The 81,711-nt window shown below is 45.4% G+C and carries 55 protein-coding genes; 24 read left to right on the top strand and 31 right to left on the bottom strand.

Annotation, left to right across the window (positions count from 1 at the left end):
* The 3 genes from J7623_RS20440 to J7623_RS20430 all read left to right on the top strand — a co-directional run.
* The coding region (locus J7623_RS20440; protein WP_291923857.1) for a gliding motility-associated C-terminal domain-containing protein at positions 1-5,889 on the top strand (5,889 nt) is incomplete at its 5' end.
* A gap of 133 nt (positions 5,890-6,022) precedes the next feature.
* Positions 6,023-6,316, top strand: coding sequence for a phosphoribosylpyrophosphate synthetase (locus J7623_RS20435; RefSeq protein WP_291923855.1), 294 nt, complete (start codon positions 6,023-6,025; stop codon positions 6,314-6,316).
* Between the two features lie 139 nt (positions 6,317-6,455).
* Positions 6,456-8,702 (top strand): family 20 glycosylhydrolase, encoded by a 2,247-nt coding sequence (locus J7623_RS20430; protein ID WP_291923853.1) that lies wholly within the window; start codon positions 6,456-6,458, stop codon positions 8,700-8,702.
* A gap of 50 nt (positions 8,703-8,752) precedes the next feature.
* Here J7623_RS20430 and J7623_RS20425 read toward each other — a convergent pair whose 3' ends face one another.
* The 3 genes from J7623_RS20425 to serA form a co-directional block, all read right to left on the bottom strand.
* On the bottom strand, positions 8,753-10,324 hold the full coding sequence (locus tag J7623_RS20425; protein WP_291923850.1) for a S41 family peptidase: 1,572 nt from the start codon (positions 10,322-10,324) through the stop codon (positions 8,753-8,755).
* A gap of 33 nt (positions 10,325-10,357) precedes the next feature.
* Complete coding sequence (locus J7623_RS20420; protein ID WP_291923848.1) at positions 10,358-11,116, bottom strand: hypothetical protein; 759 nt, start codon at positions 11,114-11,116, stop codon at positions 10,358-10,360.
* Positions 11,117-11,300: 184 nt separating this feature from the next.
* Entirely contained in the window at positions 11,301-12,536 is a 1,236-nt protein-coding gene (gene serA, locus J7623_RS20415) for a phosphoglycerate dehydrogenase (RefSeq protein ID WP_291923846.1), read from the bottom strand.
* A gap of 313 nt (positions 12,537-12,849) precedes the next feature.
* On the opposite strand from serA, the gene J7623_RS20410 reads away from it, so the two are divergent.
* The 3 genes from J7623_RS20410 to J7623_RS20400 all read left to right on the top strand — a co-directional run bounded on the left by J7623_RS20410 (position 12,850) and on the right by J7623_RS20400 (position 15,474).
* Positions 12,850-14,061, top strand: coding sequence for a serine hydrolase domain-containing protein (locus tag J7623_RS20410; protein WP_291923845.1), 1,212 nt, complete (start codon positions 12,850-12,852; stop codon positions 14,059-14,061).
* A gap of 289 nt (positions 14,062-14,350) precedes the next feature.
* A complete protein-coding gene (locus tag J7623_RS20405) occupies positions 14,351-14,929 on the top strand; it encodes an HDIG domain-containing metalloprotein (protein ID WP_291923843.1) in 579 nt (192 codons plus the stop codon).
* Positions 14,930-14,955: 26 nt separating this feature from the next.
* Entirely contained in the window at positions 14,956-15,474 is a 519-nt protein-coding gene (locus J7623_RS20400) for a hypothetical protein (RefSeq protein ID WP_291923841.1), read from the top strand.
* A gap of 135 nt (positions 15,475-15,609) precedes the next feature.
* Here the strand turns inward: J7623_RS20400 and infC are convergent, their stop codons facing one another.
* Both infC and thrS read right to left on the bottom strand, forming a co-directional pair.
* The gene (infC, locus tag J7623_RS20395; RefSeq protein WP_291923839.1) at positions 15,610-16,299 is read right to left on the bottom strand and encodes a translation initiation factor IF-3; all 690 of its coding nucleotides are present in this window, start codon (positions 16,297-16,299) and stop codon (positions 15,610-15,612) included.
* Between the two features lie 172 nt (positions 16,300-16,471).
* Positions 16,472-18,412: a threonine--tRNA ligase gene (thrS, locus tag J7623_RS20390; RefSeq protein WP_291923836.1), complete on the bottom strand. Its 1,941-nt coding sequence runs from the start codon at positions 18,410-18,412 to the stop codon at positions 16,472-16,474.
* Positions 18,413-18,650: 238 nt separating this feature from the next.
* On the opposite strand from thrS, the gene J7623_RS20385 reads away from it, so the two are divergent.
* Positions 18,651-18,884 carry a hypothetical protein gene (locus J7623_RS20385; RefSeq protein ID WP_291923834.1) on the top strand — a complete coding sequence of 78 codons (234 nt, stop codon included), beginning with the start codon at positions 18,651-18,653 and terminating at the stop codon, positions 18,882-18,884.
* Positions 18,885-18,989: 105 nt separating this feature from the next.
* On the top strand, positions 18,990-19,373 hold the full coding sequence (locus tag J7623_RS20380) for a hypothetical protein (RefSeq protein WP_291923832.1): 384 nt from the start codon (positions 18,990-18,992) through the stop codon (positions 19,371-19,373).
* Between the two features lie 83 nt (positions 19,374-19,456).
* On the opposite strand, the gene J7623_RS20375 is transcribed toward J7623_RS20380, so the two are convergent.
* Together J7623_RS20375 and J7623_RS20370 are read right to left on the bottom strand one after the other, a co-directional pair.
* Complete coding sequence (locus tag J7623_RS20375; protein ID WP_291923831.1) at positions 19,457-21,820, bottom strand: TonB-dependent receptor; 2,364 nt, start codon at positions 21,818-21,820, stop codon at positions 19,457-19,459.
* A 67-nt stretch (positions 21,821-21,887) separates the two neighbouring features.
* On the bottom strand, positions 21,888-22,472 hold the full coding sequence (locus J7623_RS20370; RefSeq protein ID WP_291923828.1) for a DUF3347 domain-containing protein: 585 nt from the start codon (positions 22,470-22,472) through the stop codon (positions 21,888-21,890).
* Between the two features lie 115 nt (positions 22,473-22,587).
* Here J7623_RS20370 and J7623_RS20365 point away from each other — a divergent pair, with 115 nt between their 5' ends.
* The 7 genes from J7623_RS20365 (at position 22,588) to J7623_RS20335 (ending at position 33,649) form a co-directional block, all read left to right on the top strand.
* Positions 22,588-24,549: an ABC-F family ATP-binding cassette domain-containing protein gene (locus tag J7623_RS20365; protein ID WP_291923826.1), complete on the top strand. Its 1,962-nt coding sequence runs from the start codon at positions 22,588-22,590 to the stop codon at positions 24,547-24,549.
* Between the two features lie 126 nt (positions 24,550-24,675).
* The gene (locus J7623_RS20360) at positions 24,676-25,362 is read left to right on the top strand and encodes a response regulator transcription factor (protein WP_291923825.1); all 687 of its coding nucleotides are present in this window, start codon (positions 24,676-24,678) and stop codon (positions 25,360-25,362) included.
* A 16-nt stretch (positions 25,363-25,378) separates the two neighbouring features.
* Entirely contained in the window at positions 25,379-26,749 is a 1,371-nt protein-coding gene (locus J7623_RS20355) for a HAMP domain-containing sensor histidine kinase (protein WP_291923823.1), read from the top strand.
* A gap of 91 nt (positions 26,750-26,840) precedes the next feature.
* Positions 26,841-28,118 carry a TolC family protein gene (locus J7623_RS20350; RefSeq protein ID WP_291923821.1) on the top strand — a complete coding sequence of 426 codons (1,278 nt, stop codon included), beginning with the start codon at positions 26,841-26,843 and terminating at the stop codon, positions 28,116-28,118.
* Positions 28,119-28,122: 4 nt separating this feature from the next.
* Positions 28,123-29,214 (top strand): efflux RND transporter periplasmic adaptor subunit, encoded by a 1,092-nt coding sequence (locus tag J7623_RS20345; protein ID WP_291923819.1) that lies wholly within the window; start codon positions 28,123-28,125, stop codon positions 29,212-29,214.
* A 4-nt stretch (positions 29,215-29,218) separates the two neighbouring features.
* Positions 29,219-30,535, top strand: coding sequence for a carbohydrate porin (locus tag J7623_RS20340; protein WP_291923818.1), 1,317 nt, complete (start codon positions 29,219-29,221; stop codon positions 30,533-30,535).
* Between the two features lie 12 nt (positions 30,536-30,547).
* Entirely contained in the window at positions 30,548-33,649 is a 3,102-nt protein-coding gene (locus J7623_RS20335) for a CusA/CzcA family heavy metal efflux RND transporter (protein WP_291923816.1), read from the top strand.
* 235 nt (positions 33,650-33,884) lie between these two features.
* On the opposite strand, the gene J7623_RS20330 is transcribed toward J7623_RS20335, so the two are convergent.
* Both J7623_RS20330 and J7623_RS20325 read right to left on the bottom strand, forming a co-directional pair.
* A complete protein-coding gene (locus J7623_RS20330; protein ID WP_291923814.1) occupies positions 33,885-34,904 on the bottom strand; it encodes a rhodanese-related sulfurtransferase in 1,020 nt (339 codons plus the stop codon).
* Between the two features lie 112 nt (positions 34,905-35,016).
* On the bottom strand, positions 35,017-35,223 hold the full coding sequence (locus tag J7623_RS20325) for a hypothetical protein (protein ID WP_291923812.1): 207 nt from the start codon (positions 35,221-35,223) through the stop codon (positions 35,017-35,019).
* A gap of 257 nt (positions 35,224-35,480) precedes the next feature.
* On the opposite strand from J7623_RS20325, the gene J7623_RS20320 reads away from it, so the two are divergent.
* A complete protein-coding gene (locus J7623_RS20320) occupies positions 35,481-35,606 on the top strand; it encodes a hypothetical protein (protein ID WP_291923810.1) in 126 nt (41 codons plus the stop codon).
* A 70-nt stretch (positions 35,607-35,676) separates the two neighbouring features.
* Here J7623_RS20320 and J7623_RS20315 read toward each other — a convergent pair whose 3' ends face one another.
* From J7623_RS20315 to J7623_RS20295, 5 genes are all read right to left on the bottom strand, one after another.
* Positions 35,677-38,199, bottom strand: a complete 2,523-nt coding sequence (locus J7623_RS20315; RefSeq protein WP_291923809.1) for a DUF5686 and carboxypeptidase regulatory-like domain-containing protein — start codon at positions 38,197-38,199, stop codon at positions 35,677-35,679.
* A gap of 85 nt (positions 38,200-38,284) precedes the next feature.
* Positions 38,285-38,638 carry a hypothetical protein gene (locus J7623_RS20310; RefSeq protein WP_291923807.1) on the bottom strand — a complete coding sequence of 118 codons (354 nt, stop codon included), beginning with the start codon at positions 38,636-38,638 and terminating at the stop codon, positions 38,285-38,287.
* 39 nt (positions 38,639-38,677) lie between these two features.
* The gene (locus J7623_RS20305; RefSeq protein ID WP_291923805.1) at positions 38,678-39,343 is read right to left on the bottom strand and encodes a hypothetical protein; all 666 of its coding nucleotides are present in this window, start codon (positions 39,341-39,343) and stop codon (positions 38,678-38,680) included.
* A gap of 151 nt (positions 39,344-39,494) precedes the next feature.
* A complete protein-coding gene (locus tag J7623_RS20300) occupies positions 39,495-40,682 on the bottom strand; it encodes an O-succinylhomoserine sulfhydrylase (protein WP_291923804.1) in 1,188 nt (395 codons plus the stop codon).
* Between the two features lie 21 nt (positions 40,683-40,703).
* Positions 40,704-41,123 (bottom strand): OsmC family protein, encoded by a 420-nt coding sequence (locus tag J7623_RS20295; protein WP_291923803.1) that lies wholly within the window; start codon positions 41,121-41,123, stop codon positions 40,704-40,706.
* Between the two features lie 133 nt (positions 41,124-41,256).
* Between J7623_RS20295 and metX the strand changes: the two genes are divergently transcribed.
* Together metX and J7623_RS20285 are read left to right on the top strand one after the other, a co-directional pair.
* Positions 41,257-42,297, top strand: coding sequence for a homoserine O-acetyltransferase (gene metX / locus J7623_RS20290; RefSeq protein WP_291923802.1), 1,041 nt, complete (start codon positions 41,257-41,259; stop codon positions 42,295-42,297).
* Between the two features lie 149 nt (positions 42,298-42,446).
* The gene (locus tag J7623_RS20285; protein ID WP_291923800.1) at positions 42,447-45,332 is read left to right on the top strand and encodes a TonB-dependent receptor; all 2,886 of its coding nucleotides are present in this window, start codon (positions 42,447-42,449) and stop codon (positions 45,330-45,332) included.
* Between the two features lie 200 nt (positions 45,333-45,532).
* Here J7623_RS20285 and J7623_RS20280 read toward each other — a convergent pair whose 3' ends face one another.
* From J7623_RS20280 to ychF, 4 genes are all read right to left on the bottom strand, one after another.
* On the bottom strand, positions 45,533-47,098 hold the full coding sequence (locus J7623_RS20280; protein WP_291923798.1) for a reverse transcriptase family protein: 1,566 nt from the start codon (positions 47,096-47,098) through the stop codon (positions 45,533-45,535).
* A gap of 466 nt (positions 47,099-47,564) precedes the next feature.
* On the bottom strand, positions 47,565-49,217 hold the full coding sequence (locus J7623_RS20275; protein ID WP_291923797.1) for an SWIM zinc finger family protein: 1,653 nt from the start codon (positions 49,215-49,217) through the stop codon (positions 47,565-47,567).
* Between the two features lie 15 nt (positions 49,218-49,232).
* A complete protein-coding gene (locus tag J7623_RS20270) occupies positions 49,233-52,556 on the bottom strand; it encodes a HEAT repeat domain-containing protein (RefSeq protein WP_291923795.1) in 3,324 nt (1,107 codons plus the stop codon).
* A 169-nt stretch (positions 52,557-52,725) separates the two neighbouring features.
* Positions 52,726-53,829 carry a redox-regulated ATPase YchF gene (gene ychF, locus J7623_RS20265; RefSeq protein ID WP_291923794.1) on the bottom strand — a complete coding sequence of 368 codons (1,104 nt, stop codon included), beginning with the start codon at positions 53,827-53,829 and terminating at the stop codon, positions 52,726-52,728.
* A gap of 67 nt (positions 53,830-53,896) precedes the next feature.
* On the opposite strand from ychF, the gene J7623_RS20260 reads away from it, so the two are divergent.
* Complete coding sequence (locus J7623_RS20260; RefSeq protein WP_291923793.1) at positions 53,897-55,129, top strand: nucleoside recognition domain-containing protein; 1,233 nt, start codon at positions 53,897-53,899, stop codon at positions 55,127-55,129.
* Between the two features lie 128 nt (positions 55,130-55,257).
* Here J7623_RS20260 and J7623_RS20255 read toward each other — a convergent pair whose 3' ends face one another.
* The 5 genes from J7623_RS20255 to J7623_RS20235 all read right to left on the bottom strand — a co-directional run bounded on the left by J7623_RS20255 (position 55,258) and on the right by J7623_RS20235 (position 63,415).
* Positions 55,258-56,664: a SusD/RagB family nutrient-binding outer membrane lipoprotein gene (locus J7623_RS20255; protein WP_291923791.1), complete on the bottom strand. Its 1,407-nt coding sequence runs from the start codon at positions 56,662-56,664 to the stop codon at positions 55,258-55,260.
* 11 nt (positions 56,665-56,675) lie between these two features.
* Positions 56,676-59,825, bottom strand: a complete 3,150-nt coding sequence (locus J7623_RS20250; RefSeq protein ID WP_291923789.1) for a SusC/RagA family TonB-linked outer membrane protein — start codon at positions 59,823-59,825, stop codon at positions 56,676-56,678.
* Positions 59,826-59,960: 135 nt separating this feature from the next.
* A complete protein-coding gene (locus tag J7623_RS20245; protein ID WP_291923787.1) occupies positions 59,961-60,470 on the bottom strand; it encodes a PH domain-containing protein in 510 nt (169 codons plus the stop codon).
* A gap of 488 nt (positions 60,471-60,958) precedes the next feature.
* On the bottom strand, positions 60,959-61,756 hold the full coding sequence (locus J7623_RS20240; protein WP_291923785.1) for an FkbM family methyltransferase: 798 nt from the start codon (positions 61,754-61,756) through the stop codon (positions 60,959-60,961).
* A gap of 138 nt (positions 61,757-61,894) precedes the next feature.
* Entirely contained in the window at positions 61,895-63,415 is a 1,521-nt protein-coding gene (locus J7623_RS20235; RefSeq protein WP_291923783.1) for a bifunctional GNAT family N-acetyltransferase/carbon-nitrogen hydrolase family protein, read from the bottom strand.
* 175 nt (positions 63,416-63,590) lie between these two features.
* Here J7623_RS20235 and J7623_RS20230 point away from each other — a divergent pair, with 175 nt between their 5' ends.
* The gene (locus J7623_RS20230; RefSeq protein ID WP_291923781.1) at positions 63,591-64,799 is read left to right on the top strand and encodes a glycosyltransferase; all 1,209 of its coding nucleotides are present in this window, start codon (positions 63,591-63,593) and stop codon (positions 64,797-64,799) included.
* Positions 64,796-65,410 carry an acyltransferase gene (locus J7623_RS20225; RefSeq protein WP_291923779.1) on the top strand — a complete coding sequence of 205 codons (615 nt, stop codon included), beginning with the start codon at positions 64,796-64,798 and terminating at the stop codon, positions 65,408-65,410. The genes J7623_RS20230 and J7623_RS20225 overlap by 4 nt, the downstream gene beginning before the upstream one ends.
* Here J7623_RS20225 and J7623_RS20220 read toward each other — a convergent pair.
* The gene (locus J7623_RS20220) at positions 65,407-69,747 is read right to left on the bottom strand and encodes a PKD domain-containing protein (RefSeq protein ID WP_291923777.1); all 4,341 of its coding nucleotides are present in this window, start codon (positions 69,745-69,747) and stop codon (positions 65,407-65,409) included. The genes J7623_RS20225 and J7623_RS20220 overlap by 4 nt on opposite strands.
* 473 nt (positions 69,748-70,220) lie before the next feature.
* Between J7623_RS20220 and J7623_RS20215 the strand changes: the two genes are divergently transcribed.
* Together J7623_RS20215 and J7623_RS20210 are read left to right on the top strand one after the other, a co-directional pair.
* The gene (locus tag J7623_RS20215; protein WP_291923775.1) at positions 70,221-71,561 is read left to right on the top strand and encodes an oligosaccharide flippase family protein; all 1,341 of its coding nucleotides are present in this window, start codon (positions 70,221-70,223) and stop codon (positions 71,559-71,561) included.
* Positions 71,562-71,571: 10 nt separating this feature from the next.
* The gene (locus tag J7623_RS20210; RefSeq protein ID WP_291923773.1) at positions 71,572-72,420 is read left to right on the top strand and encodes a beta-1,6-N-acetylglucosaminyltransferase; all 849 of its coding nucleotides are present in this window, start codon (positions 71,572-71,574) and stop codon (positions 72,418-72,420) included.
* A gap of 48 nt (positions 72,421-72,468) precedes the next feature.
* Here the strand turns inward: J7623_RS20210 and J7623_RS20205 are convergent, their stop codons facing one another.
* The 7 genes from J7623_RS20205 to J7623_RS20175 are packed head-to-tail and all read right to left on the bottom strand — an operon-like array spanning position 72,469 to position 79,985.
* On the bottom strand, positions 72,469-73,239 hold the full coding sequence (locus J7623_RS20205) for a methyltransferase domain-containing protein (protein ID WP_291923770.1): 771 nt from the start codon (positions 73,237-73,239) through the stop codon (positions 72,469-72,471).
* Positions 73,240-73,260: 21 nt separating this feature from the next.
* Positions 73,261-74,388, bottom strand: coding sequence for a glycosyltransferase family 4 protein (locus J7623_RS20200; protein WP_291923768.1), 1,128 nt, complete (start codon positions 74,386-74,388; stop codon positions 73,261-73,263).
* Between the two features lies 1 nt (position 74,389).
* On the bottom strand, positions 74,390-76,291 hold the full coding sequence (gene asnB, locus J7623_RS20195; RefSeq protein ID WP_291923767.1) for an asparagine synthase (glutamine-hydrolyzing): 1,902 nt from the start codon (positions 76,289-76,291) through the stop codon (positions 74,390-74,392).
* Positions 76,279-77,202, bottom strand: a complete 924-nt coding sequence (locus tag J7623_RS20190; RefSeq protein ID WP_291923765.1) for a glycosyltransferase family 2 protein — start codon at positions 77,200-77,202, stop codon at positions 76,279-76,281. Before J7623_RS20190 ends, asnB begins: the two co-directional genes overlap by 13 nt.
* Positions 77,186-78,400, bottom strand: a complete 1,215-nt coding sequence (locus J7623_RS20185) for a glycosyltransferase (protein ID WP_291923764.1) — start codon at positions 78,398-78,400, stop codon at positions 77,186-77,188. Before J7623_RS20185 ends, J7623_RS20190 begins: the two co-directional genes overlap by 17 nt.
* Complete coding sequence (locus J7623_RS20180) at positions 78,400-79,545, bottom strand: sugar transferase (protein WP_291923763.1); 1,146 nt, start codon at positions 79,543-79,545, stop codon at positions 78,400-78,402. The genes J7623_RS20185 and J7623_RS20180 overlap by 1 nt, the downstream gene beginning before the upstream one ends.
* 47 nt (positions 79,546-79,592) lie before the next feature.
* Complete coding sequence (locus tag J7623_RS20175) at positions 79,593-79,985, bottom strand: response regulator (protein WP_291923762.1); 393 nt, start codon at positions 79,983-79,985, stop codon at positions 79,593-79,595.
* Between the two features lie 418 nt (positions 79,986-80,403).
* Here J7623_RS20175 and J7623_RS20170 point away from each other — a divergent pair, with 418 nt between their 5' ends.
* On the top strand, positions 80,404-81,588 hold the full coding sequence (locus J7623_RS20170) for a glycosyltransferase family 2 protein (protein WP_291923761.1): 1,185 nt from the start codon (positions 80,404-80,406) through the stop codon (positions 81,586-81,588).
* The last annotated feature ends 123 nt before the right edge of the window (positions 81,589-81,711 follow it).

The raw sequence follows: 81,711 nt of genomic DNA, 5'->3' as shown, positions 1-81,711 counted from the left end.
GCAGATACTACTGCATACAATTCTAAAGTAACACTGCTGGCTGGTCATACTGCTACACTGGTATGGACTATCACCAACGGTACTTGTGCGGCTACTACTTCCCAGGTGAAACTCACCAACTATGAAGTGCCTTCTGCAGCAGTTGCTGGTCCTGAACAAAAACACTGTAATGATTCCATCTTCACACTGGCGGCTAACAAGCCGGCTCAGATGGGCGCTTATGGTGCATGGACCATCGTAGGTGGTAAACAGTCATGGATCACCATTGCTGATACTACTGCATACAATTCTAAAGTAACACTGCTGGCTGGCCATACTGCTACATTGGTATGGACCATCACCAACGGTACTTGTGCTGCTACTACTTCCCAGGTGAAACTCACCAACTATGAAGTTCCTTCTGCAGCAGTTGCTGGTCCTGAACAAAAACACTGTAATGACTCCATCTTCACACTGGCCGCTAACAAACCAGCTCAGATGGGTGCTTACGGTGCGTGGACCATTGTAGGTGGTAAACAGCCATGGATCACCATTGCAGATACTACTGCATACAATTCTAAAGTGACACTGCTCGCTGGTCATACCGCTACACTGGTATGGACTATCACCAACGGTAATTGTGCCGCTACTTCCAGCCAGGTGAAACTGACCAACTACGCATTACCAAATGCAGCTGTTGCAGGTCCTGATCAGAAACATTGTAACGATTCCATCTTTACCATGGCCGCCAGCCCGGTAACTCAGTATGGTGCATACGGATTCTGGACCGCGGTAGGTAAACCTTCATGGGTAACTATCACGAAAGACTCTGTAAACAACACCACTGTAAAAGTACTGGCTGGTCATACCGCCACACTGGTATGGACAACAGGTAATGGTACTTGTATCAACAATGCAGACACTGTACTGCTGACCAACTATGCTTTACCTAATGCAGCTGTCGCAGGTCCTGATCAGAAACATTGTAACGATTCCATCTTTACCATGGCCGCCAGCCCGGTAACTCAGTATGGTGCATACGGATTCTGGAAGGCAATAGGTAACCCTGCATGGGTAACCATTACGAAAGACTCCGTGAACAACACCACGGTGAAAGTACTCGCTGGCCATACTGCTACACTGGTATGGACAACCGGTAACGGTACCTGCGCTAACAATGCAGACACTGTACTGCTTACCAACTATGCACTGGCAAATAAAGCGCTGGCCGGACCTGACCAGGAACATTGTAATGATTCTATCTTTACCATGGCAGCTAACGCTCCTACTCAGTATGGAGCATACAGTTACTGGACCGTGGCAGGTAACCCTGCATGGGTAACTGTAACGAAAGATTCCATCAATAACACCACCGTGAAAGTGCTGGCTGGTCATACCGCTACACTGGTATGGACTATCACCAACGGTACTTGTGCCGCTACTTACGATACGGTATTACTCACTAACTACGCCGTAGCCGCGAAAGCAAATGCCGGTCCTGATCAGTCTATCTGTAACAAAACAGACGACTTCATTATGCAGGCAAATGCACCAGGTGTTCCAACTGCAAAAGGCATCTGGACACTCCTCAGCGGAAACGCCACTATTAAATCACCAAACAGTCCAACATCTGCGGTGACGGTGCCTGTAGGCGATACCGCTGTTCTTCAGTGGGCAATTGCAAACGGTGTATGTGACACTACTTTCAGCAGGGTTACTATCATCAACTACAAAGCAGCCATCACTGCTAACGCTGGTCCTGACCAGGAAAAATGTAACACCACTGCCGACTTCATCATGAAAGCCAGTCAACCTGGATCCGCCAGCGCAGTAGGTGTGTGGACAGACATCAGTCGTATCCCTGGTGCCGCTACTATCAAGTCACCAAATGATCCATATACCAGCGTAACAGTTCCTATAGGCGACACCGTTATCCTGAAATGGACCGTTACAAACGGTACTTGTACCAGCAGCAGCAGCACGGTAACGCTGATTAACTATAAGAAAGCTGATGATGCAGACGCCGGTAAGGATATCGAAATGTGTAATAACACAGGCGATTTCACTATGGCAGCTGCTACCCCATCCGTTCCAAGTGCAAGAGGCTTCTGGTCTATTATCAAGGGTAATGCTGTGATCAAATCCATCAATAGCCCTACTTCTGCGGTAAATGTTAACGTAGGTGACACTGTTACCTTACGCTGGACAGTCACCAACGGCGTATGTAGTGCTACATGGGATGATGTAACACTCATTAACTATCGCCTGCCGGCAGCAGCTAACGCAGGACCTGACCAGGAACACTGTGATGACGCTACCTTTAATATGAATGCCAGCGATCCTGGTGTGACAGGTGCAAAAGGTACCTGGATTGTTACCAGCAACAACGCGGCACTGATCACTATCAGTGACATTAACCAGAAAAATGCTATCGTTACGGTTCCTGCCGGAGAAACAGCACAACTGACCTGGGTAGTAAGCAACGGTGTTTGTGACGCTTCCAGCTCCAGTGTAACACTGATCAACCGCAAACCAATTCTGGGTAATACCATCGCTAATGATCAAACCGTTTGCTTAACAGAAGTTCCAATGGCTTTACGTGGTAACACATTAACCGGCGGCAATGGTAGCTATACTTACCAATGGCAACAAAGTACCACTGGCGCTACCGGACCGTTTACCAACATCAACGGCGCTACCAGCGATGCGTACCAACCAAATGTGCTTACTGTTAACACCTGGTTTAGAAGAGTGGTTGCTTCCGGTGCTTGTGTTAACAACATCAGCAATGCCGTGAAAATCACTGTAGTAACTATCAGACCGATTGTTACCTTCACTCCGCCTGCTATTACTACAGAATGTGAAAAAGGTAAAGACTACACTACCCTCTTCGGTGAGCCGGTATTTAGTCATGCACCTTATGATAACGAAGTACTCGATGTACAACACAACGATGTAACCGTAGTTACTTCACCTTGTCTCAGCACCATTACCCGTACCTGGACAGCAACTGACAGATGCGGATTATCCGTAAGCGCTTCACAGACCATCACGATAAAGGATACAAAAGCACCGGTGTTCACTACCCCTGCTCCTGCCGATATCACAGTGGATTGTGATAAAGTGCCTGCTAAGGTAGATCTGAAAGCGAACGATGACTGTGCAGGTGAAATCATTATACCTGCAGTAGAAGTTCGTCAGGATATCCCTGGCAGCTGCGCTAACAGCTACCTCCTGATCCGTACCTGGACTGCGAAAGACGAGTGCAACACCGGCGTTACCCTGAAACAGGTAATAACGGTGAAAGACATGACAGCTCCGGTATTCAATATCGCTACACCTGCCGATACTACAGTAGATTGCGATAAAGTACCAACTGGATTCAATCTCACTGCAAGCGACAACTGTACTCCTGGTGTAATCACCGTGGTTCCGAAAGATTCAGTAGTACGTAATCTGAATGATTGCAACAACAAGTACATCATCTTCAGAAAATGGACTGCCTTTGATGAATGTGGTAATGCCAGCGCAGTACAACAAATCATCCGGGTACAGGATACCACTAAACCGGTATTCAGCATGCCTGCTCCGAAAGACACTACAGTAGATTGTGATAAAGTACCAGCATGGCCGGTGATCACCGCTACCGATAACTGTACCGCGAAAGTGCAGGTATTCACCAGCACCAAAACGGTGACTCTCCCGAACAGCTGTGGTAACAACTACCAGGAAATCCGTACCTGGACCGTTACAGACGATTGCGGTAACAAACAGGTAATGCAGCAGACTATCACCGTTCAGGATACCACTAAACCGGTATTCACCGTGAAACCGCCTGCAGACACCACTGTAAGCTGTGACAATATCCCTGCTCCTTCCATGGATGTTCAGGTAACTGATAATTGCAGCAGCATCGGAAATGGCCTGACTGTAACACGTCGTGTCACTACCGAAACTACACCTGGTGATTGTGCCGGTAACTACCGCATCATCAGAACATGGATTGCGAAAGATGCCTGCGGTAATACCACTACCATAACACAGGTGGTGACAGTGAAAGATACCACCAGACCTGTTATCATGCCTGCACCGGCAGATATCGAACTCTATTGCCAGGATAAAATCCCGGCTCCAGCGGTACTTACAGCCACAGACAACTGTGACAATACCTTCCCGAAACGAGCCATCTATACAGAAGATCCATTTGTGGTAGATATCTGTAACGGCTACACGATTGTGAGAAGATGGAGTATTATGGATGCCTGCGGCAATAAAGCCAACGACGTAACACAACGGATTATCATCAAGCCATGTGCTAAGCCTCAGCTGGAAGCTACATTGCCATCCAACTGTTCCGACAACGGTAGAATTGCATTACGCAAAGTGGGCGATGTATACATGCCAACCTACACCCTGGTAGCGGTAACACCTTCCAATGTAGTAACAGGCTTGCCGCTCACACAAAACAATAATGTGTTCAACCTGAATGGCGCTACTTCTGCTTCCTTCATCATCACAGATGGCAGAACTGGTTGCTCTTCTGATACCGTTACTTATACACTCAGCTACATCCAGAAACCAATGGTGAACCTGGGCAACGACACCACTATCTGCGGTGGCAACAGCCTGGTACTGGATGCGGGTCCTGCTAACTTCGCCTACAAGATCACATGGTCTACCGGCGCAACTACGCAACGGATCAATATTAACCAGGCCGGTACTTACTGGGTAAATGTCAGCAACGGTGAATGTGCTACTACAGACACCATCCATGTGGGCCTGATCCCAACGCCACTGGTAGATATCCCTGATACTACTATCTGCCGCGGTCAAACAGTAAAACTGGATGCTTATGTAAATGGTGCACAATACCTCTGGAGCAACGGTTCTACCGCATCCTCCATACTGGTAGGTACTCAGGAACAGTTCTGGGTGAAAGTGATGAAAGCCGGATGTATCACCATCGATACCGTGAAAGTAAGTGTGAATCCTCCACCAGATATCAGCCTGAGTCGTGATACATCGATCTGCCCTGATCAGTCTATCATGCTCACCGTAAATTCAAATGGCGGCCGTATCAAATGGCAGACAGGCGAAACCGGTAATTCTATCGTGGTGAATCAACCAGGCGGTTACTGGGTGGCAGTTAGCAGAGACAACTGTGTGGTAAGAGATACAGTAAACGTACGTCTCAAACCAACACTCAACCTGGATCTGGGACCAGATAGAAATATTTGTCCTGGTGGCAGCATCACACTGAATGGTACAAATCCGGATGCGATCTCCTACCTCTGGAACGACGGCGATCCTAACCCGGTTAAACAAATCACACAAGCCGGTAAATACAAACTGGCAGTAATGGATAAATATTGCCAACGCGTATTCATGGATAGCGTGCAAGTAAATATCACCGGTTTACCTGTTATCAACCTCGGTAGAGATACCGTAATGTGCAAAGGTGAAACACTGACACTCCACGCCGAAGGCGGCGGTATCACCGGAATACGCTGGGATAACGGATCTTCCGCTCCAACTTACCAGGTGACCAACGGAGGTACTTACAGTGTAACCGTATTCAACGATTGCGGATCTGCTACAGATGATATCACGGTAGACTTTGTACAATGTGAACCAAAACCAACAGTACCAAATGCCTTCTCTCCAAATGGCGATGGACGTAATGATGTGTTCAGACCAGTAGTAAGAGGACAAATGTTCAACTACGAACTGCGGATCTTTAACCGCTGGGGTGAATTGATCTTTATGACTTCAGATGATCATAAAGGATGGGATGGTAAATACAAAGGCGTTCCGGTAGATGTAGGCACCTATGTATGGTGGCTCAGCTACAAGAAAGTTGCCGGAGGTACTTCCAATGTACTCAAAGGTGAAGTAACAGTAGTTCGCTAATCCGAAAGCATATAACATACCGCGAAACGCAAAAGGTTTTCACCTTTTGCGTTTCGCTTTTTTAAGAGAGATATCACTTTTTACTTACCTTAGTCGGTACAAGAGGTGTTCTCAACAGCAATAATTTTACTATATGAAAACGTTTGATACCGTAACGGCCGCCATGGAAGATCTCCGCAAACGCGGATACACTGCAGATTTCAATCTTCTTTTTGATGCTATACACGAAAAAGATAACAAAGTACATCCACAGGATTTTGAAATTACAGAGACGTATCGCTTCGAAGGAAACACTGATCCCGGCGATGAAGCAGTGGTATATGCCATCCAGACAAAATCTGGCACCAAAGGAATTTTAATGTATGGATATGGTGTGTATTCAGAAGATATGTCGGAAGATATGATCCGTAAATTGGCTCATAAATAATCGCCATTTTACAAAAACATAACCGGGCAAAACACAGGGAAAGATTTTCTTAGTGTTTTGCCCGGTTATATTTTACAACAACCACTTTTGCTTTTTGCCACAAATGGTTCTACTTTAGCGGGTTACCAGCAACGTGTACATGAAAAAACATATTATTTTATTACTATTGGTGGCAGGCTTGTGGATACCTGCACGTAGCCAGTCGCAGGGAAATCTTGATTTGATTCCACGCCCAACACTTCTCAAAGCGCAACCAGGCTCCTTTTCCCTTACCCCACAAACACCGGTATACACCATCCCTGCCTTTTCAGCGGTGGCTCGTCTTTATTCGGAAACAGCACATCTTCCCTATCCAAAATTAGCTTTTCCCCAAAAAGGCCCGGCAAAGGCAGTGGTATTTGCGATGGCCGATAAATCGGCGGTGCCGGATTCAGCTGGATATCAACTGAAGATATCCACCAGCCATGTAACTATCCTGGCACGTACGCAAACAGGTGCACTCGCCGGCATGCAATCACTCCTGCAACTGCAGTTACTCCAGCCCGATCAAACACTCCTCCCTTGTGCAGACATCACTGACCATCCCCGGTTTGGCTACCGCGGCGTTCACCTGGATGTATCCCGGAACTTCTTTCCGGCAGCGTACATCAAGCGCTTCATAGACTTGATGGCGTTATATAAGATGAACACCTTTCACTGGCACCTCACCGATGGCGCCGGGTGGAGACTGGAAATAAAACGTTACCCGGAATTAACGCAGGTAGCTGCATGGCGCAACTACGCCACCTGGAAAGACTGGTGGACGCATGGTCGCCGGTACTCCCGCGAAAGTGATCCCAACGCGTATGGCGGTTATTACACCCAGGCCGAAGCACGTGAAATAGTGGTCTATGCTGCACAACGTGGAATTACCATTATTCCTGAAATAGAAATGCCCGGCCACTCTGAAGAAGTACTGGCCATATATCCCCAGTTGTCCTGCTCGGGCATCCCCTACAAAAACTCCGAGCTATGCCTGGGTAACGATGCTACTTTCACTTTCCTGGAGCAGGTATTAACAGAAGTAATGGATATTTTCCCCTCTTCTTATATCCATATTGGTGGCGATGAAGCCGATAAAAAAGCCTGGCAGCACTGCCCCAAATGCCAGCAACGTATCCGCGATGAAAAGCTGAAAGATGAAAACGAATTACAGAGTTACGCCATTAAGCGAATGGAGAAATTCTTGTCGGCGCACCATCGTAAACTGTTGGGATGGGATGAAATACTGGAAGGTGGCCTTGCTCCAGCCGCTACGGTGATGTCCTGGAGGGGTGAAAGCGGCGGCATTGCTGCCGCCAAAGCCGGCCACGACGTCATTATGACACCAGGCGGCTATTGCTACTTCGATAGCTATCAGGCCGATCCGGCCACGCAACCTGAAGCCATTGGCGGCTATCTGCCACTGGACAAAGTATACAGCTATGAACCGGTACCCAAAGAACTGGATGCGCAAAACGTCAAACATGTGCTGGGGGCACAAGCCAATATCTGGACCGAATACATCCCCACCTCCTATCACCTGGAATACATGGTGTATCCGCGTTTGCTGGCATTGTCGGAAGTACTGTGGTCTGATACCACGCATAAAAATTTCGCTGATTTCCAGCAACGGATGCAATCCCAGTATCACTTACTGCAACGGCTAAACGTAAACTATTATCGACCTTCGTATGCGGTAACTATTCACCCGGAAATAGATGCAGCACATCATCGTACGGTGATCTCATTCGGCTCAGAGCAATACCAGCCAGAGATCCGTTATACACTGGACAGTACGTTGCCCAATAACCAATCCGCACGATATACCGGTCCTTTTGCCGTTACCGGCTCTGCTCCTGTCAGAGCGGCTATCTTCAAAGACAATCAGCTACAAGGGGCTCCTGCCTTTCTGCAATTGGACGATCACCTCGCGATTGGTAAAAAAGTGATTTACAATATTCCGTATAGCCAGAAATATCCGGCACAACAGGCTGCTACTTTTGTAAATGGATATCGTGGCTCGCTTACCTACGGAGATGGCCAGTGGCAAGGCTTTGAAGGTGACGTGGATATTACCGTTGATATGGATCAGGCCACTGCCCTGCATCGTTTATCCATTACGTTTATGCAATTAACAGGCCCGGGAGTATATATGCCTTCATATGTGGAACTATTAACCAGTGATGACGGGAAAAATTTCAAACCGGTAAAGCAGGTAAACAATGATATTCCTACCAGTAATGTTACGCTGACTTTTAAAGATTTCAAGTTTGATCTGAGTGGGGAAACAGCGCGATATATCAGGATCCGCGCGAAAAACGAACAACATGGATTTATGTTCGCCGATGAGGTAATTATCTACTAAAAATTATAACCGTAGCTGCCAGTTAATCACTAACAGCTACGGTTATACGATTATTTTAATTTCTGTACTTCTTTACTTAACCGGTAATCCACCATGCCATTAAAGTTACTGAGAAGTTTACTGTTCGGAATAGCAGTACGTAATCCATCCACAGTTTCTGTACTCACCTGTGCCGCCCTGGTAGCGGGGAAAGAACCAGTGTTGATGTAGGTCATAATCTTTATGAGATTATCATCCTGGTTGGTAACACCCCAGGGAACGTTTACATAATCATAAGCTGACTTATCTACATCTATACCCGTATAATAATCTCCAACGCCGTTGGCATTATGCGTCGCAAAATTAATTGCGTACAAATCTGCCAGGTATTTTTCGGTACCGCCGGGCGTATACGCAGAAATATTAAAGTCGATGAAGCCAACCGGTTTACCATAAGTCTTTGATCCTACCAACAGCACTTTCCGGTATGGTTTCAGGTTATTCAGTGTTAACTCGCTGGCAGAGGCAGTATTGTCGCTGGTAATAAAAAATACGTTATCCAGCGTAAGGCCACCTGTTCCTGCCGGGAACTTCACGGTTTCCGTGAGCCCAACACTGGATAGTTGTGCCATGAGCTTATCGTTGTACTTATAAGTATACATAATTTTACCTGCTGCAGAAGATGGCGCAATGGCACTATCCAGGTATTCTGCGGTAGTAGTGGCGCCTCCCCCGTTATACCGTAAATCTACAATCAGGTTTTTGATGCCGCTGGATGCAAATTTGGCAAACACCTGGTCCAGGGCCGTTTTGGTGAAGGTAGGCTGTCCTTTTTCGTTAAAAATGCTGGCGAACGTATACAATCCAAAGTACCCAACTTTAGTATTATTCGCTGCGGTGTATACCGTATCAAACAATACCGGGTTAAGGTTATACGGTGTGGGACTTAACGTAGTCGTGAAAGTACCTTGATTATTGGGTCGTTTAATGCCCAGCGTTACGGTAGACGTAGACGCCATGATAGCATTATACACCGCTCCCAGGGAAGCGTTGGTATTGGCAAAAGAGGTATTGCCATTTACGGAAATAATTTCGCAACCTCTGTCGATTCCCGCCTTGCCTGCCGGGCTGTTCTTATCGGCATACAACACAAACAAACGCACAGTGTTGCTGTTCTGCGACGCAAGTACAGGCGCGTATTCCAGTCCAAAGTCGCTGGTAGTAGCGGCAAACGTACCGGAAGAAACCCCGTTCATGAGTTTATTCGTCAACGTACCATTTCTGTCCAGGAAGCTATAGCGGTCGTACGGCGTATATCTTTTCATGACTGCCAGCAGCGTATCCGCATTGGGATAGCTGGTGCTGAACGGATCCAGTTTAGGTACGGACGAATACCAGAAGTAGGTAGGCAATCCGGCGTTCACATTACGTCCGCCGTCTCCGTAGGTCACCTGCATGATCTGGTACATCAGGTACTTGAGAGAGTCTTCCGCAAGAGACGCACTCAGTTGCGTGGTATCCTTGTCTGGCGATGGCGGTGTTGGTGCAGGGTTATTGTCTTTATGACAAGCCATAAAAACACTGGCACAGAAAGCTCCTGCCAGTACAGCTTTTGTTCCCGTTGTAAACAGTTTCTTATACATAAAAACGATTAAGTCAATTTCAGGGTCAGCAGTCTAATGAGTGGCCAGTGTTTGCCGGGTCCAGAAGTCTGCAGAATAATACAAGGCAAAATGATCAGCATATTCACCTGGCATGGGAGCCGGCTGGCCTTTGGCCCGCTTGGCTTCCATTTCCTTTTTATCTTCTCTCTTCATCGCGTTTACCTTAAAATGATAAGCAATGGGCTGTTCCGTCAGCGAAGTAATCCCCAGCATTTTCAGCGGGATTGCCAGTTCACAAACCAGGTTACCGGAGGCTTCGTAGGAAGCGGCTGTTTGAATACCAAACGTATTACGTACCGGAATATTGCCATTAGGGATGCTGTCGAATCCATCCACTTTTATTTCTTTCAGGTTAGCCAGGATTTGCTTTTTCAACTCTCCTGCTATCAGCGCCCGGGAAGCTTCGGGTACATCGGGTGCACCTGTACTTACGTTTTCGGTGACCGGAAAAGTAACTGCTGCTCCCCCTTTCTTTTTACCGGTTGGGTTTAATGAAATGGTAATGCCCGAACGCATAATTTTCATCTGGCTTTGCGGATCAGGCACACTTACGATTACGTATATATTTTCTTTATCGTTGGCTACGGTGTAAAATAACTTGGTAACGTTGTTGTAGAATTGCAGCGGTTTAGGCCATTCGGTTGCTTGCCCGTCCACTTTTATATTAGCCGGCGCCCACTTATTCGGTTCATCTTGTGCGGAGGCATTTACGTATAACAAAAGCCCGGCAATCAGCCCGGCCCCGGTTATCAGTATCCTGTTCATTTTCATGTGCTGTTATTTTCAGTTGCACTACAAGGTTAACAAAGAATTTTCAAAATAAGCTAAGAAAAAGCGTATAACCGCAAAAAGAATCGGTGAATGGGGAGATATAGGGGTTGAAAAAATAATGGATTTACAGGAGATGAATACCTCTGGCAGCCCTTCTCTCTGCAAATCCATTACCATTGATTGCTTAATACAGCAATCTTGTCTTAATTGTATGTTCTACTTCTTTCAACAGCGCTAATGCTTCCTGTGATAACTTCATATCCACATCCAGCACCACATAACCAATCTGGTCGTTGGTTTTCAGGTACTGACCCAGGATATTGATTTTATTGGCAGACAACGCCGTATTGATGGCTGATAACACACCAGGTACGTTCTGGTGGATATGCAAAATACGGTGCGTATTTTCAATAGGTGGTACGCTGATCGCAGGCACAGTGTGTGAACCAAAGCTGGCACCTTTCTCAAGGTAGTTCAGCATTTTGCTGCTCACGTCCAGGCCTATATTATGTTGTGCTTCTTCTGTGCTACCACCGATATGTGGCGTCAGGATTACGTTCGACAGTTGCTGAAGCGGTGTGCTGAAAGCAGCGCCATTTTTTTCTGGTTCTACCGGGAACACGTCGATAGCGGCGCCGGATAATTTTCCGCTTACCAAAGCATCTTTCAGTGCTTCCAGGTCTACCACTTCTCCACGGGCATAGTTAATGAAAATAGCGCCGGGCTTCGCGTCTGCCAGCACTTCTGCGGTGATCATATTAGCAGTTGTTTTGCTGGATGGTACGTGCAGGGAAATGATGTCTGATTTACCAAACAATTCTTTCAGCGTACGGATCTGTTCTGCGTTGCCCAAAGGTAATTTGGTTTCTGCATCGTAGTAGATCACGTTCATCCCCATCCCTTCTGCGAGTACACTCACCTGGCTACCGATATTACCATATCCTACAATACCCAGTGTTTTACCTCTGAGCTCATAGCTGCCGGTGGCTTCTTTCATCCAAATACCTTTATGTGCGGCGGCGTTTTTATCTACAATGCGGCGGATGAGAATAATCGACAATCCTATTACCAACTCAGCCACGGAACGGGTGTTGGAATAAGGGGCATTGAATACGGCTACACCATGTTCTGTGGCTGCTTTGAGATCTACCTGGTTAGTACCGATACAAAAGCATCCTACTGCCTGCAGTTTCCTTGCCGACTCCAGCACTCTACGGGTTACCTTGGTTTTAGAGCGAATGCCCAGAAGGTGTACATCTTTGATTTCATTAATGAGTTCCTCTTCTCCCAATGCGCCCGACAATTTGCGCACGTGATACCCGGCAGTCGTAAATTCTGCTACCGCAGCATCGCTGATGTTCTCTAATAATAAAATGCTGATCTTCTCTTTCGGATAACTTGTCGACTTTTGCTGGTCCATAATATTATACTAGATTATATGTGTATCTATGTGTTGCAATTGGCTTAATAATTGCTGATAGCGGGGAAACAGGGCACAAACCTACTCGATGTTGGGGAATAATCAAATAGTAGTGTAATCAAATTCGATTTTATCAAAAAAACGCAGTTCTCAGCGTCTTTTTTTAAACTTTTTTTAGCATTTCGGCTTAAAAATCAATTAAAAGGATTTGAAAACAGGGTTTTTATTTGGCAGTCTTTTACTTTGGGTATAAATTTAGCGCTTTGTATTTTTTAAGGGTCATTTTGAATTAAGCAAGTAGTATACTCCTCTAATGAAGCGATTGAAAGCAGTAAGGATCATTTTAACTATATCGGGAATTGCAATAATAACAAGTTGTCAGAGTAATGCAGCAAAACGGGCAGCCGAAAAAACTAAAGCCGCGACAGACAGTGTTCTTTACACCCTGGGATTAAGTTCCGCAGAGAAAGAGGCGATATTGAAATCGCCCCGCACCATTCAGATGCAACGCGAACTGGATGCATTTTACAACGGTAAGTTATTGCGCTCCGGGTTCAATGGCGCCATGCTGGTAGCCAGAAAAGGTGTTGTCATTTTTGAACAATATCACGGTTATGAAAACTCAAGAACTAAAACACCTGTTGTAGATAGTTCTTCATTTCAACTGGCGTCTGTTTCCAAAACCTTTACGGGTGCGGCTGTATTGTGGTTGGCACAAAAGGAAAAGCTCAGCCTCGAGGATTCATTACAAAAATTCTTTCCTCAGTTTCCGTATAAAGGCATCAATGTACGCATGCTGTTGAGCCACCGTAGTGGCCTGCCGAACTACCTTTATTTTTGTGACAGCTTATGGAAAGATGAATCCCGCTTTATTACCAACAATGAAGTGATCAAATTGATGGAAGTGCACAAGCCTCCCATGCAACACTTGCCGGGTACACATTTCCAATATTGCAACACCAACTACCTGCTGCTGGCTTCTATCATAGAAAAGGTCAGTGGTCAGAAATATGCGGAGTTCATGGAACAAACCATTTTCCGTCCGTTGGGAATGACCAGTACATTTGTATACGATCCTGCATCAGCTGCACGTGTGCATCAAACCCAGAGTCATAAGTACAACGGGCAATTTGAACCGGATACCTACTTCGACGGTGTAATGGGCGACAAAGGTATTTACAGCAGTGCCAGAGATATGCTGAAATGGGACCAGGCGCTTTATTCCGGCCAGTTATTAAATGAAGCTACGCTGAAGGCTGCCTATACACCGTACAGCCACGAAAAGCCAGGTATCCGTAATTACGGTCTGGGATGGCGGTTAATGGTATATCCCGACAGCACTAAAAACATCATCTATCACAACGGCTGGTGGCATGGCAACAACACCGTGTTTTACCGTTTTGTACAGGACTCTACTACCTTAATCATTTTAGGTAATAAATATAACCGCGGTATCTACAAGGCTGTAAAACCGATACGTGATATCCTTGGCCATGGTGATGGTGAGGAAGCGGGAGAAGAATAACGCATCAATATCCTATAAATAAAAAAGCAGCCCCGCTATTTCGGGGTTGCTTTTTTTTTACGGGAATCCGTATACGTAAAACTTATGCAAGGTCAAACACCCGTGATGTGTGGGTAGTACCCGCTACCCCACTGCGTATTCATCTCCCTAAAACTCCACGCTACTACTCTACAGGTATTAATAAAAAGATAACAATGTGCAGGCGAATATAGCACCAACAGCGATTACATTTGCGATAGTGCCATGGCATACTATGAAAAACAGTACTAACCCTTATTAATGTACGAAAATGACCGACAACGAATTACACGCGCACCAGGTTATAGAAAGAATCTTTGGACTGTATGAGCAATACGGTAACCATGAATACGGTGAAGCCGTAACGATGCTGATGCATATGATGCAGGCCGCGCTGATAGCGGAGAAAACGGGCTTTGAAGACGAGATGATCATCGCAGCTTTCCTGCACGATATCGGGCATTTCTTTGAGCAGGCCGATCAGATGGGTGAATATGGCGCCAGGGCTCACGATGACCTGGGCAGTGCTTACCTGCTGCAATGCGGCTTCCCGGAAAGACTGGCGAAACTGGTGGGAAGTCATGTGGCGGCCAAACGCTATCTCACGTGGTCCGACAGCGCCTATTACGATACGCTTTCAGATGCCAGCAAGCAAACCCTTGCCTTCCAGGGCGGTCCTATGACGGAGGAAGAAGCGCTCGCCTTCCGCAAGGATCCACTGTTTTCACAATACATACAACTCCGGATCTGGGACGATATGGGAAAAGAAACCGATCAACCGGTATATCCGGAAGATGTGGCCAGGATGAAGCAAAAAACACTTGCTTACTTGTTGCAATACGGTAATTAAGCCACATGCATTATATTGCCGGGCATATGGATCTACGTTCGGAAATATTAGCAGAACATTCCCGCGCTCAATCGCTTCGCATAGCAAAATGGATTGGCCGGGATACACGGCGCTTTCAACAACTCCTCGATCTCTTTCTTTATGATGAATACCGGGTAGTACAGCGTTCTGCCTGGGTAATGCGTTTGGTGGCGGAAAAACACCCCGCATTACTTTCCCCTCACCTGCCCGTTATTGTAGGCAGGATGGAAGAAGCCGGTGTCCCGGTAGCCGTGAAAAGAAATGTATTAGGTGTATTGCAGGAACTGCCTCTCCCGGAAAACCTGCATGGCCCGGTGATGAACAGCTGCTTTGCCTTCCTGGAAGATCCACAGGAAACGGTGGCAGTGAAGTCTTTTGCGATGACGATACTCGCCCGTCTGGCTATCCATTACCCCGACATTAAAAATGAAATCCGGCTGTTGATAGCAGATCAACTGGAAAATAATCCCACGCCTGGTATTCAGTCGAAGGCCAGGAAGGTATTGAAAGAGCTAAAAGCATAAAGCTGAAAGCAAAAAGCTATTGCAGCGAACAATTAACGCGAGTAAATAAATTATTTATCCGCTTCCATCATTCGCTGCAATAGCTTTTTGCTTTCAGCTTTATGCTTTTAGCTCGTTAAGATATATCGCCAAAAGTTACGCGTTAGCATCGTCTGCATCAGCTGCAGGTGGTGTAACAGGCGCCTTAGGTTCTCTTGGCTCCCTTGGTTCTCTTGGTTCCTTAGGTTCCTTTTCTTTCTTCTTAGCCGCTTTAGGCGCGAAGATGGCGATCATACGCTTACCTTCCATGGTAGGCATACTTTCCAAACCACCTACTTCTGCCAGTCTTTCAGCGAACTTCAGAAGAATCAACTCGCCACGCTCTTTAAACATGATCGCACGGCCTTTAAACTGTACATAGGTTTTCACCTTGTTACCGTCTTTCAGGAAGCTTTCAGCATGCTTGGCTTTAAAGTCGAAGTCATGGTCATCGGTGTTAGGCGTAAAACGAATTTCTTTCACTTCGCTTTTGTGTGCCTTCGCCTTCATTTCCTTTTCCTTCTTCTTCTTTTCGTAAAGGAATTTGTTGTAGTCGATGATCCGGCAAACGGGGGGCACGGCATTCGGAGAAATTTCAACCAGGTCTAAACCTTGTTCCTCCGCCATTCTCAACGCCTCCTCAGTTCTGTAGACACCTACCTCAATGTTTTCACCTACAAGTCTTACCTCTGGGACGCGTATCATCCTGTTGGTACGATGTTCTTGTTGTTGTTCTCTGCGGAAATTGGGGTTTCTGCCCCGGTTGTTGTTGTTACCGCCAAAACTTGGTCTGGGTCTTTGTTGCATTAAGAAAATTAAAATTAATTGATAAATTGTCCGGTTAGTCCATGGTCCACATATCGTCCATGGACCAAAAACAATATTTACAAAAATAAGAGGAAAATTCCAGCAATAAACATACCTCAATTAAGTAATGTTCATTGTTTTATATACCTTTTTTCCACATTTATTTACTTCGTTATTCTAATGGCTTCCGGTTGGCCACTTCTTCGTTGATCAAAGCTGTAAATGCTTCGAGCGACATGGTTCCGAGATCTCCTTTAGATTGACGACGAACGGCTACTACATTATCGGCTGCTTCTTTTTCACCAAGTACGAGCATGTACGGAATTTTTGCCAGCTCTGCTTCCCGGATCTTTTTACCGATTTTTTCGCTTCTGTCATCTATTTCAGCGCGAATTTCCGCTTTTTTTAGCAATTCTGCTACTTTTTCTGCATAGTCCTGGCTCTTATCGCTGATAGGCAGGATTTTCACCTGGGTAGGTGCTAACCACAGCGGGAATTTACCTGCGCAATGCTCGATCAGTACGGCAATGAATCTTTCCAGTGATCCAAATGGCGCACGGTGAATCATTACCGGACGGTGTTTCTGGTTATCCGCGCCGATGTATTCCAGGTCAAAACGCTCTGGCAGGTTGTAATCCACCTGGATGGTTCCCAGCTGCCATTTACGGCCCAGCGCATCTTTCACCATGAAGTCGAGCTTTGGACCATAGAACGCAGCTTCATCGTATTCGATCACCGTGTTCAATCCTTTCTCGGCGGCAGACTCAATAATAGCTTGTTCTGCCAGCTCCCAGTTTTCTTCAGAACCAATGTATTTGGCTCGTTCGGTCTGGTGACGCAGGGAAATCTGTGCAGTGAATTCTGTAAAGCTCAGGCTATTGAATACATACATTACCAGGTCAATTACTTTCTGGAACTCTTCCTTCACCTGGTCCGGACGACAGAATAAGTGGGCATCGTCCTGGGTAAATCCTCTTACACGGGTTAATCCATGCAGTTCACCATGTTGCTCGTAACGATACACGGTACCGAATTCCGCGAAACGCACCGGTAAGTCTTTGTACGACTTAGGCGCTACTTTATACAGTTCGCAGTGATGCGGGCAGTTCATGGGTTTCAGCATGAACTCCTCACCTTCTTCCGGTGTGGAGATTGGCTGAAAGCTATCCTTACCATACTTCTCGTAGTGACCGGAAGTGATGTAGAGATTTTTATTACCGATATGCGGTGTTACTACCGGCAGGTAGCCACTTTCAATTTGTGCTTCCTGGAGGAAACGTTGCAGCCGTTCACGCAGCATAGCTCCTTTGGGCAACCACATAGGCAGTCCCAGTCCTACCTTCTCAGAGAAGGCGAACAACTCCAGTTCTTTACCCAGCTTGCGGTGATCGCGTTTCTTCGCTTCCTCGATCAGGGTGAGGTACTCGTCCAGTTCTTTCTGGTTCGGGAAAGTGATACCATAGATGCGGGTCAGCATCTTATTTTTCTCACTACCGCGCCAATAAGCACCTGCGATGCTGAGGAGCTTGATGGATTTGATAAAGCCGGTGTTGGGGATATGCGGGCCACGACACAAATCTGTAAATCCTCCCTGCGTGTAGAAAGTGATGTTACCATCTGCCAGTTCACCGATGGTTTCCAGTTTGTACTGGTCGCCTTTCTCTGTAAAGTAAGCCAGGGCATCTGCTTTGCTGACTTCTTTACGCACATACACACTATTCTGTTTAGCTAATTCCACCATTTTGGCTTCTACCTTTTTCAGGTCTTCTTCCGAAATGGTGCGATCACCTAAATCAATATCGTAATAGAATCCATTTTCAATAGAGGGGCCATAACCCAGTTTCACACCGGGGTACAGGGCTTCCAGGGCTTCTGCCATAAGGTGCGCGGAGGAATGCCACATCGTAGCCTTACCATCTTTGTCCACCCACGTGAGCAGTTGCAGCGTGCTATCCGTCATAATCGGGCGCGTAGCGTCAACTACCTGCCCATTAACATTAGCAGCCAATACTTTGCGTGCCAATCCCTCGCTGATGGATTTGGCAATGTCCAATGCAGTTACTCCTGGTTCATACTGACGAACTGCGCCATCCGGAAAAGTGATATTTATCATACGTTTTGCTGTTAGCTCCATACTTTTTCATATGGGCTATATTTCCTTTATAAAATGTTTGCGAAGTTAAGAAATAGTTCGTTAGCTTTTTTGATAACGATGTGATTGAATTAAAGGATTTTAAAAATAAATATTTATACAGCGGTGTGAGTTCAGTTGAAAAAGGTGCTATTTTTACGTTTATAAACTAAAAGTATTATATTTTATGATCAGGAATTATTTAAAACTGTACAACACAATGACGAAGGATTTATATGTGCCGGAAGATAAGGCGAAGGAATTGTTGATGATGGTTTATGAAAATGCGGGATATCCAATTGCAGGTAATAAATTAATTACGACCGTGGAAGCTGCAAACATCAAACGTAAAGGCGAACGCCTTTTCTGGACGCAAGCCTTAAGCGTATTTATAAGTACTGCACTCATGACGCTTATTGCCATTTTATTTTTGATGTTATTAATAAAGAAATGATTCGTTAAACAAAAGAATAATATAGTTAAAAAAGATATCTGTTAATTATTGAATGTCGAAAACAGAAATAGTTTAATTTTATTTTGTAATAAAAATCAATTACACATGAACACAATTGGAAGTTTAAAGATTTATGACATTTTCCGAAAAGACATGCATATGCCGGATGAAAGGGCATTGGAAGCAGTCATTGCTTTGGATGATTTTTTTGACAAAAAAACATCTGGCAAGTTCGACTCATTTGCAACAAAAGACGAAATGTTAAACATGAAAAATGAACTTAAGCAGGAAATTCATGGGGTTTCAGTCAGACTTGATCTCATGGCAACAAAGACCGAATTAGCTGCAGTGCAATCCGGACTAAAGGATGCCATACATCAGAGTGAAAAGGCGTTGACTAAAAGTATCTTTCACGCAAGCCTTTATCAGTTTCTTATCCTCACTGGCACTATCTTCACCCTGTTAAGATTAATGGGAGTGTTTAAGTAAAACCTGTATGTCCGATCTATTTAGTATGTCCGACCCATTGTATATTCCGTCCACCTCTATTCTGCTTAAAGCTTCCATCGTATTTAAAACTTGAAATTATACGTCACAGACGGTATAACCGGAAATAAAGACACCTGTTTTGCGTCCACCTTTAATGTCCCATCCAGCGCACTTCCCGTTTGATCCAGGTAAATGAAATAAGGATTTTTTCTATTGTACACATTGTAGATAGAAAATGACCAGCTGCTTTTGATTCGCCGGTTCGGCTTCTTAGGTGTTGGCGTGTAGGTAGCCGACAAATCCAGCCGGTGATACGCTGCCATGCGATAACCGTTGATGTTGCCGTAATCCTGCACCAGCGTGGTTTCCATGAAGTAGAATTTTTCCGGCAATGTAGTGGTGTTACCTGTACCGTAAATAAATATGCCCGAAAAAGTCCAATGCTTGTTCCATTCGTAAGTGCCTACCAGCGCCAGATCATGACGGCGATCATACTTCGCCGGATAAGGTTTGCCATCATTTAAGTCCGGGAACTTGCGCCAGGTCCAGGCCAGCGTATAGCCCAGCCAGCCAGTAAACCGTCCTTTCTTTTTATTCAGGAATAATTCCATGCCATATGCCCATCCCTTGCCAAATACAAAGTCCCGCTCCGGATCATTCAGGTTGGGCGTATAACCTTCCCGGTACTCGATCTGGTGTTGCATGTCTTTATAATAGATTTCCGCAGAGGCTTCATAGGTATTGTCCTTAAAATTGCGGAAGTAGCCTGCGCTGTATTGCCACGACTGCTGCGGCTTTACCACATAGGTACTGGGCACCCACACATCCGTAGGCAACGTGGTGCCTGCATTGGATACCAGGTGAATGAACTGATAGTTGCGGGTTACCGCGGCCTTGATGGAGCTCTTGTCGTTCCAGGACCAACGCAGGATCATCCTTGGCTCCAGGCCTCCATAGCTTACTACAGACTCTCCCCTTCTGTACACAGTGCTGTCTGTTTTGTTGCCGGCCTCGTCGCGGTGATAGCGCGTATAGGGACCAATCTGCATAAAACCGCTAAAACGTACGCCTGCATTGAGTTGCAGGTGCGGCGATATTTCCCAGTCGTCCATAACATAGAGCGCTACCTCATGGGCATATTTCTTAAATGCATTCTCCGGCGAAAACTTTGTGCTGTCCTGGTTCCCCGAAATAGTAGACGGCGTAAAGGTGTGGTGAATATAGTTGCCACCGAATTTAATGTGATGGCTGATGTGAGGATAATAATCGATATCTGTTTTCACGTTGAGATCACTGATACCGGAGGATAGCCGCAGATCAAAATTATTCTGCAGGGCGCTGAATTGAAATTTGTAATCATTGTACAACAGGGAGGTGTTGGCAAAAAGCTTTTTATTGAACACGTGATTCCAGCGCAGTGTAGCCGTGGCATTACCCCAGGGGATTTTGACGTTGAACGTACGATCCTTGTTATTAAAGCTAAATACGTCTTTCCCAATATATCCGCTCAGGTATACGCGATCCTTATCAGAAAAGATGTAGTTCATTTTCAGGTTCAGGTCATAGAAGTAATAACCCGATCCCTTATACGAAGTGTTATTGATAAAGGGTTTGGTGATGAGATCTATATAGGTGCGCCTGCCGCTGACAATAAACGAGGCCTTGTCTTTTTTCAGTGGGCCCTGGAAAGAGAGCCGGGAAGAGATGAGTCCTATTCCTCCTTCTCCCTGAAAATTTTTATTATTCCCTTCTTTCATGGCTATATCCACTACAGAAGATATCCGGCCGCCGTAATTGGCGGGCATTCCGCCTTTAATGAGGGTGGTATTCCGGATGGCATCAGCATTAAATACAGAGAAGAAACCAAAGAGGTGGCCGGTATTGTATACGGGCGCCTCATCCAGCAATATGAGGTTTTGATCGGGGCCACCGCCGCGCACATAAAACCCGGCGTTCCCCTCGCCGGCGGCCTGTACGCCAGGCATCAACTGCAAGGCCTTGAGTACATCCACCTCTCCCATCAGGGCCGGCAGTTTCTTTACCTGCAAGGCGGTCAGCTCCGCCTTACCCATGTCTGTACTTTTTACGTTGGCATCTTTTCGTTTGTCGGTGATCACCACTTCTTTTGCCTGGTAGGAACGCGGGTATAACTCCAGGTGCTGGGTCATATCTTCTTTCAGCGTAAAAGCAATGGCTTTGGATTCATATCCCAGGAAAGAATACAGCAGGATATAGTTGCCGGCAGGGAGGGTAATAGAATAAAAACCGTAATTATTGGTATGTACCCCGTTGGAGGAATGCAGCACCTGTATGGTGGCGCCAGGCAGGGATTCGCCGTTGGTACTGTCTTTTATGAAGCCACTGATGGTATATTGCTGTCCCTGTACGCCATTAAAGGCACATAGGCAGTAGAGAAACAGTAAAAAGGGACCATATCGTTTGATCATACCGTTAAATCATGAACAGCAAATACCAGGGTAATTTACGATTTACTGTTCATGATTTAACGACAACTTATTTATAGATTAAAGTATCCCTTGTTTCCCCGCAGGTGAGCATTTTATGGCCGAAGTAAGGATTCTGTATAGCAGCTTTGTTACTAAGCCAGTAGGCACCTTTATCGTCAAAAGCCATGGGGCAGAACTGGTGATAAATGGTATCTCCTTTTAACCCGGTATTCTTAACAAGATCAAATAACATGTCGGATACCATCTGAAAGGAGCTCCGTTTGCCTTCCAGCCCGGTTTCTCCTTCAAACCCGGCCAGTTCTGCGCTGATACTGCCGGTAATACCGGTTATTTCGGCCAGGTGGCTGCTATCCATCTGTAATAGTGATACCGGCAAACTATCGATATGCCCTTTCACCGCTGCGGCGAGCGTATTGGCGCGGCTACTGTCGGCCTGAACCAGCGCATCTGTCAGCTCGTAATAGGCAAGCATTGTATTCGTCAGCGAATCGTAAAATACCTGGCTATAAGGTGCCTGTAAAGCTACAGAAGCGTTAACTGCTTCTTTCTCCTCCGGGGCTTGCTGGTGGCAGGCTAACAGGGAAGTCAGGAGCATTGCCAGGCCAACGGGAACGCATACTTTAAAATTCATAATTTTGTGCTTTGAAGCAAAACTAAATAAATACCGCGGATTTGCACGCAAAGGGACAAATCCGGACATTTATCCTTAACTTTGCACGTTTTTTATTCAATTTTTTTTATTTTTTATGTTGATCGCATTACAGGACATTACGTTTGAGTTTGGATCCAGGGTGATACTGGAAGATTCTTCCTGGCATATAGAACCGGGCGACCGTGTAGGTCTTATCGGGTTAAATGGTACCGGCAAATCCACCCTGTTACGCATTATCAATGGGGAATATTCAATTTCCAAAGGAAGTATTAATAAAAGTAAAAGTCTGACGATTGGCTTCTTCAACCAGGACCTGCTCAGCTTTGAAACCAATGAATCTATTCTCACGGTAGGTATGATGGCGTTTGGTAAAGCACTGGAGCTGGAGAAAGATATTGAACGCATTACCAAAGAACTGGAAGATAGCCAGACCGATGAGCTGCTGCATGAATTCAGCGATAAACTGCATGAATTTGAGGCGCTGGATGGCTATAATATGAAGCATAAAACCGCACAGGTGCTGGAAGGCTTAGGTTTTACCACGGCCGACCTGGACCGCCCCTACAGCCAGTTTTCCGGTGGATGGCGCATGCGCGTACTCCTGGCCCGCTTAATCCTTCAGCAACCGGATGTACTCATGCTCGATGAGCCCACGAACCACCTGGATCTCCCGTCTATCGAATGGCTGGAGAGATACCTGGTAGGTTACAATGGCGCGGTGATCATTGTATCGCACGACCGTTACTTCCTGGACCGTATGGTGAATAAGATTGTGGAAGTGTACCAGCAACAGTTGCACCACTATGCCGGCTCTTACGCCGACTATGAAGTGGAGAAAGAATTGCGCCGCGAAATGCAACAACGCGCCTACGAAAACCAGCAGGATTATATCCGTCAGCAGGAACGCTTCATTGAACGTTTTAAGGCCAAAGCCTCAAAAGCTGCACAGGCACAGAGTATCGCCAAAAGGCTGGATAAACTGGAGCGCGTGGAGCAAACCGACAATGGTCCATCTAAAATCAAAATTAACTTCACCGTTGATAAAACACCTGGCAAGATTTTATGTACCCTGAATAATATCAGCAAAAGCTATGGTGACATACAAATCCTGAAAAATACAAGCGCTGAAATCAACCGTGGCGATAAAATAGCCCTGATCGGGGCCAATGGTAAGGGTAAGTCTACCCTCCTCCGCATCATCTTCGGGATGGAGCCCATGGAAGGAGAAAGAATACCCGGCCATAATGTAGTCACCAGTTTCTATGCACAGCACCAGCTGGAATCGCTGGATATGAGCAGTGAAATCCTGGATGAGCTGAAAAACTTTGGCAGCGGCCGTACGGAACTGGAATTGCGCCAGTTATTAGGTTGCTTCCTCTTCACCGGCGATGACGTATTTAAAAAGATCAAGATCCTGTCCGGAGGTGAAAAAGCACGTGTAGCACTGGCCAAAACGATCATCAGCCAGGCCAACTTCCTGATGCTGGATGAGCCCACGAACCACCTGGACATGAACTCCGTGCAGATGCTGATCGACGCCCTGAACAAATACGATGGTAGCCTGGTACTCGTATCGCACGACCGTTATTTTGTGAGCCAAACTGCCAACAAAATCTGGGAAATTGTAGACGGCGAAATCAAGGAATTCAAAGGCACCTACAATGAGTATGAAGAATGGAAGAAGAGAATGGCCGCTCAACAACAGGCGCCGGCAAAAACTAACGCTAACGCCGAAACGAAAAAAGAAACCCGTCAGCAAAATAATGCCCCTGCTGTAGAAGCTGGTAAAGGCGCTATCAATAAAGAAGTACAGCGCGAATTACAAAAACAGCAGAAACAGTTTTCGCAGGTAGAAGGTCAGGTAGCCAGCTTAAAGGAACGCAAAGCCGGTCTGGAAGCCAGCTTAAGTATGCCGGATATCTACAACGACAAGGCAAAATTTGCGCAGGTAGAAAGCGAATACCAGGACGTACAGAAATACCTGGACCGCGCCAATGAACAGTATGAGCAGTTATTTGAAAAAATAATGCAGCTGGAAGCAAACCTTACGAACTAGAATTACGAATTATGAATTACGAATTACGGATCTGTTGGTAGATCTACCCGAAAATCATTAATTTTTTATATCTACTCACAAATCCGTAATTCGTAATTCATAATTCGTAATTCGTAACTCTGTATTATGCAAAAAATACTGGTAGTTGAAGACGAAGTAAAAGTGGCCAATGCCGTTAAGAAAGGGCTGGAAGAAAATGGTTTTGATGTGGATGTAGCCTATGATGGCCGCATTGGTAAAGGACTTGCCACCAGCAATAATTACGACCTGGTGATCCTGGACCTGAACCTCCCCCATCACAACGGCTACGAGCTTTGTGAAGTAATCCGCCACAAAAACAACCGCGTACCGGTTATCATGCTCACCGCACTGGGAGGCATGGAAGATAAGATGCAGGCGTTTGAAATTGGTGCTGACGACTATCTTATAAAACCATTCGACTTCCGCGAATTGCTGGCCCGTATCCGCGTATTCCTCAAAAGAGCCGGTTCTGAAGCCACTCATGGCACACAGTATAAAATCAGTATCGCAGACCTGGAAATAGACCGGGAGAAAAAAGATGTGACCCGTGGCGGTAAAAAAATTGCCCTCACCGCCAAAGAATATCAACTACTGGAATTCCTGGCCATGCACAAAGGTAAAGTGATTTCCAAGCTCACCATCGCAGAAAAGGTATGGGATATCGATTTTGATACCGGTACCAACGTCATTGAAGTATACATGAACTTCCTGCGCAAAAAAATAGACAAGGATTTTGAGCAGAAACTATTACATACCAAAACCGGTATGGGCTATTATCTTTCTGAAGAATAATCCCCGCTTAGGCTGATTGAAGATCAAATACAAAATAGCGCTCTATTATACCATATCGGCAACGCTGATGCTGATTGCATTTGCCGTGCTGGCCTACTATTTTTCTGCTAAATCCAGGAAGGCAGAATACCTGGAACGACTGGAATACAGGGCCCGGTCTATTGCCAATGTGATTATTGAAGACGGGAACGTTAAAGTAGACCTGTTGCGGAAACTGGATCGCACCACCTTCCAGGACCTCTATAAAGAAACCATCCTGGTATACAACCCGAATTATGATTTGCTGTATAGCAACCTGAAAGATACCACTGTTCGCACGCATCCTACCCTCCTGAACTATATCAAGGAAAATAAGTTGTACAGCTACGAAAAAAACGGCGGCGAAGTAGTAGGTGTGTATTATACCGAAGGAAATGTTTCCGTGATTGTGCTGGTATCTTCCTTCGATAAATATGGCTTTCAGAACCTGCAGAACCTCAGCCAGATCCTGCTGCTCGAGCTGATTACCGCCGTAATCATCCTTGTTGGTGTAGGTTATTTCTTTGCCCGGAAAATGGTGCAGCCTATTGATCAACTGGTACAGCAGGTGGATAGTATCAACGCCAACAATATGCAGGATACGCAGGTGGCGGTAAAAGGGAAAGATGAAATTGCTACACTGGGGGCCAATTTCAACACCATGCTGCAACGTTTAAGTGAGTCCTTTCACCTGCAAAAAAGCTTTGTAAGCAATGCCTCTCATGAGCTACGCACCCCATTGGCAGCCATTATCAGCCAATTACAGGTGGCGCTGTCCAAAGACCGGTCTAATGAAGAATACCTGGCTTTGCTAACCTCTGTACTGGAAGATGCCGAGAACCTGTCGGACCTCTCCAATGGCCTGTTACAACTGGCCCAGTCGGAAATGCGGCAACAGGAATTTGTATTGAGCAATGTGCGTATTGATGAATTGCTGATGGAAATGACCACGCTGATAAGGCTCAAACACAAAACTGCCAGCAAAGTAGAGATTCATTTCGTGAAAGTACCTGACAATGATTTGCTGGTGACCTGTTACGGAAATGAAAACCTGTTGAAAGTGCTTTTCCTGAACCTAATTGATAATGCCTGCAAATTTTCGAAGAACAATACCGCACTGGTGACCATTGATTTCTTTACACAATATATCCTGGTGCAGATAAAAGACACGGGGATTGGCATTCCCCCGGAAGAAATCAATAAAATATTTGAGCCTTTCTATCGTGGCCAAAATGCCCTTCAAATCCGCGGCCATGGCCTTGGTTTATCTATCTGTAAAAAAATAGTACAAATTCATGAAGGCCATATTACAGTGACCTCCACTCCTGCTGAAGGCACCACTTTCACAGTAATGCTTCCCCATTTATAATCCCCCTGGTAATTCTTTAAGGTTATTTTAATGTCCGTTAAAGGCCCCTTTAATTCTGCTTCATGAGCTTTGTATCATGAAATTTGGATTTATGCGAACTAAAAGGATGCTGTTACTAACGGCGTGCATATGTTGCCTGGGCTTTATTCAACCTTCACAGGCACAAACGTCTTCACAACCTATCACCTTGCAGGCCGTAGAGGATTCCTTCCTGTTGAAGAATTATTCCCTGCTGGCACAACGCTACCAGGTAGATGCCGCAAAAGCCCTGATACGACAAGCTAAGATGTGGAATAATCCCTCTTTCAGCAGTGTACTCGGTTTTGGTAGTACCGATAAACTGAAGCCCTTCAACGTGGGTTCCGGTGGCGAAACGCAATACACCATTGACCAGCTGATACAACTGGCCGGCAAAAGAAACAAAAGCATACAACTTGCTGCCGCTGCAGCGAAAATGAGCGAAGCCAACTTTGATGAGCTGGTACGTACGCTCCGCTTACAGTTACGCGAAAACTTCTACAATATCTATTACCAGCAACAAACCGAAAAGGTATTAAAAGAGCAGCTGGAAAATCTGCAAAAAATAGTGGATGCCTATGTTACCGCCGATAAAAAAGGTGCTGTAGCCCACTCGGACCTGATCCGGCTACAAGCCCTGCAGGTAGGCATCGAGAACGACTTCGCGGATCTGAAACAACAGGAATTGGAATCTCAAAAAAACCTACAGCAATTGTTACATACCCAGGACTTTTATGAAGCCAGGCTGCAGCCCGCCGACCTGGTTTCATATAGCCTGGATAAAATTCAGTTGCAACCGCTACTCGACAGCGCTGCACAAAACAGGCCGGATGTAAGGATTGCCGACATGGAATACCAGACCGCCCAGTTGAACTATCGCTTGCAGAAATCGCTGGCAGTACCGGATTTACACCTCGGGGCTACTTATGATAAACAAGGTAGCTATGTCAATAATTTCGTAGGCCTCACATTAGGTATTGACCTCCCGGTATGGAACCGCAACCAAGGGAATATCCGCGCCGCGCAATTACAGATTGGCAGCGAAAAGCAACAACTGCTGCAACAACAATCTATCGCACAAACGGAAGTATTGAACGCTTACCAGCGCATCATTGCACTGGAAAAGCGTTACAAGGGATTTGACCTGCATCAGTTCCAGGGCGAATTTGATACCCTTATCGATGAAGTAGCCAAAAACTTCAGTAAAGGCAATATCTCTCTCCTTCAGTTTATTGATTATTTCAATAGCTACAGCGACAACGCGAAAAATATCAACAAGTTTTTATCCAACCGGGTAAATGCTTACGAAGAACTCAACTATGCAACAGGACAAGAACTATTTAAAAACTAAGCGCATGAAACAGCCTATCCTTATTATTGGCTTTTCGCTGCTGGCCACCATTTTATGGAGCGGCTGCAAACACAGCCAGGCAGAAGATACAGAGAAGACCACTTTTGTGCTCAGTGACACCATGCTGAAAAATATCCGCATTGACACAGCACATATGCAACCGGTAATGAATGAATTGCGTCTTTCAGGTAAGGTAACACCTAATGGCGGTAAGGTATTAAAAGTATATCCGCTGGTAAGTGGTTATGTGGAAGATATTAAAGTGCAGTTGGGTGATTATGTACAAAAAGGCCAGGTACTGGCCGTAATTCATAGCGCTGAAATTGCCGACTATGAAAAGCAATTGGCACAGGCCAACTCAGACCACAACGTGGCTGAGAAAAACCTGAAAGTAGCACAGGACCTGTACGACAGCCGTTTGAGCACTGAAAAAGATGTAGTGAACGCTAAAGGAGAAGTACAGAAATCTTCTGCTGAGATCAACCGGCTGAATGACCTTTTCAAGATTTACCGTAAAGGTAAAGGCGCTACCTACCTGGTAACAGCGCCTATCTCCGGCTATATCATTGAAAAAAATATCAACAACAATATGGAAATCCGTTCGGATAACAGCGCCAACATTTTCACGATTTCCGAGCTGGATGATGTGTGGGTAATGGCTAACGTATTTGAAACAGATATAGCCCGTATTAAAGAAGGTTATGAGGCCAATGTAGTAACGGTGAGCTACCCCGATCAACCTTTCCATGGTAAAATTGATAAGATATATAACTTCCTGGATCCGGCTACCAAAACTATGCAGGTACGTATCAGCATCGATAATAAAAATATGCAGTTAAAACCTGAAATGTTTGCGACCGTATATATCAAATACCAGGACAACGACCAGAAAATAGCCATCCCGTCGGCGGCTGTTATCTTTGACAACAGCAAAAACTATGTGCTGGTATTTAAAGATAAATTCAACATCGCGGTTCGGCAGGTGGAAGTAGCAAAAACTGCTGGTGACCTTACTTACATTGCTTCCGGCCTCAGTCCGGACGAGAAAGTAATCTCAAAAAATCAACTACTCATTTACGATGCCCTTAAAGACTAGACCGGTGAGAAAGGTTTTATTTTTCATAGGTATGCTGACCTGCAGCAGCGTACGTTTACTGGCGCAGGATAAGAAGACGGATAGCCTTATCCCCTACACTTTCCATTTCCAGCAGACGTTGGTTACCCAATGGCACCCGGACTTTTCTGCGAAATATACCGGTCCCAACAGCTTTCGTACCCATGAAAAAAGTGCGACATCTATTACCAGTACTATTTACGCCGGTATTCGTCCGTTAAAGGATCTTGAAATATATGTGAACCCGGAACTCGCTGGTGGCGAAGGTCTCAGCCACGCTACCGGCATTGCGGGTTTCCCTAACGGGGAAACGTTCCGGGTGGGAGATCCCAAACCAAAGATATACCTGGCCCGCGCCTTCGCGGTTTATACGTTACCGTTAACCACGCAAAGAGAAGCGGATGACGACGACCTGAATAATGTGGGTGGCACTACGCCAATGCATTACCTGCGCTTCATTGGTGGTAAATACTGCCTGGCCGACTTCTTTGACCAGAACAACTACGCACATGATCCCCGGACCCAGTTCCTGAACTGGGCGCTGATGAGTAATGCCGCGTGGGATTATCCGGCAGATGTACGTGGCTATACCATGGCGCTGACCATACAATACCGGAAAAACAACTGGATGGTACAAGCTGCCACTTCGCTCGAACCTACTACCGCTAATGGCCCTACGCTCAATTATAACTATGGGAAATCAAATGGCGAATTAGTGGAGGTAACGCACACGCATACACTCAATAAGCGGGAGGGCAATGTGCGCGTAATGGCTTTCATTAACCAGGCGCCGATGGGTAACTATCACGAAGCGGTGAAAATGGCCATAGATACACCCGACATCACTGCTGTCCGGAGAGATGGCCGTACCAAATATGGCTTCGGTATCAATATAGACCAGGCACTCACCAATAGCGGCGGTGCTTTTCTGAAAGCCTCGTGGAATGATGGCCGTAATGAAACCTGGGCCTATACCGAAATAGATCGCTCCGTCAGTGCCGGATGGCTGCAGAACGGCAGCAACTGGCACCGCGCGCAAGACAATGCAGGCGTGGCATTGGTGGTAAATGGCTTGTCCAAAGACCACCGCGACTACCTGGCCGCCGGTGGCAGCGGATTTATGGTGGGCGATGGCCGGCTAAACTATGCCCCCGAAATGATTGCTGAAGTATTCTATCAATGTAACATTACCAGGCTACATATTGCCCTGAGCCCGGATTATCAGTTTGTGCTGCATCCTGCCTACAACAAGGACCGCGGACCGGTGAATATCCTGGGTATAAGGACCAGAGTGGCATTCTAAAGAACAGGAGTTATGAATAAATTCATTAGAAATATTGTAGCTTTTTCGCTGAGGAATAAGTTGTTTGTTTTTATCAGCGTAGCCACGCTGATTGCTGCAGGCATATTTTCCTTCGTGCATACGCCGATCGAAGCATTTCCGGATGTAACCAATACACAGATCGTGATTGTTACCAAATGGAATGGACGCAGCGCACAGGAAGTGGAACGTTTTGTAACGCTGCCCATAGAAGTAGCTATGAACGCGGTGCAGAAGAAAACCAGTGTACGTTCCGTGACCATGTTCGGCTTGTCTGTGGTAAAAATCATGTTTGAAGATGATGTAGAAGACTTCTTCGCCCGGCAACAAGTCAATAACATGCTGGGAGGCCTCGGACTACCCGAAGGGGCCGAACCCGAAGTACAGCCACCATATGGCCCTACCGGCGAAATTTTCAGGTATTACCTGAAAAGCAATAAGCGCGATTCCCGCGACCTGCTCACCTGGCAAAACTGGGTGATAGACCGCCAGATCCGTAGTGTGCCTGGCGTTGCCGACGTAGTAGCCTTTGGTGGCCAGGAAAAAATTTATGAGATCTCTGCAGACCCGGTAAGACTCGCCAAATACGATATTACGCCCCTGGAATTATACCAGGCTGTTACCAAAAGTAATGTGAACGTAGGTGGTGACGTGATTGAAAAGAACGGACAAGCCTACGTTGTACGCGGTATTGGTTTGCTGAACAGTATACAGGATATCAATAACATTATCGTACAAAATATTAATGGTGTACCCCTGCTGGTAAAAGACCTGGCTAACGTACACGAAGCTTCTGCCCCACGTGTGGGACAGGTGGGTATTGATAAAAATGACGACCTGGTAGAAGGTATTGTGGTGATGCGCAAAGGTGAAAATCCTTCAGAAGTACTCATTAAACTGAAAGAGAAGCTGAAAGAACTGAATGAAACCATCCTGCCGGAAGATATTAAAATGGAAACGTTCTATGACCGGGACAACCTCATGGAATTCTGTACCCATACGGTGATGCACAACCTGGTAGAAGGTATCATTTTCGTAACAGTGATTGTATTCCTCTTCATGGCCGACTGGCGTACTACGGTGATTGTGTCGATCATTATCCCGCTGGCATTGCTCTTTGCTTTCATGTGCTTACGCCTCAAAGGAATGAGTGCCAACCTGCTGTCTATGGGTGCTATCGACTTTGGTATCATCATAGACGGAGCCGTGGTAATGGTGGAAGGTATCTTCGTAATGCTCGACCATAAAGCCCATAAGTACGGCATGGCACGTTTCAACAAAATGGCCAAGCTGGGCTGGATCAAGCAAACAGGTGGAGAACTGGCAAAGGCCATCTTCTTTTCCAAACTCATTATTATCATCTCCCTGATACCTATCTTCTCTTTCCAGAAAGTAGAAGGTAAAATGTTCTCTCCACTGGCGTGGACACTGGGCTTTGCCTTATTAGGTGCCCTCCTGTTCACCTTAACGCTGGTGCCGGTACTGTGTTCTATTTTACTGAATAAAAATGTGAAAGAGAAACATAATGTGCTGGTGAATTTCTTTGACCGCATTGTAATGAGAGGCTTCGGCTGGACCTACCGGAACAAACGTTTAAGTATTACCCTGGCCATTGCATTCATGCTGGTGACCTTTGCTTCTGCAAAATTCCTCGGCACTGAGTTCCTGCCGCAGCTTAACGAAGGCTCTCTATGGGTTACCACGGAGTTGCCAATGAGTATGTCGATGACAGAAAGCACCAAAATGGCCCATGCCATCCGCGAAGATCTCGGCGGATTCCCGGAAGTAAAAAGGGTATTGTCCCAGGTAGGACGCTCCAACGATGGTACTGATCCTAACGGGTTCTATTTCGTGCAGTACCAGGTGGACCTTGCGCCGAAAGAAGAATGGAAACGTAAGATCACACAGGACGAGCTGATCTCACAAATGGAAGCCCGTCTGAAAAAATATCCTGGTATTATTCTCAACTTCTCGCAACCGATCAGTGACAACGTATCTGAAGCAGTGGCGGGTTTCAAAGCCGCCAATGGAGTAAAAATATTCGGCGACGACCTGGTGAAGCTGGAGGCATTGTCGCAACAGGTAGTAGCGCAATTGAAAACCGTACAGGGGATTAAAGATCTCGGGGTGATCCGCAACATTGGCCAACCGGAGATGAGCATTAACCTGGACGACAATAAAATGGCCCAATACGGTGTGGCCACTGGCGATGCACAGGCCGTTATTGAAATGGCGATTGGCGGTAAAACCGCCACCCAGTTGTACGAAGGCGAGAAAAAATTTGATATCAGGATTCGTTACGATGAAAACTATCGTAAAACAGAAGACGATCTCGCCAACCTGATGGTGCCTACCATCAATAATAACAAAGTACCACTGAAAGAGATTGCCGAAATCAAAACCATTACCGGTCCGGCTTTCATTTACCGTGACAGCAACAAGCGTTTCATTGGGGTTAAATTTTCGGTGCGTGACCGTGACCTTGGTAGCACCATCGCGGAAGCACAGGCACGTATTAACAAAGCAGTTAAGCTGCCAAAAGGCTACAGCATTGGCTGGACGGGCGAATTCGAGAACCAGGTGCGTGCTACGCAACGCTTGGGACAGGTAGTACCCATCAGTATCATCGCCATTTTCATGGTGTTGTTCATTATGCTGGGTAGTGTAAAAGATGCGGGGCTGGTATTAATGAATGTGCCTTTCGCATTGATTGGTGGTATCCTGGCGCTGCACGTGACCAATATGAACTTTGGTATCTCTGCCGGTGTGGGCTTTATTGCGCTCTTTGGTATCTGTATTCAAAATGGGGTGATTCTTATTTCAGTATTCCATAAAAACCTGGAGGACCGGTTATCACTGAATGAGTCTATTAAACTAGGGGTACAAAGCCGTATCCGGCCGGTAGTAATGACTGCCCTGATGGCGGCGATTGGTTTGATACCCGCGGCTATTTCCCATGGTATTGGTTCAGAAACACAAAAGCCTTTAGCTATTGTAGTAATTGGTGGTTTAATTACCGCAACGGTATTGACCTTGCTGGTGTTCCCCATCATTTTCTACACTGCCTATAGAAATAAAACAGCTATTAGTCACTAGCTAGCTTTTAGCAATTAGCTGTTAGCTTTTAGCAAATGCAGCGAAGACCAACATAAAATATTCTTCGCTGCATTTGCTAAAAGCTAACAGCTAAAAGCTAATAGCTAACCGCTTTAGTTCGCATATAGGTTGATAGAATGGCTATGGAAAAGAAAAGGCCGGATCACTCCGGCCGATTCAATCTTATAGTCAACTACTCCGCCCTGCCGAGAAGAAACAACGCGGGGCGGATTTTTTATTCTGGTATTCTTCTGCGTCTTGATTTATTAAACATCAATCCTTTTTCTACTCCTTTGCGCAGTTCCGCCTGTTCTTCCGCGGGGAGTGCGTGTGTTGTCTGACAGGATTCACTGCAGCAGCCGTCGTATTTTTTTGCGCATTCCTCACATTGAATGAAAAGCAGGTGGCAGCCGTCGTTCAAGCAGTTGGTGTGACTATCACAAGGTGCGCCGCATTGGTGACACTGGCTGATGATATCATCGCTGATACGTTCTCCCAACCGGTCATCGAATACAAAGTTTTTACCTTTGAATTTAATGGGTAGTCCCTGTTCTTTTGCTTTGTTGGTGTATTCAATGATTCCTCCTTCGAGGTGGAATACATTTTTAAATCCATTGTGAAGCATGTAGGCTGATGCCTTTTCGCAGCGGATCCCACCGGTGCAGTACATGATAATGTTTTTGTCTTTCTTATCGGCCAGCATATCCACTGCCATAGGCAACTGATCGCGGAAAGTATCTGAAGGCACTTCAATGGCGCCATCAAAATGTCCCACTTCATACTCATAGTGATTGCGCATATCTACAATCACGGTATCCGGATCTTCAGTGAGTTCATTGAAGGCTTGCGCGTTGACGTAGCGGCCGCGGTTTGCCATATCGAAAGAAGGATCCTCGATACCATCAGCCACTATTTTATCCCTTACTTTGATCTTCAATACAAAGAAGGATTTGCCGTCGTCATCTACTGCGATATTCAACCGGATGCCGTTGAGAAAGTCGATAGCGTATAACTGTTGCTTAAACGCCTCAAAATGATGTTCAGGCACGCTGATCTGTGCATTGATGCCTTCGTGGGCTACATAAATACGTCCGAATGTGTTGAGCTTAAAGAGATCCGTGTATAACTGATCCCGGAATGCCTGTGGGTCGGGAATTTTCGCGTACTGGTAGAAAGAAATAGTAACGCGTTTAAATGTTTCTTTTGCCAGCCGTTGTTTCAACTCGGCGGCAGATACTCTGTTGTGTAATGCCATAATTTCGCCTGAATTTTAAGGACACCTGCGTCGTGAACAAAATTCAATCAGTGCTTTTTCTTCATAAAAAGCAGCTAATCAGGGCGCAAAGGTAGCAAAAAACAGCCGAATATCAATAATGATATGGGTCTGCTTCTTTGCCCCAATCGTACAATACCTGTAAAGAGAACCAGGCTATTGCACTGATAATGAAGATATAACCAATAAAACCGGGGGTTCTCAATTCCACTGCACCTGGCAGATCATTCCATTCCGTGATGTAGGCAGCGGCGGCCAGGATAATTCCTGCCAGCAGCGCATAAAGGGCTAATTTTCTCATACTGATAATTCAATAAACAAGGATCATTTGGTACGTACGTGTGAGTAAAATGTGCACAGCGCTTGTCCAAATATGCTTACCTTACTAACGTAATTAATCAACCAAAGGTTCATTTATCGTAAAAAAAATATTTTTGATTTTATAACTATTTGATAATTATTGTATATAAATTTGCATACACGTTACAACCCCGATTGGCACCCTTTTTGAAAATTGGTTAAGAGAAGCAATATTGTTTAACCCGAAAATGTTATGTTATGAGTATTTACATTACTTACTTTATTTATGCAGTAGTTGGTATCTGGATCTACAGACTATTAGCTTATTTCTTTGACGAAAAGAAAGAACTGAAAAGCAGCAGAAAGAAATCCGTGAAGTTCTGATAGCGCATGTGCGTGTGGAGATACGGGGATTTCGCTACCACATTGGGTAACGGAATCCCCGGCATCATTATTAGTCAGCCTTAAACTTAACAATGTTGCCTAATATACCGCCAAATCCAACGCGCACGCCTATACGGGTATCTTCCTGGCTCTGGTAGCCAGCTACTACATCCACGCGAATCATTTTAAAGATATTTTCCAGCCCCCCGAATACTTCCACATAGTTATTATCTCCATTTACATAAAAAGCATTGGCACCTGCAACCAGGTTCCATTTCAGCCTGTTGAACAAGGGAATTTTATTGGTCAGTAAACCATTAAAGTGGTGTTCCACATTGGCGGTAGTATAAAAGGCCGCTGTAGTACTGTACCGGTAATATGGCGCCAACTGGAAACTATTCAGGTATTGAATATTGTAAAACGTTTGATTACCATTAAAATGCTGGTAGTCGGGAATCTGTACATTATGACTGTTGAGGAATCCCCCTACTCCAATATGGTATCGGAACTCACCGAGCAGTTTAAAATTCATATTGTCTTTCACGGAGAAATTCCATTTGTCGAAATCAACAATACTGTTGCCGATATTGGGAATCCCTTTGGTGTAACCAACTACGAACGTCGGATATTTAGAGCCGAACGGTATTTTGCGATCCGGCAACTCCACAAACTGTTGCCCTGGCTGGAAAGTAAAGCTCGCATCCAGTACCAACGCCTGGTGCTTTTCAAAAGGCACGTTAGCCAGTTCATAAGGATGATTAGGCGTAAAGGCTTTCCGGTCGTTTTTAAAGAAAACAAAATCGGTAGTATTTTCTACAGGCATCCTGCTTTCATAATTCAGTCCGACAGACAAACGGTCGTTCGTCTGAAAAACGCGACTGTAGCGAAGATTACCGAACCAATTTTCATACAACTTCATGTAATTTTCTTTCAGGAACAGGGTATAGAATTCGTTGGCAATATTATCAATGGGATTCTCTTTGTTGAACTGGGAGATGCGCTTACCTCCTGCCAGTGTCCACGTGTTGCGCCCGTATTTTTTGCGGATGCGGCTTTCGTTGATAAACGTAAATTCCGTATAGGCGTTGAGGTGAGTATTGCTTAATCCGTAGCGGATACGGGGGGCAATGCTCAATGCGCTTTCATTACCGGTATTCAAAGTCACCTCGGGTTCCAGCGCCAGCACAAGCCCTTCTACGGTATTATATTTCAATGATTTTGCCAGGCCTTTTATGTTCAGTGAATGCGATTGAATAACACTGTCGCGGTGGAAATAATATCGGTGCTTTACACCGCTCCATAATATATTCATCAACTTCACACCTTTCTGCTTTCGTTGCAGGGAGTCCAGGTAACGGGGAGATGATGCAGAGTCGCGCGCTGCCTGGGCGGCGCTGTCCTTTTCATGATAATCCTTTACCTCATCGGGTTCCAGTGGTACCGGGCGGATACTATCCCAATAAGCATGTTGCTGCTTATCAAAGGCGGTATCATACTTCAGGAAAGTGTTGTCGAAGAATTTCGCTGGTAAATCAGGATGCACGTTATAATCGGAGTAGACATTCACAAAATTGCCGCCCATGCCGAAGCCGAATTTATTGAAGGATATGCGCATCACCTGGTCTTTTACGCGCCATACTTCTGCCGTTACCGGTACATGTGTTTGACGGATTTCCAGGGTGTCCATCAGTTCCAACTGGTATTCGCTGGTGAGGATTAAGTCGGTGCTATGAATGCGCCAGTCGCCGTCAGTAATAAAAATTGTTCCGGAGAACAATGGTTCCTGTTTACGGCGCGGGATTACTTTGATCCTGTTCACAGTTTTCCCATCTTCTATAAAAGTGCCTTCTAACTGGTATTTATAGTAAGCCAGTGCATTTTCTGCGATAGGAGAAATATAGCCACGCGGCCCCATTTGGGTGATCACTGCTGACACATTATTATCATAAAAGCTGATGATGGCAGGGAAGCTCAAACCGAATCCTCCACCGCTTTTGCGGGAAGAGATGACTTCCAGTTTTATTTTATCCGGTTGACGGGCGGATATTTTAGTCACGGATTCAGAAAGAAACACCATGCCTTTGCCGGTGCTATCCACGCCCATATCGTCCTTATCTACTTTTTGCCCGAAGAATTTTGCCGGCACATTTTTCATGCCGATGGTGCCTTTGATGTAGGACATGCAGGTATATTCCTTTACCTGCTGCTGATAAAAATGTCTTTTCTTAATGGCCTGCCGGATGATGGCATAGGCAGGGTCTTCGCCGTTGGCCTTCACTACCACTTCACGGATCTGCATATTCACGGGCTGCAGGTGGAAGTCGAGTGTTTGCGTAGGTGCGTTCACGTTAACCGGCAATTCTGTTTTGCGGAATCCGATGTACTGGCAAACGACGGTATATTGTCCGGGGGGTAAGTCCAGGTGATATTGTCCTGCTGCATTAGTAGTAGTACCGGTAGTAGTGCCTTTAATAAAAACAGTGGCAAAAGGTAGTGGCTGATTTTTGTCGTCCAACACACGACCGTTTATCACGTTAGCCTGACAATAACCGGAAATGAAAATGCAAACCAGGGCAAACAGCTGTTTCATCATAAGTCCCAAAAATAATGGCGTACAGCTTACCGTCCTATGGGGCAAGCTGTTTTATCAGAAGTTTAACAGCCATGATAAGTAGTAATCAGGCCGGCTTTTTAGCTGCTCTCAGGAAGGCGGCGGTAGTAGCGCCAAAACCGGCTACCAGCGCCCCCAGAAAGGCGCTTATCACACCCATCAACGGGGCGCTGCGCACTTTCAAAATCATTTCACTCATCCTGTTGGCCAGTATATGATCGTTTCTTACATCCATATAAAAAGCCAGCATCATCCATAGCACAAAGATGCTGAGGAAAGCACTGAAAAAAGATTTTCCGGGAGACAAGGGCATCAGCAGGGTGACAAGGAAAGCAACAAGTGCCACACTCCACCAGGGCAATACCATACCGGCTACATAAGCCACAATGAGGATCAGGATAAAATGTGCAAAGGATTTCATCTTTCTAATATAAGCAGAAAAACGCAATAAATACCAGGGCTAATCGCAATAGGGAAATCGTTTTTTAAAACGCCAGAACATTTTATGAGAACAAACAATGCCTTCTTTACTTAATGCCAGGTCTTCAGAAGATACTTCATCTGATAATGACCACACGTCCTCACCGGATTTTCCATCTACCAGCGTATAGTAGAAATTTTTGTTACCCTTCGTCATCAGGTTGGTCAATCCCTGAGATGCAGCTCCACTGGCCAGGGAGGCTGCCAATGCTGCCAATGGAGTTCCACCTATTGCCGCACCTCTGGCTCCCCCACGCATAGGTATAATAGGATTTACAGTAGTCACAATACAGGCATCTACCTTTAATAGCCTGGCAATGGCTACCATATTGAGATAAGGCAACTTCAGGAAGTCAACTCCTGCCCGTTTCAATATGCTATCTGTTACTTCCCAGGGCTGAACAGCTACCAGTAAGCGATTAGTATCGGCTGTAATAACATGGTATAGTGCCTCTTGTAGCTCCACACCGTATTTTAATTCCAACGCGCGGTATTCTTTTATACTGCTGTCTGTTACAGAGGCGTATTTTATGAAGGCCGTTTTCATAGGCAGTATTGCAATGATCTTATGATCATATTTAACCTGGCCCGCCACCAATAGTGGACTTACGCCTATTAACAACAACAAACATAATAACTTATTCACCGTGCAGGTATGATATGAGGTTAGCCGGGGAAATGGTGGTATACAGTGTGATCTTCTATTGGTGCTTAATCCGCTACATTGCTAAACAGGAGCTGACGATCCCGGCAATCCCTTATGGGCACTCCTTTTTCGTCAGCTCCGTGAATTATTTTTATTTACTTTTTTCCAGTGCCTGTTCTATATCTGCCAGAATATCTTTGATGTTTTCCAGTCCTACTGAAATACGGATCAATCCTGGTGTGATACCGGCAATTGCTCTTTCGGCATCGCTGAGTTTAGCATGCGTGGTGCTGGCAGGATGCGAAGCAATGCTGCGGCTGTCGCCCAGGTTAGCCGTGAGTGACAGGAGTTGTAAGGCATCCAGGAACTTCACACCTTGTTGCAGGCCGCCTTTCAGCTCGAAGCAAACGATACCGCCGCCGCCTGACATTTGCTTTTTAGCAATGGCATATTGCGGATGGCTGGGCAGGAAAGGATACTTCACTGACAACAGGTGCGGATTACTTTCCAGTGCCTGTGCCAGTTTAAGTGCACTTTCTGTATGGCGTTCCATTCTCACATACAGGGTTTCCAGGCTCTTGCTCAATACCCACGCATTGAACGGAGACATGGCAGGGCCGGTGCTTCTGCAGAAAGTATGTATTTCCTTGATGAGTTCGGCCTTACCTACTATCACGCCTCCGAGTACACGTCCCTGGCCGTCGATCCACTTGGTAGCGGAATGCGTTACCAGGTGAGCGCCGGCAGCGATAGGCCGTTGTAATACCGGTGTAGCAAAACAGTTGTCTACGTTCAGTATGAGGTTATGTTTATTGGCAATATTGGCCAGCAGTTCGAGATCAATGATTTCCAGCCCGGGATTGGAGGGTGTTTCCACGAAGATCATCCGGGTATTGGGTTTTATCATGGCTTCGATACTGGCGGTATCTGTCATATCGAAATAAGAAGTTTCGATGCCCCATTTAGGCAGGAACTTCGTGATAACGGTATGTGTAGAACCAAAGATAGAGCGGGCCGACAGCAAATGGTCGCCTGTTTTGAGCAGGGCCATGAAGCTGGCAAAGATAGCGCTCATGCCGGAAGCGGTGGCATAGCCGGCTTCACCGCCTTCGAGGGCGCACATCTTCTGTATGAATTCGTCTACGTTGGGATTGCTGAAACGACTGTAAATATTAAAGTCCGTTTCATCCGCGAACGTAGCGCGCATTTCTTCTGCATTATCAAAACAAAAACTAGATGTCAGGAACATTGGTGAAGCATGTTCCATCTGATCTGTTCTGGGTATTTGAATTCTTACGGCATTGGTATCCGGTTGATACTGATTTCTGTCTTTGCTCATGGATATGGTAATTACAACCGTTTATGCATTCAATTTCACTTCCCAGGTCAGTTTTGTTTTTCCCTGACGCAGGGTTTCAGCTACAGAACAGTATTTGTTCATGGACAACTCCACTGCACGGGCAGCTTTATCGGGATCGATGTTACCTTTGAAGTGGAAAATCAGGTGAGCGGTTTCCCAGAGAGAAGGTTCTTTTCCTTTTTCTCTTTCTGCTTCAATTTCGATGCGGAAATCTACTACTTCCTGGCGTTGTTTCTTCAGGATCATCATCACATCAATGGCAGAACAACCGCCGAGGCCCATGATGACCATTTGCATAGGTCTTACCCCATTATTCTTACCGCCATTCTCCAGAGATGAGTCCATCAGTACTTTGTGGCCGTTTTCATCTACTGCCTCCATATTAAATCCGTCGTCTACTCTTTGTAATGCTATCTTCATAATTAATGCGTTTCTTAAACAAAGATAAATAAATCCATTGCCATTACGAATTACAAATTATGAACATACGCAGGGTGCTCCCTGTAAATCCCCTGATGTATATACTTACTTTTTTAATAGCAATATTGTAGTTTTGCGCAAATTCAGAAAAGCATTGTCGGCAAAGGTATTTTACAGTCAAGCAGCATTCCGGTTAGAATCCGGTCAGGTATTACCAGGATTACATATCGCGTATCATACGTATGGAACGATGAATGCCGATGGCAGTAATGTAGTATGGGTATGTCATGCGTTAACCGCAAACAGCGATGTAGCTGACTGGTGGACGGGCTTAATAGGCGCCGGTAAACCGATAGATCCCGAGCGGCATTTCATTGTGTGCGCCAATATCATTGGTTCCTGTTATGGCAGCAGTGGTCCTCATACTACGAATCCTGACACCGGAAGGCCCTGGTATCAAAGCTTCCCGGCGATTACCATCAGGGACATGGTGCAAGCGCATGTACTATTAAGGGAGCACTTGCAGATACCACGTATCCATTTACTGATTGGTGGCTCTATGGGCGGTTACCAGGCGCTGGAATGGTCGCTGACAGAACCTGACATCATTGACCGTTTATTCCTGCTCTGTACAGGTGCCGCTGAAAGTGCCTGGGGTATTGCGATACATACCGCGCAGCGACTGGCCATAGAAGCCGATGCCACCTGGCAGGACGATAACCACCATGCCGGTTCAAAAGGACTCAAGGCTGCCAGGGCTATTGGCATGCTCACCTATCGCAATTACCAGACTTTTGTAAAGGCACAGTCGGATGAAGACAAAGAAAAAACCGATCACTTCCGGGCTTCTTCCTATATCAACTACCAGGGCGATAAACTGGTGAAACGCTTCAACGCGCAAACCTACTGGCTGCTCACCAAAGCGATGGACAGCCATAACATTGCACGTGGCCGCCACGAAAATATTACCGCTACCCTATCTCATATTCAGCAACCAACACTGCTAATAGGCATCAGCAGTGATATTTTATGTCCACCGGAAGAACAACAGTTTATGGCCGCCCACCTTCCCTGGGCAACTTATCATGAAATAGATTCTACGTATGGTCATGACGGTTTCCTGATTGAATTTGAAAAAATAGGACGCATCCTCCAACAATGGATGACTAAATAAAGCTTGTATTCCAATTATATATAAAGGAGAGAAAAGCAGCGGATAGTTCCGCTGCTTTTTTATTTTAATCCCATTTCCGAAAGTGTTGAAAGCAGTTTTTTTTCGGTATATTTAATTACGACCAAATCTAAAGCATTAATCCACAGCGTATGAAAAGCATTTCTATCAAAGCCCTATGGGGCATCCTGGTGCTTTTATTTTCCCTAACCCAGGTAATTTCAGCACAGACATCCACAAGTATTAGTGGCATTGTCCATGAAAAAGGCAATGGCCGCGTACTCCCCGGCGTAACCGTTAGTATCAAAGGCGCTACATCCGGCACTATTACAGGTAGTAGCGGTACGTTTACCCTAAAAACCACGCATGCATTCCCGCTGACCCTCGTATTTTCCTATGTGGGTTACAAAACGGAAGAACAACAAATCAACGCTGCTACTGACAACGTATCAGTGGAACTCAGTACCACCGAAATCCTCGGCCAGGAAGTGGTGGTAGCTGCCAGCCGCGTACAGGAAAGCATCCTGCAATCACCTGTATCTATCGAAAAGCTGGACGCACGCGCCATCAAAGCGTCTCCGGCTCCCTCCTTTTATGATGCCATCGGCAACCTGAAAGGTGTGGAAATGAGCACGCAGAGTTTAACCTTCAAATCCGTTAACACCCGTGGGTTCAACAGCAATGGTAATACCCGCGTGTTACAACTGAACGATGGTATGGACAACCAGGCGCCCGGTCTCAACTTCGCCGTAGGCAACATGGTGGGTATTCCTGAACTGGACCTGGACAACGTAGAGCTGATTCCCGGCGCCGCTTCTGCCCTCTATGGCCCTAATGCGCTCAATGGTATTGTGCTGATGACCAGCAAAAATCCTTTTCAATACCAGGGTGTCAGCGCCCAGGTAAAGACCGGCATTTTGAATGATAATGGTCGTACCGACGCTACCACCGGCTATTATGATGTAGCTGTGCGATATGCACATGCCTTTAATAACAAATGGGCATTTAAATTAAACGTAGGTTACCTGCAGGCGAAAGACTGGCAAGCCTACGATCACCGCGACCAGAGCCTTGCAAACGGGCATACACTGGCAGATGGTACCCGTGCAAATAATGAAGGATATAATGGGGTGAATATTTACGGTGATGAGAACACCGTTAATATGTACAACACCCTCGCAGCACAGGCTGCGACTCCGGGCTCCGCCCTGGCTACGCAACTGGCGCAGGTTTCCGGCATGTTCGGAGGTTCAGTAACACCTCAACAGATCCTGAATGCAGCTATTCCGGGTGCTGGCAGCAGTAACATTACCCGCACCGGTTACAATGAAGCCGATGTAGTGGACTATACCACTAAAAACCTGAAATTGAATGGTGCTCTTCATTACAAAATCACTGAAAACCTGGAAGCCCTTATTCAGGGTAGTTACGGCGCTGGTACCACCGTGTACACCGGAGCCGATCGCTACTCCCTGAAGAACTTCAACATGGGCCAATATAAAGTGGAAGTGAGAAGTCCAGACTTCTATGTAAGACTGTATACTACCCAGGAAAGATCCGGCGATAGTTATGCCGGTGGTACACTGGCTGCCGGTATTAATGAAGCCTGGAAAACCAGCCAGCAATGGTATGGCGAATATTTCGGCACTTATGCCTCTAAATCTATCACCGGCTTTGCTCAAGCCTATGGTGCCGCATTACAGGGAGGTGCGAGCCCTGCGGCCGCATTGACTGCCGCCCAGAATGCCGTGAACGGCAATCGTGGCGCCTTTAACACAGCCGCCAGAACCAAAGCAGACGAAGGCCGCTTAATACCTGGTACCGCTGCATTTGACGCTGCTGCCGATAAAGTAAAAAATAAAGCCATCCCAGGTGATGCCACCGGCGTTGGCGCGAAGTTTACAGATAAAACAAACCTGTACCAGGCGGAATTCATGTACAACTTCCATAAGCTAATCCCCTTCGTTGAAGTTCTTGTGGGTGGTAACTATCGCCGCTATGCATTGAATTCTGAAAAAACGCTGTTTGCACTGGACGACAACGGCAAAGAATTCCGTATCAATGAATATGGTGGCTATGTACAGCTGATGAAGAAGCTAATCAACGACCATCTGAAACTCACGGGTTCTGTGCGTTATGATAAGAATATGAACTTCAAAGGTCAGTTTAGCCCACGCCTGTCTGCTGTGTACACCTTCCTCGAAACACAAAACATCCGTATCTCCTATCAAACAGGTTTCCGTATTCCACACAACCAGGATCAGTATATAGACCTGGTCACACCACAAGCACATCTGATTGGAGGTTTGCCTTTCCTGCGGGAACGGTACGGTTTGGATAAAGGGCCTGTGTATTCCTTACAATCTGTGCAGGCAGGTGCGCCTAAACAATACACCTTTAACGAGTTTTTACCGGAAAAAATACAGGCATATGAAATCGGATATAAAGCACTGGTGGCAAAGAAAGTGCTGATCGATGCCTATATCTATAAAAATGATTTCAAAAACATGAACGGCACACAAGTGCTCATTCAACCTACCAGTGCTACTACCCGGAATATTTTCTCCATCCCGGTAAGTGCACAGGAAACCGTACATTCATGGGGTTGGGCGCTGGGACTGGATTACAGCCTGCCACTTAACTTTACTGCCGGCGGTAACGTATCCTACAATGAGTTGACTAATGAAAAAGACCTCGGTACATTTATGGCGATGTACAACACTCCTAAAGTTCGTTACAGCCTGAATGCAGGTAATCGTAATATTGCCAATTCAAATGTTGCAGTGAACGTGCTGTGGAAATGGCAGGACTCCTTCGTATGGTCTTCTTCTTTTGTAGGTCCTAATATAAATGCAGCCGGATTGAGCGAAATACCTTCATTCGGTACACTGGACGCGATGGTGAGCAAATTTTTCCCGAAAGCTAAAACTACCGTGAAACTCGGTGCTGTGAACCTGTTGAATAAGAAATATATTCAATCATGGGGTAACCCAACTATCGGATCACAGTATTATATATCCTTAGGGTACAATTTGTAATAGCTTTTAGCTTTTAGCTTTTAGCTAGCGAAGATTAACAAAATATAAAAGGCCTTGCGGCTTTATTTTTCTAAGTAATTATGTTTAGAAAGATAAATACGCAAGGCCTTTTTCTTATAAAAATCAATCATCTTGCATGTTGATTTGCCTAACAGCTAACAGCTAACAGCTAACAGCTAACAGCTAACAGCTAACAGCTATTACAATACATCCCACCAGGGTTTATCTGGCGCTGCCGGTTTATCTGTTGATGGATTTACGGGTGGCACCTCAGCCGCAGGCGTTGCTTGTGGCGTGGTATTGATATGAACGCCAGCTACGCTGGGTGTGGTGGGGGCTTGCTCCCCAGCCCAGATGCTACGGGCTTCCGCTTTGATATCCTCACGCTGCAGCAATGCCGTCAGGGAGGATTTCAGCTTCGCTCCCAGGTCCGGCTTTACCATGTACACGAAATTGGCGTAGCCTTCCATACTGCTGATAATGTTCTTCCCTTTGCCCCAGGATTTACCGGATAAGCCGGTGTGCCCTATCTGATGCAGCAGTGCGCGGAATTTACGCAACGTGGTGCGGTCCAGGCTCAGTTTTTCGTTTACCACAATGCCGGTTACTTCCTGTTTGTCGCCCCGGCGCATTACTTTCAGCTTCTCCGGATGAAGGGTAAACCCTTCTTCTTTCACAAACATTTTAATAGCGCGGAGGAGCTGTCCTGCTTTATCTGCGGCATCTCCTTTTGCGGAGAAAGTCATATCGTCTGCATATCGCGTATAGGCGTAACCGTATTTATTTGCCAGTCCTGCGAAACGCTGATCCAGCTTATAACAGATCAGGTTGGTGATAGCCGGGCTGGTAGGCGCGCCTTGCGGAAGATGTCTTTCTGTTTTAGCCACATAATATTTGCGGCCGTCCAGCAGTACTTCATCTACTTCCGGCTCGGTACAGATGAGGCCAAGAATAGTAGCTACCTGTTCGGCATAACCCAGTTTACAAAAGAGTCCTTTTACTCTTTTGTAGGCTACTGATGGGAAGAAATCTTTCAGGTCGAGATTGATAACGATATCCTGGCCTATATGTGGCGTGGCATTGGTCACAATTGATTTTCCCGGTACGAAGCCGTGGGCGGCATCATTATTTTTTATTTTATAAAGGATGTTTTCGAGAATCCAGTGCTGCGCAGCTTTCAGTTGGGGCATGGGTGCAGAGATCACGCGGGTACCGCCTGATTTCTTAGGCACCTGGAAACGCTGGTAGTGGGTATGGTGGCCTATTTTCCGGCTGAACGACAAGTAGCGCAGCTTGCCGATGGTGATATTCATGGCGTTGGCTAAAGCCACTGCATCAGACAGTACCGGTAACCCGAATCTGGTGAGTTGTGCAGTATCCGGTGTTACTTTATTTAAGCCAGCGGACACGTCTTCTCCCAGGTATACGATTTGCAGATTTTTGGTCGCGGCCCATTCTGCTGCACGTTTTACCCGTTCTTCTTCCCGGCGTTTTTTGGTTTCTGCACGTTTTAATTTTGCTTTAGCCATGCGATCCTTGCGCATGTCTTCCAGCATCTTTCTTTTGTTGCGGTATTTTTGTTTCTCAGCAAGGAGTTCATTCAACTGGCGATTCAGCTCTCCCTCTTTACGAATCAATGTTACTGCCGGTGCAGGCTGTCCTACATTATTAGGCCAGAACCCCAGGCGAGTCATTTCTTCCAGTATATATTCCTCTTTAGAGGAGGCACGTATTTGATCGTAGAGCTGTTGACGGGTTAATGACATGATAAATATTTTGGTATTTATTCATTTTTTCAAACGGGGAACTATATGACTTAACAGTATGCTGTTACTAGTATATAATCGCCCAAAAGCTTAATAATAAAATACAATGATGGTGGTGAAAGGTGACTGGCAGCGCAGCCTTGCTGAGTGGGAAGAAACAAAATTCTGTAAAGAGGAAAGGCCTTCGTGCGAACCATTGACTAAATCAATCAACTCCAGGGAGGGGCCTACCATACGTATATTTCAGCCCTCGGGGCTACTACCGGAAATATGCGTATGGTAGGCCCCTCCCAAAGTAAAGATTGCATTTAGTGAAGCATGTATAGTCAATAAACCTGAATGACGAAACATCATTCGTCCCTTTTCGGGCGCAAGTGCAATCAATTCCTCTTTACAAAGATCTTTGTTATTAACGAGTCAGCAAGGTAGAAATAATTTCCGGAAAATAAAATATCTTCCTGAAAAATTATTTCACTGCTTTACTTTCCGAATGCGCTATACGCAGTGCCAGCATGTGTTCGCAGGGACCTTTGTATAATTTATTCGTACCAAAAAAGCTACAATCACAATGACCTTCGCTTAATCTTTCATCTCCATCTATGGTAATAACGGGATGGTATACACGTTGTGTTAACTGTACATTTCCTTTTAGTTGTAATCCAACACCAGGAATGTCTGTTTCTGCTACGCTTACTTTCCCTTCTTTAATATATTTGTTGGCAGATTCTTCCTGTGGATTAGAAAACCGCAACTGGTCCAGTGGTAAAGGTTCACGGCTCAGTTCCCGCAGGCGATACAGACCGGTATGCAAATCATAAATCACTTTACCTGCCTGTGTATAAATACCCAGCGCTCCTAACACCGTTGCCTTGTCCAAACCGGTAGCACCTGCAATGGTAGCCGGTTTCGCCATCCAGCGCGTTTTCAGGTCTTCCATTACTTTGAGCTTGGCTGCATCATCTACGGCGGCTCTCGGTGCCATCAGGTCAAATTGCCCGGCACGTGACCAGTCGTTCGTGGTCCAGCCGCTTAAGCCCAGCGTAAACTGCATATCACCGAGATCCGCTACATAGAAAGATGGCAACCCGTTGCCGGTAAGATGTACGGTGAATTTACGGGCAATGGGGATCAGTCTTTCCAGGATCAGCATCCTTCTCCTACCCCATATCCGGATTTCCCTTCGCTGCGGACCCGTATATAACGATCTCGCACATACGATTTCATGATTCCAGGGTTCAAATACAGCGCGTACCGGTTTACCTGGTTCCAGGATAAAACGGATAGAGCGCGGCCCTTTCTTTTCTTTGAACCGGCGTAACCAGGAACAGAAATTATATACATCCATTGGATGCAGATCAAAGCTGGCGGCGGGTAACGTCATAGCTGAACTTACCTGTAAAAATCCTCTCACCCAGCTATCAGGCAAATCAATCTTTACTTCATGGTATAATTCTTCCTGGGAAGTTTGCACCTGGAAGCCACCCGGATCAATCTTAAAATCTGTTTCCTTGTAATCCCGTATCTTCTGGAACTCATTATACAAAGCCGCCGAATAATCAATGTTGGTGGTACCACATTCAAATTCGTTCACCTCTTTGAATACATTATAGCTGGCACTTAGCTTTCCGTAAGTAGATTCATCCTGGCTGAAACATTCAAAGAACATTTCATCGGGATGTACAGTGATCACGGGGTCCAGCACAAACCAGGCGTCGCGGTCTTTTTGATATAGAAAGTCGAAATACTGTTTTCGGGCTTTATAAAAAGGCCCCATCACCTTGTCTTTCTCTGCGGCGATATCCTTCAGCTCTCCTCTCAGTGCTTCGATACGCGCATCAGCAGCTTTCTCATCATATTGATTCATGTACTCCGCCAGCCAGAGTGATTCCTGCTGGGCGGCCCATTCTTTATAAGCAGTTTTATCTTTGGGTTTAAAGCGCAAATCGGATACCACTACATCATGCAGGGCGGATATGGCTTCACGAAAAGCTATTTTTTTATGCAGCTTCCCTACAAAGAAAGTCGGGTCACGGTGGGTATCCGGTGCAAAGGAAATGCCAGCAGAAGTAGCATTACTGTACACCTGGGAATTACCACTGTATCTATAGTTGAATAACATAAAATGGATTACTTTTTAAGATACTCTTATCGCTGTTGGCAATACCTGGATAGGCATATCAATGGTATATTGCTGCTGTATGTGGTACATAATATCAATACAGCGGGCTTTATCTCCAATGGCTACAGTAGCGGAAATATGTGCAATGATATGTCCGATGTAAGTAGCGGCATCTGCTGATTTCAATGCTTCTTTCTCCAGGAATGTAAAAATCCTTTCCTTCGCAACACGGGCTTTATTTACTCGGCTTAACACGATCCGGAAATATGGTTCCAGTTGTTGCAGGTAATCCAGGTTACCGGCAGCATAGCGTTCCAGGTAGTTGGTGGCAAATAACTGCATCGACTCGCTGGGATGCTGGCTCAGTTTCAGGAGATAGCTGGTACCATCTTCTTCACGGAAGAAACGCATCAGCAGCTCGCGGCCAAACGCCTGGATATCTGGTCTGACGCTATCTGCTACTGCTACCAAAGTTTCGGGGCTCCAGTCGTTTTCGCCAAACTGTGTCCGGAAAAATTCCATGGCATTGCGGCGGCTATCTTCCCATTTCGCATCCAGTAAACCAATGGCGGCATCGCGTTCATAGCGGATACGCTCTACGTTGGTATAGTAGAACTGCCAGCACCATTCCCTGGCGGCGAGGAGCTCGTGGCTACCAGCGGCAATCACCTGTTTCAGCGACAATGCGGATGCAGGAATGTACTTGTTGAGTACAACCAACCCGAATTCCTGGGCAGCACGATAATTGGAATATAGCAAACGTAGCGCGGTGTCGGTATCTACATCCTGTAAAAAGTTCACCAGCTCATTACTGAGAATGGCGGCAACATCGGCATGCATTCCCTCCGCTGTTTCCCTGCGCATCAGGCGTGGCACCAATTCATTGACGAGGTAAACTGCCAGGCGGTGATCCTGTTGTACGAGTTGATTGATCAGCGGGCGAATGCCATTTCGTACGTCCGTGTACGTATTCAATATAATTTGGAGTATCAATTCCGGCCGGGCCAGCAATTCGGTTATACCCATGGCTGTCAGCACTTTCACACCGGCTTCTCTTACCGGCTGGAAGCTGTTGGCCAGCAGGTTATTCACCAGGCCATTTGATATTTCGGCGTAATTGAAATGACCTTGTCTGAGTAACAATAAACGTGCAGCAAAAGCATGGCAGGCGGCCACTGGGCTTTGCAACAGTTCTTCTATTACTGGTATAGCCGTTTCCGTTAGGGCCTCCCTGCAGAAGGTTTCAATGATGTTACAACCGTCGTTCAGGTTTACGTTACCTGCCTCCGTAGCGGTTTTTAGGGCAAGTAAGCCACTGATGGCTTTGGAGCTGAGTACCCGGGCTTTATCCAGCGGCAGATACGTAGGTTTCAATTGTTTGCGTACAAAATTGCGTACCTCCTGGTACGGCGAGAAGATAAGGTGCATGAGGAATTCTGCATCGCCGAAGCAAAAGGCTTCATGCTCGCTGATCCATTGCAGGCCCTGTATACGCGCCAGCTCCAGCGGACTTTTAATCAGCACATAGAACAGGCCCAGTTCCGGGTTGGCAGGATTATATCTTTCCTTCGCCAGCTCCAGTCCAAACATAGAAGGGATGCTGAAAGGATTTGCCAGTAAACCGGCGATCACTTTTTCATCCATCTTTGCTTTCAGGGAAGTATAGTCCGGATGTTGCTTCAACTGCTCCATGGCGAAAATGTGCACCACTTCCATCCGTGCAGAAATCAGCAACTGGATAAATGCCTGTGGCAATTGTTTCCATAGCTCCAGGTGGGGTACATCACTTATCACTTCCGGCGCCTTCTCCGGTTGGTATTCCGGCGGCACTGCCGCGGTCGTCAGGTTCTTTTCTGTTCCACCCAGCCAGCCGAATAATTTCTTCAGCAGGCCGTTCTTATCCTGGTTTTTGGTAGCATCCGGATTAGCGCCCAATACTGGTTTATTCTTACTGTCGGCTGAAGTGTCTTCTTTTTTGAACATCCACTCATTGCCGCGGGGCAGTAATATGAGATCAGCGGCGTTGCCACGTAGTATATAATTCAAAAATACGGCGCGGGAGTTAGCGGGAAACTGCCGGTAGGTAGTTACGTAACGACCATTTACCCAGGAATAATCGCGCAACTGGTATTCTTTGGTTGCATCTCTTTCTTCTTCGTATTGCAACAGCAATGCGGTGGCCAGACGTACATACTGAATATCGCTGGCGGCCCCAAACTGGCGCAGGTGACGCATTACGCGACGATGCAGGTAAGCACGTGTTTGAGCGGAATAAGCTACTTTACTGGTAGGGCGACGCAGTTCTTTATCAGGCTGAATCATTTCCTGCAATTCCGGCACGTAAACTTTTCCAGCTACCTTTTCATCGTCATAATTGTAGTAACTGCCAGGATTCACAAACATAGCAGCTTCCCGTTCAAAGCGGGCGGCCAGGATGGCAACAATGCCCTGGTCGTCGCGCAATTCTGCCTGTTTGAAAATATGGCGGATATGCTGAAAGTAAGAAGGCCGGAATGGCAACTGGTGTAACAGGGCTATCATGGCCTGTTTCACCGTGGCATTTTCATACGCTACCAGGAACAGCTCTTCCAATATATCATAACTGGGTTGCTGTTGGTTCACTATTCTTTCCTGCAGAAGTTGGAACAGTGCTCCTGTATCGTTGGCAGCGATGGTAGTCTGAAAAATTTCGGGTAGCCGTTGCAGATAGGACTGTATATGTGCGGCGCGTTCTTCCGGTGGCAATGCCAGCAACAATCCGTTGGCAGCCAGCATACGGACGTTTAGTTTCCAGGAGCTGTTGTCTGCGTAGGAACGAAGTGCCGGAATAGCAGCAGGGTCGGCGCATCTGGCCAATGCCCATAAGGCATTGTAGCGTTGCAACGCATCTCCTTTTTCTACCAGTTTAATCAGGTAAGGTACGGCTTCTTTGAGCTTCTCTTCTCCTGCCCGCCAAATAACCCGGGGTGTACTCCAGGTAGTTTTATAGGAAGACTTTCCTTCTATGGCGTCCTGTAAACGTCGTAGAATAGCGCGGTGCTTAACATTCTCCACGGTGGTGGTATCTACCGGAACAAATGATAAGTCCTGTGTGGCTTCCTGTTCTCCAAGATATCCTTTGCTTCGCTTTTCCTTTTCAAGGGCGTCGAATATGGTAGTGGCGGCGGGAAGAGCTACCGGGTTAACGGTTTTGGTTCCATCCTTCAGGTTCCCAAATCTTTTTCCATATCGGAAGTTAACAAGATACTGGTCCGGGCCAACTTCACAAAGGTCAATTTCATACGTCTTATCCGAGTTTCCTTCCCGGAAAAAGAGTTTTACGTTTTTGACAATTCGCATGTGCTACAATAATAATAGTGGGCTAAGCTAATAAAAGATTTACAAAAACGAAGTCATGAATTTAAAAACGTGGATAAATAAGTATATATACGTAACCGTTAGTGGGGTAAAATGAGAACGGGCCGGATATACTCCGGCCCGTTCCTGTTGTAACCTTCAAAAGAATATCTTACACGTTGAAGCGGAAGTGCATTACATCTCCATCTGCCACCACGTATTCTTTTCCTTCAATACGCAGACGGCCATTATCGCGGGCTGCAGCTTCCGAGCCGTATTTCACGTAGTCTTCATAAGCAATTACTTCTGCCTTGATAAATCCTTTCTCGAAATCGGTGTGGATTACGCTGGCGGCCTGTGGTGCTTTCCAGCCTTTGTGGATGGTCCAGGCACGCACTTCCTGTACGCCGGCAGTGAAGTAAGTGATAAGTTCCAGCAGGTTGTAGGCAGAGCGGATCAGGCGGTTCAGACCTGGTTCTTTCAAACCATATTCGCCGAGGAACAGTTCCTTGTCGGCCGGATCTTCCATTTCGGAGATCTGTGCTTCGATGGTGTTGTTCATCACGATCACGGTAGCATTTTCTGCTTTCACTGCTTCCTGCAGGGCTTCAGAGTATTTATTACCGGTATGTAAAGACGCCTCATCCACGTTGGCCACGTACAACACGGGTTTTTCAGTGAGGAGGAACAGGTCTGCAATGGCTACACGTTCCTCTTTGCTGAGGCCCAGTTCACGGATATTGCGTCCTTTTTCCAGGTGTTCCTGGCATCTTTTCAATACTTCAAATTCTACTTTTGCTTTAGGATCGCCACCGGTTTTCGCCATTTTCTCGGTGCGGGCTACTTTACGTTCCACGCTGTCGAGGTCTTTCAGCTGTAATTCGGTGTCAATAATTTCCTTGTCGCCAACAGGGTTGATGGCGCCTTCTTCACGAAGAATGTTTTCATCTTCGAAGCAGCGGATCACGTGTACAATAGCATCTACCTCACGGATGTTTGCCAGGAATTTATTTCCCAGGCCTTCTCCTTTACTGGCGCCTTTAACGAGACCGGCGATATCCACAAACTCGATGGTAGTAGGAACCACGCGGTCTGGTTTTACCAGCTCTTCCAGTTTATACATACGTTCGTCGGGCACATCTACCTGTCCTACGTTCGGTTCTATCGTACAGAAGCGGTAGTTACTGGCCTGCGCCTTAGCGCTGTTGCTCACCGCATTAAATAAAGTCGATTTTCCAACATTCGGCAATCCTACAATTCCAACTTGCAAAGCCATTTTTTAAAATTTGCGCAAAGATAGGTTTATTTTAGTTTATTTGTTGATTGAATAAACCAATAATCTAATGGCATTAAACTACGTATGGCTGGGATTTTTCCTTATTGCATTTGTTGTAGCAGTTTTCAAGTCGGTAGTTTTACAGGACGCATCGGTATTCGGCGACATTATGAATGGCATGTTTGCCAGCGCTAAAACCGGCGCAGAGATTTCACTGGGCCTGGCAGGGATTATGACGCTATGGCTGGGAATCATGCGTATTGGCGAGGTAGCCGGCATGATTAACCGCTTTTCCCGGCTGGTGAACCCCTTTTTCTCCAAGCTATTCCCGGAAGTACCTAAAGGCCATCCGGCCATGGGTTCTATGATGATGAACTTTTCGGCTACCCTGCTGGGGCTCGATAATGCCGCCACTCCTATGGGGCTCAAAGCCATGAAAGAATTACAGGAAATCAACCCTAAACCCGAGGAAGCCAGCAATCCGCAGATCATGTTCCTGGTGCTGAATACTGCCGGTATGGTGTTGATTCCTACATCGGTTATTGCTATCCGGCTGGCAGCGGGCGCAGCCAATCCTGCGGATATCTTCATTCCTACGGTCATATCCACATTTATGGCGTTTATTATGGGTATGGTAACGGTATCCATCTTCCAAAAAATTAACCTGTTTAAGCTACCGGTATTAATAGCGCTGGGCGTTTTTGCGGGTATTATGGCCCTGCTTTGGTTTTGGGTAAATAGCTTACCTGCCGCAGAAATAGGCCCTAAAACGGCCTCCCTGGGCGGTGCCGTGATCTTCGTGATTATTGTAACCTTCCTCATTGCAGGCATGGTAAAAAAGATAAATGTATATGACGCTTTTATTGAAGGCGCCAAAGAAGGGTTCCAGGTATCTGTGCGAATTATTCCTTACCTGGTGGGAATGCTGGTGGCCATCAGCGTATTCCGTACCACAGGTTGCCTCGATTATGTGACCAACAGCATTGGTTATCTTATTGGCAAAATGGGGCTCAATACAGATTTCGTACCTGCGTTACCGGTAGCCTTTATGAAACCGTTGAGTGGTGGTGGCGCCCGGGCGCTGATGGTAGATATCCTGAAAACACATGGGGTAGATTCCTTTGTGGGCAAACTGGCCAGCATTATACAAGGTACCACAGAAACAACCTTCTATGTACTGGCGGTATATTTTGGTTCTGTTAATATCAAACAAACGCGATATGCGCTGGCCGCAGGCCTGATAGCAGATTTCTTTGGTATGCTCTGCGCGATTTTGCTGGGGTATTTCTTCTTTCATTAGAGCGGAAAGCAGAAAGCAGAAAGCAAAAAGCTATTGTAGCGAATGATAAGAGCAGGTAAATAAATTACTTATCCGCTCTTATCATTCGCTACAATAGCTTTTTGCTTTCTGCTTTCTGCTTTCTGCTCTTACTGATCCCACCAGATATGATCAGTCAGTTGCACTGCCGGCATATTTGCGCCATTACGGCTTTTCTCGGTATCCGGGTAAGCCAGGCGCCTGATGAATGTAGTCAGCTTGGCATTTTCAGGCAGATGGAAGTTTTTATATTTATAATCATAGCGGCGGGCATCGTTCCAGGTATCCGGGTGCAGGAACTGCGCGGTATATTTTTCTTTCAAAATAAGATCCAGGGTAATGGCCCCCTCTCCTACACCCACTACAGGATTGCGTAAGTAAGCATTCCGTTTGGCAGTGTCCACTCCTATTTTATCCATGTTAGCCGTGATGCCGTCGATATAAGCCGTATAAGCTTTCTTTTTGTCGCCCTGCCGGAAAGCTGCTTCCGCAGCAATAAAGCGGCATTCTGCATAAGTAGCTACCAGCAGTGGCGCACCGGGACGGGAATAAAATCCTTTCACTGACAGGTAACACTCCTCTTTATCAGTACCAGATCCTATACGTCCGGCACCATTAATAGTACCCCGATAATCACCAAACTTGGTAGTATCAGTGATCAGTGGCAACCGCGGATCAAATACGCCGTAAGTTTTGCCATTCATAGCATCTACAAAATGTGCGCTGAGCCAACCATCCAGGGAGTTGTTGATATTATTCACGGCCGCCTCGTTCCAGGGACTGAGTGATTGAAATAACAGCATCTGTGCATCATCTGCATTAGTGGTATATGCATGGTCAAGTGCAGCCAGGATAGCGGTGGCATCGTAGGTAGTTTTTTTAGTGAGATGGTTAAGCAAACGGGCCCTGATCGCATACGCCGTTTTAATCCAGGCGCCGGTATTACCACCGAAGAGCAGGTCTTTGGCGCCATCCAGTTCATATTTGGTATCGGCAGCTTCCAGTTGTGCAATGCCTTCTGTTAATAGTGTAAGACAATAAGTATATACACTATCGTCGGCTGTATAAGGCGGTTGAATGATGTTGGCGTTAAACGCACTGGAATAAGGCACGCTTCCCCACAGGTCGTTCAGCATTTCCAGGTTAATGGCCATCATCACTTTGCCGGCGCCTGCGTGGCGGGCAGCCCCTACTTTTCCAGCCTGCGCTATCAGGTCATGAATATCAGTCATGTTGTGGTACAACAATTTCCAGGTGGCGCTGTAGTCGGTGGATTGATAGGTATCTGTTGCCCCATCAGCATTGGGTGATGCGAGGTATTGCACCAGGTAAGAGGTGATATTACTGACCTTGTACACATTAATAGCGGTATGATAGGTTGCAGATACCATCAACCCGTTCAGCGGCGGCGTGGTGGCCTGATTGGGGTTATTATTGATGTCGAGTGATTTGCTGCAAGCCGTAAACAGCATCCCGGATAGTGTAGTATATAATAATATGGAGCGTAATTTTTTCATGATCAGCAGTTTTAGAAGGTAACTTGAAGGGTGGCCAGGAAACTTCGTGTAGTCGGATACGTGAATCCTGCGAAGGCATCCACATTGCTGCCGGAGGCATTGGAACTGGACTCAGGATCAAAGCCACTGTACCTGGTATGCAGCCATACATTGTTACCGGTGAGGGTAATACTGGCGCCCGAAATCAGGTGAGTAGCATTGAGCAGAGAAGTAGGCAACTGGTAAGTAAAGCTGATATTCCGTAATCTTATCCAGGCGGCATTTTCGACGAAGTTTTCTGTTACCCCGCGATAAACGTTCCGGTAAAAACCTGCGCCATAGTTACGGCCGTCCGGTCCCTTGGCCTGTTGTAAATATACTTTCTGTGTGTTAGGTGTACCATCAGCCAGTACGCCCGGAAATATTACCTGGTCGGCCCTGTTGCCCGTAATCGCCGACTCCCCGAATGCTGCCATGAAGTTGGCCAGCTGGTTGTATTTCTGTACTCCCTGGCGGGTATCTATAAGCAACGATAAGGTAAACGGACCGTAGTTAAAGGTGTTAGAGATACTGCCAATCCATTTAGGTTGTGAATTGCCCAGGTATTTTTGTGAAGAATTAATCAGCGGGAACCCTGCGGTGCTTCCTGTTTGCCCGATAATCATGGGTTTACTGTAGTCAATCATCAACGGGTCTTCCTTGTCGCTGCCATAATACCGTTGATAGCTTTTACCAAAGATGGCACCTACCGGATAACCGACGATGTATTTCATGGTGGCAGTAGAACCGGCGTAGCCGAATTGTTCAGCCACAGGCACTTCATCCAGTCCTTTACCCAGGCTCAACACCTTGTTACGGTTAGTAGAAAAGTTAATCCGCACATCCCAGCTGAATGTTTTGGTTTTCACCGGCGTTGCATTCAATGCTACCTCTATACCGCTATTGCGGATGGAACCGATGTTGGTGTAATAGTCCTCATAACCGGTGGCATTAGATAACTTCAAAGGAATCAGCAGATCGGTGCTTTTAGAGGTATACCAGGTCACATCTACGCCTAAACGATTATCCAGGAAACGTAATTCCGCTCCTGTTTCGAAGGTATTGGTAAACTCTGGTTTCAGGTTAAGATCTCCCAGCCGGTCGTCTCGTGTCCAGCCGATAGCGGAACCACCAATGGGCCCATCAACCAGCGGTACATATCCTGAACCGGTATTATAAGGGTCGGTGTCTTTACCAATCCTGGCCCAGGAAACGCGGACTTTACCATATGACAAAATGCGTTCCGGCACTTTCAGGTGCTCTGTGAAGAGATAAGACAAGCTAACAGACGGATAAAAGAAAGCCCGGTTAGCTTTTGGCAGGGAGGAGCTGATATCTTCTCTACCTGTTATGCCCAGGTACAGCCAGCGATCCCAGGAAAGGGTCCAGTCGCCGAAGAAGCCCATCAGGTAATAATTTTGCAGATATTGATTCGTCACAACCTTTTTGGCGTTCTGCAGGATCAGCAGGTCAGGAATATCGAGCGTATCCGCTTCTGTAGACACCCTTTTGAGTTTTCTTGAATAAACATCCTGGCCGATTTTGAGATCGGAAGTCAGTTTGGATGTGATATTGTTTTTAAAATTGAAGATGAGTGTAGAAGACAGGGCCCGTTTGTTCAGCGAGTATTCATCCACAAAACCAAAGGCATTATCTGTGCTGGGTACTTCTCCAACTACACCTTTGGGCCCGGGAGCCGCATGGGTTATCCCACTGGTGTAGTGATCCACCCCGGCTTTATATAGCACATCCAACCATTTAAAGGGAGAATAGGTGAAGTTAACGCTCCCGATAACCCGGTTTACATTGTCTTCGAATCGATTGCTATAAAGTGTATAAATAGGGTTATCGGTAGTTCCATAAGTTTGCTGGGTACCATCGGGTTTAATATAGTTACGCATATTCCAGCGTGGCGACCAATAAATCATTTGTTCACCATAGCGGTCAAAGTTGGCACGGTTCCCCCCGGAGTTAATGTAGTTAACGGATACTCCCATTTTAAATTTGCTACTCAACTCCGCATTACCGCTTACTTTGGCGGAGTAGTTTTTATAGTTACTAAATGGTACGATCCCGTTCTGATTAAACTGGGATAACGAGGCCGCATATACGACTTTTTCTGTTCCACCGGTGATACCCAGCGTATTGCGATACTGGCTACCGGTATTATAAGCCTGCTTATATTTATTATAGAGCATATCCGGGTGGGTAGGATCCAGCTTACGGGCGTCTGCTACGGTGGGTCCCCAGGATGGCCAGAAGCTCTGATTATCATAGATACTGTTGTTACCCTGGCTGTAGGTGTTTTGTACATCCGGGGTTTTGCCTACTCTTTCAAAGCCGGCAGTGGTGCTGAAGCTGACTCTCATGCGGCCGGCCTTACCGGATTTAGTGGTGATGATAACAGCACCATTCCCCGCACGTAAACCATATAAGGCGGTGGCGGCACCTCCTTTCAGGATGGAGATGCTTTCAATATCGTCGGGATTGAGATCGGCAGCACCATTGCTCATCCCCCTGGTTTCTGTGCTACTGTTGAGCGTACCGGTAACATCCGTTTCATTATCGAGGGTAATGCCATCTATAATAAATAAAGGCTGGCTGTTGCGGCTGGGGTCCAGTGAGTTGATACCCCTGATGAGGATACGGGAGCCTTGCCCCGGGGCGCCGCCGCCGCTGGAAATCTGTACACCGGCTGCTTTTCCCTGGAGGGCATTCACTACATTCGATTGCTTAGATTGCATCAAATCTGCTCCACTTACATCCTGTACCGCATATCCAAGTGCGCGTTTTTCTTTTTTTATACCCATGGCGGTCACCACCACCTGTTCCAGGTTGTGGTTATCGACCTGGAGCTGGATATCCAGTTGGGTGCGACCGTTCAGCGGCATCGTTTGTGAAATAAAGCCTACAGAAGTAAAGATGAGAATGGCATTGGCGTCCGCTACCTGGAGACGGTAAGTACCATCTCCACCGGTAACTGTGCCGGCGGCGTGGCCTTTTACCTGGACGGTTACTCCGGGAATACCTTCGGTAGTGCCAGCGGTAACAACTTTGCCTGTGATAGTACGATTCTGAGCGAGCAGCAAAAAGGGTAATAAGAGGAAAGCGCCCGCCAGTGTCATAGAGTAGAATGACTTCATGGCGTTAGATTTTGGTTTAGAAACAAGTTAGATGATTAAATATACGCCGAAAATTGAGAAAGCGAAAGGTGGTAAAATGAAAGATCCGGTACAGTAATTACTGACCGGATCTATATTTTTTAAAGGCGACAAATATTAATCCTGCGAGACAGCTGCCACATTAATTATCTGGTTTACCTTCTTCACAAAATCATCTGCTTCGGAAGGGCTGATCAACCATTTTTGATGTGCGGACTCTATCAGTACCAGGTTTTCCCGGTTGGTGCACCAACGCTGGTACTTGCCTATTTCACTGGAACGGTAAGTGCCCAGGTAACCGAATATGCCGCCTAATGCCAACATACGGGAACTGCTGCCCAGGTCTTCTTCCGTGATGCTTTTTAACCGTAGTATTTCTGACATTTCAATGGTGATGCTAAACAGCGGCCGCTTAATAAGTATAGCCGTTGCCGTAATAATATAATACCGGGGACTTAAACTCCAGGCTACCAGGATCACAGGTACCAGGATGAATAAAAGCATGGTAGTGGCAGTAGCATCGTGGGAAATATCAGTTATCTGTCTGCATGTAAAAACCAGGGTAAGAATAATAACCAGGTGAGTGATCAGTTTTGAATTATCATCTAACGGGGCTGCATATCTCATAAAGTTGCTCTCCTTTTGTTCAGTTAGTAAGATAAAAAAAATAACTATATAAGCTCACTTCTTCGCTTTTTTCTTCTGCAGTAAAATTTCCTGGCAAAGAGTGCAAAAAAAGGTGATTTAAAGCCTTAAAGTTATCTAGATTTTACGTCTTAAAACGTAACAATTATTGATTGATTATTAATTTCTTATCTTCATCTATCTAACTCATTTGTTTAACAAAAAACGCGTTTAAATTACCTGTTCTCCGGTAAAAAATACCCTAAAGGGCTTTTTTACTTTAAACAATAGCTTTAGATATTTTCACAAACATCTATTAAATCAATCAGTTATTAAAAAATTAAAACTACTTCTCCACCTTCCGCAAATAGCTTTTGTTATCGTTATATATACAATAAATACATCATGCAAAAACATCTTTTTTATCTCAAAAAATAAAGGCAATACGTGCATTGTTGCGTATTGCCTTTATGAAAACAGTGATTGTAAATTTATTTTTTGATGGCGAGATAATTAAATGCATCCAATTTTTCAAAAGTAAAATCAGCTAACGAACTTAACTTATCATTCACGGTGTTGTCTCCTTCGTACCGTTCAAAAATAATCTGGAGATGACGTGCCTGTTGAATAAATTGCCGGGCTCCTTCCAATACTTCTGTCTCCATTCCTTCTACATCCAGTTTTACGATCAACTGGCTATCCGGTGTAAATCCAAGACCAGGAAACAGGCTATCCAGTTTTTCGATAGGAATATTACCTTCTTCTTTGTTATCCCGGTTTATATAGCTGGAGCCGGTAACGGTACTCATGATATTGAAGTTTACCTTTTCCTGGTGACTACCGAGGCCACAGGCAAAAAGCGTGACTTTCCCTCCCACATCATTCATCTTTATATTTTCTTCTACGGCTTTAAAATTCACGGGTTCAAAAGCCACACAACGGACACCGAGCCGGCCGAGCCAGATATCGTACTCACCAATGCAGGCACCAATATCAATGAAACCGTCTAACTTACCCTGATCCAATTGCTGTTTCAGGTAGTTGCGCACTTTTCTTTCATACGCATAATTAATAAACTGGAAATCAGTGGTCCCTCCTCTTATCCTGAAATGTCCCAATGCAGACCGGGCATTCCAGCCCTGCTGTGTAGGCTTGTTGAACAACACCAGTTTAAGAGAAGCCTGGAGAGATTTCCAGTCGTTATATCTTATATATTCACCGAAGTATGCCAGGTACTGTTTATACTTAGACAGATTTCTCCAGGACGGATAATAGGCTGCGTCTTTCATAACTAAGGGAATTTAAGTGAATTTACGAATAAAAAAGAAGGCCGCAATCCCTTATCTGTCCTAAGTTTCCATGTCCTTCACTTTTTTAATACTGGAAAATTTCCGCATTAAAACAGGTTGTTGGTAACTGGCTGGTAATCATTTTTTCTTCCACTTTACCTCATAAAGATCTTTACGTTTGTCTTTCATGGTTTGTACACTTCCAAAAGCATGTAACTCTTTTAAAAGCACCAGGTCAACATCGGCAATCACCACCATTTCTGTGTTTGGAGTAGATTCCGCTTTAACTCCCGTAACTGGAAATGCGAAGTCTGACGGTGTAAATACAGAGGACTGCGCATATTGCAAATCCATATTATTTACTTTAGGCAAGTTCCCGATACAACCAGCAATCGCTACATAGCATTCATTTTCAACGGCTCTCGCCTGTGCGCAGAAGCGTACCCTGTTATAGGCGTGTTGGGTGTCTGTCATAAAAGGAACAAAAAGAATCTGCATCCCCTGCTCCGCCAGGATGCGCGACGGCTCCGGGAACTCCACATCATAACAAATCTGGATGCCGATCTTGCCACAATCAGTATCAAATACTTTGACCTCACTACCTCCTTTAATACCCCATGCGGACACTTCACCCGGTGTAGGATGAATTTTGATATACTGCTCATAAGTACCATCACGGCGGCACAAGTAAGAAATATTATAAAGCCCTTCGTCAATCACGATAGGCATGCTACCTGAAATGATATTAACATTATATGCTACCGCATGTTGCTGAAAAATTTCCCGCAACTGCGCGGTATACTTTGCCACACCACGGATAGCACCTGCCGGATCCATCTGGTTAAATTCCTTCATCAGCGGGGAATTGAACAACTCCGGAAACACCACGAAATCTGATCCATAGTCGCTTACAGCATCAATAAAATATTCCACCTGTTGCAGGAATCCATCCAGGTTACCGTAATCCCGCATCTGCCATTGCACGAGGCCAATACGCACGGTAGATTTATTATAGCGGATCGTATCCTGGTCTTTCTCATAGTAAATATTAAACCACTGCAGTAATGTTGCAAACCCGAGGGATGCTTCATCATTCGGCAAATAATTTTTGAGGATCTTTTTTACGGTGAAATCGTTAGAGAACTGGAAGGTTAAAGTAGGATCATAGATTTCCCGGTCCTGTACTTTTTCTATATACTCCCTGGGCGACAAGCGGTCTGCATACTTTTCATAATTAGGAATACGGCCACCTGCCACAATACCTTCCAGGTTCAGTTGTTCACAGAGGACTTTCCTGGAATCATATAACCGGCGGGCCAGTCTTTTCCCCCTGTAGTCCGGATGTACAAATACTTCTATACCATATAAGGTGTCTCCCTTGGGATTATGGGTATTAAAGGTATAGTAGCCCGTAATCTGTTCATAAGTATGGTTATCGCCAAACTTGTCGTAATCTACAATGATGGCCAGTGCGCATCCTACTACTTTGTCATTCACGGTTACAGCGATCTGGCCTTCCGGGAAAAGCTTAATCAATCGCTGTATGGTGGGCTCTCTCCAATAACTCCCGGCCATATCTGCATAGGCCGACACCATAGATTCTTTGAGGTCCAGGTAGTCTTCTACCGTTAGCTGTCTTATTTCAATTGTTTCTGACATAGAATGTTTGCTGTTTTAATTAAAACTCAGTCCCTTAGCCACTTGTTCATTAATGTTGATTTTTTTATTTAATTTGCGGCTAGTATTCAACTGCAATAATTTAACCATCCCCAGGGTAAACCTAATTACCGAATATTATCATTTATCAAACCGATACACTTTAGACCTTACTACTGTGCCATTAATCCAAGACAGAGATATCGTTATTATAGGGCTTCAGCAATGGTATACCGCGATTGGAAGCAATTGTAAAAGTATTGCCCGGGAATTTGCACGGCATAACCGGGTGTTGTATATCAATGCGCCGTTGGACAGGCGTACTGTTTTAAACGGCAAGAACGATCCCAATGTGCAGTATCATCTTGATACAAAAGATAAAAAGGTACCAGCCATTGTACCAGTCAGCCACAATTTGTGGAACTTCTACCCATCTGTTATATTGGAGTCCATTAACTGGGTGCCTTTTACACCTGTCTTTTCCTGGTTTAACAAAAGAAACAACCGGAAGTTCGCCGCAAGTATTAGGGAGGCTATAACAGCCATGAACTTCAAGGACGTCATCTTATTTAATGATAATGATATATTCCGGGGATACTATTTAAAAGAGCTGCTCCAACCCGAAAAATATGTTTACTACAGCCGGGACTACCTGCTGGGAGTTCCTTACTGGCAAAAACATGGTCAACAACTGGAGCCCCGGCATATTGCCAAAGCAGATGTAGCTGTTGCTAATTCATTGTACCTGGCCGACATGCTGCAACAGTATAATCCTTCCAGTTATTATGTTGGTCAGGGTTGTGATTTACAACTTTTTGATGCAAACGTACAACACCCGGTTCCTTCGGATGTTCCGATTGGAAAAGGCCCGGTTATTGGCTATGTAGGCGCACTCAAGTCGTTGCGACTGGATATCAACATCCTGCTTACAATAGCCAGAGAACGGCCTCAATGGCAATTGGTACTGGTAGGCCCGGAAGACGAAGACTTCCAACAGTCGGCTTTACACCAGCTTCCCAATGTTCATTTTACCGGTAAAAAAGATATTCCCGAGCTTCCCGCATATGTACAATCCTTTGATGTATGCCTGAATCCCCAGGTGTTGAATACAGTAACGGTAGGCAACTATCCCTTAAAAATTGATGAATATCTGGCTATGGGGAAACCGGTAGTAGCCACGGCGACTAAAACCATGGAGTTATTTAAGGACCATGTATATCTTGCTGCTACACCAACTGATTATATACAACTGATAGAAAAAGCGATCGCGGAAAATAATTCGTCGCTGGCCGCAGCACGCATACAATTTGCAGGTACACATACCTGGGAAAATTCCGTAGCCGCTATTTACCAGGCTATCTTAAACACCAGTGACCGTTCCTTATGAGTATCACCAATAACATAAAGCAACATCCCGGCCTGAAGAAACTGGCGCTCTATCTGCTGATGCCTAAGAACCAGGCGCGCCCCCGCAGATGGGTACAATGGTTTGTGAATCCTTTCAAACATAAAAAGGGCAAGGGCTCCCTGATCAGAAGACGCACCAGGATAGATGTACTGCCTTTTAATACATTTACACTGGGTAGTTATTCCACCGTAGAAGATTTTGCGACGATCAACAACGGCATGGGAGCAGTAATTATTGGCGACCATACCAGGATCGGTATTGGGAATGTAGTCATAGGACCCGTACGTATAGGCAATAATGTTATACTGGCACAAAATATCGTATTATCAGGACTCAACCACGGCTATACAGATCCGAATGTTCCTATTTCATTACAGCCGTGCTCCGTGGGAGAAATTGTAGTGGAAGATGATTGCTGGATCGGCGCCAACAGTGTGATTACAGCTGGTGTTACTATTGGACGCCACTCCGTGGTGGCGGGTGGTAGCGTGGTCACCAAAGATGTACCTCCTTATACAGTAGTGGCGGGCAACCCTGCCCGCCCTATCCGTCAATATCAAGCCGCCACCGGCACCTGGGAAAAGGTCTAGTTGGCTATTTTAATAAAACGTCCCTTCCAGCGGAACTTGCTGTCATCTCCTTTTACTTCCATCATGTAATATCCTGTAGGGATATTACTGATATTAATATCCGTCTGAAATGAATCAGGCGTGTTATACCTGATGGTTTGATAAACCTTTCCACTCAAATCAAATATGCGCACCTGTAAAGGGGTGATACCTGTCCGGGTTACCTGCAAGCGTATGGTAGTTACTGCCGGGTTAGGAAATATACGGGCGGAATCTTCCAGGTGAGTATCCGGGCCTCCTGCCACTACAGTGACATGGAAAATAACCGAAGCGGTAGCCTGCATGTTGTCCGTAACGGTTAACTGGAATTTGTAGTCCCCCACTTTCAGGTCCCTGATCAATGTTTGCGCGAGATCCGGATTTAAAATTTCTGCAGTGGATGGTCCGGATACTTGTGTCCAGGCGTAAGCTTTAATGCTCCCATCCGGATCGTAAGAAGCACTGCCATCAGCAAAAACAGATGCCGTTGGCAACTGCACTACCCTGTCGCCCGCAGTAGCCGCTACCGGTGGTTTATTCTCCGGCAATGCCTGCAACACCGTAACGGTTACGGTAGCTGTTGCTGTGGCCTGCTTATCATCGGTTACCGTTAACTGATAGGTATATACACCAGCCACGAGGTTCGTGATATTTGTTTTTGCCTGCCCGGATGCAGACAGGTCTCCACCCGCAGGGCCGTTCGTTTTTTTCCATAGCCAGGCAGTAATCTGACCATCAGCATCTGTGGAACCACTTCCATCTAAAGTTGCCGTATTAACCGGTAACTGCACCTGGATATTATTCCCGGCATTAGCGATTGGTGGCTTATTAGCTGCTGCCAGTACAATTATATTTACGGTGGCGCTATTGCTGGCACCTGCATTATCTGTAACTGTTAACTGGTATGTATAAGTACCTTCCTGTAGATTACTCACATTCGTTTTAGCGGCACCTGCTGCAGATAAATCTCCCCCTGCCGGACCCGCCGTTTTTTTCCATTGCCAGGTAGTAATCTGACCATCAGCATCTGTGGAACCACTTCCATCCAAAGCTGCCGTATTAACCGGCAACTGCACCTGGATACTATTCCCGGCATTAGCGATTGGTGGCTTATTAGCAGCCGCCAGTACAATTATATTTACGGTGGCGCTATTGCTGGCACCTGCATTATCTGTAACTGTCAACTGGTAAGTATAGGTACCTTCCTGTAGATTACTCACATTCGTTTTAACGACATCCGACACAGACAAATCTCCACCTGCCGGACCTGCTGTTTTTTTCCATTGCCAGGTAGTAATCTGACCATCAGCATCTGTGGAACCACTTCCATCCAAAGCTGCCGTATTAACCGGCAACTGCACCTGGATACTGTTACCGGCGTTAGCCACCGGAGGCTTGTTTTGTGCAACTGCAGGCAATACGGTTATATTTACGTCGGCACTATTAGTAGCGCCTGCATTATCAGTAACTGTTAGTTGAAAGGTATAAGTACCTTCCTGCAGATTATTCACATTTGTTTTAGCGACACCTGCTGCAGACAAATCTCCTCCTGCCGGACCTGCCGTCTTTTTCCATAGCCAGGTGGTGATTTGTCCATCGGCATCCGTAGAACCGCTTCCATCCAATGCAGCAGTATTAACTGGCAATTGGATCTGGAGATTATTACCGGCATTAGCTACCGGTGGCTTGTTGGCCGCAGCCAGTACGATAATATTTATGCTGGCATTGCTGCTGGCCCCTGCATTATCCGTAACCGTTAGCTGGTAAGTATAAGTACCTTCCTGCAGATTACTCACATTCGTTTTAGCGGCACCTGCTGTAGATAAATCTCCTCCAGCCGGACCCGCCGTCTTTTTCCATAGCCACGTGGTGATTTGTCCATCGGCATCAGTAGACCCACTTCCATCCAGTGCAGCGGTGTTAACCGGCAACTGGATCTGAAGATTATTACCGGCATTGGCTACCGGTGGTTTGTTGGCCGCGGGTTTAACAATAATGCTTACCCTTGCTGATCCGGTTAGTCCTTTATTATCTGTTACCGTGAGTTCATATATATAAGTCCCTTCGGTAAGACCGGTCAGACCAGGTTTGGCGGTGCTGCCATTGGTCATTGTACCATCAACAGGACCACTTATTTTTTTCCATGTGTAGCCTTGAATGGTGCTGCCACTTGCTGCAGCAGAAGCTGACCCGTCGAGAGTAACGTTGTTAACCGGCAGGGTGATGGTAATATTACTTCCGGCATTTGCTTTTGGCGGAGAGGTGGTACCCGATTTCAATTCAAACGCTCCCACGTCATACTTGCCCGATTGAGGACGGGTAGTACCATCGTAGTCGGTGTTCAAATTAAAATCACTCATATCACGCCCCGTATCTACCGCCGTTGACGTTGGCAACAGGCGATAATTTTTGCTGGCGCTATCCACAAAATTCGCAGCAGCCTGATTCGGGTAACAGAGATTATTGGAATACAGTAATTTGATAGGCTGATCACCTTTGATGTACATTCCCTTTGAAGGATAGTCATAAGCAGTTCCCTTCTCTACCATCAGGTTATTATATACCTGGTGCCCGATAGGTGTTTGATAAGCAAAAATCTTGATTGCGTTTGCGCCACTGTCTGTATTAACGATGGTATTATTATAAATAATGGCTGCCGGTGGGGGGAAAAGATCAGGGGTAGTATTAGCGGGTATTTTATCGGATACGTTAATTCCTTCATAGTGAATATTAGAGATCACATTATTATAAATCTCACTGATGCCGGAGCCGAAGATCGTCACTGCCGGCATGTATCCTACCGAAACATTGTTATTATATACCTTTAAGCTGGAGCCGGAGCCAACGAGAATTCCATAGCCCTGGGCGGAATTCTGTGACATCCCATAATTTATAATCGTGTTGTTATAAACGCGGTTATCCCCGTTTTTGGCCATAGAAATCTGGAGCGCATCACTTCCTATATTTTCGAGGTAGTTATCATATACCTGGAGGTCTTCTATCCAGTGTGAACGCATGTCAGTGCAGGTACCTTCTGTCCAGAAATAATGGGTATTCCCGATATAAAATCCCTCCCATTGTGAATTCAGGCATTTGATGTGATGAATTTTCGCATTCTTCATTACGTAGTTGCCTTCCCAATATTGTGGTTGAGCACAGGTTTGAAGCGTTTTGGCCTGCAACATAATACCACCATCATGGATAAATATGTTGTGTACATCAAAATCAGAACTACCTACACCCAGCGTAAGACCGAAGATCTTTAAACCAGTGATATTAGTTCCGTTAAGATCGAAGCCATATTCATAATTTTTATCTCCGCTACCACTGATCTCTACAAACCGGCAGGTGGGCGCATTAAAAACAGCTGCTGTTCCCTGGTTCTTAACACCTAGTTTCACTTGTCCGCCACAGTTGGTGATTACAATGGGTTTGTCTACGGTGCCGGTGAGGTTACCGAGATGAAGGTATTCGTACTCCCCCGCGGGAATGCATAATGTATCACCGGGTTTAACGCCCAGTGTAGTCATTGCGTTTGGGTAATACATTTCCGCCCGTCCGTTGGCGGTATTTGTCATAGGAACTACAATGCGTCTGCCTGTTGCAGGAGGAGGAGTTACTGTTCCGTTTTTGGAATATTGCAACATCCACTCGTACATATTTTTATTATCTTCTTTGTAAGCGGGATCATAGGCTTTTGTCCAGGCGTCGTGACCGGTAGCATCAAAAATCGTGAGCCTGGCGAGTGGATTAGGCGCTGGTATAGTAGCATTAATGTACTTCACCCAGTTTATAGAATAGTCTGGTGGCACATTGGGATCTATTTTATTATGGAAAGCCCATACAGGAGTATTATTGCCTGCAATATTAGCCGCCAGTGCGGTGGTAGGAGGATAATAACCACATACTACTGCGGCACCGGCAAAAGCAGCTGCTTCCGCTTTATTTTCAGAAAGTGCGCCCCATGCTTCTCCGCCTCCCATACTCAGCCCGGTGATATAAATGCGGTTTGTATCAATATCGTATTTCGTGAGCAGGTAGTTCTTAAATTTAATGGCATCCGCAGATCCGGGCCAGGTATTAAATTGAGGGGAGATGACGATAAAGGAATAGTCTTTATTGTTGACCGTAAAAGTAACAGGAAACTTACCCTGCGCAATTACTTTAGGAAGACCATTATTCAGTACTGCAGAAAGTGGAGCACCGGAACTGGCCAGTTCACCTACGCCATGAAAGAAAATAATGAGGGGGTATTTCTGGCCGCCGCCTGGTACGTACCCGGCTGGCAGATATTCATAGAAACCTTTAATATTTGTCATGGTGGGATCATTGAAAGATCTGGCCGTTTGTACCTGGCCGTAACTTCGGGGGGATCCCAAAAAAAACAACAGTAAAATAGCGCCTAGCCTATACATGCCGCGGCCCGAGGGTTGCCTTAGCGATAGCAAAAGGTTGATCATAAATTATATGGCTTGCAAAGTTTTTAAAATTCTATCCTCATAGTCTTTTTCTTAAAAAATACCGCTGCGGAAAATCTTCCGCATTACAAAGAAAGCTTTTTTTTTAATCACATAATTAAAAAATTTAACATATATGCGCACAATAAATAAAGTATAACTATTTTGCATTTATACTTATTTGTTTATTTTCAATTTACAGGCGTGATTCGCCTTACCTTTCAATAAAAAAAACTATCTTTACAATTCAGTATCTAAAAAATACACCCCATTTCCAAGACCTCATCCTATCAAAGACCATGATTTTCATATAATACGATTGTAATTATTGTTTCATGGCTTTTAAGTTTTTATCGATTTTACGCAACCGGCATTTTCATTCCCTTCTGGGGAATATGATCATGGCATTTTTCAATGTGTTGTCGTTTGCCCTTTTGGTTAGGACGCTTTCTTTAAGTGCATTTGGAGAATGGGTGATGTTCCTCGCCACTTATAGCATATTGGATCAGGTACGCACTGCAATGTTACAATCCGGCATTATTAAATTCGGTGCAGGTGTTGACGAAACTACCAGCAGACAGGTAACCGGTGCTGCCTGGTACATTTCGTTGCTGGTAACGCTCTCTTTCGCGGTACTGTCACTGATCGTATATGCCGCTGCTTATCCCTGGTTTAGTCCTACCTGGCATTTCTTCCTGGGATGGTTGGGTATCATGACGTTACTCTCTCTCCCCTTTAATTTTGCCACCTGGGTATTACAGGCGAATCACCGGTTTGATAAAATTGTGCAGGTACGTTTTCTGCAGAACGGATCCTTTCTCGTTTTCCTGGGAGTGTTGTTTTTCCTGCAACAGATCAACCTGCATAATGTATTGTACGCCTATTCCCTGTCGCTATTAATCACCAGCGTATACTGTATGTTTTTCAAATGGACAGCATTGAATACCATGGCTGCCAGAACCAGGCAACAGGTGAAAGACATGTATCGCTATGGCAGGTTAATAGTAGGCAGTATGGTTTCTTCTTCTCTCTTAAATTATTCAGATAACCTGGTACTCAGGACCATGATTAATCCTGCTGCAGTTGCGATTTACAGCATTCCTCAAAAATTCATGGAAGTAATTGAAATTATGCTCCGCAGTTTTGTTGCCACATCACAGCCCACTATTTCGGGGGCCGCCAATAGAAACGACTGGCAGGGTGTGGCGCAGGCGTTTAGCAAATATACCGGTGCAGTCACTTTACTGATCCTGCCTTTTGTAGTGGGATTATTATTGTTTACCAAACCATTAATTGTGATCCTGGCGGCAAAAGCATATTTGCCGGCTACCGATATTGTGAGGATATTCCTGTTGTCGGCCATTCTCTATCCTATTGATCGCTTTATTGGCGTTACGTTGGATATGATTAATAAACCGCTGATTAATTTTTACAAAAATCTGCTGAAGCTGGTGTTAAATGTGATACTTGATATAACTTTAGTACTGTTGTTTACAGACATACGTTCCGTGGCTATTGCGTCTTCTCTGAACCTCCTGTTTGCAGTTATCTTTGGCTATTACTTCCTTCGTCGATCTCTTCCCGGGGTAACGATAAAAAGTATCTGGATAAATGGCTGGCAGGAGTGCAAAGGATTGTTACAAAAAATAAAAGTATTCCGTTTGCAATACAAATAATCAGCTGTGCATGAAACAAGCCTTTATTATACTGAGTCATAAAAACCCGCTGCAATTATGCCGCGTACTGGAACGACTGCAGCATCCGGCCATAGATTGTTACATTCACCTGGACGCCAAATGCGACATCCATGAGTGGCAGGCCGCGATGAATATGCCGCAGGTATATTTTATTAAGAAAAGGGAGAATGTTACATGGGCTGGTTACGGGACCATCCAGGCAGCATTGAATGGCATTGCAGCTGTGATGGAATCGGGCTATCAGTATGATTTTCTTCATCTCATCAGTGCACAGGACTACCCGCTGGTACAGGTCAGCCAACTATACGATTTCTTTCACGCCAATACAGGCAAACAATTCCTGGATATACTTCCTGAGGCGGCATTGCAACGGGTCATGTCAAAAATAAGATCTTATCATTTTGAAGATCTGCGCCTGCCCGGTAAGTACCGCCTGGCTGGCTGGCTAAATAAAATATTGCCTCCGAGGCAACATCCCCTGGGACTGGAAGTATTTGGCGGTTCCCTGTGGTGGAGCCTCACCCAGGAATGTGCCGCATGGTGCCTTCAATATATCCAGGCACACCCCGCATTAAAACGATTTTATAGATACACCTGGGGCGGCGATGAATTCATTTTCCAAACCATTATTATGAACGGGCCTTTCAAAAACAGCGTGGAGAATAACTATCGCCGTTATATTGACTGGTCTGAAGGGAATGCACATCCTAAAACATTTGAGGCTGGCGATTTCAATAAAATTATGGCGTCAGGACAGCTGCTGGCCAGGAAGTTTGATATGGCCAAAACCCCGGAACTGCTGGACAATATTGATAAAGCAGCCGGTTTTCAGAAATAGAAAAGGGTGATTCGCTTGAATCACCCTTTTCTATTTCTGGTATCTCTATCAACCTATTTTCTTCCGCCATAATGTATTGAAACCTCCTGTAAAGCCGTAAGGCAACAGCTCTGCCACCTGGCAGTCCAGTTTCTGCAGGAACTTCACTCTCTTGGTAACCAACGAAAAAGGAAACACGTCTTCCACAAAATTCGTTTTGGCAAACTGCACAATTTTAAAATTGCTGACTGTGGCCAATTGCTGCAAATCTTTGCGGGTAAAAAACTGTACGTGATCAAGATTATCAGCCTGCGACTGTGCGGTAGTTCCTTTAAACCCTAATCCTCTTTTCACTTTATTAATAGAGCTCCATAATGCCGGATGGTTTCTTGCCTTTAACATAGGTCTTGTTACACACAATTCCCTCGGGCCATTCCCATTAGGTACGGTCACTACCAATAATCCATTATCTTTTAACGACGCATAGATCGTATGTAATAAAAGATGTGGCTGATCAAGATGCTCCAGTACTTCGCTGCAAATAACAGCATCGTATGTTTCGCCCTGTGCGGTGAGCGCTTCCGCGCTGATCGCCGCAAATTTTACATTAGGGAGCGTATTCCGTTCATTGGCCACAGCAATTGTTTTCTCACTGATGTCAATACCCAACACTTCATATCCAAATTGCCCAAGGTGCCGGCTGATAACACCGTTACCACATCCTACATCCAATACCCGGCCTCCTTCAGGAATATTTTTCTTCAAACTATCTGTAATAAAATTAAGCCGCTTGATATCGGTAATGCGGTTGTATTCGTAGGTGATTGCGGTCTTTGTCATATTGAAATTGATAAAGTATTATTATTTTCCAAGCTGCAGATAAACCTCTGAAATTTTTCCTGTCATGCCTGCTACATTGAAATGTTCTGCAATAGCCGTTTTTGCATTTTGCTGCAACTGCTGTCTTAATGTAGCATCTACTGCCAGTTTAACAATAGCAGCTGCTAATGCGGTAATATTACTTGCTGGTACCAGTAAACCATTTTCTCCATCTGTTACCGCTTCTTTGGTACCATCCACATCGCTGGCGATTACTGCTTTCCCCATTGCCATTGCCTCCAGTACGCCTATCGGAAACCCTTCCCATAAAGAAGGGAGGCAATATATATCTGCTGCATGCAGCACGGCGGGTACATCTTGCCGGAAACCTGCAAATACGATCTGTTTATCTATCTCCAACTCTTTCGCCGTATTCTCAGCGGTTGTCCGTAGTTCCCCATCTCCTATCATCAGCAACTGCAGGTCGGGAACACTTTTAAGTGCCAGCGCAAAAGCCTTTATCATACTTACGGGATCTTTCTGATAGGTCATACGTGCAATAAAACAAAGCAGCAGCTTATCTCCCGGGATATTGTATTCGGCGCGCAGATCGGTATATACACCATCGGGATTAAACTTCCGGAGATTAACACCATTCCTCACCACAATACCATCGAACCCATTAAAAGCCTTTATGCCGGTTTGGCGATTAGATTCAGAAACACAAATATTTACCTGCGTTTTGCGGGTGATAAACTTTTCTGCGGCAATGCGTAAACGTTTGGCCAGGGGATGTAAACCATCATGAAATGACCAGCCATGAATAGTATACACCACCGGTAAGTTCAGGCTGCGGGCGGCCCACAAAACATTAGTGTTGGCGCGGGTGCCATGTACATGCACGATATCAACACGTTGTTCCTGTATAAATTTCTTTACCTTTCTCCAGACGCTGAGATCAAATGCTTTTTCGCTTTCAATCACAAACGCCGGTACTTCCAACTGTGCCAACGCTGCTATCATGGGACCATCCGTAAATGACAGTACAATGGGTTCGAAGATGGTTTTATCCAGCGATGCTACCAGGTCCAATACATGACTCTCTCCTCCGCCGATTTTTCCCTGGCGTATCGTTTCAAGTACACGTATTTTACCGTTCAGATTACTCATACTATAATTTTTCTATCCAGCGGCTGTACCATAACTGGAATACCAATATGTTCCATAATTTCTGATGGCTCACTTTACCACCGGATAAATAAGTTTTCAGCAATTGTTCTACATGAGGAACATTAAAGAGACCCGACTTTGCTAATCTTGCACCAGACAGGTAATATTGCATCTGCTCTTTCAGTTCATCCCGGAACCATTCCTGCAAAGGTGCAATGAATGGGCGCTTAGGACGCTCCATCAATGGCCTGGGGATGTATTTGTGTACAATTTCCTTGAGTATATATTTATTGATACCGTCTTTCACTTTCAATGAAGCAGGTACCTGCGCCAGGAATTCCACCAGGCGGTGATCCAGCATAGGTTCCCGGCCTTCAATACTCACTGACATGGTAGCTCTGTCTACTTTCACCAGGTTGTTATCTACCAGGAATGTTTTATAATCCACTGCCAGCAACCGGTTCAGCGCATCATTCATATTATCCAGTTCCCCATTCATGTCAAAATTGGTTTTATAACCTGCTGCCGGGAAATTGGTATAATGATTTACTTCCTCTTCTGTCAGATACTGGCTGATATATTTCAGCGCCAGCTGAGGCTTACCGCTGGCCCATATCAACTTCATCTTTTCGTACCGGGATGCGAAATTGTATTGTTTATTAAAATAAGGTATCACTTCCGGAGAAACAACCGACATCGCCGCACTGATAGTCCGTTGCAGCGGTTTTGGGAAACTGGTGGTGTACCGGAGCGACTGGTTGAATTTATTATACCCTGCAAACACTTCATCGCCACCATCGGCCGACAATACTACTTTCACTTCCCGCGCAGCAAATTTACTTACCAGCGTGGTGGGTACAGTAGAGTTATCCGCAAAAGGTTCATCATATATTTCAGGTAACTGTTCCAGTACGGCTTTCGCTTCAGCGGGTCCCACAATCCATTCGTGGTGTTCGGTACCCAGGTGCATAGCTATTTTCTTTGCCTCCCGCGACTCGTCCCATTGTGGTTCTTTATACCCAATGGTGAAAGTTTTGATCCGGCCTGATGTTTTGGATTGCAGCAGCGCAGCAACACTGGCGCTATCGTAACCACCGCTTAAAAATACACCAACCGGCACATCCGACACCATGCGATAACTATAAGCACTGTGCATCAATTCTTCCGTATGCCTGATCACATCTGCCTCTCCCATACCCGTGAGCGGCTGGCGATACGCATCCAGTACATTCCAATATTGCGACTCTTTTACTTCCGCATCTTCCAGTGTAACTTTCAGGGTATGTCCCGGTTTTAGCTTATGTGTGTTCCGGTAAATAGTATAGGGTGCCGGAATATAGCTGAACTGCAGGAACAAGGATAAACTTTTCTCGTCAATTTCTTTTTTGAAAGATGGATGCTCGCAGAGCCCTTTCAACTCAGAGGCAAACAGTAAGGTTTGGTTATGCCAATAATAATATAAAGGCTTTACACCCGCGCGATCACGGAAGATGGTTACTTCCCGGGATTCCCGGTCATAAATAACAAAGGCGAACATGCCGATACATTTGTCCAGCACTTTCTCCCGCCATTGTGCATATCCTTTTATCAAAACCTCCGTATCAGCACCTGAATGAAAGTGGTGTCCCAGCTTCTCCAGTTCTGTCCGGATCTCTTTAAAATTGTATATCTCACCATTGAAAATAATGGAGTATTGCTGATAATGCATAGGCTGATGCCCGGAGCTGGAAAGATCCAGTATCGAGAGGCGGCGTTGCCCGAGACCTACAGATGCGTGGGCATCTTCATATACTTCATAACCGGCGTCATTAGGTCCCCGGTGTGCCATCACATCCGTCATTTTCCGCAGCATATCTGCATCTGATTTTTGGGTAAAATCGATAAACCCTGCTATGCCACACATATGTTATCCGGTTTACGGTGTTTAAGATTCCAAAAAATTCCTCTCCAGAATGCTTTGAGATGAACAGACTCCTGTTTTAATAAAAACTGCGCCGTATTCTTTGGTATCGTCAGGAAAATAAAATATAGTATGAAAATCATCCTGGCAGGGAGTTTTACATTCCTGCGCATGAACAATATCCTGTTTCTTGTAATGTAATAAGTCTTCAACGGGCTGTTCTTTCCTGTTGTCATCGACTCTTTATGATAAATCAATGATTTATACTGATAGTAGATTTTATAGCCGTGCCGCTTGAATTGCTCACACCAATCAAATTCTTCGTAATACAGGAAATAAATTTCGGGCATTATCCCTACTTTTTTTACGGCGGCTGCAGACACCATCATGGCACCTCCATGTGCATAATGCGTTTCTGAAAAAACATCATACTGACCAGTATCGGCCTCCCTGCACCCAATCATGCTATTTCTCCCGGTGAGGGTATCTACAATATTATATCCTGCATATTCAATTGTTCCCTTATGGAAAAAATAATGAAACTTAGGGCTTACTACTCCTGCATCGGGATATTGGCTAAATACTTCCAACAGCCCTTCTATCAACCCCTCTGTAAATTCTGTATCATTATTTACCAGGAAAAAGTATTCTCCACTGGCGGCTTTTATACCCAGGTTATTCCCACCTGCAAACCCCAGGTTCTTTTCGCTCATGATTACTTTCGCGGCAGGATACTCTTCCCGGATCGCAGCCACCGGGCTTTCTGCAGACGCGTTATCTACCACGATCACTTCCAGGTTAGGATAAGAGATCTGCCGCAGCGACCTCATTAACTCTGTCGTAACTTTGGCATTGTTATAATTGATCGTTATAATAGATACCAGTGGATAATATGTATTACTTTCTGGCTGCATCTAATAATGGATTATCAATACCTGTTTGGGTATGGGTAGTATGAATAAATGTTTTATCTGCACCTTTTAAGCGGAATAGCAATAAGATCATAATGCCAACGGCTTTGGGCAAAGTAATCGCTGCAGTGAATAAGTACCTGGTAAAGAACTTTCCCGGAATAGGTAATAAAAGGGAGAGCATGTTCAATACAAACAGACCTGCCCATACGGCAGGTGATATTACCAGGAACGGCTGCAATATAAATGCTGCAACTGTTAGTATAGTTAATGCAGCGAGCAGTAACATTCGCGGGAGCAGTGCATTCTGACATACAGACAGGTTGAAATAATTAATATTTCCATTGAATAATGCAGCCCAACCTTGTTTCCAGAAAGTCCGCAGGTATACCAGCTGGCTCGACATCCAGCGTTTACGCTGGTTTTCAAATACGGCAGCATGTGTAATTTTTTCATCAAACACATAGGCATCTTCCAGGTAAAGGATAGAATGTCCCTTAGAGAGTACCAATAGCTGCAATACCTTATCAAATCCTCCTGTAGCCTGAATTTCCAGTAAAATCTCTTTAATAAGAGGATAATGAAAGGCCATGCCGGAACCAATTACGGAAGAAGACAATCCCAATGCGTTAGCTCCTTTCCGGTATAAAAAATTAGCGATAATTTCATTAGCCGCATCCAGGATAGCAAAAGGAGTATTAAGGTTCTTAGCTACTCTTTGTCCCTGAATGGCATGATGTCCCTGTTGCCATGCATGATTAATTTTCAGCAGAAAATCTTCTTCCAGGATGTTATCCGCATCACAGATCAATGCCAGGTCGTAATCATCTCCCAAATATTCAAAGGCCGCATTCAGCGACTTCGCTTTTGTACTTTTCTCAAATTTCACCGGCACCAGGCTTACCCCTGTGGCGGCCAGTTCTTCCAGTGTCCTGGGTTGCAGGGAATCGGCAATGACCACTACTTCAAAGCGGGTTACCGGGTACTGCAAGCGATGATAACTAGCTACAGTGGATAAAATAATACTGTCCTCTTTATAGGCAGGAACGAGTATTGCTATTTTAGCGTAAGTATCTGTTTCATCGTAAAGTATCTTTTTTTTCCGGCTCAAGCGGCCGGCAACGGCTAACAAAAGATTATAAAATACGCATCCGGCCAGGTAAACAAACAGTATTATCTCTATTATCGAAATTGCTATCATTATACATTATCTTTTTGCACAAGCGCCAGTGGTGTATTCACGATGAGCCACATATCATATCTAAAGGACCGCTTATGCGCATAATTAATATCCAGGTCTATCCGTTCTTTTACAGACATGTCTTTTTTGCCTCTTTTGCTTACCTGCCATAGCCCGGTAATACCTGCCGGTGCCAGGAATCTTTCCACCCAATCATCGGTAGTAAGTGTAGTGGCTTCATATAAAGGCAGTGGGCGGTTGCCTACCAGCGACATATCTCCTTTCAACACATTCAGCAATTGCGGTAATTCGTCCAGGCTACTGTTCCGTAAAAAACTACCCAGCTTTGTTACACGGGGGTCATTGGATACTTTAATGAATACCGGGGCAGCATTATCACCATCGTATTGATTAAGGTGCTTTATTTTATCCAGCTGCTTATCTGCATCCGGGATCATGGTCCGGAACTTATAAAATTTGAAAACACTGTAGTTGCGACCTGCACGCTTGGCGGCATAGAAGATGGGGCCTTTGGATTCCAGCCTGATCAAAGCGGCGATCAATAACATGAGGGGACTTAACAACAATAACCCGGTACCTGCAAGCACGATGTCCAGAGAACGCTTCATGATATTGCTATAAAATCTGCGGGTATATAACTTTTTATTGATCAGGCCTTTCTTATAAACAGGAAAGGCTCGCATCCGCTTAAATTTGCTTACTATAGCCACTTTGCCTGCCAGCATATGCCAGGCATTCATGGTAATTACATCATCAATGAAGGGGTATTTGATCACCAGCGACTTTAATTCCTCAAATCCCTTATCCGTATAAATGAAGAAAGGAATAGTATTGAGAAACTGATGCGTGGAAAAGAAGGCTTCCCACTCAGAAAGAGATGACTCATACGCACTCTCAAAACGGTAGATAATGGCCGCCGGCATTTTCTTCAAAACATACTGTAACTGATACATTACCCTTTTTGCATCCTCTACGTTAGATGCCATAATGCATCTGAACTCATCCTTATCGGTAAGCATCTCTTTATGGGGGTGACCAACAAAAAGCAGCATACTTTCGGTATTAGCAGTATTAATACGGAAGCTATCTCTGCTTTCGCCTCTAATGCTTTCTACCTGCAGTACATTCGGTGTAAAGGTATTCATATGTCGCTAATTAGTAGTGTATTGGTTAATTCAATATAACTGCATGACTATACAGCGGAAATTGTCAGTTGCTCATTCAATATAAAACCAACCTTACTCAACAACTGCATAGGATCAAAAGGCTTCTGTACAACTTGTCTTACGCTGTTATATTTATTCGGCAATTCATTCATCTTCTCTATAAAGAAGCCGGACAACACAATTACAGGAACATCCTGGTATAAATAGCTTCCCGACAAATAATCTAATAATTCCCACCCATCAATGTTAGGCATTTGCAGATCCGTTATAATCAGATCCGCTTTATTACCTTTCAGGAGCCAGGTCATTGCAGCCAAACCATCTGGTGCAGAAACCACTGAATATTCTTTTCCTAAAACAGCCTCCAGCAGATAACGCATTGGCATACTGTCGTCTATTATTAAAATTTTCTTTTTCATTTACCTTCTTTTCTAAACAAGTTTAAAACTGTTAACTGGTGGTATACGCACAGCGTATCAACTACACCTGAAGGCTTTAAATGGGATCTGGTCAAGAATTATAAGGTAATTTACCCTAGCGGTTTCTTTCAGGGGATATGAGAGAGAGAAATGGTTTTTCCAACTTATTGCTATGCTATTCGAATATGTCATTCAATTAACATGGAACAAAAATATTATTTCCCTGATATCATCAATTATTTTTTTGGTAAACGACTCATTTTGGCGGGTAAGTGTTAGAAAATTTACTGTAAACGGTCGGAAACAATTCCAAAAAATGCCCTAATGCAAAAAATGGAGATAAAAAATAGGTTGTGTGTGAAACAAATTATAATACTTTTGTGGCGAAACTACGATCCCCATAAAATTTTTTTCCGCTATGTCAATCTGGTCTGTGATATTTTGGGCAAGCCTTTTCCTGGTATGTTATAGCTACGTAGGATATGGCATACTCCTTTTCTTCGTTATCCGCGTAAAGCGTTTACTGCAGGGCAATAGCAGTCGCCGGAAAAATAGTTTTGAACCAGCCGTTACCTTCCTCGTAGCTGCTTATAATGAAGAAGATTTTATCGCAGAAAAGGTGGCCAATACACTTGCGCTATCTTATCCTTCAGACAAAATACAGTTCATTTTTGTTACCGACGGATCTTCTGACCGCACCAACGAAATTATTTCTCAGTACCCGGCGGTGCAGGTATTATATGATCCGCAGCGGAAAGGAAAAATGGCGGCCGTAAACCGCGCCATGAAACTGGTAACAACACCTTTTGTAGTATTATCTGACGCCAACACGATACTGAATAAGGAGTCGGTTGCCTTGTTGATGCAACATTTTGAAGATGACCGTGTAGGCGTAGTAGCAGGAGAAAAAAAGGTAATGCCCACCACTGGTGCAGCCGAAGCCCAGGGAGAAGGCATGTACTGGAAATATGAATCCCTGCTGAAGAAATGGGATGCAGAGCTTTATAGCGTTATGGGCGCAGCCGGCGAGTTAATTGCCATCCGCACCGAATTATATGAGCACTTACCGGAAGATACCATCCTGGATGATTTCATGTTGTCTTTCCGGATAAACATGAAAGGCTATACTGTCATGTACGAGCCGGCAGCTTATGCGATGGAAACATCTTCGGCATCACTGGAAGATGAATATAAAAGAAAAGTAAGAATTGCTGCCGGTGGGTTTCAATCGATGGGACGTTTGCTTCCGCTCCTGAATCCATTCAGGTATCCCAAAATAACCTGGCAATACATTTCCCACCGCGTGCTCCGGTGGACACTGGCCCCGCTCGGGTTGCTGCTGACATTACTGAGTAACTTTATTCTTATCCTGATAAAAGAAAACAATATCTATATTATTACCGGCATTGCACAACTGTGCTTTTATGCGGCAGCCCTAGGTGGCTATATACTTACCGTGAAAAAAATAAAGGCCAGATATCTTTATATTCCTTTTTATTTTGTTTTCATGAATATAGCTGTTTACATGGGTGCTATCCGGTTCTTCCGGAAAAGACAATCCGCGGTATGGGAAAGGGCTCAGCGCAGCATAGCTGTGCAATAAATGTCTGTCGTCTCATTTCACCAGTTAAATATTTGCGTTTACCAGCCAAAAACGACCATTTGCAAAAAAAAATTTAATCTATATAAACAGTTACTTAATTTAGCAACTGTTCTAACTTTAGAT

The organism is Chitinophaga sp., assembly GCF_017745275.1.
GTDB lineage: Bacteria > Bacteroidota > Bacteroidia > Chitinophagales > Chitinophagaceae > Chitinophaga.
This window is presented reverse-complemented; position numbering and strand designations above follow the sequence as displayed.

Bases quoted from the DNA above. Each gene is read 5' to 3' on its own strand.
- J7623_RS20350 (WP_291923821.1), top strand. From the start codon at position 26,841: ATGCGAACTAAAAGGATGCTGTTACTAACGGCGTGCATATGTTGCCTG.
- serA (WP_291923846.1), bottom strand. From the start codon at position 12,536: ATGGACCAGCAAAAGTCGACAAGTTATCCGAAAGAGAAGATCAGCATT.
- J7623_RS20405 (WP_291923843.1), top strand. From the start codon at position 14,351: ATGACCGACAACGAATTACACGCGCACCAGGTTATAGAAAGAATCTTT.
- J7623_RS20255 (WP_291923791.1), bottom strand. From the start codon at position 56,664: ATGAAAAAATTACGCTCCATATTATTATATACTACACTATCCGGGATG.
- J7623_RS20380 (WP_291923832.1), top strand. From the start codon at position 18,990: ATGAACACAATTGGAAGTTTAAAGATTTATGACATTTTCCGAAAAGAC.
- J7623_RS20430 (WP_291923853.1), top strand. From the start codon at position 6,456: ATGAAAAAACATATTATTTTATTACTATTGGTGGCAGGCTTGTGGATA.
- J7623_RS20250 (WP_291923789.1), bottom strand. From the start codon at position 59,825: ATGAAGTCATTCTACTCTATGACACTGGCGGGCGCTTTCCTCTTATTA.
- J7623_RS20365 (WP_291923826.1), top strand. From the start codon at position 22,588: ATGTTGATCGCATTACAGGACATTACGTTTGAGTTTGGATCCAGGGTG.
- J7623_RS20240 (WP_291923785.1), bottom strand. From the start codon at position 61,756: ATGAAAGACGCAGCCTATTATCCGTCCTGGAGAAATCTGTCTAAGTAT.
- J7623_RS20385 (WP_291923834.1), top strand. From the start codon at position 18,651: ATGACGAAGGATTTATATGTGCCGGAAGATAAGGCGAAGGAATTGTTG.
- J7623_RS20170 (WP_291923761.1), top strand. From the start codon at position 80,404: ATGTCAATCTGGTCTGTGATATTTTGGGCAAGCCTTTTCCTGGTATGT.
- J7623_RS20310 (WP_291923807.1), bottom strand. From the start codon at position 38,638: ATGAAATCCTTTGCACATTTTATCCTGATCCTCATTGTGGCTTATGTA.
- J7623_RS20295 (WP_291923803.1), bottom strand. From the start codon at position 41,123: ATGAAGATAGCATTACAAAGAGTAGACGACGGATTTAATATGGAGGCA.
- J7623_RS20315 (WP_291923809.1), bottom strand. From the start codon at position 38,199: ATGATGAAACAGCTGTTTGCCCTGGTTTGCATTTTCATTTCCGGTTAT.
- J7623_RS20335 (WP_291923816.1), top strand. From the start codon at position 30,548: ATGAATAAATTCATTAGAAATATTGTAGCTTTTTCGCTGAGGAATAAG.
- J7623_RS20330 (WP_291923814.1), bottom strand. From the start codon at position 34,904: ATGGCATTACACAACAGAGTATCTGCCGCCGAGTTGAAACAACGGCTG.
- J7623_RS20260 (WP_291923793.1), top strand. From the start codon at position 53,897: ATGGCATTAAACTACGTATGGCTGGGATTTTTCCTTATTGCATTTGTT.
- J7623_RS20275 (WP_291923797.1), bottom strand. From the start codon at position 49,217: ATGTTATTCAACTATAGATACAGTGGTAATTCCCAGGTGTACAGTAAT.
- J7623_RS20245 (WP_291923787.1), bottom strand. From the start codon at position 60,470: ATGAGATATGCAGCCCCGTTAGATGATAATTCAAAACTGATCACTCAC.
- J7623_RS20420 (WP_291923848.1), bottom strand. From the start codon at position 11,116: ATGAAAATGAACAGGATACTGATAACCGGGGCCGGGCTGATTGCCGGG.
- thrS (WP_291923836.1), bottom strand. From the start codon at position 18,412: ATGATAAATATCACTTTTCCGGATGGCGCAGTTCGTCAGTATGAACCA.
- J7623_RS20210 (WP_291923773.1), top strand. From the start codon at position 71,572: ATGAAACAAGCCTTTATTATACTGAGTCATAAAAACCCGCTGCAATTA.
- J7623_RS20280 (WP_291923798.1), bottom strand. From the start codon at position 47,098: ATGTCATTAACCCGTCAACAGCTCTACGATCAAATACGTGCCTCCTCT.
- J7623_RS20225 (WP_291923779.1), top strand. From the start codon at position 64,796: ATGAGTATCACCAATAACATAAAGCAACATCCCGGCCTGAAGAAACTG.
- J7623_RS20320 (WP_291923810.1), top strand. From the start codon at position 35,481: ATGAGTATTTACATTACTTACTTTATTTATGCAGTAGTTGGTATCTGG.
- J7623_RS20220 (WP_291923777.1), bottom strand. From the start codon at position 69,747: ATGACAAATATTAAAGGTTTCTATGAATATCTGCCAGCCGGGTACGTA.
- J7623_RS20410 (WP_291923845.1), top strand. From the start codon at position 12,850: ATGAAGCGATTGAAAGCAGTAAGGATCATTTTAACTATATCGGGAATT.
- ychF (WP_291923794.1), bottom strand. From the start codon at position 53,829: ATGGCTTTGCAAGTTGGAATTGTAGGATTGCCGAATGTTGGAAAATCG.
- J7623_RS20185 (WP_291923764.1), bottom strand. From the start codon at position 78,400: ATGATAGCAATTTCGATAATAGAGATAATACTGTTTGTTTACCTGGCC.
- J7623_RS20200 (WP_291923768.1), bottom strand. From the start codon at position 74,388: ATGAGTAATCTGAACGGTAAAATACGTGTACTTGAAACGATACGCCAG.
- J7623_RS20345 (WP_291923819.1), top strand. From the start codon at position 28,123: ATGAAACAGCCTATCCTTATTATTGGCTTTTCGCTGCTGGCCACCATT.
- infC (WP_291923839.1), bottom strand. From the start codon at position 16,299: ATGCAACAAAGACCCAGACCAAGTTTTGGCGGTAACAACAACAACCGG.
- J7623_RS20435 (WP_291923855.1), top strand. From the start codon at position 6,023: ATGAAAACGTTTGATACCGTAACGGCCGCCATGGAAGATCTCCGCAAA.
- J7623_RS20180 (WP_291923763.1), bottom strand. From the start codon at position 79,545: ATGAATACCTTTACACCGAATGTACTGCAGGTAGAAAGCATTAGAGGC.
- J7623_RS20190 (WP_291923765.1), bottom strand. From the start codon at position 77,202: ATGCAGCCAGAAAGTAATACATATTATCCACTGGTATCTATTATAACG.
- J7623_RS20325 (WP_291923812.1), bottom strand. From the start codon at position 35,223: ATGAGAAAATTAGCCCTTTATGCGCTGCTGGCAGGAATTATCCTGGCC.
- J7623_RS20425 (WP_291923850.1), bottom strand. From the start codon at position 10,324: ATGTATAAGAAACTGTTTACAACGGGAACAAAAGCTGTACTGGCAGGA.
- J7623_RS20400 (WP_291923841.1), top strand. From the start codon at position 14,956: ATGGATCTACGTTCGGAAATATTAGCAGAACATTCCCGCGCTCAATCG.
- J7623_RS20360 (WP_291923825.1), top strand. From the start codon at position 24,676: ATGCAAAAAATACTGGTAGTTGAAGACGAAGTAAAAGTGGCCAATGCC.
- J7623_RS20235 (WP_291923783.1), bottom strand. From the start codon at position 63,415: ATGTCAGAAACAATTGAAATAAGACAGCTAACGGTAGAAGACTACCTG.
- J7623_RS20370 (WP_291923828.1), bottom strand. From the start codon at position 22,472: ATGAATTTTAAAGTATGCGTTCCCGTTGGCCTGGCAATGCTCCTGACT.
- J7623_RS20375 (WP_291923831.1), bottom strand. From the start codon at position 21,820: ATGATCAAACGATATGGTCCCTTTTTACTGTTTCTCTACTGCCTATGT.
- J7623_RS20215 (WP_291923775.1), top strand. From the start codon at position 70,221: ATGGCTTTTAAGTTTTTATCGATTTTACGCAACCGGCATTTTCATTCC.
- J7623_RS20205 (WP_291923770.1), bottom strand. From the start codon at position 73,239: ATGACAAAGACCGCAATCACCTACGAATACAACCGCATTACCGATATC.
- asnB (WP_291923767.1), bottom strand. From the start codon at position 76,291: ATGTGTGGCATAGCAGGGTTTATCGATTTTACCCAAAAATCAGATGCA.
- J7623_RS20270 (WP_291923795.1), bottom strand. From the start codon at position 52,556: ATGCGAATTGTCAAAAACGTAAAACTCTTTTTCCGGGAAGGAAACTCG.
- J7623_RS20300 (WP_291923804.1), bottom strand. From the start codon at position 40,682: ATGAGCAAAGACAGAAATCAGTATCAACCGGATACCAATGCCGTAAGA.
- J7623_RS20175 (WP_291923762.1), bottom strand. From the start codon at position 79,985: ATGAAAAAGAAAATTTTAATAATAGACGACAGTATGCCAATGCGTTAT.
- J7623_RS20285 (WP_291923800.1), top strand. From the start codon at position 42,447: ATGAAAAGCATTTCTATCAAAGCCCTATGGGGCATCCTGGTGCTTTTA.